Raw genomic sequence first — 115,343 nt, forward strand, 5'->3', positions numbered from 1 at the left:
TTGCTTCATGTGTTCCTTCTACACATCCAGGACTAGAGACAACTGGTGCTTTCATTGGACCCGAAGAAGTGGCAGAAGCATTAAGATGGGGTCCAGATATGATTGGATTAGGTGAAGTGATGAACTTCCCTGGTGTTGTATATGGGGATGACAGAATGATTCGTGAAATCCAAGAGACACTTCGAGCAGGAAAATATGCAGATGGTCACTTTACGTGGAACTCGGATGACTGGCGTTTGCCGGTATATGCAGCTAGTGGTATAAGTGGAGATCATGAGTGTGTAACGAAGGAGGATGTAATTGAACGCATTCGACTTGGAATGTACGCCAAAATGAGACAGGGATCCGCTTGGCATGATGTAGCTGAGACCATAAAAGCTCATACTGAAGATGGAATTGACACGAGACGTATGATGCTGGTAACAGATGATCGGAGTTCTGAATCATTACTAAGAGAAGGCCATATCAATTTTGTAGTACGACATGCGATTGCTCAAGGGGTGAAGCCAGTTACTGCCTTCCAAATGGCTACTATTAATACGGCTGAAAGATTTGGTGTATCAAGAGATATTGGATCAATAACTCCAGGTTCTTGTGCAGATATCATCTTGTTAGATGGAAATCTATCTGATGTAGATGTTGTGATGACCATTGCTGCGGGTCAAGTCGTAGCTAAGAATGGTCAAATGACTGCGACATGGACTGGATACCAAATTCCTGAGGAAGCGTTTAAGACTGTTCATATTGGACGTCAACTTGTTGAAGATGATTTCAAGATTGTGGCTCCAATAGCTGATGGAGTGATTGGTGCTAAAGCAATCGAAGTCGTAGAGAATCATGTGGATACCCGTGAACAAAATACAATAGTTAAGGTAGAAAATCATCATGTTAATCTGAATGATTCTGATAATCTTTGCAAAATGGCTGTTTTTGAACGTCATGGAATAAACGGTGGTCACGCACTAGGGATACTAATGGGTGTTGGGTTAAAAATTCCGGCAGCCATTGCTATGACAGTAGCACATGATAGTCATAATTTAACGGTGATAGGGAATAATGATGTACTTATGGCGAAGGCAGGGAACATGGCTGTGGACATGCAAGGTGGTGTAGTCATGGTGACTGAAGAAGAGACCACTGTATTTCCACTTCCAGTAGGTGGATTGATGTCCCCTGAGCCATTTGAGAAGGTTGCTCTTCAATCAGAAGCGATCAGTCAAGCATTGTTAAAGGCAGGTTGTACTCTCAATAATGTATTCATGACCTTGTCTCTTTTATGTTTAGTCGTTATCCCTGAAATTCGCTTATCGGATAAAGGACTGGTGCGTATATCAGCAGACGGGATTGAAATTATACCTTTATTTAATGAAGTAGTTGAAAATCAGTGAAGTCACAAAAAACGGATATCATTTATAAAAAGTGATATCCGTTTGAATATTAGATTTCTTGATTTCTCTGCCATAGCTTGTTACAATAGTTTATGTCATGCAAACAATAAAATAAAAATTACATACTATTACTATCGTAGTATAACATATCACAATATTATTGTCAAACAAAGTTAGGGGATGAAACATTCATGAGCGCGAGTGATCAGGAATGGCATAATGAGCAGCAACGTGTAACGGAAGTTACTACAAAAATTGCTAATCGAATTCAGAAACTTCAAAGAGAAGTGGGAACGGTACGCGGAGATGTAGTTGATTTGCGTAAGGATTTCTGGGATGAAGTAAGAGTGAATTTTAGTAGTTCTGATGACTTGGGTGAAACTTCTACCAGCCTTCGGCAACAATCTCAAGTATTATCTGAACGCGAACGAAGTCATCTTCAATCTTCAGAATCATTGAAAAAAATGAAATTATTAGTGAATTCTCCCTATTTCGGTCGGATCGACTTTGAAGAGACAGATTCGAATCAGAATGACAGAATATATCTAGGTATTGCCTCATTTCTCGATGACGATGATGAGACATTTCTTGTTTACGACTGGCGTGCGCCCGTATCAAGCTTATATTATGATGGTGCACCCGGACCTGCTAGTTATGATACTCCTATGGGAGAAATCCGTGGTGAAATGAAGTTGAAGCGGCAATTTGTAATTCGGAATGCGACGATAGATGTTTTATTCGATACAGGTGTTACCATTGGTGATGAGTTACTACAACAGGTATTAAGTCACAGTGCAGATAATCATATGAAGAGTATCGTTGCTACGATTCAGAGGGAGCAGAATGCTGTTATTCGTAACGATAAGAGCCGGATGTTAGTTGTTCAAGGTTCGGCGGGAAGTGGTAAAACATCCGCTGCTCTTCAGCGTGTAGCCTATCTATTATACAAATATCGCGAAACTTTGAAGGCTGACCAAGTCATTCTATTTTCACCTAATCCGTTGTTCAACAGTTACGTATCATCTGTTCTTCCTGAACTAGGTGAGGAGAATATGCAACAAACAACCTTTCAGGCGTATTTAGATTATCGTTTAGCAAAAGATTTCGAACTTGAAGATTTATTCACGCAAATGGAATCTTTATTGAAGACAGCTGAAGGTCACCCTCTTGATATAAAACGAGCAGCGATTAATTATAAATCTTCTCCTGCTTACTTAGAGGTTATGCTACGCTATAAGGAATACTTAGAGACACAAGGAATGATGTTCAGACCTATTCGCTTCCAAGGCAGATTGATATTATCTTCAGAACAGATGAGTGATAAGTTCTACAGCTTTGAACCTGGCGTTAGAATGGCCAATCGAATTGAGTTGATGCGTGAATGGATGCTGAAGGAACTTACATTATTCGCTCGGAAGGAACGAGAGGCGCCATGGGTAGACAATCAGATTGATCTATTAGGGCAGGACGAATATCAGAAGGCGTATACGCATGTTCGCCGTAAACAGCATGCGAAGAAGGATAGCTTTGATGATTATGAGAGTGAGCGCAATCTCTTAGCACGAATGATTGTTAATGAATGGTTGAAGCCGGTTCGCAAATGGATTAAACGTAAACGGTTCGTAGATGCTAAAGGGTTATATCGTCAATTATTTGGGAATAAAGAACTTCATAAATCCATCAGTGGAAATAACGAATTGCCCCATTACTGGGATGAAATTAGTGAGAGTACGTTAAACGACTTGAAGAATGGAAAGCTATCTTATGAAGATTCCACTCCGTATTTATACTTACAGGAGTTAGTTCAAGGATTCCAAAGTAATAATGTGATACGCCACGTATTCATTGACGAAGTGCAGGATTATTCCCCATTTCAGCTTGAATATATCAAACAGTTATTTCCGCGCGCTCGCATGACAGCATTAGGAGACTTAAATCAAGGGATTTATGCCCATGCATCTGTTCTGAGCAGTATGGAAGCACTTCAACAGTTATATGGGCCACAAGATACAGAAGTGATTCATTTAAATAGAAGTTATCGTTCAACATATGAAATTGTAGACTTTACGCGCAGTATGATGCCAGGTGGAGAGGATATCGTCCCTTTTAATCGCCAAGGCGAAAAACCGTTGATTATCGTTGACATCGATATCCAAGGGATCCATCAGAAGATCATTGAAGATATTAATCAATTAAATGCCGCAGGATATGAACATACAGCAATTATTTGTAAGACTCTGGAGGAGACTGAACAAGTATATGCTGATCTTAAGGATCATTTAACGCTGAAAAAGGTTACTAAGACTACACCATCTTTTGTAAAAGGGACTTTGGTTATTCCATCTTACTTAGCGAAAGGTGTTGAGTTCGATGCGGTTATTATTTATAACGGATCCAATGAAATATACGCTCGTGAAAGTGAACGAAAGTTGTTCTATACCGTCTGTACACGGGCGATGCATCTCCTCCATATATACAGTTTGGGAGAAGCGAGTCATTTCATTACAGATATAGATTCAGAGAAATACAGTTTGGTGTAATTATATTAGTAGTTACATCCGGTGGATTGTCAGAATGTCTGTTCCTTCTGCTTGAATATTTAAACCTTCATAGAATTGCTTCTTGTAAGCAGATGGAGTGCAATTTTTGTGATTCTTAAATACCGTGATGAAATAACTTAGATTATCAAAGCCAACATCCATGGCGATATCTACGATTTTCTTGTCACTGTTCTCAAGTAGTTTACAGGCTTTCTGTATACGGTAATTGTTCATATAATCAATCGGGGTTTTCTGTACCATTTGTTTAAAGAAACGACAGAAGTGACCTTCGCTCATATTAATTTCTGAAGCAAGGTCTTTTAGCTTAAGGGATTCAGGATAATGATCATGAATGTAGTTCAGTACGATCTTGATTCGTTCAACCTTCTCATGACTTCCAATCGGATTCGGGTTACTTCTCGTTGATTGTTGCATGTGATTGGCCATATTAGCCAATATTAAATAAAGATGCGCTTTGGTCGTAAGCTCACATGTTGGTGCTTTGTTTTCGTTCTCTGTAAGAATGATGTCGAGGTAATGTAGAATGTCAATTTCCCATGACTCTGTTCTTTTGATATGAGGAGGAGGAAGTAATTGCTTCTTAAGTAATGGATCGATGAATTTCTCCTGCACAATATCAAAGGCGTGGCTAAGGAGTAAGTCAGGGCTGAATACAACTGCTGAGAAAATACAGGGGACCCCGTGGTCCCTTTCTACATATCCTGCATGAAGTTCACCGCTGTTTACAAAAATGGCTTCACCTGCATTTACTTCGTAATAGGACATGTTTATTTGGAACGTTGCGCTACCTTGTCTTACAACAATGAACTCCATTTCATCATGCCAGTGGCAATCTAAGATACTTTGGCCATTTAATTGTTCCACATTAGGGTAGATGCTAACAGGGTACATAGGGTTACCATGCACCCGATTTTCTTTTAATAAGTCACGATTCATGATATTCGATTCCACCTTTAGGATATTTACTTGTAGATTTAGAGTGAGATATCAATATATTGATACATTTGGTCAAAATAACGTAAGAAATGATTGTTTTATATCAATATTATTATAGTATAAACCATAGGAGGTAAGATACATGAAATTTACAGATGGTTATTGGCAAATTCGCGAAGGATATGAAGTTCAGAATCCCGCAGATATTCGTGACATTACACTAAACGGTGATTCAATGACCGTATATGCAGCAACGAAAAAGATTGAAACAAAAGGTGACACACTGAATGGTACATTGTTGAAAGCTACTTATAGCTCTCCAATGCCAGATGTTATTCGTGTTCAACTTAATCATCATAAAGGTAAAGTAAAGAAAAACCCTGAGTTTGAATTGTATACTGAACAAACCGATGTTCAAATCGCGATTGACGAAGAAGTGGCCGAACTTACAAGCGGAAGTTTAAGCGTTAAAGTGAACAGAAAAGAAGGATGGAATATCGATTTCAACTTCGCAGGCAAACGTATGACAGGTAGTGGTTGGAGAGCACCAGCTTACATTAAAGATCCTAACAAGACAGCTTTTTACCGGGAACAACTTGATCTAGGTGTTGGTGAATATATTTACGGTCTTGGAGAACGCTTCACACCGTTTGTGAAGAATGGTCAAATCGTGGATATGTGGAATGAAGATGGGGGTACAAGCTCCGAACAATCCTACAAGAACATTCCTTTCTATCTTTCGAATAAAGGTTATGGAGTGTTCGTTAACCATCCTGAGAGAGTATCTTACGAGATCGCTTCTGAGAATGTATCACGCGTACAGTTCAGTGTTGAAGGTGAGTCACTTGAATACTTCATCATTGGTGGTGGTACTCCAAAAGAAGTATTAAATAATTATACAAAACTAACAGGTAAACCAGCACTTCCACCAGCATGGACATTTGGTCTATGGCTTACAACATCATTCACAACAGATTATGATGAAACTACGGTTAATCATTTCATCGATGGTATGGCAGAACGCGATATTCCGTTGTCTGTATTCCACTTTGACTGTTTCTGGATGAAAGAATACCAATGGTGTGATTTCGAGTGGGATAAAGATATGTTCCCTGATCCAGAAGGTATGCTAAGACGCTTGAAAGATAAAGGTCTTAAAATTTGTGCATGGATTAACCCTTATATTGCTGAGAAATCTCACTTGTTTGATGAAGGTATGGAACATGGATATTTGGTTAAGACAGCTGACGGTAGCGTATGGCAATGGGATAAATGGCAAGCAGGTATGGCGCTTGTTGATTTCACCAATCCAGCTGCAGTTAAGTGGTATAAAGACAAGTTGAAGACACTAGTTGGCCAAGGAGTAGATAGCTTTAAAACAGACTTTGGCGAAAGAATTCCAACAGATGTAGTCTACTATGATGGATCTGATCCAGTTAAAATGCACAACTACTATACGTTCCTATACAACAAAGCTGTATTTGAAGTGTTGGAAGAAACCGTTGGTAAAGGGGAAGCTGCACTGTTCGCACGTTCTGCAACAGTTGGTGGACAACAATTCCCAGTACACTGGGGAGGAGATTGTTCCGCAAGTTATGAATCCATGGCAGAAACCGTTCGTGGCGGATTATCACTAGGTCTATCTGGTTTCGGATTCTGGAGTCACGATATTAGTGGTTTCGAAATGACAGCTGCACCAGACGTATACAAACGTTGGGTACAATTCGGTCTATTGTCTTCCCACAGCCGTCTACACGGAAGTACTTCGTACCGGGTACCTTGGTTGTTCGGAGATGAAGCAGTTGATGTCGTTCGTGAATTCACGAAGTTGAAATGCAGATTGATGCCTTACCTATTTAATTCTGCAGTAGAGTCTACTGTGAAGGGCCTTCCGATGATGAGAGCGATGATGCTAGAATATCCAGAAGATCCAACATGTGCTCCATTAGATACACAATACATGTTCGGTGATTCTATCCTAGTTGCCCCAATCTTCAATAAAGAAGGCGATGTGAAGTATTACCTTCCTGAAGGTACTTGGACGAACTATCTTACAGGAACGGTTCTTGAAGGTAATCGTTGGTACAGTGAGAACCATGACTTCATGACATTACCAATGATGGTTAAATCCAATACGATCCTTGCCGTGGGTCAACAAGATAACAAAACAGATTATGATTTCGCTGATGGCGTTAGCTTGCATGTGTTCCAATTGGCTGATGGTGCAACTGCACATGCTGAAGTTGTTAACTTGCAAGCGGTGAAAGAACTTGATGTTACAGCTACACGTTCTGGTTCCGTTATTGAAGTATCAACAAGTGGCGTAGGTAAAGCTTGGTCCGTTGTACTTAGAGGAATTAACGAAGTGGCTTCTGTTGATGGCGGTAAGTCAGAAGCAGGTGTTGATGGTGTCGTAATTACACCAGCAGCAGGTGCAACTTCTGTGAAAATCACTTTAGCTTAAGTTCATGAATATAGGTGTTTGACAATTTATTAGAACCGAGTCGGCAAGACGTTTATAGGGTAGGATCTTAGATTAATCCTAAACCTATACGTCTGATGGACTCGGTTTTTTCTATTAAAAGTAGGAGGTGCTTATGTGGAAATGTATAAATTATTTAAGAGTGTAACTGATGATCAAATTCGTGCCGTCATGATGGATACCTATGGTCCTGAGACAGAAGTGAAGCAGATTTCTCACATGAAAGGTGGAGCATTTAATACAACATATTATGTGGAATGTACTTCACCAGTTCAGAAGCTTATTCTCCGTATAGCTCCAGGAAATAAGGAGCATCTGCTTTCTTTTGAAAAGAATATCATGGCTGTTGAGCCTTACACTTATGAGTTGATGGCTCAAGCTGGAATTCCTTGTACAGAGGTTGTGCGTTATGATGGTTCTGGGTCGATTATTGACCGCCCATATATGTTAATATCATTCATTGAAAGTATTCAATTGAACGATCCCTCTATTACGTCTGAAGAGTATAAGGAATTGCAGGTGGAACTCGGAAAATATTTACGTCAGATGCATGATATATCTGCGGATACTTTTGGATTTCCTCAAGCTGATGGCTCTGTGAAGGGGTCAACTTCATGGGGTAAAGTATTGATTGATTTCTCTAGAGAAATTGCAGCGCTCTGCCGTGAGTATAACTTACTAGAATTAACAGTAATTGATAGGTTTCAAGACTATTTCGTAACGCATTCTACGTTATTTGATGAAATAACTGTTCCATCGCTTGTCCACAATGATTTATGGGATCCGAATGTATTGGTACAAAGAGATCTTGCAGGTATTCCTTATATTGCAGCTATTATCGATGCAGATAAGGTGATGTTCGCTGACCGAGAGTTTGATGCCATCTTATTTAAGAATGACCCGCAGATCATGAAAGGTTACGGTAGCGAACTAGACAATAATTCGAAAGCGATTACACGAAGAGAAGCATATGAGATGTTATGGATGTTTGCTTTTCTATATATTCATGAGATCCAAGTTGAAATGCATGAAGATGCAGCTTATTTCAAAGAGAAGGCAATGGAGTCATTTCATTCGTTAATCTAATATGCTATGTAGGAGATGTTAATATGGAACAAACATTTAAAGAATTCGCATTCTGGAATCATAGTTTGCCTTTGGAAGAACGCATTCAGGATCTCATCTCACATCTTACGATAGAGGAGAAAATCAGCTTAATTCCGACGAGACAGGCAGCAGTTGATCGATTGGGTGTCCCTGCTTATTGTGTTGGTGGAGAGGCTGCTCACGGTGTAGCTTGGAAAGGGGAAGCAACCGTGTTCCCACAGCCTATAGGGCTAGCATGTACTTGGAATCCAGAATTGATGAAGCAGATCGGTTCTGCTGTTGGTGATGAAGCTAGAGTCTTCTATCAGAATGATCCTACGCATCATGGCTTAACCTTATGGGCTCCCACAGTAGATATGGAGAGAGATCCACGTTGGGGACGAACAGAAGAGGCATACGGAGAAGATCCGCATCTGACAGGTAAATTAACCTCATCATTAATCCAAGGTATGCAAGGAGATCATCCGTTCTATCTTAAAATGGTCGCGACCTTGAAGCATTTTTTTGCTAATAATAATGAGGTAGATCGTTTAACTTTCTCATCTAGCATTGATCCACGGAACATGCATGAATATTATTTGAAAGCATTTGAAATGCCTTTTGTTGAAGGTGGGGCTTATTCTATGATGACTGCCTACAATTCAATTAATGGAACGCCAGCTATTGAGAGCCCTTATGTTAACCAGTTCGTTAAGGGTGAATGGAAAATGCCAGGATTCATTGTATGTGATGGTGGGGATTTGTCTCAGACGGTCGAGTACCATAAGTATCATAAGACCCATGCAGAGTCCGTAGCAGGAGCCCTGAAAGCAGGAGTAGACTGTCTGACAGATGAACAGGACTTAGTCATAGATGCGACGAGAGAAGCTCTTGATCGTGGTTTAATTGATGAACAAGATTTAAATCATGCGATCCGTAATATTTTTCATGTGCGGTTTAAACTTGGACAATTTGATCCTTCAGAGAATAACCCATACGCAGCGATTCCAAGTTCAGCATTGATGTCACCAGAGCATAGTAAACTGTCGCACAAGGCCGCGCAGGAATCGATAGTTCTATTGAGGAATGAGGGAGGATTATTACCCTTATCTCTAAAAAATACGGAGAGTGTTGCAGTCATTGGTCCTCTTGGGGATATTGTATATACAGATTGGTATAGTGGGACACTTCCATACTCGGTTACACCATTTGCGGGGATTTCCAAGAAATTAGAGGGTTCTGGTCGACACGTTAGCTATCATAGTGGTGATGATGTGATCAAGCTCAAGACAGTAGGAAGCGGTTGGTATGTCGTTGCCGGTAAAGAAACTACAGCACCTCTAATGCCTCAACCAGATGGTGGGAATGACAAGCGTGCATTATTTAAGCATACCGACTGGGGGTATGGTAGTCACACCTTACAATCCATTGCTAACGGATTATATGTCACGGCTAATGATGAGTTGACCCTTCATGCTTCAGCTGAACGAGTATGGGGTTGGTTCGTGAAAGAAGTGATGGATATCTCTTCACAAGATGATGAGTATGTAAGTATGAAGACGTGGAATGGACATCCGATTAGACTTTCAACAGATGAATATGGAGCAACTGTACTACGTGGTAGTGAAGATAAGGAATCATTACATGATACAAACTTCACGAAGGAAGTGGTATCCGATGGTCTTGCAGAAGCCATTAAAGCGGCACGTGAGAATGAGGTAGCCGTAGTATTTGTTGGAAATAGCCCTTTTGTGAATGGAAAAGAGGAAGTGGATCGTCCTGGGATTGAGTTACCTCCAGCCCAAGTTGAGTTAATTAAAGAAGTCTGCAAAGTTAATCCTCGTACTGTAGTTGTTATTGTAGGAAGTTATCCTTATGCTCTAGGAGAGATAGCTGAGATAGCACCAGCGATTATATATTCATCTCATGGAGGACAAGAGCTAGGAAATGCTATTGCAGATGTTCTATTCGGTGATTATAGCCCTGCTGGACGCTTAAATATGACCTGGTACCAAAATGAAGCACAACTAACTGACTTCTTAGATTACGATATCATTAAAACAAATCGTACCTATATGTATTTCGATGGTAAACCGCTCTATCCATTTGGTTATGGGCTGACGTATAGCGAGTTCAACTATAATAATATGATAGTAGCCAAGTCCTCTTACCATGACTCTGAGACAATCCAACTCGAGATGGAAGTAACGAATACGGGAGACATGGTCAGTGATGAAGTAGTACAATTATATGTTAAGGCCCTTCAATCTCGAGTGAAGACCCCTATCAAGCAATTGAAAGCATTTAGACGAATTAATCTTGAACCAGGTCAAAAAAAGAAAGTAAGCTTCCAAATTCTAGTATCTGAACTAGCGATTTGGGATGTAACAAGGGACCGTTTCTGCGTGGAGTCGGGCGGATATCAATTGTTAGTAGGAAGTTCTTCGGAAGATATTCGTTTGGACACTACTGTTCAAGTTACTGGAGAGGCCATTCCACATCGTGATTTGACGGGGATGACTTATGCTGAGAACTATGATGATTATCAAGATGTTATCTTAGATGAATGTTTGGAAGGTCGCACGGGAGTAAGAGCAGTGAACGATCAAGGATGGGTTGTTTATCACGATGTTGAATTTAAGAAGACTGTAGATTCCCTTGAAATGCGTGTATCAGGAGGAATAGCAGGTGGGAAAGTGGAGTTACGATTGGGGAGCCCTGAGGGAACGCAAGTAGGTCATTGTACGATCTTACCTAGTCATCGTGGTGAATGGTCAACGGTTACCTGTGATGTGGAGGAGGGTTTAGAGGGGATTCACTCTATATATCTAGTCTTACAGGGAAGTGTGAGTATTAGTCATTTTACCTTATCATCGTAAGTAACCATATTACATGGAAGGGGCATTGGAATTGGGAGACAAGCATTTTAAAGAAACAGTTGAGCTAACTTTGAAAGTTATAGGGGGAAAGTGGAAGCCGGTTATACTTTGTCACTTGACAGAGGGGACGCATCGATTTGGTGAGTTGAAGCGGGAGATGCCTATTACGCAAAAAATGTTAACACAACAATTAAGGGAGCTAGAAGATGACGAGATCATCATTCGTAAAGCGTATTCACAAGTACCTCCAAAAGTAGAGTATTCTTTAACGGAGTATGGGCAAACGGTCAAGGAGTTGCTTAATACCCTATCGAGCTGGGGTGAGAAGCATCAGGAAAGGCTTGAACACTAACACTAAATTAGAATCAAATTGCTCTTCGTAGTACCCATTTGGTAACTACGTTACATAAAAGTGCGTACTTTTATTATTGATAAAGTGTGGCTAGAATAAGGATTGTTAAGTCTAGAACATTTTAGAGGAGCGAATGACATATGAAATTACAATTAGCGTTAGACCTTGTCGATATTCCAGGAGCTATTGAAGTTGTGAAACAAGTCGAGTCTTTTGTTGATATTGTTGAAATTGGTACACCGATCGTTATTAATGAAGGATTACACGCGGTAAAAGCTCTTAAAGAAGCCTTTCCTAATATGACAGTACTTGCAGACTTAAAAATTATGGATGCAGGTGGATATGAAGTTATGAAAGCAGTTGAGGCTGGTGCAGATATCGTCACAATTCTTGGAGTAGCAGAGGATGCTAGTATTAAGGGTGCAGTTGAGGAAGCCAAAAAACATGGTAAGCAAATATTGGTCGATATGATTGCCGTGAAGAATCTAGCTGTGCGTGCAGCAGAGGTTGATGCTTTAGGCGTCGATTACATTTGCGTTCATACGGGCTATGATCTTCAAGCAGAAGGACAAAATTCCTTTGAAGATCTCCGGACGATCAAAGCGGTTGTAAAAAATGCAAAAGTAGCTGTTGCGGGTGGTATTAAACTCAGCACTTTACCGGAAGTTATTGCAGTTAATCCAGATCTTGTTATTGTTGGCGGGGGTATTACAGGGGAAACCAATATGAGTTCAGCTGCTTCTGAGATGAAGCGACTAATTACCCAAGGTTAATAACGATAATGCAAACGAAACGATACGTTGTTACGGTATTGGACGAGTTGAATAACTCTGCTGATCAACTCGTAGATCAGCAGTTGGAGCTACTTGTTGAGCAAATAGGTGAAGCAAAGAGAATATTCGTAGCCGGGGTAGGACGCTCTGGACTTATGATGCGTGCCTTTGCGATGCGACTGATGCACCTTGGCAAAGATGTATACGTTGTCGGAGAGACTGTTACGAGGAGCCTTGCTAAGGGAGATCTTCTTATTATTGGATCAGGTTCAGGTGAGACGAAGTCACTTATTCCAATGGCAGAGAAGGCACAAAGCTTGGAGGCGTGTGTGGCCGTGATGACTTTATCTCCTGTATCTACGGTAAGCAAGCTTTCTAATATTATCGTTACAATGCCTGGTGCGTCTAAGGATCAGTTGCACCATGAGGCAGTCACGATTCAACCCATGGGATCACTTTTTGAGCAGATGCTATTACTCATATGCGATGCGGTTGTTTTACGCCTGATGGAGATACAGTCTTTGAATGGTCAGGCTATGTACGGAAATCACGCTAACTTAGAATAAAGATATGGTGGTCCCAAGGGATCACCTTTTTTGCATTTAAGTTACCAGTTCGAATCGGCAAACCCTATGCGGAGTTGAATGAGAATATCGGTTAAAGTGAGATATTGTTAATAGATTGGCTATTGAAATAGGAAGTATAATAGTATAGTTGTATGAAAGAGAGGTAAATAATCATGTCAGAAACATCGGCTGATCAGACGCGAACGAAGCCCCAAGGGAATAATGGTCCACGTATTCTTCGAGAGAAAGCTACTGTGGCTATTATGATTCAAATGTATTGTATGGGACAAGGGCATATTCGGAATGAGAGTGTTGAGATGGGACCAGGTGAATTGTGCGCTGATTGTAAAGATCTTTTTCAATACTCCCACTTGCGACTGGCCCTTTGTAAATTTGGTGAGGGTAAAACGACATGTGAGAAATGTCCAGTTCATTGTTATAAGCCAGACCGACGCCAACAAATTAAAGCCGTGATGAAATATGCTGGACCACGCATGTTATGGAGCCATCCACTAGTAGCACTACGGCATGCTTTAGATGGGTTTACTAAGTGATTGCACAGATTGTTCACTTGTGAATTGGTAGGGCAAGTATGTATAATGATAAAAATTAGCCGTTTCTGCTTGTGTGAATAGTTTCACTAGTTCGAGAGATAGCTGTGTTATCCTATATCCTGTATCTCTCCAAGGGTCAAAATCAGATGATTTGACTCTTTTTTGTTTTTATTATTTTTTAGGAGCACCTCTACTTATTCTAGTCATGGGAATAGGAATTTGGTTGACGATTCGTTTGGATTTACTTCAATTACTTCGACTACCTAACTGCCTTCTTGGGCAAGATCATTTATTAAGTTGGATGCCATTTGGTTAATTGCAGATATTGTTAATGCATTGATGGCATTCCCTAACTTGATTGCTTTATTAGGCCATTCTGGTGTTGTTGTTGCTGAGACTCGATTGTATATGGATGCTATAGGCAAGAATAAGCGAAAGAAACCATTTCGTGAAATTAATAGTAAAGTAAGCTGAATTTAAAAGCTATGGGGTACGAGGCTTTCCTATACCATGGTTTTTATATTCTTTGAAGGGATCAAGCTGACATTGTTGAATAATTTAAAGAGACTCTCAAATTTTAATAATATAATGTATAAGTTGAGTCGTACTAAATTACAAATTCACGATGCTTTTAAGGAGATATAATATCATGCATACACACACCAGTCTTTTAGAACAATTGCAACAAATGAGAATTAATCAACAAAGTGTCGTCTTAGTTCACTCTTCCATGAAAAGTCTGGGAGAGGTAGAAGGTGGGGCAAATACTGTCCTTGACGTGTTAGAAGAATATATGAAGGACGGACTTCTTGTACTTCCTACGCATACCTGGGCTAATATCAATGAGAACAATCCTAAATTTTATGTGGAGCAATCACCTTCGTGCATTGGGATATTACCTGAGTTATTCCGTAAACGACATGGAGTAATTCGCTCTTGGCATCCTACACATTCGGTAGCAGCGAAAGGGCAAGATGCAGACTGGTTCACAAAAGGTGATGAAGCCTTTGATACACCTTGTGCTAGAGGATCAGCTTGGGGTAAGTTGTTAGATCATCAAGCAACTATTCTGTTAATTGGCGTGGATTTACGAAGAAATACCTTTATGCATGGAGTAGAGGAATGGCTTGATATTCCAGGTCGCATGACTGAACACCATGAGAAGTTACAGACTATTCTAGGTGACGGAACGATTATTGAAGTACCGTCTCGCAGACATTGTGGACAAGCTTGGTCAGAGTATTTCTGGAAGGTCGAGGATGTAATGGTGAAACACGGTGCGTTGGTTTTTGGTGAATTAGGCGATGCGGTTGTACGAATATGTGACACGGTCAAGATGACTGACATTCTGACAGAAATGCTCCGCGAGGATCCTGATTTATTCTCAGATAATGAACCTTTAAGTCAACATATGAAACAGCTATTTGATAACTAACAAGGAAGAAGGATGAGGTAGATGAGTGATTTGAAGTGGTTAGAAGATTGGTACGAGAGTCATTGTGATGATGCATGGGAGCATATTCATGTAATAAAGATCGAATCGATCGATACCCCTGGGTGGAGAGTAACGGTACCAATACTTGAGACTGAATTAGCGGGGAAGGAATTAAATGAGATCATTATAGATCGGGATGATCATGATTGGGTAAGATGCTGGATCAAAGATGGACAGTTTGAAGGTGCGGGCGGATTAAGAAATTTAGAAGAAATGATCCACCTTTTTAAAGAATGGGCAGAAGGTTAACGCAAGGAAGTCAAAGGATCAGGAGATGATTTGCAATGGGTTTAACTGACTCTTTCCTGTCGATAGAATCCTTGATGTGGTTATTTCTAGCGGTATTTATGATCCATGATCTAGAAGAAATCATATTTGTTGAATCCTGGATGAAGAAGAACTTCCCTAGAATTAATAGGTTCATACCAATGATTGCGAGGAAATTAGTCAAGAACATGTCAGAAGTGAAATCATCTCAGTTTGCGGTTGCTGTCTTCGTGGAGTTCATCGTTTTTATACCCATAACTTATTGGGCAGTTGAGCAGAATCACTATGTTCTATTCGTTGGGTGTAATGCCCTGATGTTGGTCCATGTATTTACTCATGTAGCACAATCCTTGGTTGTGAAATCGTACACTCCGGGAGTAGTGACAGCGCTAATCATGATCTTACCTTATTCGGGATATTTGTTTTATAGAATGATCAACGAAGATCTAGTTACCCTACAAGAGGTGTTGCGATATGCACCGACAGGACTATTTGTACTTCCGCTAGTGCTACTAGGACATAAGGTAGGTAAGTTCGTGATCCGAGAATGATCTGCTACTGCAAACAGCAACGTCCTGTATATACAGTAAGTAATAAAGTTTTGTTAGATTGGGAATGTCATTGTTCCCATTTATGTGTTAATATGGATTCAATTGAATACGATTGATCACTAGGGGTGCTATTTAGCTGAGACGGATGTGTTTGATTCCAAACCCTTTGAACCTGATCTGGATTATACCAGCGTAGGGAAGTGAGCTTGAAAGATTTAGTTATGATAGCTTTGTGTACATTTATTTGTCTGCATTCTATGAACTATTGATATTAGGCCGCCTTCTATGCTGAAGGTGGCTTTTTGTTTTTTCTGATAATTCAGTAATGTGTCTGAAGAAAAAATGGAAGGGAGTGTAATGAGGGTGCGAGAATTGCATGTGATTTCGAATGGTCAGTCTGAGTTAGAACACTTTGCAAGGGTAGCGGCACTTATTCATCCCTATGTGACAGCCTTTCACTTGCGGGAGAAAACGAGTCAGGCACTGGAGTTATGGAAGGGAGTGATGGCTTTAAGAACGAGTGGAGTACCTCTTAGTAAAGTGATTATTAACGACCGAGTTGATGTAGCATGCGCGTCTGGCGTAGGGGGTGTTCAGTTAAACTACCAAAGCTTGGAGGTGTGGGCAGTCAGAAATGCTTTCGCCAATATGCGTATAGGACGTTCAGTTCATGATGTTCAAGAAGCAGAACAGATGAGTTATCAAGGGGCTGATTATCTAATATATGGACATATATTCCCAACAGATTCTAAGCCAGGACAGCTAGCCAGAGGAACGAAGGCATTAGAAGAAGTTGTAAAAAGAGTGCGTGTTCCAGTCATCGCGATTGGTGGGATTAAACCTGAAAATGTGCAGCAGATTATGGTAACTGGAGCAGCAGGGATTGCAGTCCTATCTGGAATTACAGCTGCAGACAACCCATTACAGTCAGCGAAGAATTACCGCGATGCTTTAGACATTTAATCAAATGCTTCCGATGCTAGTTTTTCGAGGTTACTCAAGATGTACATGCACAAAAACTTTTAGGAGGGTATTCGTCATGGTGAGAAAAGCGGATGTCATTATAGTGGGTGGGGGAGTGATAGGAAGTTCGATCGCTTATTATATGTCAGCAAGAGGGATGAAAGTTATTCTATTGGAACGAGATCGTCTAGGAAGCCAAGCATCGAATGCGGCAGCAGGAATGCTTGCAGTGCAAGCGGAAATTACTGAGGCTGGGCCTATGTATGATATGGCGCGTGCCAGCCGGGCATTATTTCCACAGCTCGCAATGGATCTGAAAGAATTAACCGGAATAGATATTGGCTTGAAGCGTAAAGGAATGTTACGTGTGGCAGCGACTGAGGCAGATGTAGGAGAAGTTCAACGTATCTTAGATTTTCAAAAGAAAGAGGGGGAACGAGCGGAATGGTTATCAGCAAAACAAGTAAGACAACAGGAGCCAGGTATATCCTCTGAAATACAGGGGGCTATGTTTGTAGAAGAAGATAGTCATGTGGATGCACCAGAATTATGTTATGCATATGCAAAAGCTGCGGCGGCGCTCGGAGCACAAATAAATGAGTTTACAGAGGTGAAATCGCTTCTTTATACTCAGGGACGAATTACTGGTGTCGTTACAGGTGAAGAAGAACTTTTTGCTGATCAAGTGGTTGTTGCTTCGGGAACATGGAGCGGTCCACTACTTGCACAGGCTGGACTAACATGTCCGATTTATCCGGTCAAAGGGGAGTGTTTCTCTGTACTGAGTCATTCACAGTTAATCCAATCGACCATATTTAGTGACGGTTGTTATCTCGTTCCGAAGAAGGGAGGACGGATCGTGGTTGGAGCGACTATGATTGAACATAGTTATGATCGTAGAGTTACAATAGGTGGGATTTCTAAGTTATTAGAAGCAGCGAAACGTATTCTTCCAGATATTGTCGATGCGGAATGGGAGCAGGCATGGTGCGGGTTACGTCCACAGACAATGGATGGGTTACCTTATTTAGGTGAACATCCAAAGTTGAAGGGGTTATATGTAGCAACAGGTCATTATCGCAAAGGAATTCTACTTAGTCCAATTACAGGTAAGCTTGTTGCAGATTGGGCAGAAGATAAGTCAGAACAGGTACTTTCACTTGCATCCTTTAGAGTGGATCGGCATCAGAATGACCCGTCTGAAGAGGAAGTGATGTCATTGTGAAGCTGTATTTGAATGGTGAACAGGTTGAAGTTAATGATAGCTGCATAACAATTAACGCATTATTGGAGGAATTCAAGTTAGCGGGCAAGATCGTTATTGTGGAATGGAACCAACGTATTCTGGAGAAATCAGATCATGAGACAACGGGTTTGTCAGATGGAGACCGGATTGAGATCGTACATTTTGTAGGGGGTGGCTAATTTGTTAAGGATAGGAACTCATGAATTTAGTTCAAGATTGCTATTAGGAACAGGGAAGTTTCCAAGCTTCGATATTCAAAAAGAAGCAGTAGCTGTGTCGGAAGCGCAGATCTTAACATTCGCGGTTAGACGGATGAATATATTTGAAGCGACGCAGCCCAATTTCCTAGAAATGCTTGATGTAAGTCGATTCACATTACTTCCGAATACAGCAGGTGCTAGGACGGCGGAGGAAGCTGTACGCATCGCTAAGTTAGCGAAAGCATCGGGTCTATGTGACATGATAAAGGTTGAAGTAATTGGTGATTTTAAGAATTTGTTGCCGGATCCACTAGAGACGTTAAAAGCTTCTGAGATGCTATTAGAAGAAGGTTTCATCGTACTTCCCTATACATCTGATGATGTGTTGTTAGCCAAGAGATTAGAGAAGTTGGGTGTTCATGCTATCATGCCGGGTGCTTCACCAATCGGATCAGGTCAGGGAATTATTAATCCATTAAATCTTAGTTTTATTATAGAGCAAGCCGCGATCCCTGTTATTGTTGATGCTGGGATAGGTAGTCCATCGGATGCGGCATTCGCCATGGAGCTTGGTGCTGATGCGGTATTACTAAATTCCGCTGTTTCAGGAGCACAGGATCCTATAAAGATGGCTTTGGCGATGAAACTTGCAATTGAAGCTGGTAGACTAGGATTCGAAGCTGGACGAATACCGAAGAAGCGTTATGCTTCTGCTAGTAGCCCGATGGAAGGATGGAGTAGTACTTGAACGAGCGATACTCACGACAAAAACTTTTTGCACCCATAGGAGAAGTAGGACAACATAAGCTAAATACGAAGCATGTCCTTATTATCGGTGCTGGGGCATTAGGAACAGGGAATGCCGAGGCACTCGTAAGAGCAGGTGTAGGTAAACTCACGATTGTGGATCGCGATTATGTTGAATGGAGTAATCTACAACGGCAGCAACTATATCGTGAATCTGATGCGGAGTTACGAATACCGAAAGCTATAGCAGCTCAGCGGAGGCTTGGGGAGATCAATTCAACGGTAGTAGTAAATGCTCATGTGATGGATCTAACTACATTTGAGGTAGAAGATATGACTCTGGGTGTTGATGTGATTGTTGATGCAACAGATAATTTTGATACCCGGTTACTTATTAACGATATCTCTCAAAAGACACGAATACCTTGGATTTATGGTGCATGCGTTGGGAGCTACGGCATCACGTATACTATAATTCCCGGGGAGACACCTTGTTTGAACTGCTTACTTGAAACAGTCCCATTAGCTGGAGCCACCTGCGACACTGTCGGAATTATTAGTCCAGCAGTACAAATGGTAGTAGCTTATCAGACGGCAGAAGCTTTAAAGTTATTGGTAGGTGATCGAGCATCTTTACGTAGTAGGCTTACTTCCTTTGATCTGTGGAATAATCAGCACTCTTCCATTAATGTACATAGCATGAAGAGGGAAGGCTGCCTTTCCTGTGGAGATAAGCCGACTTATCCTTACCTTTCAGAGTTGAAGCATACAAGAACGGTCGTATTATGTGGGAGAGATACAGTTCAAATTCGACCACCTGCACCCATAAAGCGAAATTTAGAAGAACTTACAGCTGTTTTCTCCCATCAAGGATACCGAGTGGAACACAACCCATACCTAGTATCGTTGTATACGGGGAATTATAGGTTAGCTATTTTTCAAGATGGTAGAGTATTGGTTCACGGGACGAATGATATTGTTATGGCAAAAAACTTGTATCATCAGTATTTAGGCTGATAAATTAAGATGGCAACAAAATAATAGAAGCCCATAGACCCGCTATGTGTACCCTTTGCCAAGGGGAATTCACACGTGGTCTGGGCTTCTTTCTGGTAAGTATACTATCAATGAAGTAAGTTGAATAAGATACTTTAAATTTAGAAGAAGAGGGGTGTACACATATTCGTGGACATGAGTTAGACTATTATTTAGATCGATTAAATGAAGTTCGCAAGCGAACCAATAATTTGTTATTAACGGTAGATGATGAGTGGCTTTATAAAGAAGAGGATTTCTGGTATAACAAGCAATCAAATTACTATTTAAGCTTGAAAGGAGATTCAGATGAAAGCATTAATACTCGCTGCCGGTTACGCAACAAGACTCTATCCAATCACGCGAGATAAACCTAAATCATTATTGCCTATTGGTAAACAGACCATTTTGGATTATATGATGGATCAATTAGACGAAATAGATGAGATAACCGAAATTTTTATCGTAAGTAATGATAAATTCTTTCAAGCTTTTGTAGATTGGTCTGGATCGAGAAAATGTCATTCTAGAATTCGTATTATTAATGATGGAACAACTTCTGTGGAGGATAAATTAGGCGCAATAGGCGATATCCATTTCGTCATTGAACAGGAACAGATCGAAGATGATCTGATCGTGTTAGCAGGAGATAATATCTTCACATTTGATCTTAAGGGATATATTCGGTTCTTCCAAGCGAAGTTGGCAGATACTATCTTAGTTCAGTCATTAGATAATCTAGAAGATCTGCAAAGAGTGGGCGTTGTGGAGCTGGATACCGAGCGGAGAGTTTTATCTTTTGAGGAGAAACCGATTGTGCCTAAGACGAATATTGGGGTGTTCGCTATCTATATCTATAGACAAGATACTCTGCCCTTGTTCGATCAATATTTACAAGAAGGTCATAATCCAGATGCACCTAGTTATTTTCCTGAATGGTTACATACTCGGAAAGAGATCAGGGCTTATTTCGCTGATGGCGATATTTATGATATAGGGACGCATGAAGCGTATCAGGAAGTTCAAGAACTTTATAAAGGGTAGTCATCGAAAGAGTCAGGAATCGGGGGATAACACGTGAAGAGTCCTATTTTCTATGGAGCTGTACATTTATTATTTTATCGTAATGAGAATGAGGTATTGCTTCTTAAACGGCAGAATACTGGATTTGAAGATGGAAAGTGGAGTGTTGTTGCAGGAAGGATCGATGGGAATGAAGAAGTCATCGAAGCTGCAATTCGAGAAGCTAAGGAGGAATCTGGTGTTGATATTGAGCCCTCTCAGCTGGAATTGGTAGGGGTTATGCATAGGAAAAATACAGATAGTGAATGGATAGATTTTTACTTGAAAGTTGAATCGTGGAGCGGGGAAATTAGCAATTGTGAACCTCATAAATGTGAGGAGCTTACATGGTTCAAAGTGAATGAGATGCCGGAAAATATGATTTCTTATATAAGAACAGCTATCAACAAAAACCATGATCAAATGTGGTTTGAAAGTTACGGATGGTAGGAAGAATAGTAGTGTTATTATTATAGCATTCGGGGGCGTTAAAAATGTGTGGACGTTATACGATAACGGTCTCTATGGAAGAGCTGTTAGTTAGATATCTCACGAAGGATTCAACCATGCCCCGCTACGCCCCGAGATATAATGTTGCTCCCATGCAATTTATTCCTGCTGTCATACATAATGGATCTGAGAATCGATTAGGCGAACTTCGTTGGGGGTTGGTCCCATCGTGGGCGAAAGATCAGAAGATAGGTAGTAAAATGATTAATGCCCGAGCGGAGACACTCTTAGAGAAAGCATCGTTTAAGCGCCTTGTTAGCCAACGTCGTTGTATCATCCCAGCAGATGGCTTCTATGAATGGAAGAAGACAGGTAGTAATAAACAACCTATGAGAATCGTTATGCGCGATGGTGATATCTTCTCTATGGCAGGTTTGTACGATATTTGGATGGATCCCGAAGGTAAGAAACTTAGTACCTGTTCCATTATCACTACATCTCCTAATAGCCTTATGGCAGATATACATGATCGCATGCCTGCTATTTTACATCGCGACCATGAGTCACAATGGCTGAGCAGAGACAACCATAATGAGATGGCACTAATAGAATTACTACGTCCATATGAGGCAAGTAAAATGTTCGCTTATCCTGTCTCCGCTGATGTTGGCAATGTGAAGAATGATTCGAAGGAGTTAATAGATGAGCTACACCAAAAATGATAAGGATGGTTGACATGAATCTGAAATGGCTTGAATGGGCTAAACAAATCCAGGCAATCAGTCAGAATGGACTAGCATATTCCAAGGATATCTATGATCTAGAACGTTTCGAACAATTAAGGGATCTTAGCATAACGATATTAAATGAATATACGGATGTCGAGGTCGAGAAGATCAGAACCATATTTGCAAGCGAGAAGGGTTATGCTACTCCTAAAGTGGATGTACGTGGAGTTGTGTTTCAGAATGATGAAATTCTACTTGTGAGGGAACGTCTTGATGGAGCATGGGCTTTACCGGGGGGATGGGCGGATATTGGGCTCTCACCACGCGAAGTTGTTATCAAGGAAATTAAAGAAGAATCAGGGTATGATGTTAGAACTATTCGGTTATTGGGAATATTGGATACGAAATTTCATGATCACCCACCATCTGCACTACATGTATATAAAGTATATATTCTGTGTGAAATCATCGGTGGTGATGCCTCAGGTGGCATGGAAACATCTGAAGTGAATTTCTTCAAGGAAGATCAATTACCAGAATTGTCGACTGAAAGAGTGACAGAGAAGCAAATCAAAGAATTGTTTAAATTTCTAAGAGAAGCTGATAAAGAGATTTTATTAGATTAGTTTTAATATCGAAAGTCAAAACAGCACTGTCAGACGAATAATCTGATAGTGCTGTTTTTTGAATAACATATGCTGTAGCAGAAACTTAGATAAATAAATTAATACCGGATTGATCAGCTTTTCCTAAGTAGTAGCCAACACCACCGATTTGAACGTTATCAATTAATTCTTCGCGTGTTATTCCCATAATGTCCATGGACATCTGGCAGGCAACAATCTCTACCCCTTGATCAAGGGCAGATTGGATTAGTTCTTCTAGTGATGAGACATTATTTTTTTTCATAACCCCTCGAATCATCTTCGAACCCATTCCCATCATATTCATTTTGGACATAGACAATTTACTGCTACCTCGAGGCATCATAATACCAAACATTCGTCCAATGAAGTTTTTATCGACTTGCACTTTATCAAGCTTACGAATGATGTTTAAGCCCCAGAAAGTGAAGAACATCGTTACTTTTTTACCACTTGCTGCTGCACCGTTAGCAATAATAAAGGAAGCTATCGCTTTATCAAGATCGCCACTAAATACGATCATCGAAGTACCATCAGATGTAGTCGGGGCAGCTTGTCCAGTTGTTGTCAACACTTTATCCTGTTTCTTTAAATAAGATTCAATCACCCCATTAGTAGTTCTGTTCACTTGAAGAACTTGATTTCCGGACATCTGTGCCCATGCTTTCACATCTTCAAAAAAGCCGGGATCAGAGGCAGTTACATGAAGAACTTCACCGTGATTGAGCTGGTCCATTTTTAATTTTAGCTGAATTAATGGTCCAGGGCAGGAAAGTCCACAAGCATCGAGATGATGATCAGCGTGAATTATTGTATCGTTAGTGGTAGCAATTTCCTCGAGTGCTTTTGTAAGGCTATGATCAGTCGATACATGTACTTTTGGTGTAGGTTTGTAGTTAGCCATTTGATATGTCTTGTAACCACCAGTGAGATTACGTACCTTGAATCCTTTTTGCGTCAAAATTCGTGAAGCCGTGTACCCTCTTAACCCTACCTGACAGTAAACCCATAATTCCTTATTAGGATCAAGTAGATGTAAAGAATTGCGTAGATCATCAACTGACATCAAATGTGAACCAGGGATATGTCCATTATTGTGTTCAATTTGGGAACGAACATCGATTAGAACGGTATTCTCTAGATCACGGGTCTCTAAATCTTGTGGTACAAAAACGGAAGTTCTATTCCGTAAAAGATTCTCTGCTGTGTAGCCTGCCATGTTGACAGGATCTTTAGCAGAGGAATAAGGTGGAGCATAAGCAAGTTCAAGCTCAGTTAGATCTGTAACTGTTCCATGGAAATGGATGACTGTGGCGATATCGTCAATTCTTTTATCTACCCCATCAAATCCAACAGCCTGTGCTCCTAATACGGTGCCTTTGTCGTTAAATAAGAGCTTCATCGAAATAGGAGTGGCTCCAGGGTAGTAAGAGGCATGTGAGCTTGGATGAACATATATGACATGATAAGGTATATTCAAACGCTGCAATGTTTTTTCGTTATTCCCAGTGGTAGCTCCGGTTAAGCCAAATACTTTAATGATAGAAGTCCCTTGTGTTCCTTTGTAGATGGAGTCTAATCCAGATACATTATCTGCGGCGATTCTTCCTTGTTTGTTGGCAGGACCGGCTAATGGAATAGCTGTCTTGGTGCCATTCACATAATCATGAACTTCAATAGCATCCCCAACGGCATAAATATTGTTAAGATTGGTTTCTAATCTATCATTGACAATAATATGGCCACGGGGTCCAAACTCTAACCCACTATTCTTTAAAAAGTTAGTATCAGGTGTTACGCCAATAGCTAATATCACCATATCACTGGATAGAATATGACCATTAGTTAAGTGTACCTCAATCTGATCTTCTGTTTCGGTGAATGATTGAACACTGTTGGAGAGCTCTAAATTTACTCCATGCTCTTCAAGTTCCTTCATTAACATGTTGGACATCTCAGCATCAAAAGGTGCAAGGATATGGGACCCAGCTTCTATTAAAGTGACATCAAGTCCAATTTCTTTTAAATTCTCGGCCATTTCTACACCGATAAATCCTCCGCCGATGACAATTGCCGAATTTGCTTTTTGCTCGGTAACCTTTTGTTTAACTCGATCAGTATCAGGAATATTGCGAACTTTATATATTTTTGAACTCTCAATGCCAGGTAAGTTGGGTTGTATCGGCTTAGCACCAGGTGACAGAATAAGTTGATCATAACTTTCTTCATAAATGCCACGTTCCTGGCTTCGTACGGTAACCTTATTCTCATCTGGATGAATGGAAATCACTTCACTATTTATGCGAATGTCAATATTGAAACGTTGATGCATTGCTTCAGGAGTTTGTACTAATAATTTCGAACGATCTTTGATTGAATCCCCGATATAGTATGGGAGTCCACAATTGGCGAAGGAAATGTAGGAATCTCTTTCAAACATAACGATATGTGCATCTTCATCTAAGCGACGTAATCTTGCAGCAGCAGAAGCACCACCGGCAACACCACCTATAATAAGAACTTTCTTACTCATGATTTAAATCTCCTCCAATAAAAGTGTCTATTATTATCTTAATTCTAGGATCAACTACGCTGTAATTCACTTCAAGTCCGTTACGATCAGTTTGCACGATGCCCACAGAACGTAACTTCTGTAAATGTTGAGATACTGTCGATTGAGGCAGATCAAGGCATTCTTGCATGTAAGTCACATTGCAGATTCCTTTCTCTAAAAGCCCCTTTACGATACAAAGTCGAACGGGATGTGCTAATGCTTTCAATATCTCTGCAGTTTCGTTATATGCTTTGAAATTGTTATCCAATGTGTTGTTCACCTCTTCATTAATTCGTTATAACGTAATATTACGATACATTGATTTATAATTCAAGTATGATTGATATTTAAATCAATTACAACTTGAAATATAGTCAGTTTTAGGTTATTATTAATTAATAATAATTATAAACAAGCGATTAATTAGCATTTTCATAAAAATTCAAGGAGGTGTCATTGATCTATGATTAAAGAACGGATTGATGAGATCAGAAAACAATTGACTGCCAAAGGATTTAAACTTACAGCACAACGGGAAGCCACTGTAAAAGTACTGTTAGAGAATGAAGATAATCATTTAACGACAGAAGAAATATATATGATAGTTAAGAAAGACATTCCTGAGATTGGTATTGCAACAGTGTATCGAACATTGGAGTTGTTGAAAGATCTTCATGTAGTTGAGAAGGTTAATTTCGGTGATGGTATCGCTCGCTTTGACTTACGCCGTCAGAATCAAGCACATTTCCACCATCATTTGATTTGTACGGAATGTGGAGCAGTTCAGGAAATATTGGAAGATTGGTTATTACCGTTAGAAGTTCGGGTTGAACGTGAATTTGGCTTTACCGTTTCTGACCATCGTCTTGATTTCCAAGGAGTATGTCATTCATGCAAAACCAATCAAGTCAATGCGACCTGTAAAGCTGTTTCCTAAAAAGGGGAATATTATCAAAGGAAATTACGAGCCCAGAGATGATTCTGTGGCTTTTTTGTTTATATACATACATCCTGAACATATGTATATTTTGCATGATCTACATTACTGAAATAGGTTATTATGTATTAAAGGGATTATTCATGAATGGACGATCTAAGATGGTGTAAGAAGTTTATTATAAAATGACATCTAGTTAAAGGAGCTTAATCTATCATGTGGTTGTTACTCGCTGCTCTTTCTGCCCTTTGTTTTGGGTTAAGGGGGATTTTTTATCATTGGTCATCACAGCAAGGAATGGATCGTAATTTAATGTTATTCGGTGTCTTTTTCACGGGGGCGGTTGCAAGTGTGTCAGCTAGCTTTATCTTTGGTCAAGAGTGGAATACGAGTGCACTAACAGGTCTACTAATGGGGACATTCTCATGTATTGCTAACGCATGTATGTTTCAAGGATTTACTGTAGGTAAGTCTTCCATTATTGCGATTCTAACAGGACTACCACCGGTCGTAGTTGTGGTTCTGGCATACATATTATGGGGAGAAACATTAACCTTAGGACAGCTATTGGCTTTTGCCCTCATCGTTGTTGGTATATTAACAGTACGTTATTCTAATGATCTGCGGATCGGAAATCTACAAGGTGCCCAATGGGGACTATTAGCTATGCTATTCTTCGGTATGAATGATATGGCTGGGAAATATTCTACCAAATTAGAAGCGGATCTATTCCCAACGCTTTCCTACATGTTTGTAATTGGTTCATTATTTTTTGCGGTATGGTGGTTTATTCAGAAGAATCAACGTAATCAGAAAGAACCGAGCACTGATGTCAAACTAGTTCAAAAAAGTCGTTGGACTGAGAAACGCACTTTCTTCTGGGGGATGTTGATCGGGCTGACGAATTTCTTCGGAATGATATTTATTATTAATGCATTTGATCATGGAGTAACTAGTCTAGTCTCAGCCGTAGTGGCGATTAATGTACTCCTCATCCTTTTATATACTCGGGTATTTGTGAAAGTAAAATTTAGTAGATTAGAAGTAACGGGTATGGCTGTGTCATTAATCGGTATATTAACACTTCGATTGTTATAATGAATAATAAATAGAGGAAATGGACAGAAATCTAACGAATAATAAAATGTAAAGCTATAGTAAAAGGATTGACTAAAAGGAGTGATTCCTGATAATGACTAGTAAGATTACATTGTTAGAACAATTCAGTGAGTGGTTAAATTATGTGAAGAAGCTTGAAACATATGATGAAAATGTATGGAAAAAAGAAATAGCAAAGGATAAATGGTCATTACGTGAATTGGTAAGTCATATAATGTTATGGGATAAGTACTTTTTCGAAGATGCGATTGAGAAAATTTATAAGAATGAGTTGTTAACACTTCAACATTTGGATTTCGACGAATTTAACGAGTCAGCGAAGGAATATGGTAAGCAAACAAGCATCCAGACAATCGTTGAACAAAGCATCCATTATAGGGAACAGATTATTAATCATATTGTCATGATACCCGAAGAAATGATTTCTGAATGTTATGTGGATGAGGATGGAAAAATATTTGATATTTTACAATATTTACGTGATTTCATAGATCATGATCAACATCATATGAGTCAAATGGATAACTTTATCAGTGATAACTTGGTTAATTAATAATATTCTGTAAAGGAGTAGAATTTGTGGATCAATGGGAATATAAAACGATAAAGTATAAAACCGTAGGATTTCTGGGTGGTAAAGTAGATGAGGAACAATTCGAAGAGGATTTGAATCAATACGGTTTTGATGGGTGGGAGCTAGTATCGTGTTTTGATACGAGCAATACTCAAGGACAATCAAATGATGTTATTATCGTATTTAAGAGAAAGGCACTATTGAGTTAAAGACTATAATCGGAGGCGAGAGTTGATGAGATTAATTCGAGAGATAGATGACACTCAAATAACGGGTGAAGAAATGAATCTGATGGATATTACTTTTAATGTAAGAAAATCATCAAGAGCAATTGTTTCTAATTCATCTGAGCAGGTAGCCATCATCTACGTATCAAAGGATAAATACCATAAACTCCCTGGGGGTGGAATTGAGGAAGGCGAAAATTATATGAGCGCCCTACATCGAGAATTAATGGAAGAAGCAGGTGTTGAAGTTAATGTACTTGGAGATATAGGGATGATCATGGAATATAGGAAAGATCATCGTCTTTTTCAAATATCGAATTGTTATAATACTGAAATGATCGGTGAATTAGTAGAACCTAGCTTAACAAAAGACGAGAGAAGTAAAGGTTTTGTGTTGAAATGGGTAAGTTTGGATGAGGCTATTGTTCTATTAGAGAATGATCATCCTAGAAATTATGCGGGTAAGTTTATTAAAGAAAGAGATCTTACATTTTTGAAAGAAGCAGTTAAAACCAATGTTTAGAAGCAATAGAATCATTACAGGCACCAAAAGGCCACTGCTCTGTCAAATTGACGTTGCAGTAGCCTTTTTTTAAATGTTGGAAGGCAATACGGATACCATTATCCGTATTAGATTAAACGGTAACCACTTGGTAATTGTCCTGTATTTCGTATGTTTCGAATCTGGGCTAAAGTTAATCTTTGATTCGTAGATATGAGTGATTCTACATCACGTCCCGCGAGATAGTCATCTAAATCTGCAATGTTTTGATTCCCACGCAGGATGCGGAAGTTACCGCGAAATCGCGTTCCAGTAAATAAAACTAAGGTTGCATTCGAACTAGTAGAGAAGAATCTGAGGCTTTCAATTCCATCTAGAATATTCTCGAGATTACGAATACCTAGATTCCCAGTGTAAATTCTCCTTGCGCCGCGATAATTCTCTTCAGAATACACTGTCAGACGTGGGTAAAGCTGAGATATACTTACTTGTTTGGTTTGATCCATCAAGTTCAACCCCCTTTCACAAATAATATATGTTGAAAGAAAGGTAATGATTGGATATTAGATGATAAATTAATAGTTTAAGTTAAAATTTAGAATATAATAGATGTTAATATGTGAAAGATAAAGTCTATATATAGATGAAAGGGTGTTAACCATGCAATTTCAAAATGTATTATTCGATTTAGATGGTACGCTTACGGATCCGAAGATGGGTATTACTCAAGGTGTTCAATATGCTTTGTCCAGATTTGATATTGTTGAGAATAATTTAGACACTCTTGAGCCTTTTATTGGTCCACCTTTATCATTTTCATTTGCTGAGTTTTACGGTTTCTCCGAATTAGATTGTATGAAGGCCATTGGGTATTACAGAGAATATTACGGTGATCAGGGTATGTTTGAGAATGTAGTCTATCCAGGAATACCGGAATTACTTCAGATGTTGGTTAATCAGCAACGAACATTATTTGTAGCAACATCGAAACCAACAGAATACGCGGAGAAGATCATACAACACTTCGGTTTGGACCGCTATTTTCAACAGGTCTATGGCAGTAATCTGGATGATACAGGGTCTGATAAGAGTGAAATTATTTCAAATGTCATTCATAAAAGTAGCTTGGAAAAGACGAATGTAATGATGATTGGTGACCGCAAATACGACATTATAGGTGCGAATAATAATGGTGTTGTTTCGATCGCTGTTGAATATGGGTATGGCAGTCGTGAGGAATTACTGGATTGTAAGCCAACCTATATAGTTGAAACCGTTGAGAAACTTAAGGGTCTTTTTAGCGAGGAAGGTAAGGGGAAATAGGTGGACATTATTGATCATGAATATCTACGCAAAACAGCGGAATCCATTGTTGATATACCTAACCATTATCAAATGATGGTAGAAGACAATACACCTAAAGGTATAGAAAAAGAACGATCATTCATTTGGGAAGATCCAGAAGATGACGATAATAGTATTGAGATTTCACTAGATTTGGAAACGGCCCAATTGATTCGTCTTAGAATTGAGAAATCAACAAAGTTAGATTCAGTTATGGAGAATGGTTATGCTTATACCTTGGAAGAAGCCAAGGAGAAAGCTGATGGTTTTCTGAACCAATATGCTCCAGATCATGCATCATATACATGGGTTCATTTCGGGAAAAGAGGAGATGATCGTGTTATCACCTATAGAGAGGAAGTCGGGCGATTACCGCTTCCTAATACGGGCGGAACCCTCTGGCTAGACTCTTATTGTAATGTGATTTACTATCGATTAGAGGAATCGAGTTGTAATATTGCGGAAAAGCCAGAATGGTCTTTGTCTATCGTCTCAGCTGAGTCCGTTAAGAAAAGGATATTAGACGACTTACATATGCAGCTGGTATTCGTTCTAATCTATCCATCTATATACGAAGTGGAATTTAGCGAACCAGAGTATAGGCTTGTGTATGAACCTATTCTTGGACATCGATTCATTGATGCAATTTCAGGTGAAGATCTTTATGGAGAAGAACATTATGTAATGCCTTCAAGTCATCCAATATTTCCAGCCACTCATGTGAATAATGACACTGTTGAAGGTGACATGTTGGACAACGTGGAGTTGGAGCGATTATTCGATATCGATACAATGGTATATACGCTTAAGATACAGAAGGATGACGGTGAGAGAATCAGATTCATGTATAAGTTAAATAGTGAAGATGATAAAGACCTTGAAAAGTTGGATCGTAATGACTTATCAATTGATTCATATATCCAGCACAAATGGGGAGACAAACATTGGATTTTTAGCAAATCCTTCTTGATCGATGTTGAAAAATCAACCAATCGTCTTTCTGGATACCATCGTACGGATAAGAACGAGCATAGTTATCCATTGTTAAGTCGGGCACAGTGTTGGGAGAGAGCAAAGAGGTTTCTCATGAAGTTCTTTCCAGATTACCATTCATATCTTCAACTTGAGGTGGATCAAATTGATCTGGAGGAAGAACCACGTCTTCGTGAGTTTTTCTATCTACCACTCTACATCAAGGGCATCGCTGTTCATCTTGAAAGAGTTACTATCTCGATTAGTACATATACAGGAGAAATTATGACCTACAAGGGAATCTCGTATGAAATGATCCAAGATCTAAGTCAGTTTAGTCTGCCAGGTAACATCATAACACCTGAAGAAGCATTTGAACGATACGCTGATCATGTGAGCGTTATTCTGGAATGGGCCGATGATTGTGAAAAGGATCCAGCGGGATATCGGCTGCTCTATAAGTCTAAATCGGCAAAAGCTGACGTCCCAGATCAAAGTATAGGATTACGTTACATTGATGCTGTAAATGGTCAACTTATTTGGGATAAAATAATAGGAAAATGATGAAAGATGAGGTGTGATATTTGGTTTTACATTATCAGGAGTATGGGGATAAGAATGCTTCATTAGTTGTATTTTTACACGGTGGTGGAGTGAGTAGTTGGATGTGGGACAAACAAATTCAATACTTTTCTCAATTTCATTGTGTTGCAATAGACTTGCCAGAACAAGGTGAAAGTAAACATTCCGAGAATTTTTCAATTAGCTTTAGTGCAGAAAAGATAATTGAGTTCATAGAAAAAATAGCAAATGGCAAAAAAACAAGCGTTATCGGATTTTCATTAGGAGCTCAAGTAACTGTTCAAATGTTAAGTATGAAACCAGATTTGATACATTATGCAATCATAAATAGTGCGTTAGTTAGACCAAATCCATTGGCTAAAAAATGGATTAGACCCGCTATCCAATTAGCATTTCCATTAATTAAGAATAGAACATTTTCTAAGCTTCAAGCAAAAATGCTATACGTAGATAAAGAAAATTTTGAAACTTATTATAAGGAAAGCTCTCTAATGAAAGCAGATACCCTCATTAGAATATTAGAAGAAAATATGTCATTTGAAATACCCAAAGATTTTAATAAAGCAAAGGGTAAGATATTAGTTACTGTTGGTGAAAGAGAAAAAGCAATAATGAAAAAATCAGCAAATGATATTGTTATTAATAATTCAAATTGTATTGGAATTATTATACCTAATGTTGGTCATGGGATATCTATGTCGAATCCTAACTTTTTTAATCAAATAGTAGAAACGTGGATACTGGATGCTGCTTTGCCACAGGGAGTGAAAACGATAAAATAAACAGGTTTTTAGTGCTAATGGTGCCACAGAAGACGTTCGGTATATATTCATACCGAACGTTTTTTATTGTGTAGAAAGAATATTGTCCTTATGAAATATAGTTCACCATATAAAAAATATTTTAATTATAAATCAATTAATCCTTGATAAACAAAGAATATATACATAATATAGCGAATTATTTCAAAGTGAAAATTACATTAATTCAAAAAAAATATTGACAAAATGACCATTTGGAATTATTTTTGTATATAACAATAATTTTTGCCTTAAGGAAACAATTATAGCTAAGGTGAAATTAAATCGGTATAAATTCATGATCTACTTAGATTTGGATAGGGGGAGGTTAACATGCAAAGAAAAATGAGGAAAATAAAATTAGGATTGATTATGGGGTTAGGATTATCAGTCCTATTAGCGGCATGTAGTACTGTAGGTGGGAACACCGTAGATGGAGATAAGATTAAAATCATAACCACCATAGGTCAGATTGCTGAACCTATATCGATCATAGGTGGAGATCGTGTGGATGTGGAGAGTTTGATGGGGGCTGGAGTGGACCCGCATCTATATAACGCCACCCAAGGAGATATTCAAAAGCTTGCGAGTGGTGATGTGATCTTCTACAGCGGACATCATCTCGAGGGGAAAATGGGTGAGATTTTTGAACAAATCAATAAAACTAAACCGGTTCTGGGCATCACGGAAGGTATACCAGAGGGGCAGCTACTTAAAGATGCAGCAGGGGCGATTGATCCCCATGTATGGTTCGATATTGATCTTTGGAAACAAGGGCTAGAAGCTGCAACAGAACAATTAAAGAAAGTATCTCCAGAAGATGCAACTTATTTTGAATACAATAAGACAGCATATTTTGAACAATTAGATGCACTAAAAGCGGAGACTCAAGATAAAATATCACAAATACCTATTGAACAACGGATGCTCGTCACTGCTCATGATGCGTTTGGATATTTTGGGCGGATGGTTGACATGAAGGTTATAGGTCTGCAGGGATTAAGTACGGAAGATGAAATAGGGATATCTGACATCCAATCGACGATTGACCTATTAGTGGAGAATGGAATTCCAGCTGTGTTCGTAGAAAGTAGTATTAATAAAAGTTCTATAAACGCTGTTATGGAGGGTGCTTCAAGTGCTGGGCATCGTGTCAAATTAGGAGGAGAGTTGTTCTCAGATGCTATGGGAGCGGAAGGTACAACAGAAGGAACTTATATTGGGATGTATAGACATAATGTCGAAGTTATCTATCATGCTTTAACAGGGAAAGGTGATTGACCATGGACGTATTACGTGTAAATGATCTAACGGCTTCATATCGGAAGAATAAAGTACTGAATGATGTATCCTTCAATGTAGAACCAGGCTCGTTAACGAGTATTGTTGGTCCTAATGGTGCAGGGAAATCTACGCTCTTGAAAGTGATGTTGGAATTGCATCCTAAGCTCTCTGGAGATGTGTCTTTCTTCGGTTCGACATTTAATAAGATGAAGACCAGAGTGGGGTATGTTCCACAGCGCGGCTCTGTCGATTGGGATTTTCCAACGGATGCATTGGATGTTGTGTTAATGGGACTGTATGGACGGGTCGGATGGCTGAAATGGCCGAAGCGAGAACATCGGGATAAAGCAATGGAGTCACTTGAGAAAATGGGCATGGCTGATTATGCTCATCGTCAAATTAGCCAATTGTCTGGTGGACAGCAACAACGTGTATTTTTGGCTCGTGCCTTAGTGCAAGATGCTGATCTATACTTCATGGATGAACCTTTAGCAGGAGTGGATGCAGCTACAGAACAGGCAATTATGACGATTCTTAATGAGCTGAAAATGATGGGGAAAACGGTCATGGTTGTTCATCACGACTTACAAACGGTAGAGGATTATTTCGATCATGTTCTGTTATTAAACCGTACTGTTGTTGCTTATGGTACAACAGGTGATGTATTTACAAAGGATAATGTCTATCAGACTTATGGAGGAACACTCCGTTGGATGATGGAGGCTGTCACATGAATATCATATTATCCCATAATGCAATATGGGTTATTGTCAGCACGTTAATACTAGGTATGGCTTCGGGTATGATAGGTTGTCTCGCCTATTGGAAACGTCAAAGTCTGATGAGTGATGCTTTATCTCATGCTGCTCTGCCTGGTGTTGTTATTGGGTTTGCCTTAATAGGTGTGAAGAGCTTACCAATGATGATGGCGGGTGCGGCGATCAGCGCAGTTATCGCAGCTTTCCTGATTCAGTGGATTACTTCTGCTACACGAATTAAAGAAGATACAGCGATGGGTATTATTCTTTCTGTATTTTTTGGACTAGGGATTATGCTCCTAACGATGGTGAATCGGATGCCAGGGGGGAATCAGAGTGGCTTAGATAGTTTTATATTCGGTCAGGCGGCCTCTATGGTTCGTAAAGATATGTTCACCATGTTATTCCTTGCAATACTTGTGATATTCGTCCTATTTATTGGATTTAAAGAGTGGAATTTATTCTTATTTGATCCAGACTTCGCGAGAGGGATAGGACTCTCAGGGCGGCTTATGAATGGCATTTATTTAACAGTTCTTGTACTCGTTATAATTACTGGAATACAGGTTGTGGGTGTGATTCTGATGTCTGCACTACTCATTATTCCAGCGGTTAGCGCTAGGTATTGGACACATTCTTTCAAATGGATGCTTATCTTGTCAGCCTTATTTGGAGGTGGAGCTGGAATGATTGGAACGATTATTAGTACGTTAGGAAAAGGTTGGCCTACAGGCCCATTTATTATCGTTACTTCTTCAGCTTTATTCATTATCTCTCTTGTGTTTGGGGCTCAGAAGGGGTTATTGATTCAAGCGTTACAACTTCGAGCACAGCGAAAAGCACATGTTTCTTCACAATCTAGTCTTGCGCAAGGAGGTGAGTGACATGGCCTATACAGCATGGATTATACTTACTGCTTCACTTGTTGGATTATCTTGTGGATTAATTGGTGTCTTTCTTATTCTTCGTAGAATGGCGATGATGGCTGATGCGATTAGTCACTCTGTCTTGATTGGAATCGTTAGTGCATATTTGATCACCCGTGAACTGAGTGGCTGGCATATGATGGTTGGAGGAATGGTTGCAGGTCTTCTAACTGCGGTGTTAGTTCAATGGTTTAATTCACGAGGAGTACAGCAGGAAGCCTCTATAGGTGTTGTATTTACTACGTTGTTTGCGATAGGTGTTATCATGATTGCTACCCAGGTGGGGAATGCTCATCTCGATGTGAAACATGCGTTAATGGGTGAGATAACATTCGTTCCATGGGATGTAGTTCAGTTGCCTTGGTTCGGATCCATTCCCGAGGCTACACTGATTCTGATCATTGTGTTGATCCTTGTTCTTGTTGCGATCTTTACCTTTTATAAGGAGTGGAAAATCACTTCCTTTGATCCTATGCTAGCAGCAAGTATCGGTATTCCTGTGGTATTGATGCATTATCTGTTTATGTCACTGGTATCCATAACTACTGTCGCAGCCTTTGATGCTGTGGGAGCTATTATGGTTGTAGCGATGCTTATAACTCCAGCAGCTGCAGCCTATCTATGGACAGATCGATTGTCATTGATGTTGGTACTAAGTGGGACATTCGGTGTTCTATCTGCTATTAGTGGATATTACATCGCGGTACTACTGGATACTTCCATCTCGGGTTCGATGGCCTTTGCAACAGGTATCGTGTTTATGATTAGTTTCTTGTGCTCCCCTAAACATGGCGTTCTTGCACAACATTATCGCACTACTTAAGACAACAAAAATAAAATATTGTTGTAACTATATTGCAACGTTTTTCCATTATAGAACGTCTATAGTAATACAAGAGCCATTAATTGATGTTATTGTGGTTGAGAATATTTGGAAAAGGGTAATAGTATAGCATAGAAGTGGTTTTGCATAATGATTATGTCAAAAAGGAGAGTATCCATGAGGAAAAAATCTGCTTTAATTATGATAATGATGATGCTAATTTGTTTACCTGTTATCACATCTGCAAGTGCGGTTGAGTATGTAGAAACACCAGTGAGTAAAGAGACAGTTACAGCTTATATCTCAAATCTTGAACAGCAAGCTGGGCATCTAGTTATTGATGCAGATGAAATTCAATGGTACGAAGGTGATGCTGCTAAGGTGGTTTTCCTTGAACGGGAACAAGATACCGGTGATTTAGAAGGCCCTCCTGACGGATATTATATTACAAATGATAGTGTAGAAGAAGTTGCATATGATGTGTCAGAACAAGTAGAGGTATTATTACAAATTTATGATCGTGATGGTACTTATGAAGGGATGGATATCGTCTGGAATGAGTCTGTCACGCTAGATGAATTTAAAACCATATTCGAGAATAGCGATCTTATCGATTTAAGTCAATTCCCGTATCATTTGTCGATACAAGACGGTGTTGTTGTTCAAATTATTCAACAATTTGTCCCTTGAAATTAATTATTCAATTCATATAAAAGGACTGATTCCGATGGAATTCATGGATTCAGTCCTTTTTTTGATGTTTTATGATAGCGCTTACATAAAAAGTTGTACTTTTTTCATTGTAAGTGAGGTACATATGTAGTGAATGCAGAGAATCGATAAAGGAGATGTAGTTGTATTTCTCACACAAGTGTTCATCCAAACGTATATATATAATATTGATTATGAGAAAGCGATAGCATCCGACAGATCAACCCCTCAGGAGGAATGCGAATATGTTTACTAACAAGGATTCGTTTAAGCAACTCTTTCAGGAGAATCTCATAAGTAAATTGGGTAAGCCAATGAAGGAAGCTCAGAACGAAGATATATATAAAATTCTTAGTAATATGATCCGTGAGTATGTCGGAAAAAATTGGGCACAGACGAATGAAAGATATAAAGAAAATCAAGAGAAACAAGTATACTACTTTTCGATGGAATTTCTTATTGGTCGACTTCTAGGGAATAATCTTCTCAATCTCGATGTGCTTGAACTTGTTCGTGAAGGGCTTCAAGAATTAGGTTGGGACCTTGAGGATATTGAGGAGGAAGAGGTCGATGCAGGTCTTGGAAATGGAGGCTTAGGCCGTCTTGCGGCATGTTTCTTAGATTCATTAGCTTCACTTCAATATCCGGGGCATGGTTGTGGAATACGTTATAAATATGGTTTGTTTGAACAGAAAATAATTGATGGCAATCAGGTGGAATTACCTGATTTCTGGCTTCAAAAAGGGAATGAGTGGGAAGTACGTCGTGATGATAAAAAGGTTGAGGTACGTTTTTGGGGGAACGTTGAAGTGATTAAGAAAGACGGAGAATTCATATTTGAGACCCGAAATTATGAATCGGTTACAGCAGTTCCGTATGATGTCCCAGTGATTGGCTACGGTGGAGAGCATATTAATACACTGAGGTTATGGAGTGCAGAATCAACCATGGATCTCACGAAACTATCTAGAACTCATAATTATTACAATTCACTTAATTACAAACGTTCAGTCGAATCGATATCCGAATTCCTCTATCCTGACGATACCCTATACGAAGGGAAATTACTTCGCCTTAAACAACAATATTTCTTATGCTCAGCAGGTCTACAAAGTATTCTGCGTACATTCGGGAAACTGGGTCTAACGATGGACCAACTTCCTACAAAAGTGGCCATTCATATTAATGATACTCATCCTACTCTGGTTATCCCGGAATTAATGAGAATACTCATTGATGAGAAAGAGATGACTTGGGAACAGGCTTGGGAGGTAACAACAAGAACGGTGTCCTATACGAATCACACGACTTTAAGTGAAGCACTTGAGAAGTGGTCTGTATCCATGGTGAGACAACTGTTACCACGCATTTACATGATTATTGAAGAGATCAACACAAGGTTCTGTGGCATACTGATGAGTGAGTATCCAGAACAACCAGAGATCATACCACAGATGTCGATTATTGATGGTCAACAATTGAAGATGGCGAACTTAGCTATTGTAGGAAGTTACAGTGTGAATGGCGTGGCTGCACTTCATACGGAGATCCTGATCAAGCGGGAAATGAAGTTATTCTATGACCTGTACCCCAACCGATTCAATAATAAAACGAATGGGATTACACATCGTCGGTGGTTATTACATGCTAATCCAGCGCTTGCTAAGCTTATTAGTGACGCTATTGGTACACGCTGGATCGATCATCCACAAGAGATGCTTGGAATAATGAAATACAGTGAAGATAGTGGGTTTCAAGATCGAACAAGAGCAATTAAACAACATAATAAAATGAAAATTGCGTCTTATGTACTTGAGAAACAAGGAATCATCATTGACCCATATTCTATCTTTGATGTTCATGTGAAAAGACTACATGGTTACAAACGGCAGTTGATGAACATTTTACACATTATGCATTTATATAACGAAATGAAAGCAAACCCATCGCTAGATAGGATTCCACGTACTTTTATATTCGGAGCCAAAGCAGCACCAAGCTATTCGTTAGCCAAACGAGTAATTAAACTTATTCATGTCGTAGCTGATCAAGTCAATCGAGACAAAGATGTAAACGAGAAGTTGAAAGTCGTTTTCTTAGAGAACTATTCCGTATCTCTAGCCGAGAAGATTATCCCCTCTGCGGATGTCAGCGAACAGATCTCTACTGCAAGTAAAGAAGCTTCAGGTACTGGGAATATGAAATTTATGATGAATGGTGCATTAACTTTAGGTACGTTGGACGGAGCAAATGTAGAAATGCATAACATGATAGGTGAAGATAACATGTTTCTCTTCGGCTTACAATCTGATGAAATACTACATTATTATCAGTATGGTGGATATGTGGCTGAGGATGTATATCGTAACGATCCCCGAGTTCGTGAAGTATTGGAACAGTTAGTGAAACCGAGTGACTTCTGTCATCATGGACATGTATTTGATGACCTATTTCATTCTATTATGAGCACTAATGATGAATATTTTGTGCTTAAGGATTTCGCTTCTTATGCTGATGCACATCTGCGGGTTGATCTATCTTATCGTAATACAAAGGAATGGCAGCAGAAATCAATCATGAATATTGCTCATTCTGGTAAATTCTCAAGTGATTGTACGATTACTAAATATGCAACTGAAATATGGCGGTTGCAAAGGAAACAAGCAGAATTACATGCGAAATAATACTGGAACGAATGACCACCACGCCAAGTGAGGGTCATTCGTTTTCTTGACAGAAATGTTTACAAAAATTAGAATTATTAAGATTATCACTTGACTATGTACATAAGGGGAATGAAGCGCGTGGAAACATCAAAAAGTAATATAAAGCTGGTTGTAGCGGGTTTGCTGTTAGCCATATTTATGTCAGCAATCGATAATACCATCGTTGCAACGGCTATGGGGACAATTGTATCTGATCTTGGTGGATTTGATAAATTCGTCTGGGTAACCTCTGCCTATATGATTACTACGATGGCGGGAATGCCTATCTTCGGTAAGTTATCGGATATGTATGGACGCAAGCGGTTCTTTATATTCGGACTAACGGTCTTTCTCTTAGGATCAATATTATGTGGGTTCTCCCAAAGTATTGAGCAATTAAGTGTTTTTCGTGCCATTCAAGGGATTGGTGGCGGGGCGCTAATGCCCATTGCTTTTACGATCATTTTTGACATCTTTCCTCCGGAGAATCGTGGGAAGATGACGGGACTTCTTGGCGCAGTATTTGGAGCAGCAAGTGTCGTTGGTCCTTTACTTGGTGCGTATATTACTGATTATGTAGGTTGGGAATGGATTTTCTACATTAACGTTCCGATCGGTATCGTGTCATTTCTACTGATTGTTCGGTCTTATCATGAATCGAAGCAGCTGGTTAAACAGAAAATTGACTGGTGGGGCGCATCGACATTAGTCATTGCAGTTATCAGTTTGATGTTTGCTCTAGAATTAGGAGGAAAAGAATACGCTTGGAATTCGTCACTCATCATTTTATTGTTTGCTGTATTTGCAGTTTGCTTTATCGCGTTCTTCTTCATTGAACTTAAAGCAAAAGAGCCCATTCTACCTTTCTGGCTATTTAAGCGAAGATTATTTGCTGCCTCTCAGATTCTAGCTTTTCTATATGGGGGAACATTTATAGTTCTAACCGTATATATCCCAATTTTTGTACAAGCTGTCTATGGGGGATCTGCTACGAATGCTGGATTAGTTCTTACACCTATGATGTTAGGATCCGTAGTAGGAAGTTCAATTGGTGGTATCTTCTCAACCAAAACGAGTTATCGAAATTTAATGATTATTTCAGTAATTTCGTATTTCGCGGGTATGTTTATGTTAAGCACACTTACACCAGATATCGCACGCGCATTTTTAACGATGTTCATGATCATAGTTGGGTTCGGTATGGGATTCTCATTCTCCTTACTGCCCATTTCAACAGTGCACAATCTTGAGCCTAGATTTAGGGGAACAGCTAACTCAACGAATCAATTTTTGCGCTCGCTTGGAATGACTCTGGGAATAACGATATTTGGTACGATTCAAGGTAATATTTTTACAAGTAAGCTTACTGACAATTTGAAAGGGTTGGAGGGGGTTACGGCCAATCTTGCGAACATTCCAGATCCTCAAGAGATCTTTAATGCTGATGTGCGTACAACAATTCCAGCTGAAGTGCTTGATGTAATCGTTAATGCAATGTCTACATCCATATCTCATATATTCCTCTTTGCATTGGTTCCAATCGGTATAGCAGCAATTGTCGTTATCTTCATGGGTAAAGCACGCATCACATTAAATAAATCTTCTACGGAAAATGAATAAGATGTTTATTCTCGCATTGGTCATTTTTGTCGGAACGGTAATTGGAGTTCAGCTTACTACGATCTATTTGAGTCTAGGAATGTTGATCATTCTAAGTGCAATTTATATGCTTAGACCTATACCCCGTGGAATTCGTGAAGTTGCCTTATGGAGTGCCCTGTATGTATTGGGGTATTGGTTATCTTTCAGTATGAATGATGTAATATTTAATATACTTAAACTCGCAGATTTACCTAGAGAATTGATTATTGCATGTTCTCGGTTGAGTTTGTTTGGATTTATCATCCCTTTTCTTCTATATGCGAAGTTGAACAAGACAACAACCAATTATATAGCAAAGGGAAGCTTTACAGAAAATATATATTTTCCTTTGATATGGGTTGGACTGAAAGATCCTATTTGGAGATTTATACTGATTGCATCATGTACAGTCATTCTTTCATTTAGTTTTGTCATTGATTTCAATCAACAAGACCTATATAGACTCTTATGGTTCGGAATATGGTTTGCATTGATTAACTCCGTGTTGGAAGAAATATTGTGGCGAGGACTTATACTTAATAGATTCGTCGATTTGTTAGGTGAGAAGTGTGGATTGGTTGCAGTTAGTATAGGTTTCGGGATGTATCATTATTCGATTGGATTTCCTTGGGTCGTATGTGCTTTGTTCTCCGTATTGGGGATGATGTTAGGTGGGATAGCAATCCGCTCCAAAGGACTACTCCCTGTAATTATTCTACATTTCATTATGAATATATTATTTGTATTAAGTGGATTAATTTTTTAATTATTTGCTAGATCATAACTCAAAAAAAAGATATTCCATATAATGGAATATCTTTTTTTTGTCTATTAAGAATTGAAATGAAGACAAGGTGCATATGATCATAAAGGAAGCGCAACTAATTTGATATAAGGGGGATGAATGAGCTCTATGAGAACACGTTATAAAAAAAGAATGATGCCGCTTGTCATATGTTTACTTTTGTTCGCGATGATGATCAGCGCATGCAGTGGAAATACGAATAATGCAGCTACAACACCTGCACAAGAACCTGCGAAGGTGGAAACGGAACCGGCAGTTGCGGAACCAACACCAGCTGAGCCAGTGACGAGTGAAGGGACTTTCCTTGAGCAGGCATTAGCAGGCGAATTCAAAGGTACTACAGTGTCGATGTTCGGCCCATTTGTTGACGAGGATGAGCAGAAGTTTACGGCAAGTATTAAAGATTTCGAAGATAAAACTGGGATTGATATTCAATATGAAGGATCTAAAGAATTTGAAGCTACGATCTCTATTCGTGTAGATGGAGGCAATGCACCAGATATAGCAGACTTTCCACAACCAGGACTATTAGCTAATTTTGCTAAGCAAGGGAAAGTAATTGATGTGTCATCATTTATTGATAAAGATTATTTAGCGAAAAATTATAATCAGAGCTGGCTTGATATGGCCAATATGGATGGGGCTAATGGTGAGATTATGGCGGGTATCTGGGCTCGATCTAGTGTAAAAAGCTTAGTGTGGTACCCCAAGAAACAGTTTGATGAGGCTGGATATACAGTACCACAGACATGGGATGAAATGTTGGCTTTGACGAAACAAATAGCAGAAGATGGAGATCCTGCATGGTCCATTGGTATCGGAAGTGGAGCAGCTACAGGGTGGCCTGCTACCGATTGGATCGAAGATATCATGCTTCGGACAACATCGCCTGAGAATTATGATAAATGGATAACAGGAGAACTTTCGTTTACTTCACCTGAAGTAAAAAATGCTTTTGAAGTAATGTCAGATATTTGGTTCAACGAAGATTATGTTCTAGGTGGAGTGAAGTCGATAGTGACTACAGCATCTAGTGATGCATTAGATCCACTAGCACAGAATCCTGCGCAAGCATGGCTGCATCGTCAAGCGAGTTTCATTACAAGTAATTTACCAAATACGATAACAATGGGTGAAGATATCGATTTCTTCTATCTTCCACCGATTGATGCTCAATACGGTAAGCCACTATTAGTTGCAGGGGATATCTACTCGATGTTTAATGATCGACCTGAGGTTCGTGCGGTGATGGAATTTTTTACGACAGGTGAATCAATCAAGACCTGGATTCAATCTGGTGGTGTAATTGCTCCAATGAATGATGCGGATCTTAGTTGGTATTCTAACGATGTAGATCGTCGTATGGCAGAACTGGTTCAGTCAGCTGACACACTACGTTTTGATGGTTCTGATCTTATGATTGGAGCCGTGGGTGCAGGTACATTCTGGAAGGGTGCAACGGATTATGTAAGCGGTACAGTAGATTTGGATGGGGCGCTGAAGGAAATACAAGAAGGGTTCCCTAAGTAAGATAGTAGTAAAAGGGTATAAGACGGGGGAGGAGGAGGAAACTCCTTACTCCTTCGTTTTGTCTATCATTTAATTCTCGAACAATAGAATAGGATGAACAGGAGGGACAAGATGGGAACGTTGAGATCACGCCACAAATGGTTATGGCTAACTTTTTTAACAATAGTTGTGCCTGTAATGAACTTACTTATTCATTGGCGTATTTTTACATTTCTACGTGACGGAAATCTAACTCCGGTGTTGTATGCGGTTCTAGCCGTTATCTGGGGAGTAGTAGGAGTATACACCATTTACTTATCTCTAAATTGGGTTATTGAGCAATACCCTGTGAAATGGAGGCAACGCATTCAGCCTTTGATTTTTATAGCACCTGCACTAATTCTGCTTGGATGGTTACTATTATATCCTACGGTTAGAACATTAATATTTAGTTTTATGGATGCTAATTCTGTTGATTTTGTGGGTCTGAGTAACTATGTAGCTATATTCACCAATCGCTTGTTATTAGCTGCTCTTCGTAACAATCTACTATGGGTCGTATTGGGAACTTTCTCATGTGTTTCTTTGGGATTGATCATCGCTGTTCTAGCGGATCGTAGTAGTTTTGAAAAATTGGCCAAGTCCATCATCTTCATGCCAATGGCGATATCTATGGTGGCATCTGGTGTGATCTGGAAGTTCGTGTATTACTATAAACCAGGTGATGAACAGATTGGTCTATTGAATGCCATTGTTGTGGCATTTGGTGGTGAAGCACAAGCTTGGGCATCATTCGCACAACCATGGAATAATCTATTCCTTATCGTTATTCTTATCTGGATGGAGACGGGGTTCGCTATGGTACTTCTATCTGCCGGGATCAAAGGTATACCAGAAGAATCACTTGAGGCTGCACGAATGGATGGAGCTAACGAGATTATGATATTTTTCAAAATTATGATTCCATACCTATCAACGACCATTCTATCCGTAACGACAACCATTATTGTGTTCACACTGAAAATATTCGATATCGTCATGGTGATGACAGGTGGCCAATATGATACGGATGTAGTAGCAACACAGTTCTATAGACAGTTCTTCATGTATCGTAACAACGGCTATGGCTCAACCCTCGCCATCGTCCTACTCATTGCGATTATTCCTGTTCTCATCTTTAATCTTCGTCAGATTCGCAAACAAGGAGGGGGATTCTCATGAGTCGGCGCCGTACGAAAAAAGGCTCTAAGTGGCTAGTGAATAGTATCCTTGGCTTTATTTGTTTGATCTGGATTATTCCAACTGCTGGATTATTCGTATCATCTTTCAGACCTGCAGCAGATATCCTGGATACAGGATGGTGGACCGTATTTCCACATAAGGGTTGGGAAACTGAGGAACTGATGTCACTTCCCGAGGATACGGATTTGAAGAAACCGATTGAAGTCATGGGTCAGAGTTATACAGATGAACAATTAAAGCAAGGTGTGGCGACAGCAGATGGTCAGAAGTTGGAATGGCAAAACCGGAGAGGCCGAATTGTAGATATTCAAGAGAAACAATGGAAGACTAATGCCATATTCACACTGGATAACTATAAGAATGTTCTCGGCGGTAAGAATTACGAGATTACGCAATCTGATGGAAGTGTAAAGATCGAGAAAGGTAGTAATCTTACTAGAGCTTTTGTGAACACGTTGACGGTTGCGATACCCTCTACGATCATCCCGATCTTAATTGCTGCTTTTGCGGCCTATGCTTTTGCATGGATGAAATTTCCAGGGCGGAAGACGATCTTTGTTATTGTTGTTGCGCTACTGGTAGTTCCATTACAGGTGGCTCTTATCCCGGTACTTCAGAATTTCACAGCGTTGGGTCTTAACGGGACCTATTTAGGAATTTGGATTGCTCATACGGCATTTGGATTACCGCTAAGTACGTATTTTTTGTACAGTTATATTAGTCAGCTACCAAGAGATCTATTCGAATCTGCCTTCATGGATGGTGCATCTAATTTCACCATATTCACGAAGTTAATCTTACCTTTATCTGTACCTTCAATTGCATCCATCGGAATCTTTCAGTTTCTTTGGGTATGGAATGACTATTTGGTATCGCTCGTATTTATTGGCAGCCAACCTAATGTACAAGTATTATCTATGCGTGTTGCTGAAATGGTCGGCTCTTACGGGAATGACTGGCATCTCCTTACAGCAGCCTCATTCATATCCATGATTATGCCTTTAATAGTATTCTTCGCACTTCAAAAGTATTTCGTACGTGGACTGATGGGTGGTTCTGTGAAGGGATAAAACAAAGAACCCCTCCAATTGCGTGGGGTTCTATTTGCGTTATATGTTAAAATGAGAGAATAAGAATGTTGATGGATTGAAATTGAATCAAATATAGGTAAAGAAAAAGGGGAAAATGTTGTGATATATGTTGCATTAATTGTCTGTATTATACTACTGGTCACAGCTGGAGTGATCGCATGGAAAAATTCACGGATTATCGCAGAGAAACATGAACATAATGGACCGAACCTATCTTCCATGCATTATACAGTTCATATAACAGATCATTGGGTGGAACAAGATTCATTAACACTTCAAGCGCTGTTTCATACTTCTTATATCGTTGGAGAAGATCAAATTCAAGCCTATCTCTGTAGAGTATTGGGCCATCTTGGTGAATTGAAGCTCTACGAAGCTGAGAATGTGATGCTTCATCATATTCAACATGCCAAGCTTAAAGGAAGTTTATTAGCGAGTGAAACGATGTGCGATTATGAATTAAGCGAGGATGAGAAGAAAACGCTAAGCCGCTTAGAAGAAATGGTGAAAAATCAACAAAATGAGTAATATTTTAAAACTTCCTTTTCTTTTCTCCTAATTGTGGTATGGTAGGGAAAATGGATTGATGAAGGGAGATTGAATCATGCATATTCAAAGTTATCATGAACCATCTGAGTTCTTAATGCGTGCAGAACCACTGTTGCAGCAGAATGAAGTGCTTAATAATCTTCCGCTTGGTATCGCTTACCGATTAGTCCAATCCATCAAGCATACCGTAAAGGATGCATACCATGAAGGTCCATTTCCATTTATGGCCATAGCTAGTGAGGGGGATGTGGATGTTCTTGTGCTACTGAAGACAAGTGCCCATCTTATTATCTATGTGAGTGACATGGTACAAGATCTTGAAGTTCGATCTAATGCTTTCACCGAGGCCATACGTCATATCCAGCAACAAGAAGAGATTCAAATACCCAGTATTATTGGATTACGAGAGACAACTCACCTTTTCGCTGAGAAGTGGAAGGAAATAACGGGAAAATCATATGAAATTCAGATGAATCAACGGATATATGCTTGTGAGAAAGTTGCGGAAGTGAAGCTGAGTTCTGGTATATTCAGAGCAGCTGAGCCAAGGGATATTCCTACACTTGGACAGTGGATTTATGATTTCTCCGCAGAAGCAATGGATGGAGTTTCTATGAAACAAGCGATTGACATGGCTAGATTCGGCACTGATCAATCAGCTATCTATATATGGGATGATGGTGAACCAGTCTCGATGGCCCAACAGACTAGACCTACACTCCATGGAGCTGTAGTTAATTTAGTATATACACCACCTCAACATCGTAGTAAAGGGTATGCTCAATCATGCGTCTCAACCCTGACACGTAATATGTTGCGTGGACCTTATGAGTTTGCAAGCCTGTACACGGATATGAGCAATCCGATTTCTAATCATATTTATGTAAAAGTTGGATATGAACCTAGAGCAGATTCTGTTGTGATTGCATTTAAATAATACCGATATAGGTGTTGATAGAACCATCTACTTATGGCTGAGCTTAACTGATCCATTCCACTAAGGAAGCGAATTGCCAACCTTAGATGTGGGTCTGATGGGCTCTATTTTTTATATTTCCGCAGATACGGATTTCCTAAAATGGTACGAAGTATCACTTACATCGGAAGGATAAACTTTTTGAAAAGGACTGTAAAGCCGTTTCTGCTTGATTAATAGGGGAGTGTGAATGTGATGAATATGAAAAAAATTGCAGCTGAACATGCTGTTCAATATATTGAAGATGGTATGAAAGTTGGATTAGGTACAGGTTCAACAGCCTATTGGGCCATTCAGAAGTTAGGACAAAGGGTACAGGAAGGGTTATCAATTCAGGCTGTTGCAACATCGATTGCATCAGAGAAATTAGCCTTAGAACTTGGCATTCCGATCATCCCCTTCGCAGAATTGAATGGCCTAAATGTAACCATTGATGGAGCAGATGAAGTAAATCCAGAATTACATTTGATCAAAGGTGGGGGTGGTGCACTTCTGCGAGAGAAAATCGTAGCCTACCATAGTGAAAAACTCATCATTATTGCAGATGAGAGTAAATGGGTGCCAACATTAGGACAATTTCCATTGCCAGTGGAGATCATTCCATTCGCTGTCGAGTGGACGGTACAATCCCTAGAACAACTTGGTTGTAAAGTTCAGCTTCGGACAGAGGGGGAACAAATATTCATTACAGATAACCAAAACTACATAGCAGATTGTAGTTTTGGTACAATCCCATCACCGCTCAAATTACACAATGATATACTCAGCATCCCCGGAATCGTGGATAATGGTTTGTTCATTGGATTAGCAGATCAGGTAATTATTGGGCACAAGGATGGTAGTGTAGAAATTATGGGACGTAAATGAGTAAATCTAAATTCATCATCTGGATACGTAATATTGTTCTAACGATTCTGATTGTCAGCTATAGTGCTTGTCTCTTGTATTGGATGTTTATTGGTTTTGGACGTGAAAGACATGCAGATGGTCCACTTAACTATAATTTGATTCCATTTGAGACCATAAAGCTATACATCCGTAATATGGGGCAGTTACCAAATTGGACTTGGATTATTAATTTATTTGGGAATGTTGCTGTTTTTATACCTTTTGGGCTTACGCTTCCAGTTCTTTTCCCTAAGTTGAGATCTTATTGGCGCTTGGGAAGTTATTTCGTAATGATTGTGCTATTCCTAGAGGTATCACAGATGTTATTACGTGTTGGAAGTTTTGATATTGATGATGTAATCTTAAATGTCTTAGGGGTATGGATTGGATATAGCATGATTCGTAGCTTACTTAGACGTTACATATCTTAGGTGGAAATGTGGAATATTACCTTTATCTTGGTTGAATAAGACCTTGAAATCTTGTATAGAGGTGAATAGTTTCAATGAAACGCCCAGTTCTATTGATGATTGCTTGTATGTTATTGGCTTTCGGAGTTACACAGATTAATGCAGAGTCGGCAAGAGATCAACATGTCTATCATTTTGGCTTCAAGAAAAGCAAAGATGGACAACTACCATCCATTAATGAAGAAGGATTTAAGCCTATATTAGAGAAGCATGGAGCTATTTTCCTGGGAGATACATCGCAAAAGGAGATTTACTTAACCTTTGATAATGGTTATGAGAATGGTTACACTGCTAAGATATTAGATACTCTGCGGGATAAGCAGGTACCTTCTATCTTTTTTGTGACAGGACACTATGTTAAAAGCCAACCTGAATTGGTCAAAAGGATGGTCTCTGAAGGTCACCTTATAGGAAACCATTCCTGGAGTCATCCAGATGTGACGCAAATTTCCAACACGCAATTAAAGGATGAGTTGCTTAAAGTGAAGAATGCAGTCGCAGAAATAACCAGCCAGAAAGAGATGGCTTTCTTGCGCGCTCCTCGGGGGATTTTTAATGAAGTCATGTTAGAATCAAGTCGAACAGAAGGTTATACGAATGTATTCTGGTCTGTTGCATATAAAGATTGGGATATAAATGTTCAAAAAGGTTCAGAGTATGCCTATACGCAAGTGATGAATCAACTTCATCCGGGTGCTGTTATACTACTCCATTCCGTATCTAAAGATAATGCCGAGGCCATGGGCCAGATTATTGATGGTGCAAGGAAACAGGGGTTTGTGTTCAAAAGCCTAACCGAGTTACAAAAAAAGGTTTATTAAGATTGACAATAGTTCTTCTTTGCATTACCTTTATATTAAGATAATGTTGTCGGAGGTAGAATTTGTGGTAGAGATTAATAAGACAAAAGATAACAATGATCTTTCATTAGATTTATTCATTGTATTGGTGCGAGCCTATAATTCCGTGGTAGCTCATTCCACTCGTAGCATCCAAAGTCATGGATTGAATTCAACAGAGTTTGGAGTACTGGACTTGTTGTTTCATAAGGGGCCACAACCGTTGCAGAAAATTGGTGAGAAAGTACTTATCTCAAGTGGGAATATTACTTACGTTGCTGATAAACTTCAAAGTAAGAACTTATTGGTTCGAATTGCTTCTCCTGATGATCGTCGTGTGATTTTTGCTGATCTAACGGAAGAAGGAAGAACCTTTATGGAAGAAGTATTTCCTCAACATGAGAACGTTATTGCTCATTCTGTAGAAGGTCTAAATGAAGATGAAAAGAAACTAGCTATCAGCTTACTAAAGAAGTTAGGACATTCAGCCGAGAGTGCAAGTAGACTTTAATCCCTGATCAAGATGAACCCATGATTTGCATAAACAAGGCTATTCCTGTATCGTTTCCAATGACGGAATGAATAAATGATATATGGGAAGTGAATAAGAATTGAATGGTCAACTTAGATCAACCATATCTGCAGGACTTGAAGTAGATATCGTACTGAAGCAAGATCAACCAACGGGTAAGTTAACGCGAGGTATCGTCAAGGATCTTCTCACAAATTCACCGAAGCATCCTCACGGGATTAAAGTGCGTTTAACTAGTGGACAGGTTGGACGTGTACAGCATATTATTCAGAAATAAAAGGGTTGCTCGTGAAGACACAAACAAAAGCAGCATCGGACTTTGCTTTCAAGTTCGATGCTGCTTTTGTTTTGTTATATACACTTGTAAAATATCCATTACATCATCCCGAAACGTTCCAATTGATGCCACAATTTCTCCTGTAGTAATATTTCCCTTTGCTTAGGTCCGAGAAGATCGAAATGAGGATAAGAATCACGATGATGAATATATTTTGACGGTAATTCGTGAGCAATACACCATTCAGATAAACGGTTCACATCCGCACAACCTACCTTGGTAACGGTATTGAACTTAGGAAATCGAGGATCGATCCAATAATGAGTGAGGTATGCAATTTCGCCTCTATTAACGGCTGCTTTCCATTGCGATAATTCTACTCTGTTAATTCCAAAAGCCATAATAAGTTTCATCCTTATCTGCGCGTAATTAATACTCATTATACATGAGTTGCAAATAGGACTCTAATATAGGATAAAATGAATTCGTTTTCACTTCGACAAATTAATTGAGTATTCGACAGAGGTCCTGTGTTATATTTACGGATACTTCTCATCACAATAATCTTGATTTTAGGGGGAACATCCATTGAGCATCATCGAAGTTAGGCAATTATCTAAGTCATTCCAGCAAGCCGTGAAAGAACCTGGGTTGAAAGGGGCAATGAAACATTTATTTGTACCGAAATACATAGATAAAATAGCAGTGAAACCGTTGGATTTAACTATAGAAGCTGGTGAATCCGTGGCTTATGTTGGACCAAATGGAGCGGGTAAATCAACCACTATTAAGATGCTAACAGGAATTCTTGTACCTTCCTCGGGTACGATCGCTGTTAATGGTATCAATCCACATAAGAAAAGGATGGAGAATGCGCAACAGATCGGGGCAGTATTCGGACAACGTACACAGTTATGGTGGGATATCCCGATTGTGGAATCTTTTTCGCTACTCAAAGATATTTATGAGATTCCGGATACAACATATAAAGCTAATCTCGATATGTTCGTTGAGATGTTAGGTATGAATGAGTTCATCCATTTATCTGCTAGAAAGCTATCATTGGGTCAACGTATGCGTGCGGATTTGGCCGCGTCCCTATTACATAATCCACCTATACTATATTTAGATGAACCTACGATAGGATTAGATGTATCCGTTAAACAGAAGATTCGTGAATTCATCAAAAAGATTAATCAAGAGCAGCGCACAACAGTTATGCTGACTACGCATGATCTAGGTGATATTGAAGATTTGTGCAAAAGATTGATTATCATCGACAAAGGATCGATTATTTATGATGGTACGCTGGAGCAAGTGAAGCGTCATTTTGCAAAAGAACGACGTATCTTTTTTCAAGTAACCTCCCCACCTCCATTGTTGTTTACAGAAATATCTGATGTAACTGGGTTGAAGCTTGATATTCTAAGTGAACTAGAATTCTCCATCTCATTTGATAGATATCAATTTACGGCGAGTGATGTCGTTAGTCGGGTAATGAAGTATGGGGAAATTCAGGATTTCCGAATGGAAGAGTCTGATATCGAACAAGTGATTAAAGCAGTCTATGACGGTAATTTGGACTTGAATCAGACGATACAAGTGTAAGGAGGACGGAGCATTTATGGTAAGGTTTAAAAAATATAAAAGCATCTCAAATCGTTCTCTACAAAATGTGTTAGCCTATCGGACTTCCTATATCATTACCTTTGCATCCAATTTTGTGAACTTATTGGCTATTTATTTTCTATGGCAGGGTATTTATGGGGGACGTATGGAGCTAGGTGGATATACATGGGATCAGATGAAGACGTATTTACTCGTAACATTTCTAGCGAATTCCATTCTTTCTTGGTATTCCGAGACGGCCATATCTGGAAAAATTCTGGATGGAAGTGTCGTTGCGGATTTATTGAAGCCGATTGATTTTCAAAGTGCAAGATTTGCCGAGACATTAGGATCAAGTCTACTTGAAGGTGGGATGGGGACGATTATTATCGGAACATTCATGCTCTTTACACCGGGTGTCAGTATCCCTGATTCTCCTTTGATCTGGGTATTTTTTATCGTAAGCATGTTTGCAGCAATGTTAGTGAAATTCGGCGTTGTTTACCTAGCAGCGTTACTATGTTTCTGGTCAACAGGTTCGATGGGTATCGTATGGGCTCGAATTGCGGTTACAAATCTACTGTCGGGTGCATTAGTTCCTTTAGCATTTTTTCCTAATTGGTTAGAGAATTTAGCGATGCTTCTTCCATTCCAGAGTATTATTCATACACCCACCGTGATTTTTCTGCAACAGGCAGATGTTCTTGAGATGTTGAAGCTGATTGGGGTGCAATGTTTCTGGGGATGTACTTTATGGATAGCCGGTAGATTCATGTGGAATTGGGCGGTTCGTCAAGTGACCATTCATGGAGGTTAAGCTTGTTATTATAACTATGTGATTACGAGTGAATACAGGTAAGATAGGAGTGAGTATAGATGCAGCTTTCACGAATTCTTTTTTTGTACAAAAGAATGTATATTCAGCAACTCAAGGCAATCATGGAGTATAATAAGGATTTCTACATATTAATGGGTTCAGCCGCATTAACTCAAGTGCTTGGTTTTATCTTCTTATGGGTTATTTACGATCGGATTCCAGATATCAATGGGTGGCAGTTCTGGGAAGTGGCCTTCATGTATGCGATGATTTTCCTCACAGAAGGGATCTGTTCTCTTTTCTTTGAAGGGACATGGCGAATGGGTGGTCTGGTGAATCGCGGAGAACTAGATCGGTATTTATTGCGTCCTGTTCCAGTGATATTGCAAATTTTCTGTACGGGAATAGGAATTAATGGCATGGGGAATTTACTTATCGGTAGTGTTATCGTATGGCAATCGTTAAGTCACGGTAATATAGATTGGTCATTAGCAAAAGTGGCTATCATCCTGCTGCTCATGATCACAGCGATTATCATCCGGGTATCTATCAATTTAGCAGGTAATTCGGCGGCATTCTGGATTCGTAATTCAGGGAATGCATTCCCATTAATGGTTCATAGTTTAGCCGATTTGGCGAAGTACCCAATAACGCTGTTTAATCAGGGAATACAAATTTTCATTTCGACTTTCATTCCGTATGCATTTATTAGTTTCTATCCTGCAACCTTTATTTTTAATAAAAGTGAGTGGCACGGGTGGTGGTTGTTAGCTCCTGTAGTAGCTGTAATAAGTGCATTAGCTGCATATGGCATATTCCGCGTGGGATTAAGAAGGTATGAAAGTACAGGGAATTAATTAGAACAACTAAAGATGTGTGATAGGAGTTAACTTGAAAGATCTTGAGGAAGGAGCCTTCTGCGTGAGTTATATTCAACAATTAATGAAGATCATGGATCGAGATGAGGTTCGTCAGGATCTTGAATTGGTTCGAACTTTGAATCTTCCAGAGAGTTGTATAGCAGCCGGATATGTGCGGAATCTTGTATGGGATGTGCTCCATGGGTATGATCAAGTGACACCGCTGAATGATATTGATGTGATTTACTATGATTCTGCAGATATTTCCGAAGAGCGGGATAAGCTACTTACTATAAGATTGAATACGATAGATAGGAAAAACTGTTGGTCCGTAAAAAATCAGGCTCGTATGCACCTACGTAATAAAGTAGAACCTTACGAGTCCACAAAGGATGCCATGAGTTGTTGGCCAGAGACAGCAACGGCTGTTGGACTGTATCTTGATGAGGAAGATCGTGTGCAATTCATTTCACCTTATGGATTAGATGATTTATTTCAACTGAAGATAAGGCAATCTCCTAGATATATGGATACAACCTATTTCATAAAAAGGGTGACTGAGAAACAATGGTTAGCACGTTGGCCGAAACTCACCCTGATTGAAGTTTGAGATAAATACAACAATGAAGGGGAAGATTCCGTGAATAGGAAAGTTGTGATTGGGATCGATGGTGGAGGAAGTCATACACGTATACTTGTCGTAGATGAGCATGGAGAGGCACTTGCCTATATCGAGACAGGAGGATCTAATCCCTATCATCATCCAGATGCAGGTCGTCATCTACAGGATGGAATTCATCAAGCCTTGAAGATTGCCCAGTGTACAGTTGAAGATGTCGTATCCCTAACAGCTGGTTTAGCAGGTCTTGATGAAGAGAAGAATTACATATGGGCAAATCAACAACTTGCTGCCACAGGTATAAAGGGAAGAATAAGTGCAGTGAATGATGCCTTTCCTGCACAAGTAGGAGCTTTTCTGGGTGAGCCTGGTATTGTCGCAATCGGTGGTACGGGATCTATCATTTATGGACGGAACGAATGTGGAGAAGAGCAACGCAACTATTCATTTGAACATTATGCACCTGCTGCTGCGAGATTTATTGGGTACGATACAGTTCACCGAATCATTGCAGGTAGATATGAGCAGGCTGATCAATCCTTCGTGGGTGAGGTGTTGAGTTTCTTTCAGTTAGAAGAAGTTAATCAACTAGCTCAGATAGGTACGAGAGGATTCTATGAGGAAGCTACAGTTAGAAATCGCTTCTTTGGACAGCTTGCACCGCTAGTCACTTTAGCTGCAGAACGTGGTGTTCCACTAGCCACTCAAGTATGCGATCATGCAGCTGATTCGGTAGCTATAGGTATATCTCTTGTAGGTTCTACATTCCGTTCAGCGGATATAAGAGTGTCATGTATAGGGAGCGTTCTGTTAAGCACCTATATGCGTAATGCCGTATTGCAACAGTTAAGTATTCCTAATGCTTCGGACAAAAAATATCAATATAGTGATACACAAGTTGCCCCCGTGGTAGGGGCAGTGATCGATGCTTTCAATGCAGTGGGAATGAATCCATCAACTGAGTATCCTCCTTCTCTTCAACGATTTGTTGAATCTAATCTGATCGTGCAGGGTTGAAATTCTCCTTCAAAACTATTAAAGTAACGTAAAGAGAATGTACTTAAAGAAATTGGCTGGAGGGTTACAACATGTTAGTTAACGTAAAATCATATATCAATAAGCCGGAAGTAGCTGAGCTACTATCATATGCTGTTTTTCCAGATGATAAGTCATTAAAGGCTGCTATTCAGTTGTATGAAGAAACTGAGTCTTTACAACTTTACAGTTACGAAGACGAGAAGTTATTGGTAGGATTAATTGGTTATGAGATCAATGAAGAGAGAGTCCTAACTGTTCATCATTTAGCTGTTATGCCCGAGAATCGACTGAAGGGTTATGGACGAGGAATATTTTTCGAATTAATTAATGTTCAAAAACCTTCTCAAATAATCGTTGAGACGGATGAAGAAGCGGTAGAATTTTATCGTAATATTGGATTTGTTGTATATAGTCTAGGTGAGGTGCATCCAGGAGTAGAACGCTTCCGTTGTATATATGAAGTTGAAGATGAGGAAGAATAACAAATTGTATTAGAAAATGGAACTGACAGTGAATGCTCTGTCAGTTTTTTTGTGAAATACGAGAATCTGCATTATTTTATATAAATACAAACTAAACAATGAATAAACACAATTTATCGCTAATCAATATCCATTTATATCCATATTGAATGAATATCATCAATTTCAATGAATTTCAAGGTATTTAGTTTATAAATTCATGAACATTAATTCAGAATATTTCAGAAAAAATAATATATACTCCTGAAATATTACCATTCTCCATTTTCAATTCATAAATACGTGAACAAATTAATATATATATGTTTACAAATAAGCAATTGGTATGTTATTTTATCATTGTAAGCGGATACATCAATATTTATATTAATTATTTTACAAATATCTAAAGGAAAGGATCGGTGATCAACGTTAACTACTCATATCATCATGAGGGCACTTCATAATACAATATTATAAATATTAGGAGGGTTATGCATGAAGAAGAAGTGGTTTATTGGGTTAATAGTTATTTCAATGGTCCTAGTACTAGCAGGTTGTGGAAATTCAGGGAATAATGCCAGCGGAGAAACATCGGTCCTTGAAGGTGGAGCGGGAGAAGATGCAACAGCATTATCTTATTGGACATTTGTTGAGTTACATGGACAGCATTTTGAGAAAATGCTTACTAAATGGAATGAGGCCAACCCGGATCGCCAAATTAAGTTGAATGTTTCAGTCATGCCTTACGATGATATGCATAATAAATTGTCAATTGCCGTTCAGACCGGTGTAGGCGCTCCTGATATTGCGGATATTGAACTTGGGAAATTTCCAGATTTCTTAAGTGGTACTCCACAATTGGAACCACTTAATGATGTGATAGATCCATATAGAGATACCGTTGTCCAATCAAGAATAGATCTATATAGCAAAGATGGTAACAATTACGGTATTCCAACCCATGTAGGTGCATCAGTAGCATTTTATAATACAGAAATTCTAGAAGCAGCTGGTGTTAATTATGAGGATATTGTAACTTGGGAAGATTTCAAAAAAGCAGGTATCCAAGTCTACGAAAAAACGGGTAAATATATGGGTACAGCGGATACGAGTGCAACTTGGCAGTCATCCATGATGTTAGCCCAACAAGGTGCTGATTTTACAGATGAAGCTGGAAATCCAATAATTAATTCACCGGAATTGATTAAGGGTCTAACGATTCTGAAAGATCTCCAAGATAACAATGTTATTTCTACGATTGCTGGAGGACAGCCGGATACAGAAGAAGCCTATGGTGAATTTAATGCAGGAAACTATGCAACCGCCTTCATGCCTTTATGGGAAATGTCGAGATACACAAATTATATGGCTGATTTATCAGGGAAGATTGCTATAGCGCCAATCCCTGTAATTGAGAAAGGTATGCCTAGTTCTGTTGGTGGTGGCGGTACAGGTACTGTTGTAACCAAAACTGCTAAGGATGTTCAATTGGCAAAAGACTACTTAGCATTTGCGAAGTTATCATTGGATGCCAATATTGAAATTTGGAATACGTTAGGATTTGACCCAGTTAATATGGATGTATGGAATATGAAGGATGTTACTCATAATCCAGAAAATCAATTTGTTAAATATTTTGTAAATAATCCATTTGACGTGTTGAATACCATTAAGGATCAAATTCAATTGGTTAAATCTACTTCTGCTTCACCAACAATAAATAATGTGCTCTGTACCATTACTTTAAATGAAATCTTTGAAGATGGGAAAGACATTACAGAAGCTTTAAATGATGCCCAAGCGCAGATTGAGCAAGAGTTGAAATAATAGGAAGTTCCCAAAAAATAGGAGCTACTCTTAATCAAAAGGAGTAGCTCTATATAAAGGAGTAGAGCGATGATAAAAAAATTCCTATACTCACAGAAGGTCGCTCCTTATGTCTTCGTATTGCCTTTCATCATTATATTTGTTGTTTTTTGGGTCTATCCTTTAGCTAATTCATTTGAAATGAGCTTCCAAAAAGTAACGCTTGGTCAAGAAGCCGATTGGGTAGGTGTAGATAACTACACCAAATTAATGGGTGACAGCATCTTTTTGAAATCTGTTTATAATAGTGCTATTTATATGATTCTAACGTTAATTGTGTTGATTCCCTTTCCAATGTTATTTGCAGTTTTGATTAATAATAAGTTTATGTGGGGTAGAGGATTCTTCAAATCTACTTTTTTCTTTCCTGCACTGACTTCAGTGGTTGTAGCAGGAACGATCTTCAGACTGATGTTTGGTGAAATGGAAGGTTCCATGATCAATAATATTTTAGGATTCTTCGGAGTCGAACCGATGAAATTCCTGAAGGGTCAGGTCACTGGATATATTGCTTTATTATCGTTGGCAACTTGGAGATGGACAGGTGTTAACATGCTTTATTTCCTATCTGGATTAAAGAACATTCCGGATGAATATTATGAAGCAGCCTCGATTGATGGAGCTTCAGCCTTTCAGAAGTTCACTAGAATCACCATGCCATTGTTGAAGCCTACCACTATATATGTATTAACGATCAGTATATACGCAGGTTTATCGATGTTTATCGAGAGTATGATGTTGTGGAATGGTAACAATTCGCCGAAAAATATTGGTCTTACCATCGTAGGTTATCTGTATCGTCAAGGGATCGAGAAAAATAACCTTGGGTATGCAGCAGCTGTTGGTATTGTGCTGCTGGTAATCACAATGGTTATTAACTTAACGCAACTGTCATTTAGTGGCATGTTTAAGAAGGAGGATTAATATGAAAAAGGAGAATGTAATTCGAACAATGCTCTTCATTTTCTTTATTATTCTAAGTTTTCTTATCCTGTTACCATTTTATGCTGTTGCGATAGCTGCATTTAAACCTGGTGAAGATTTGATTCGATACGGTCTAAACTTGAGATTTGATCTATCTGTTATGACTTTTGATAACTTTAACTACTTATTTACTGGTAGTCATGCTTATTTTTCATGGTTTTATAATTCCATAGTATTAACGGTTGTGCAGGTTGCATTGACGCTGATCGTTAGCGCTACGGTAGCTTATGGATTTGCAGCGTATGAATTTAGAGGGAAGAACCTATTGTTCATTTGTGTATTGTTGATTATGATGGTGCCTTTTGAAATATTATTACTACCTTTATATACATTGACCTTTAATCTAGGGTTAATGAATAGTTATTCTGCTATCATTTTACCGGGGATTGCGAATGCCGCTACGATCTTCTTTTTCAGACAGTATTTAAGAGGAGTCCCGAAGGAGATTATTTTAGCAGGTAGGGTAGATGGAGCAAGTGAATATGGAATTTATGCTCGTTTGATTTTACCAATTATGAAACCATCCTTTGCAGCGATGGCCATTCTAAATGGGATGAACAGTTGGAATAATTTCCTTTGGCCATTTATGGTGCTGAGTAGTGACAAGAAATATACACTTCCGATTGGGTTGAAGACATTACTTACACCATACGGAAATAATTATGATCTACTAATTGTCGGTTCGTTTTTTTCTATATTACCTATCTTTATTTTGTTCTTAGTTTTTCAGAAATACTTTATTGATGGTATGACAGCAGGAGCAGTCAAGGGCTAATAGAACATTGTTGTATACAAATCATGGTGAGTACTGTTAGAACAAAGGAGAAAGCATTTATGGATATCAATAGAGAGTATAATAACCCGCTGATTGAACAGCGTGCTGATCCATGGATATATAAACATAGCGATGGTTACTATTATTTCACAGCTTCCGTACCTGAATATGATCGGATTGAATCACGAAGAGCATCTACTCTTCAGGAGCTGTCCGTAACGAATTCTGTAGTGATCTGGTATAAACATGTGAGTGGTCCACTTAGTGTTAATATATGGGCCCCTGAAATTCACTTCATTGATAGTAAATGGTACATTTATTTCGCTGCTACTCATACATTGGAGCCGAAAGATGGACTATTCGACCATCGAATGTATGTATTGGAGAACGACTCTGCGAATCCATTGGAAGGGTTGTGGATAGAGAAGGGACAGGTGGAAACGGCTTGGGAATCGTTCGCTCTGGATGCGACATCCTTTGAGCATAAGGGAATACGTTATTATGTATGGGCACAAAAGGATTCTCGAATTCCGGGTAATTCTAATTTATATATTTCAGCGATGAGTAATCCTTGGACATTGACTGGACCGCAAACGATGATATCCACACCTGATTACTCGTGGGAAATTGTTGGCTTCAGCGTAAACGAAGGTGCAGCTGTATTGAAACGAAATGGTCGCATATTTATCAGTTTCTCATGTAGTGCTACGGATTTTAATTACTGCATGGGTTTATTGGTCGCAGATGAGAACAGTAATTTGTTGGATGCATCTTCATGGACTAAATTGTCTGAGCCAGTATTCCAGAGTTGTGAAGAGAACGGTCAATATGGACCTGGGCATAATAGCTTCACAGTGAATGAATTTGGAGAAGATGTAATCATCTATCACGCGCGTAATTATAAAGAAATTAATGGTGATCCTCTTTATGATCCAAATCGTCATACTCGTGCACAAGTATTTCAGTGGAACGAGGAGGGTATCCCGAATTTTGGAATTCCAGTAAAAGATCATAGAGGGTAATATTGCTCTCTGGGATGTCTAGAGTTAATGATTTACAAATATACGTTCTTTATGATAGTTTTAATCATGAGTTCTCATAGTATGAGACTGTTAAATCATAACTAAAGGGTGAATATGAATGTCTAATGCAACAGCGAATGTAAATAAGGTTATTTTATTTCAAGGTGATTCTATTACAGACGGTAATCGTGGACGTGATAATGACCCTAACCATATTCTTGGTCATAGCTATGCTTATATCATAGGTGGGAAACTCGGCAATGAGTTGGCTGATAAGCATCTTAAATTCTATAATCGAGGTGTGAGTGGTGATCGGATTTCCGATTTATATGCTCGTTGGAATGAAGATGCTATAAGTATTCAACCTAATATTATCAGTATTTTGATCGGTGTTAATGATATTTGGAGAACAATGAAAGGTGAACCAAGTGGAGTGACAGATCGCTTTGAACGGGCATATCGCCATGTGCTTGAAGAGACAATTGAAGTAATGCCACAGACTAAGTTGATATTAGTTGAGCCGTTTATACTCAGAACGGGTGCGCCTGCAGAACAATGGGAAGAGTGGGAGAAATGTATCACACATTATCAGAACATTGTCCGTGAACTTGCACAACAATTCCATGCAGTTCATGTTCCACTACAGAATGCCTTCAATGAAGCTACGCAAAGAGCTGATGCTGCTTATTGGTTATGGGATGGTGTGCATCCGACCGCCGCAGGACATGATCTGATCGCTAAGGAATGGTTGAAGATAGTGGGAGAAAGTGGCTTGCTAAACGACTAATATAGTCCACATTCATGCTTGGTAACGAGAGTGGAGAAAGTGGTCTATACTACATAACGCAGAAGAAGACTGTAAATGGTTAACACCTGTACAGTCTTCTTCTGCGTTTACGTCATTAATTATAATTAATAGGTCCTACGATACCGCTTGATCAAAAGGTATATTCCTTCCACTAATAAACCAAGAACAAATGCTCCAACCAAAAATACCGCAAGCGTTAGAAAACCAGCAAGGTCCTCCCAGCCTGACATATCTCTATAAGTGTATAGAAACATAAGCAACATACCAATAGTGATGCCAAGAGTAGTGATAAACCAGACAAGACGTGCGCCAAGCCAGCCGAATCCATGGAGTATTCCAGCAACGATGTAGGCAAATAGAGCAAGACGTAGGAGAATGATCATGTCTAAAGGCTGCCCCAAGTATATGAAACGATAGATTCCTAACAGAATCCATATGATTGTTCCGTAGATGGCCATCCATAGGAACCAACGTCTACTTTTGGCAGGTGGCAAAAAACTCATTTAACTCACCTCTCCTAATCATATTATGAATTATTAATGTACGTATGATAATAAGCCCTACGAAACTCAGTTGGGGTTATTCCCTCATATACTTTGAATAACTTCATGAAATATTTCTCATCGGAAATACCGACCTCTTGGGATATTTGGAGTACTGATAGGTTACTTCGAGAGAGCAGTTCCTTCGCCTTTAAAAGTTTTTGACGATGAATATATTGTTGTAGATTCATATTTGTATTTTGTTTGAAGAAACGTGAGAGATAATCTCGATTATAGTTGAAGTGTTCAGCGACATCTTGTGTACTTAGTTTATCAGTTGCATGGACACGTATCCACTCCATCATATCAGATATTTTATTGTCTGCGTTCCCACCGCGATGTAATTTCTTCAAATGATGTATGGCTTGTTGAGAAACTTCGATCAGTAAAGAGGTTAGCAAATAATGTGCAGCATAGGCATTATAGTCTGCTGAATTCGCTACGTGCATCATTTGCCGGAATTGAATATTTACACGATCAACGTTCGGTGGCGAGAAGAAGAGAGGAATATAAATAAATGTATTCTTAAGTAAGTGAATTGATTCTGATGTTGTGGTGATTGATGCTACTTCTCGGATTACGGTTTCTTCATCTATAAGTTCAGCCTCATGTTGACAATGGAAATGGAGCCAATCAAAGGCGATTCCTGAGTGGCATTCTTCATAACCTTCGTGGTGATGGAATGGTTGCAGTAGCATAATGTCTCCAGAATTCACTTCATGACGGTTATTTTCTTGTTGCATATAGAGTGTTTCTCGCCTTCCAATGATTAATTCATAGGTATCTATCATTCGTTCAGCATGCGTCCATGGGTAATCGGATTCGAATTGTCCGCCTATTGTAAATTGAAAAGGCGTAGAAATATTGAATTTTAAATACTCCACCTGTTACACCACCTTGCAATGAAATAAAAAGTCAGTTTTATCTACCTAAAGTATCGTTGAGTCTACCGACAATGTCAATGTTTCTATGGTAGTATCGATACATAATAGTCTTTGTTAGAAAGTAAGTTAACTACAATAATGAGCAGCTAAATGAAATGGAGTGTGAGGGATTGTGAAGTCGACTTATCAACAGATACCTTTAAAAAATGTAAGAATTGATGACCCTTTTTGGTCAAAATATGATCAGCTTATCCGCGACGTGGTCATTCCCTATCAATGGGATGCATTAAATGATCGAATTGAAGATGCAGAACCTAGCTATGCTATTCGTAATTTCCGGATTGCCGCAGGGAAAGAGGATGGAAAGTTTGGAGGGTTTGTATTTCAAGATAGTGACTTAGCGAAGTGGTTGGAAGCCGTAGGTTATTCACTTACGACACATCGAGATTCCTCGCTGGAGAAATTAGCAGATGAAGCTATTGATTTGATAGGCGAAGCGCAACAAGAAGATGGTTATATTAATACCTACTTTACGATTGAAGCTCCCGAACTACGCTGGACTAACTTAACAGAATGTCATGAGCTTTATGTGGCTGGACATATGATTGAAGCTGCCGTAGCCTATTTTGACGCAACAGGCAAGAGGAAATTTCTTGATATCGTGAGTCGGTTCGTAGATTATATTGAAAGCGTATTCGGATCAGAAGCAGGGAAGATACAAGGATATGATGGACATCAAGAAATTGAGCTTGCTTTGGTCAAATTGTATAAAGCAACTGGACAAGAGAAGTATTTACGCTTAAGTCAGTATTTTCTAAATCAACGTGGACAAGAACCAAGCTTTTTTGTTAAAGAATGGGAGGCGAGAGGGCAAAAGTCCTTCTGGGGAGGCGTGCTACCTGGACCCGCTTCACGACCTAACTTGAAATACCATCAGAGTCATGCTCCAGTTCGTGCACAGAAAGAGGCTCATGGACATGCCGTTCGTGCTGTTTACATGTACACCGCTATGGCTGATGTTGCAGATTTGACACGAGATGAAGGGTTACTTCAAGCTTGTCGTACATTATGGGATAATATTATACATAAACAAATGTACATTACAGGTGGCATTGGTTCAACGCATCATGGAGAAGCATTTACATTTGATTACGATCTTCCTAACGATACAATATATGCAGAAACATGCGCTTCTATTGGGTTGATCTTTTTTGCTCAAAGGATGCTTCAGATTGAACCGAATAGTCAATATGCTGATGTGATCGAGAGAGCATTATACAATAATGTTATTGGAAGTATGTCGCAAGATGGTAAGCATTATTTCTATGTCAATCCATTGGAGGTATGGCCGAAAGCATCTGAAGGTAATCCGGGCAAACATCATGTTAAATCAGTACGCCAGAAATGGTTCGGTTGTTCATGTTGTCCTCCGAATGTCGCTCGCCTTGTCGCGTCCCTAGGAGAGTATATTTATACTGTTAGTGAAACAGAATTATATGTTAATCAATACATCGGTGGAGTAGCAAAAGCAACAATTGGTGGACAGCATCTGGAGATAAGTCAAGAGACAAATTATCCTTGGGATGGAACCATTAAAATTCAGGTTACACCAGAGCATGAGCAACATTTTACGTTAGGTCTTCGTATTCCTGATTGGTGCCGGCACGCCACACTTCATATTAATGGTGAAGAAACCCCAATCTCTGGATTGATACTTAACGGGTATGCTCGCATTGAGAGAACTTGGCAGGCAGGTGATGTCATTCAGTTAGAACTCTCCATGGAAATACAATTGATTCAGTCACATCCACAGTTAAGAGTAAATGCAGGTAAAGTTGCTATTCAACGAGGTCCATTAGTTTATTGTATAGAGGAGTTCGATAATAATGCTCCGCTAACTTCGATTTCACTTTTGACAGATCGGCATCGGCCTTTATCTGCGAGGTTCGACCCTGATCTTCTTGGTGGAACAATGATTATTGAAGGTGATGCACAGATCGATCAACAAGAGGATTGGAAGCATGAGCTATATCGCCCATTGAAAGCAGTAACACAACCTGTAAAATTACGTGCAATACCTTACAACAGTTGGGGAAATCGTGAAGCGGGTGAAATGAGTGTATGGATACGGATGAAGCCATAACATTGTAAGAGAAACAACTCGCCATGTGAAAATAACAAGACCAGACATACAACACTCTATCGTTTTTAACGGTAGCAGATTGTATATCTGGTTTTTATTTTTAAGTATTTTTGTTATTGATATGTTCATATCCCAGTTGCATAAGAACGTTGAATTTCATAAACTATCATATCTAGAATATCGGATTCAATTCAAGGAGGTTGAATGATTGTGGTCATCCATTACACAGCGATTGGGGATTCATTAACAGTTGGATTTGGGGCTATGCCTGGCAATGGATTTGTTCCTGTATATAGAGGATTAGCAGAATATAAACTGCAGACATTTGTGGCCTCAGATAATCTAGGGATCAATGGTTTAACATCACTTGGATTATATGATTATGTAAGTAGAAACGCGACATATCAGCACTCACTAAGAGAGGCAGATCTGATTACGATCTCCATTGGTGGGAACGACATGATTCGAGCGGCGAGGTCGTCCAATGGATCAAATCTAGACTTTCACTTCAAGCAAGCCCTCGCCGATTGTAAAATAAATTTTTCACGAATCATTAAAACAATTTACGATCTAAAGAAAAATTCTAATGGAGTATATTTGATTCGGGTCGTTGGATTATACAATCCATTTCCGCAAATAGAAGAGGCATCAAAATATATACAACAATATAATCATTTCGTAGAAACGTATTCAAAGGAAACATTTGCTGTTGCTAATATTTATAATTTCTTCAGAGGTCGGGAGAAAGAACTACTTTTTATTGATCGGATTCATCCTAATGGTCGTGGATATCGTCTTATTGCTGAACAATTAGTTAGATTAGGGCTAAGACCCTTGATATAGTATATTCTCTATTATCTCTAACTCATCTTTCTTAACATACTTCGAACAGCCCATTTGCGTTCTTGTCGTTTCTTGTATTTAGGTAACGTACGATAGATATCAACGGATTCAGTGAAAGCTTTCTGTGCTTCTTGCTTGAGACCCATTTCCTTATACATTATCCCTAATAGATAACTAGCTTCACATGAAGAAGAATGGATTTCTTGAAACAATTGTATATATTTCTCAACCTTATGTGGATCAGAACGTTGATACAGGGATGCTAGTCTAAGATAAGGCTGGCCATATTTCACTCGAGGATTAATGGAGAGTGCTTTATGAATATTGTCTTCTCCTACTTGAGTGTGTCCTAGATATAAATTAGCGGTTCCTAAATCATCCCAATATTCTGCTGAATGTTCGAATTGTCTCTGGATAGAATTCAGGATTTCGAGGGCTTCTTGGTATTTCTTACGTTCAATTAGAAGACGAGCTAGTTCGTGTTTGGAAGAAACATCGTTAGGACTCATTAATATTTCTGAGCGTAGTTTAGAAATCCTCTTCATTCTTTTGAAGGGTTTCGTTAAACTGGGGAATACACCTACAAAGCGCCGATCTAGAATATAGACTACGGCTAGTATAACAAGAATAGCAATGAAAGGATTGCCAACTAGCCTCCATAGCAGCATAAAACCGATAAACTTACCCATAATTTCCCCCTAAAAGTTTTTGAGCGTTACTCCTTGTATAATACTTCGAGAAAACTCTCTTCGTAAGCATAATCCAAGTTTTTGAGCGTTACTTATTGTATAATACTTCGAGAAAACTCTCTTCGTAAGCATAATCCAAGTTTTTGAGCGTTACTCCTTGCATAATACTTCGAGAAAACTCTCTTCGTAAGCATAATCTATTATTTAATAATAAAGCGATTTTCATTATACCATAGCGATTAAAGTGTACGAACAGAATCGCGGATGATAATCTTTCCTTGGACCTGAATTCTGCCATTTTTGTGGTCAGGATTATCAATTTTGTCCATAATTGTTTTCAATGCCAGTTGGGCCATTTTCTCAATATCGACTGCTACGGTAGTGAGTTTCGGCGATGTCAGAGTGGCATAGATATCATTGTCAAATCCAACAACCGAACAGTCTTCAGGAATGCGATAACCTAATGTATTTAATCTATCATATAAATTGTAAGCGACTTGATCACAATTGCAGACAAAAGCAGTAGGTGTCTCCTTGGGCAGCACAATGTCGATATATGTTCCTCGTTTATCTCTATCGTTAAGTATAAATTGTGGATCTAATGTTAACCCATGTTCTAATAGGGATTTATAGTAACCTAGAAAACGGTCTTGGATGCTACTTGTTGAGTAAATATTACCTACAAAAGCGATTTTCTTATGGTTATTACGGATTAAGTAGTTGGTGATCTCATAAGCACCATAGAAATTATCACTGACGATCGAATCAATAGCAGAGTGCTCATCATAAAAATCTAGAAATAACTTAGGCAAATCCATGCTTTGGATAGTTTCAATATAGGGCTTGCTGACCTGACCCAGAATAATTATGCCATCTACCTTTTTCTCGTTATATAATCTGGGGAAACTTAGACTTTCTTCTTCTTCACTACTTAAAATATTTAGTATCCCAAAGTATCCATATTGCTCAAGATGCAAGGAAATATGCTGATATACTGTCATGTAGAAAGACTGATTGATACCCGTGAACCGTTCAGGGATTAGAACACCTATATTATAAGAAAGTCCATCTTTGATAGATTTGGCAGCGGTATTATAGCGATAACCCATATCTTCAGCTAATTTCTTGATTTTCGTTTTTAATTCGTCACTGACACCTTCTTTATTACTAAGTGCTTTAGACACCGTTACACTACTAACCCCTAATTTGTTAGCTATATCCTTCATCGTAATATTACTTTTCAAAAAATTCACCTTCCCAATTTAAGCAATCGATAACATTTAAGTACATTTTACTCATTTTGATGTGAAATTCATACTTAAAAAATAAATAACGTTATATTTATTACTTTATCGTTAACTTAATTATATAGATAGTTATTGTTATTTCAATGAAATAGCACAAATTTATTCTGTGTCATAAATATAATAGATAAAATAATATAAATGAGGACGTAAACCCTACATTCACTGATTAAATGTGTTATTTGTTATGTTATTTAAAATAATGATTGACGAGTAAGCGTATTCAATATAGTATAATAATCGTAGTTTATCGGTAACTTAATTTAATTAACGGGAGGGGTTAATGTATGAAAAGAAATAAGATGTTTACAGGGTTAATGGCATTAGTACTCGTATTTACAATGATAGTAGGTTGTTCCTCTAATACTAACAACACGGAACAGAATACAGCGAAGACTAATGAAAGCGGTTCTAACACTGCACCAACAGAAGGAACTGATAAGGCTGTTTCCGGGGAAATCACAGTTATTACGCAAAGAACGGATATTGTTGATACTGTTTTCAAAGATTATGCAATGGAATTTAACAAGAAATATCCAGATGTAAAGGTTAATTTTCAAGCATTGTCTGATTATGAAGGTCAAATTAAGATTCGTATGAATTCAGATGATTATGGTGATGTGTTATTGTTACCAACAAGTATTCCACTGGCAGATACACCTCAATTCTTCGAGCCACTTGGAGATTTGGATCAAATGAAGAGCCAATATATTGGTTTAGAAGAAAGAACAGTTGATGGTAAATCATATGGTCTCCCAATCACTGTGAATTTCTCAGGTATTCTTTATAACAAGAAAGTATTTGATGATGCAGGCGTGGCCACCACTCCAAGAACTCCAGACGAATTCCTAGCAGCACTGCAAAAAATTAAAGACAAAGGAGTTGCCACTCCTTTATACACGAACTATGCGGATAGTTGGCCTTTAACTCAATGGGAATCTGTACTAACGACTGTTGCAGGGAACGTTGATTATGTGAATGTAACTCAGCCAAATACGGATGATAACTTTGTTGCAGGACAACCACATTATGATCTTTATAAAGTGATGTATGATGCTGCACAAAAAGGTTTAATTGAGAAAGACCCAACTACGACGAACTGGGAAGCATCTAAAGCAGATCTTGCTAATGGCAAAATTGGAGCTATGGTACTTGGATCATGGGCGATTGGTCAAGTAAAAGCTTTAGCAGCAAACCCGGATGACATCGCTTTTATGCCTTATCCTACTAATGCCGAAGAAGTTATTATGCCACTAGCTGATGACTACTTACTTGGGATAAGTCTTCATAGTAAGAATAAAGAAGCAGCAAGAGCGTGGGTAGACTGGTTTATCAATGAATCGAGCTATCCAACCACAGAAGGTGGAGGTATGAGTCCTGTAGTTGGTGCTGAATTACCAGCAACATTGAAATTGTTTGAGGGTACAGAAGTGAAGTTTGAATTGCAAACTCCAGCTACAGCAGGTCAAGAAGGTTGGGTTGATAAGATCGACAAAGATGCAGAAATTGGACTTTGGCAACCAGATTTCAAGAAACGGATCATTGAAGCTGCTATTGGAAACAGAAGTGAGTCTTATGACGATATTATGAAAGATTTGAACGATGCTTGGGTGAAGTCTCGTGCAAAAGTAACACAATAGGAATCAATTTCATAATCGCCAATGCAACTTAAATATCGACTATATATAGTTACAGCAGAATGAGTTTGTGTAATTATGAAATTGATTCTAGTGTAGAAAATAATTAAGTTAAGGGAACGCACAATGCTGCGTTTCCTTAATTTCAAAAAAAGACAGAGGCAAGACCATGGAGGTGTGAGATGTTTAGAAACCTTAGTTATAAGTCACAACGAATCATTATTATTATTGCTTTCTCGCTAATTCCGGTTGCATTATTGTTCACATTAGCCTATCTACCGGTCTTTAATATGTTTAGATATAGTTTCACGGATTGGAATGGATACAGCAAACAGTTTGATTATGTAGGGTTTGAGAACTACAAAACGATATTTACCGATCCTAAATATTTTTCGGTTTTTAAAGTAAGCTTATATTATTTTGTCGGATCATTTTTACAAATGGGCCTAGCTTTATATTTCGCTACCATATTAAGTTTCAAAGTTCGTTTTAAGAACTTTTTTAAGGGAGTTTTGTTTTTCCCATACCTACTAAATGGAGTAGCTATTGGGTTTATCTTTCTGTTCTTCTTTAGACCAGATGGTACATTAGATACTTTACTTCAAGCGATTGGACTTGGACATTTATCGCAGGGATGGCTCCTTAATCCGAATATTATTAATGTGTCGTTAGCTGGCGCTTCATTATGGAGATATATGGGATTCAATCTTATTATTTTTCTAGGAGCGATATCCTCTATTGGTAAGGATGTCTACGAGGCTTCTGATATTGATGGTGCGAATCGTTGGCATCAATTTCGACATATTATTTTGCCAAGTATAAAAAATATTATTCAATTAAATATGATTCTTGCTATTAGTGGAGCTATAAGTGCATTTGATATTCCGTATATCATGACAGGCGGATCCAACGGTAGTAATACGTTCGTTATACAAACGGTAGATGTGGCGTTTAAGTACGGTAAGCTGGGTATGGCATCTGCAATGGCAGTTGTATTGCTTATTATTGTGATTATCGTGACATTACTTCAGAAAATCTTGATCAAGGGGGAGAAATAAATATGTATCAACTTAAATATAGAACTGCAAGCATATTTAAATACTTCACTTTAATCTTGGGAGCATTCATGGCGTTGGTACCGATTGTCGTTGTTCTATTCGCCTCTCTGAAGACTGGAACGGAATACAATTCAACCAGCCCATTATCACCACCTGCTGATTGGTTAAACTTTGCTAATTATACGAAGGCATTCGTAAATGGTAAGATGCTGCTTGGGTTTGCTAATACCATTTTTATCCTTATCATTTCAATCGTAGGAGCAACATTAACAGGTTCGATGATCGCTTATATTCTGAATAGATTTAAATTTCGCGGGAAAAAGTTAATTATGGGTGCTTTCTTATTAGCAACATTGATTCCTAGTGTTACTACTCAAGTATCAACATACCGGATTATTAACGCATTCGATTTAGTAAATACACACTTTGCGCCTATATTGTTATATTTGGGTACTGATATTATTGCTGTTTATATATTTCTTCAGTTTTTGGATTCAATCTCCGAATCATTGGATGAATCGGCTATGTTGGATGGAGCTTCTTACATAACGATTTATTTTAAAATCATATTACCATTACTTATCCCAGCCATCGTGACAGTCGTGATTATTAAGGGTGTTAGTATTTATAATGACTTTTATACACCTTTTCTGTATATGCCAAGTGATCATTTACAGGTCATATCTACTGCTCTATTTAAATTTAAAGGACCTTATGGTTCACAGTGGGAAGTCATATGTGCTGCGATTATGATCACGATTATACCTATTACACTTGTTTTCGTTAGTTTGCAAAAGTATATTTACAATGGTTTTGAAGGTTCGGTTAAGTGATTGATCACTATAATGTAGGAGGTTTTATTATATGAAGGAAGTTCGAATTATTGGGGAAAAATTGGCGAATATGCCGTGGGAAGATAAACCGGAGGGAGCTGTTGGCCCAGTATGGAGACATAGTGAGAATCCGATAGTAAAAAGAAATCCAACCAAAGGTATTGCTCGGATATTCAATAGTGCAGTGGCTGCTTATGGGGATCGATTTGTGGGTGTGTTTCGCGCTGAGACGATTAATGGACGCCCCCATCTTCATATGGGCTGGAGTGATGATGCCCTCAATTGGTCAATCGAAGAACAACGTATCGACTTTGTAGATGAAGATGGACAACCGTTCCAGCCGAATTACGCTTATGATCCGCGACTAGTTAAAGTTGAGAATACCTATTACATTATCTGGTGTACTGATTTCTATGGTGCAGCTATTGGAGTAGCAAAAACAGATGACTTCAAAACATTTATTCGTTTAGAGAATCCATTCTTACCTTTTAATCGGAACGGCGTTCTTTTTCCTCGAAAAATCAATAATAAATTCGTGATGCTTTCACGTCCAAGTGATAGTGGACATACACCGTTTGGTGATGTGTTCCTAAGTGAAAGCCCAGATTTCGTGTATTGGGGTAAACATCGTCATGTGATGAGCAAAGGTGGTCAAGGTTGGTGGCAATCCGTGAAAATTGGAGGAGGACCTGCTCCGATCGAAACAACGGAAGGCTGGCTAATGTTCTATCATGGCGTTACTGGAACATGTAATGGATTAGTGTACAGTATGGGCGCTGTTATATTGGATCTAGACGAACCATCTAAAGTGAAATATCGTTCTTCTAATTACGTACTGACACCAGAAGAATGGTATGAGGAACGTGGATTTGTTAATAATGTTATATTTCCTTGTGCTACATTACACGACGCAGAGACTGGAAAAATTGCGATATATTATGGTGCGGCAGATACTTACGTTGGCCTAGCATACACAACCGTGGATGAAATCGTTAAGTATGTAAAAGACACGAGCGAAGTCATAGGTGATGATGAGGAAATAGGTAAAATTTAATAGTTGCAAAATAAAATAGACAATTTGACCTAGCGGGTGATATCCTTATGATTAACCCGTTAGTTTTTTTATAAAAAGGGGAAAAATGGCGTCATAAATGAAGTACATAACTATTCTGATGAGAAAGTAGTGATTGAATTGGTAACGTTACCAACGAAGGCTAATATTAAATCTTGGCTCAAAAATATGCCAAGAAAACCAACGGAGTCTATAGGTGTTCGTCTATTTCTAATTTTTTTCATAGCTACAATGGCATTTGTTCTTTCCTTGGGAATCATATCCTATCAAATGTCCAAATCTACCATTCAGAATAATGCAAAAATATCTAATCAACAGATGATCATCCAAACAGCGGAGAGACTTAACCTAGTCATGGACAATTATGAAGAATCGGTTGAGAAGTCAATGTTCACTCCAGAGTTTAATGATTGGGTTAGACAAGCATCTATATCAAGTACTGAAGAGAGTGAACGTAGACTTTTTTTGAATAAATTATCTATTGCAATCGGTGACTGGATATTCGAAAATGATGGCGTAGTAGGGGTATATTTAATACCTGCTTCAGATGAAGTGGCGAACATTGCAACGGGTACAACATCTGATCTTTTTTTAGAAAATGTGAAAGAAAAAGACTGGTATAAAAATCTTCAGGAAGCGGGTAGTGCAACATGGATGAACGATGAACTTCATGTGGAAGGTGAAGAGAATTCTTCTGTATTCCGGTTTGCTCGAGCGCTGTATGGTAAATCAGGATACATGATTGTAGTGGATATCAAAACAACGATTATTACAGATGAACTAGATAAAATTGATTTAGGTGAAGACTCGGCTATACAACTTGTCTCAACTTTTAACCAATTAGTAGCTTTTTCAGGAGCTAACAAGTCGATTTCAATCGACTTTGAGGGTGGGGAGGGGCAGGAAACTGACGGGAGTATGCAGGCTGAGGATGAAGATGGAAAGTCTACCTTGACTGTGTATAGTACACTAGATAGTTCGAATTGGAAGCTTCTGAGTATTGTTCCTATTGCCAATTTGGTGAAGGATGCTAAAAAAATACTACTGACTACATATATATCGGCAGCGATTGTTGCGCTTATTGCGATATTAATCGGGATTTGGATGGCGAGAACGGTATCGCGTCCATTAGGTGTAATGGGAGGCTTAATGAATGAAGCGGCTATAGGTAACCTCCAAGTTAGAATGAAAGGGCAGAGTCGAGACGAAATTGGAAGATTATCAGGTTCTTTCAACAGTATGATGGAACAAATAACAGCTTTGGTTGGGCAAACCAGTCAAACGGCGAAGGAAGTATTGGATACAGCAGGAGAACTTGGTGATGCATCGAGAAAGACAGCTATTTCAGCGAAGGAGATTGCAACAGCTACAGAAGAAATTGCAGCTGGAGCTACCAAACTTGCAGAAGAAGCCGAGGATGGTGCTGGACTCACTGAGAAGATTTCAAGTCAAATGAGAATTGTGATGGGGACCAATCGTGAGATGGGCGATACAGCGAGAAATGTAAGTAAATCTAGTGAACGTGGAATGTTGCAACTTGAAGAACTTCTGACAAGTACTAATCTGACAGAAGAGAAGACCGGGAAGTTAGTGAATAAAATCAATGGCCTCAAAGAAACGACTTCCTCGGTCTTAAAGGTATTAGATGTTATGCATAATATAACTAAACAAACGAATATTTTATCTCTAAACGCTACAATAGAAGCGGCACGTGCAGGGGTGGCAGGAAAAGGATTCATGGTGGTTGCTGATGAAATACGGCAACTTGCTGAGCAGTCGAGACAATCGATCGAAATCGTGGGTCAGATCACTGACCAAATCATGCAAGAGATGAATGAGACTGTTCATGTTCTTTCTGAAGTTACACCGTTATTTGGTCAGCAAGTGATTGCCGTGAAAGATACGAATCATATTTTTGCATCTGTGCAAGCAGAAATGGGTAACTTGATCAATCAACTAGGTGCTGTAACGGAATCTATTGTGGGCTTGAATCAATCGCAAGTGGTATTGTCGGAAGCTATGGGCAATGTTAGTGCGGTAGCTGAAGAATCATCAGCAACATCTGAGGAAGTAGCTTCACTTAGCAATGAACAACAAATCATCAGTGGCATACTCGTCACATTATCTAACAATTTGGAGAAGTCATCCAATCAGCTGAAAGAAAAAATGGAACAGTTCAAAATTTGATTACAGAGTATTAAAAATCCAGAGTTCAGCTTCGCGTTGAAGTTGACTCTGGATTTTTGTCATGTCTTTATTACTTTAATTCTAGAATCTGCACACCTCGACCAGCGATTTGTACGGAACCATTTAGATCAGTTTCTGTTAGTAGATCACATGCTTGAAGCTGACCAAGATCAAATACTTCTTCATTTGCATTATGGTTCATGACAAATAGATAGTCTTGACCATTCTTAGAGCGACGGCTAACTTCAACGCCAGCAGGTGTTTCAAGCAATGGTAGTATACCTTTAGAATCACAGATGGATTTCAATAGGTCATCGACAAAGGCATCATCAGGATCAGATGCTAGATACCAAGCTTCACCTTTACCGAACTTATTACGTGTCAATACAGGCATTCCTTGATAGAAGTCTTGCGCGTATTCAGCTAATACTTCTGCACCTTCACTATGCAATAGGTCGCATAGCAAGCCACAGTTATACTCACCTTGGAGGTCACCAAGTTTATTCTTCAATACAATTTTATTGTGTTTATCCGGGAAGAGCGCATCAATCTCTTCTACCCAAATGCCAAGCATTTTGCGAAGTTCGCCTGGGTATCCACCTAATGTAACTAAATCATTCTCGTTAACAATACCACTGAAGAATGTCGTTAAGAATGTTCCACCAGCTTGAACGAAATCTTCTAATTTCTTAGCAACACCCGGTTTAACCATATAAAGGACGGGAGCAATCACGACATCATATTTACTGAAATCACTATCTACACTGATGATATCAGTAGAGATATTACGACGGAATAGAGCAGCATAATATTTGTGTACTTGATCTACATAATTGAGTGCTATGGTTGGCCCGCTTGACTTCTCAACAGCCCACCAATTCTCCCAATCAAATAAAATACCAACCCTAGATTCTGTTACGCTATCCAATGTCTTGTCACCCAATAGTTGGAGTTCTCTACCAACTTCGGCAACTTCACGGAATACACGAGTATTCTCGTGGCCCACATGTTCGATAACAGCACCATGGTACTTCTCACAAGCACCTGCTGATCGGCGCATTTGAAAGAACATGATCGTATCTGCCCCATGGGCTACAGCTTGGTAACTCCACAGACGCATCACACCAGGACGTTTCAAGGAATTGTAAGCTTGCCAATTCTGTTGACTTGGTGTCTGCTCCATCAACATGAATGGCTGTCCGTCTTTAAGTCCACGCATAAGGTCATGAGCCATGGCTGTAAAGCTAACAGGCGTATCAAGACCTGGATAGCTATCCCATGAGATGATGTCCATATATTTGGCCCATTTGAAGTAATCAAGAGGTTTGAAGAATCCCATGAGATTTGTTGTGATTACGGAATCTGGAATAACCGATTTAATTGCGTCGTATTCTAAGCGGTAACAATCCAGAATTCCATCTGAATTAAATCTAGAATAGTCTAGTGAAATCCCTTGGAATGTTGAGTTGTTATTGCCCCAATGCTCACTAAGATTCGTAGGTGGAACAATTTCTTCCCAATCATAGAAAGTATGACCCCAGAAATTTGCGTTCCAAGCACGATTTAGGTTGTCCAATGTACCATATTTCTCTTTTAACCATACGCGGAATCCAGCTGCACAGTTATCACAATAACATTCTCCACCGTACTCATTGGACACATGCCATACGAGAATTGCTGGATGGTCTTTATATCGTTCCGCTAATTTGAGTGCGATACGTTCAGAGTATTTGCGGTAAGTTGGGCTATTAGGACAAGAATTGTGTCGGCCACCAAATTTTCTCTTATGCCCATCTGTATCTACACGAAGAACATCCGGATATTTGGTTGCCATCCAAGCGGGGTGAGCCGCAGTGCTTGTAGCCAAACATACATGTACACCGTTGTTGTATAAGCTATCGATTAATTGGTCAAGCCATTCGAAGTTATAAGTATCTTCATCAGGTTGATTAAGTGCCCATGAGAACACATTGATTGTAGCGATGTCGATACCAGCTAATTTGAACATGCGTAAATCTTCAATATGTGTTGCTTGATCATATTGTTCAGGATTATAATCGCCACCATAGAACATTTTAGGTAATTTATTACTGATCAAGTCCTTCACCTCTTCATATAAGAATAATACTATGATATATCATTTCTATTTCCTTTAAAATATAATAATAATTAATGTAGATATAATAATTCGGAACTGCATATGTGTTAATTGAATGGATAAAAGGGGACTAATGTATGCATGCTCAACATCGCAGGTTTTTTACCAATATGAAGGAACAGCAACTTCCTCTGTATATGGAGAGTATTGGTTTTAATCAAGCGCAGGAAAACTTCAATAGACCTAGTGGATATCCTTGCTACCACTGGTTGCAAACGATACGTGGGGAAGGGGAATTCATATTTGGGGGTAGCACAATTCATATAAAAGAAAATTCAGGTGTATTATTGCTACCCAATGAACCACATGCATACAAACCTTCATCGTCTATATGGGAGACGATGTATATTACATTCATGGGCTCTCAGGCCAACGTCATTCTTTCATCCCTTGTGTTAAATCATTCTTCATTCTATCAATGGGATCCCGAGAGCGAGTTGCAAAGCTATGCAGCGGCGGTATTAGACTCTATTAGTAGTGATCGAGATGTATCGGAACTGGATGTGTCGGGGGATATTTATCGCTTCCTTATATTATTAAAGAAACACGGTCGAGTTAACAATCTACCCTCTATCTCACATGCCATAGAGAGACTAACACCGGTTCTTCATTTAATGGAAGAATGTCATAGCGATCCGAATTTAGGGTTAGAGCGAATGGGATTGGAGATTGGGATTAGCTCACGTCACTTGAATACGATGTTTAAGCAAACTTTTGGGATGACGGCATATGCCTATCTAATCATGTTTCGCATTCGTAAAGCGAAGGAAAGAATGACAGGAGATTCTAGTATAACAGTCAAAGATACTGCACATGACGTAGGATTTCGTGATGTGAGCCATTTCGTAGCTACCTTTCGTCGTATTGAAGGGGTGACCCCTGAGCAATATCGTATATTATATTAACTTTTTTTAGCCGTTTTGGGTATAGACTGCAAAAGGTTCTTATGAGTAAAATGGTAATGATTTCTTAGTTCTATTTTTGAAAAGATAGAGAGGTAGTGAAATATGAAAATTTCGTTATGGGAGGATCATGCTCCTTATGCAGTGCAAGGTCGTGAACAAGATATGCCATATCTTGTTCCTTATATAGTTGAAGGTAGTTCAAGTGCAATCATTATTTGTCCTGGGGGAGGATATCATCATCTGGCTGATCATGAAGGTGAGCCTGTGGCTTCTTGGCTTAATCATCATGGGATTTCCGCCTTTGTTCTTCATTACCGAATTGCACCTCATCATGAACCTGCACCGCAAATGGATAGCCGTCAGGCTATTCGTTATGTTAGAGCTAATGCAGAAAAGTTTGGTGTCGATCCTTCCAGAATTGGTATTCTTGGATTCTCAGCGGGTGGACATGTTGCAGCAATGGCAGGAACTGCATTTGACTCTGGGAATCCAGAGAGTGATCATCTCGTAGAACGAACTAGTTCAAGACCTGATTTAATGGTTCTATGTTATCCTGTAATCACTATGAAGTCTTTCGGACATTCAGGATCGCGGGAGAACTTAATAGGTCCTTCTCCCAGTGAATTGTTGGTGAGCCAATACAGTGCAGAAACGCATGTCTCGTCAGAAACGCCACCTGCATTTATATGGCATACTGCGAATGACTCAGCGGTATCTGTTGAGAATAGCCTCCAATTTGCATTATCACTAAGTAGTCATAGTATCTCTTACGAACTTCATATCTTCCCAGAAGGTAGGCATGGATTAGGACTAGCAAAAGATTTTCCAGCTGTGGCACAATGGTCAGATTTATGTATGGTATGGCTGAAGCAACAAGGATGGTAAATAATTTATTGTGAATATGGGGGAGTCTTTATGGAAGCTTTAGAGATCGTAGTTCAAACCAATTCATTACTAGGGGAAGGCCCAAGTTGGGATGCGGATCACCATAGATTGTTATGGGTTGATATTGAAGGACATTTGTTACATATTTACTATCCCAAAATTGGAGAAAATGAAACTTATAATATAGGCCAACCAATAGGTGCCGTTGTTCCTTATTGCGAGGATGAAGTTGTTGTAGCTTTATATGATGGAATTCATAAATATCGTTTATCTACGGGAGAACTCACCTTAATTGCCAATCCTGAACAGCACCTCTCTAATAACCGATTTAATGATGGTAAATGTGACCCTAAAGGAAGACTTTGGGTTGGAACAATGAGTATGAATGGTCAAGCAGAGCAAGGGTCACTTTACTGTCTTGATCTTGATTTATCTATTCGTAAAGTGCTGGAGAATGTGTCAATATCAAATGGTTTAGGATGGAGTCCTGATTATTCAACCATGTATTATATTGATACACCAACTCGTCAAGTTGATGCATTTGATTATGATTTAGAGACGGGGATGATAAGTAATCGTCGATTAGTCATTACCATGCCAGATGATGCGGGTGATCCAGATGGAATGACTGTTGATGCAGAAGGTATGCTTTGGATTGCCGAGTGGAATGGAGAGAGAGTCGCACAGTGGAACCCCAATACCGGAGAGAAGTTGAGCGAGATTGTGATACCTTCGGGACATGTGACTTCATGTGTTTTTGCTGGAGATGATTTGCAAGATCTATATATCTCAACAGCACGCATTGGGATGGATGATGAACAAATGAAGGAGCAACCGTTATCAGGGAATCTATTCCGTATTAGAACAGAGATGAAGGGACAACCTACGTTTTCTTTCAAGAAATTAATTATATAAATCCCTCTTACGTCCGATAATTAACTTGAGGTGATCATATTGGCCAAAAAAGGGCAGATCTTTTGTTCCTACAGTTTGGAGACGAAGAAAAAAGCGATAGATATGCGTCTTCAAGGTATGACCAAAAAAGAAGTGGCAGCTGCACTCGGAATCGCTGATATCGGACGACTTAAAGTTTGGATGAGGAAATACCGGGAATATGGAGACTTAGGTCTTATGGATCAACGGAAACGAGTTCAAGGTACAGAGGGTATATGAGATAGAGATGGCTAATCATGAATATTTATTTAGGAGCTCTGAATAGGGCTCCTTTTTGTATAAATTGGGCATGAACCATGAAGTAATTGGGGAGATGTCTAGACCATTGGAGGCCATCGTATCATATCCTACAATATGTTAAAAGGAAGGGAGGAATTGGAATGAGCGAAGTTGGTTATGGTGTTGGCCCGAGTCCTTTTACATCAACAGGTGCGATTCTTGTACTTTTTATCTTGTTAGTTATCATTACTAAAGCGTTTATTCTATAAGTTGACAAATCATCAGTACACTTTCTTTGAGAGGGGGAAATTACATGAGCGGATGTGTTGGAGGAGTTGGTGCTGGACCATCGCCTTATAGTTCAACAGGTGCAATTCTAGTACTTTATATTTTATTAGTTATCATTACGCTGGGTCTAGGATATTGATGAGTTTGTTAATTTAGTTCTTCCTGATGGTTCATAAATCTTTTTTGAATCAAAAAAAATTGGACGCCCCTTACAGGGCGTCCTCATGGGAGAGGAGAAACCGGACGAAGAGCTTATGGGGAAACGTAAGTTATCTCCGCGGTTGTCTACGACATTCTTTATGATGTCGATAAACTAAGCATTCCCTGAGGGTCCTTTTTTATACATATGGTACGAACCAATTTCATAATCGTCTATGCAGCTTAAATGAGGGATATATATTGATCGGAACGATTCACTCCGTCTATATATAGTTACATCTAAATTTGTTTGCGTAATTATGAAATTGATTCGTACGAAAAGAAATCAGCAATTTATGAGCACTTCGTTTTTCAAAATGGTTCATAGTGTGGTACGATATCGTCATAAAAATGCGATTTGTAGCATTGATCCTTAGATATAGAATGGGTGAATAGAGTCAGTGAGAGTTGTTTCGGGAAGTGCGAAGGGTAGACCATTGAAAAGTGTTCCTGGAATAGGGACAAGACCAACTACAGATAAAGTTAAGGAAGCAATATTTAGCATGATTGGTCCATATTTCGAAGGCGGGACTGTATTAGACCTGTTTGCAGGGACTGGCGGATTAGGTATTGAGGCATTAAGTCGCGGTATGGAGAATGCCATATTTATTGATATGGATCCTAAGAGTGTTGAGACTATTCGAGCTAACTTAAAGGCGACTCGACTGGAGAGTCAAGCGGAAGTATTTCGAAATGATGCAGAAAGGGCCATTAAAGTTCTAGCTAAACGAGAGTTACTTATAGATACTGTATTTCTAGATCCCCCTTATCGGTTGAAGAACGCAGATGAACTACTTCAACAGATGCATGAAAGATCGCTACTTCAACATCATGCAACAATCGTAATCGAGCATGATTCTAAATTTGAATATCCGGATAAATTTAGCCAATTCAATTGTGTTCGTAAAGCCTTATATGGTGAATCAGCCGTGACAATTTATGAATATCATGCTGATGATTTAGAAACAGAGATTCAGACAATAGAGGAGGATCAACATGGAACAGCAGATTAAGGGACCACGTATAGGGGTATATCCAGGTAGTTTTGATCCATGTACCTTAGGGCATATGGATATTATTTTACGAGCTTCTAAGCAGTTTGATCACCTTATTGTGGCTGTGCTAAACAATTTAAGTAAGAAAGCTTTATTTACTGTTGAAGAACGTAAAGATCTATTAAAACAAGTGACAGCGGACATTCCTAATGTAGAAGTGGATAGTTTTCGTGACCTCCTTGCTAACTATATGAGAGACAAGAATGCCCATGTTATTGTTCGAGGAATTCGGACGGTCACGGATTTTGAATATGAACTACAGATGGCTTCTACAAATCATAAGTTGAATCCCGATGTGGAGACCGTTTTTATGATGACCAATCCTAAATATTCATATTTAAGTTCGAGCTTAGTGAAAGAAGTTGCTCATTTCAATGGTGATTTGACAGAATGGGTATCTTCTGAAGTAGGACAAGCCTTACATCAGAAGATTAAGGAGATCGACGGGTAGTTGTTACTAGGACGATCAACCAAGAGATCAGTAGTAAGCTTATCAATATAAAACCTTGCCATCCTAGCATAAGTGGGATGTGAGACCACATTCCGGAAATTTGTGACAAATCAGATGCGTAATTGGGCCAATAAAAGAATGCGGGTTGTATATTGTGGACAAAGTGTTTCAATGGATTCCAAAGGATAAAGGTAATCGTGAAAGCGTAAGTGCCGTGTAACAATCGAACGATGATAAAAGGAAACCATCGCACCCCTTTGTTCATGAGTGGTGTAATGGATTGGAGTATCGCAGTTAGTCCGCTCCAACCAAGTATGAATGATAGCAAGGACCATTGTACAATAGGTGTCAGGGTAGTAATTGTAGTGAGAGCCTTCGCTCCTAAGTGAAGTTCAACAAGGCCAGCTATGTACGAGGAAGATACACCAGGGATAATATAGGAACTAATTAGGTGGATCATGACAGCCATGATAATGATGTATCCTCCTACGACCATCAGTGTTTGAACCGCATTACTTACGGATTCACCAAGTAGTTTACCAAAGCTTCGTCCATCACGAATATGTGCCTGGTGAATCGCGCTTCTAACTCTTCGGAGTAAAGAGCTATTGGGAGTTGTGATTATCCTAGCAGTTATTGATGGTTCATTTCTCTTATGTTTAACCAGGTTACCGAGTGATGTGATGGTGAGAAAAGCAAGAATGCCTGAAATCCAATGGATACTAAGCAACCAATAGCCAGCAGAAGGCTGTTGTAAGAGGCCTATTCCGATGACAAGGATGATTGTCATTGGATTGCAGAAGTGAGATAACCATGTCAATCGTTCGGCTTCACGTGGTGTTAGATCACCTTGCTGAACTAATTGTAGTGTGGACTGAGCTCCACCTGGAAAGCCTGCTGTCATCCCCATCGTAAGTGCCCATCCACCGATTCCAGGTAATGCGAATACTCTTCTCATCAGAGGTTCTAACAGAACCCCAATTCCGTGAACCAAGCCATAGGCAATAAGCATTTCAGATAGTACGAGAAATGGAAGTAATGAAGGAAATACGATATGCCACCACAAGGTCAAGCCTTGCAATGAAGCTTGAAAAGTTTGTTCGGGAGAGCTAACGATACCGATAACAAGTAGGAAAGAAAGTAAGCCTAGCATCAAAGAAGCTGCTGGTGCACTAAATAGATATTTAATGTGTTTGAACATCCAATCACCCCATTAAGTAAACACAGCTAGAATTAGATTATACAAGCTATGTAATACTCAATTTATGCGAAGCGAATACACATCATACCAGCTTATCTATATAGAAGATTCAAAGGGAGAGTGAAAGCATGAATTTGTCCAATAAATCTCGTGGAGTAAGGTTGATCAAGTACCTCTTAATGGTCTGCTTACTTTGCTACGTTGTCGTATACATGCCAACACCATATATCATCTATCAGCCAGGAAGTGCAGAAGAAGTGAAACCTATGATAACGGTGAAGAATGGTGATGAATCGGAAGCGGGTACATTTATGATGACCACCGTGTCTGCCAGCTATGCCAATATTGCATTGCTGGCTATTTCATCTTTCAATCCGAATGCTGAGGTGGATAAGAAACAATCGAGGCTAGGTAATAAGAGTAAAGAAGAATATGCAGCAGAGCAATTGTATTATATGAGTGACTCACAATCATCTGCGGTTGAAGCAGCATATCGTGAAGCTGGTGTCGCTTACCAGATCATACCGCAGTATCTTTTTGTATTCTCTATTCCTGAGGATTCAAGAAATAGTGATTATTTTCAACCCGGGGATAAAATATTAGAAGTAGATAAAGAGCCAATCTCGGATAATTTAGATCTAACAACAAAATTGAAGAATAGAAAAATAGGTGAAATAGTAACTCTGAAGTTAGAAAGATCCGGTCAAGTTCTTGAGGAAAATGTACCATTGGTATCGATCCGTGATAATGAGACGAACAGTACACGAGCAGGATTTGGTATCATGATCGGAACCATGCAGAAGGTGACTGCGAATGATCAGAGTAAACAGGTTGAGTTTAAGAATACGAATGTGGGAGGACCTTCCGCAGGCTTAATATTTACTATGGAAATCTTTAATCAGTTGACTCCAGGAGATTTAACCAAAGGTTACCGGGTAGCTGGAACAGGAACCATTACAGTTGAGGGAAAAGTGGGACCTATAGGAGGAGTGAAGCATAAAATTGTTGCTGCTGATCGTGAGCAGGCACAATTGTTCTTTGTTCCTAAGGATAATTATGAAGAAGCTAAAACCAAAGCGGAAGAAATCGGTACGAGTATGAAACTTATTCCAGTATCAACCTTAGAGGAAGCCTTGAAGTATATGGAACAAGTTCATACTACCACCTGATAGGTGATTCATAATAATCTCGATACATGTCACGCATATCTGATTGATCATAGCCATTAGCGTATGCAGCAGCGGCTTGAAGATCACGTTCTAGATGATGATGTGTAAATACAGATGGTTTCATTATTGTAGGTAAAGTGGCTGTTTTTTTCATTCGTTTTAAAAGTTGACGTCCCTGTTTACTAAAACCAAGGATTCGTAAGTATCCAGGTCCCTTTGCTAATTCTTTGGGAGACATCTCTTCTTTGCTATGGTTGAGTAGAATATGGGTTAGCATACGTTGTAATTTAGTATGAGTGTAGCGTTTTGTTTTTAAGCTATGAAGTAACTCCTCTACAGTTGCTTGAGAAAGAATAGGTAGAGTCTTTTTTACGCGATATTCTAATCCCTCAGTGACTTCATGTATGAGAGATAGTTGCTCTGGTGTGTGCGTCATTAAATGATGTATTAAAGGCTGTCTAAATGTTTCCCAATGAACAGGACCTCTACCGGCCGAGAATTCTCGTCGCATGATCTCAAGGGTATAGGAGGGGATATATGGAGTGATTGCTTCGACCCCATCTGTAGAGACCATTTTTCTAACTGAGGTAGCGCTCGCAATATTCGAATGTGAAGGAGTAGTATCATGGTAAGCGGCACTCTCCCTAGCAATGGTAAGCGGGATAATGGGGCTTCCTAATCGTTCTAAAGCTATTAGATAGTGAAGTGCAAGAGAGTGGTTCGGCTGATGCAATAGTTGTCTTATTTCTTCTTGCTGATCCAGATTATGTGCTAATTTACTTGCTGCAGCACTATATGCTGTGGGATAATTCATACCTGTGGATAAAAGATGTGTTAGCTCTTGCTGCATAATAGGGTCTTCTTGCGTAAGTTGTTTGGCAAGGGGCAGTAGTTCATGAAGTGATCCACTTTCTGTGCCGAAGCAAAGATAATCGACTATGCCAGTTGCTTCAAGCAAGGAAACAGCACCGAATGCGAACCATTCAGCAGGTTGTACTGCATAATGAATAGGTAACTCGATCACAAGGTCTACACCCATATGTAGGGCCATCTCTGCTCGTGCTTGTTTACTTAGTATCGCAGGCTCTCCTCGTTGCAAGAATGGGCCACTAAGAATGGCTACACAATATTCTGCACCTGTAAGTTCCTTTGCTCTGCTATAATGTAGGACATGGCCGTTATGTAATGGATTGTATTCCACAATGATTCCTACAACTGTGCTCATTAGAGTTCAACTCCTTGGAATGCTGTTTTGATTTTATATGGTGAAAATATGATATATTCTTATATTAAGAATATATCATATACAATATAAGAATCAATTTCATAATCGCCTATGCAGGTTTGCGTAATTATGAAATTGACTCAAGAATAAAAAATTGATCAAAACTTATAATTTCTTATATTTTAAGAAAGAATAATGGGATGTCATGTGATTCATGTTGACAAACCTATGCAAATCTCGGTATAATAATTTTTGTTTGTTTGGAGTGATTAATGTGCATTTTGAATTTCGCAAAATTGTTAAGTTTGATGGTTCAATGGAGTTTCATGAACAAGTGAATGTAGATCGTGTCATCAAGGATCGTAAAGATATTATTACTGCTGAATCTGTTTCTGTAGATTTACAGGCATCATATGTTGGCGATGACACAGTAGAAGTTCAAGGTATGCTTAAAGGACAAGTTGAAATGGCGTGTTCACGCTGTTTGACAGAAGTTCCTGAGCACTTGGATATTCCGTTTCACGAATTCTTCAAGTTGGTGAAGCAGTCTGAAAAGAATCAGGACGAAGATAGCGATATCATTTACGTGGAAGATGATATGGTAGATCTAATCCCGTTTGTGGAAGAAGCTTTTCTATTGTATTTACCCCAGATTCCATTATGTAAGGCGACCTGTAAAGGACTCTGCCAAAGATGTGGAAATGACTTGAACGAAAGCACCTGTAATTGCGATACGAGAGTAGTCGATCCACGGCTTGCTGTGCTGAAAGATTTATTGAAATAATGATGTAACATTCAATTCGTTAATGACGAGTTGATTGAAATAAGGAGGTGGGAACATGGCAGTACCTCAAAGAAGAACGTCCAAGACACGTCGTGACAAACGTCGTACTCACTTTAAACTGACAGTGCCGGGTATGGTGAAATGTGAACAATGCGGAGAATTGAAGCTTGCTCATCACGTATGTAAAGTGTGCGGAACGTATAAATCAAGAGAAATTATTTCGCAATAATTTACAAATAAGTAGTACTTCATCTTAGGTGAGGTGCTATTTTTTTTTACTTACATCCGATTGTAATAACATCTTTAATAAAGAAAGGCAAAGTCATTTCTACATAGTAAGGTTTGTTTTAGATGAGGACTTTCTTTTTGCGACAGCTTGATTTATACTACATATTAGTACCTGGTTCTAAAAAGTATTTTACCATGATAAATTAAATGAATTACTATTAGAATCAATTTCATAATCGCCGATGCTGTATAAATAAGGACTATAGTTACATCTAAATCGGTTTTCGTAAATATGAAATTGATTCTAAATAAATGCATTATGACTTGTTGATGTGAGGAGGTGACTATCATCGAACGTTTACCTAAGAAGATGCGCCATCAGCATTTGCTGGAGTTGATCGAGGAGAACCCGTTCGTAACGGACAGGGAACTAACTAGACAATTAAAGGTTAGCATTCAGACAATTCGATTAGACCGAATGGAACTAGGGATTCCTGAATTGCGTGAGCGGATGAAACAGATGGCTGAGCATTCGTATGATCAAGTTCGCTCCTTACCATTGGATGAAGTTGTAGGTGAGATCGTCGATTTACAGTTGGACAAAAGCGGTATTTCCATATTCGAAATTCGAGAGGAACATGTATTCTCAAGGACACATATTGCTCGTGGGCATTATGTGTTCGGACAGGCAAATTCCCTAGCGGTTGCTGTCATTAATGATGAGATTGCATTGACAGCTTCTTCAGATATTCGATTCTTACGTTCAGTTCAACTAGGAGAGAAATGTATAGCTAAAGCATACGTTAGATCTACGCCTAGTCAGAAAGGTAAAGCCAAAGTTGAAGTGTTTACCTATGTAGGTGAAGAAATGGTATTCCAAGGCAATTTCCTCATTTACAGATCAACAGGGAATGAGAACAACGAGGGAGGAATGTAGCATGAGGATTGCTATTGATGCAATGGGAGGAGATAATGCTCCGCACTCCAATGTAGATGGGGCATTAGCAGCTGCGATTGAATGGCAGGATGTAGATATTATTTTAGTAGGCGATCAAGCTCAGATCGAGCCGTTACTTCATGGTAAAGAGATTCCTGCTAACCTTACTATTCAACATGCTAGTGAAATAATTTCCTCTGATGATGAACCTGTAAAAGCTGTACGCCATAAAAAAGATGCTTCAATGGTGGTAGCAGGACGCATGTTAAAAGAAGGTCATGCGGATGCGATGATTTCTGCAGGTAATACAGGCGCACTGATGACAACAGGATTATTGGTTGTTGGTCGCATGGCAGGGATTGAAAGACCTGCACTTGCACCGATGATTCCAACATTAGATGATGTTGGAGTACTTGCACTTGATCTTGGTGCTAATATGGATTCTAAATCACAGCATTTAGCCCAATATGGACTGATGGGTAGTATATATCGACAGAAGGTTCAAGGAATAGCTAAGCCACGAGTAGGCCTTTTAAATGTTGGGGTTGAGCCTGGTAAAGGTAATGAATTAACTAAAGAAGCTTTCCCATTATTACAGGAGATGCCGATTCATTTCATTGGAAATGTTGAAGCACGAGATGTCATGACAGGCAACTGTGATGTACTAGTATGTGATGGATTCGCCGGAAATATTTTACTTAAAACATTAGAAGGTACAGCAGGAGCAATGTTCAGCTTGCTGAAGGAGCAGTTTAATCAATCACTGAAAAGTAAGATTGGTGCAGCGATCCTGATGCCTCAATTAAAAGCGTTAAAAAAGAAATTAGATTATTCCGAGACTGGTGGAGCACCACTGCTTGGATTAAGTAGTCTAGTAATGAAGAGTCACGGTTCTTCTAATGGAACTGCCATCAAAAATGCGGTTAGACAAACCAGAATTGCAATTGTAAATGAGCTTGTGCCAAGTATATCTAAGGAAATTAGCGGGAAGTGAGTGAGGGAATGAATAATTTACGACCAGTAGGCATTTTAGGTACAGGTAAGTATGTTCCTGAGAAGATTCTAACAAATAGTGATTTAGAGAAAATGGTAGATACCAATGACGAGTGGATTGTAAGTCGGACAGGGATTAAAGAACGTCATATTGCTGCACCTGATCAAGCTACGTCTGATCTTGCCTATGAAGCAGCAATTAAAGCTTTAGAATCAGCAGGTATGACAGCGGATCAACTTGATTTGATTATTATAGCAACGGTTACACCAGACATGATGTTCCCTTCTACTGCTTGTATTCTGCAAGAGAAATTAGGTGCTTTGCAAGCGGCTGCCTTTGATTTGTCGGCGGCTTGCTCAGGATTTGTATATGGTTTAGCTACTGCTACAAATTTTATTAAGACGGGTATGTATAATAACGCTCTTGTTATTGGTGCTGATTGCTTATCTAGAATTACGGACTATACGGATCGTAACACCTGCGTGCTGTTCGGAGATGGAGCTGGTGCGGTTGTAATTGGTGAAGTTCCAGAAGGTCGTGGCTTCTTATCCTTTGATTTGGGCGCAGAAGGTTCAGGGGGGCACTTGCTGAAGTTAGAAGCTGGAGGTTCACGTAACCCTGCTTCAGCTGATACCGTTGCAGATAAGAAACATTTCATTTATATGAGTGGTCGTGAAGTATTTAAATTCGCTGTACGTGTTATGGGATCAGCTACCGAAGCAGTACTTACCAAGGCGGGTAAGACGAAGGAAGATGTTGACCTCTTCGTACCACATCAAGCGAATATTCGGATTATTCAATCAGCTATGAATCGATTAGAATTACCACCAGAAAAATGCATGATAAATGTAGATAAATATGCGAATACATCAGCAGCATCAATTCCGTTAGCTCTTGTGGAGGCAGCTGAGCAAGGTCGAATGAAAGAAGGCGACACCATCTTGATGGTTGGTTTCGGTGGTGGCTTAACATGGGGAGCATCGGTGCTTGTTTGGTAGGATAATGCCACGATATTATTGATATAAATAAGTATGTGTTAAGTTGGAGTTGGATATTGAACATCAAGCTAACAATGTTAGGAGTTATGATATGGGGAAAGTTGCATTTGTATTTCCGGGACAAGGAGCACAGTCTGTTGGTATGGGGCAAGATATTTATGATCATATGCCTGAAATTCGTGATGTTTTCGAAGCGGCTAATGATGCATTAGATTTTGATCTATTATCAATGATATTTAAAGGTCCAGATTCAGAGTTGAAGAAGACGTATAATACTCAACCGGCATTATTGACTACTAGTGTTGCATACTTAAAGGCTTTACAGAGTAAAGGAATCCAAGCAGACTATGTTGCAGGGCATAGCTTGGGTGAATATAGTGCACTTGTTGCTGCTGGCGTTCTATCTTTGAAAGATGCCGTAGCGATTGTGAGAGCACGTGGTCAATTTATGGAACAGGCTGTTCCTGATGGTCATGGTGCTATGGCAGCAGTGTTAGGCGCGAGTCGTGAGGCGTTGACTCAGTTATGCCTTAGTGTTACTGAGAGTGGTCAAATAGTAGAGTTAGCAAATATGAATTGTCCAGGCCAAATAGTTATCTCAGGTTCAACTGCGGGGGTTGCTGAAGTTAGTGAGCGGGTGAAGGAAGCTGGGGGCAAACGTGCTATCGCTCTCGAAGTAAGCGGACCATTTCACTCTTCAATGATGAAGGCAGCTGCCAATCAACTTGAAATCAAGCTGGACACGATTACTTTTTATGAGCCGATCGTTCCAATAGTCGCTAATGTGACTGCACAAACGGTTAAGGATAGTAGTGCCATTCGCCAATTACTAGTTGAACAAGTATATTCACCTGTACTTTGGGAAGATAGTGTTCAATTTCTGATCTCGCAAGGGGTTGATACTTTTATTGAGATTGGACCTGGTAACGTATTAACTGGCCTAATTAAGAAGATTGATAAGACTGTGAAAGTGATCAATATTAATCGTCTAGCTAGTCTTGAGTTTGCATTATAGAAGCTTAAAAGAACTACAAAGGTATACTTGGGAAAGGAGGAACTTGTAATGTCCAAACCTTTAACTGGGCAAGTTGCACTTGTAACTGGCGCTTCACGGGGTATAGGGCGTAGTATAGCTCTAACATTAGCTGATTTAGGTGCGAATATTGTGGTTAACTATTCAGGTAGTGAGGCTGCGGCACAGGAAGTTGTTACCGAAATTCAAGCCCTTGGAGTAGAAGCTCTGGCGCTCAAAGCAAATGTAGGAGTTGGCGAGCAAGCGGAGAATTTAGTTAAAGAAACGATTAACACTTGGGGACGTATTGATATTCTGGTGAATAACGCTGGGATAACTAGAGATAATCTCATTATGAGAATGAAAGAGGAAGAGTTTGATCAAGTCATTGAAACGAACCTCAAGGGTGTATTTAACTGTCTAAAAGCAGTAACTCGTCCCATGATGAAACAACGTTATGGGCGAATAATTAATATTTCATCAGTTGTTGGAGTACTTGGAAATGCTGGGCAAGCTAATTATGTTGCTGCAAAAGCTGGAGTAATTGGCCTTACTAAATCAGCTGCTCGTGAGCTTGCTTCGCGAGGGATAACCGTTAACTGTGTAGCTCCTGGTTTTATTGATACAGATATGACCAAAGAGTTACCAGAAGACTTGCGGAGCAAGCTTATTGCTGATATCCCACTGGCACGTCTTGGACAACCAGAAGAAATCGCTAATGTTGTGGCTTTCCTGGCTTCAGATAGTGCGTCGTATATGACAGGCCAGACACTCCATGTGGATGGCGGAATGGTGATGTAGCATTTTGAAAAAAATTCTCGTATAATACCAAAGAGGAGGAGGTGAACCGGATGTCCGATGTATTGGAGCGTGTAAAACGCATCGTCGTCGATCGCTTAGGTGCTGACGAAGCCGAGGTTACGCTAGAATCATCTTTCAAAGATGATCTTGGTGCTGATTCTCTTGACGTTGTTGAATTGGTAATGGAATTGGAAGATGAGTTTGATATTGAAATCTCTGATGAAGATGCAGAGAAAATTACAAGCGTGGGAGAAGTTGTGAATTACATACAATCTCACACCTAAATTACAAATTGGTAAGTCCCGATCCTTTTAAAGGCGGGACTTCTCCATATCTTGTGGTCAATAATTACTAGATGATCTACAAAGCTTATAATAACGAAAATTATGGCATATGCAGTCTATATAGAGGTGAATGTGATTGAGTCAAAGAGTAGTGATAACGGGTATGGGCGTTGTAACTTCCCTAGGCAATGATCTAGATAGTCTATGGAATAATCTGATTTCTGGTAAGTCTGGCGTCTCGCAGATAGAATCCTTTGACGTTAGTGAATATACGACAAGGATTGCTGCTTCAGTGAAGGATTTTGATCCCGAGGATTATATTGAACGCAAAGAAGTTCGTAAAATGGATCGCTTTGTTCAGTTTGCCGCAGCAGCTGGAAAGATGGCATTAAAGAATAGTGGTCTAGATATTGCAAATGATTCAGACGCAGAGCGTGTGGGTGTGATCATCGGTTCAGGAATTGGTGGATTAGGAACATGGGAAGACCAACATAACATTTTATTGGAGAAGGGTCCCAAAAGAGTAAGTCCATTCTTCATTCCGATGATGATTGCGAACATGGCCTCTGGTCATCTATCCATTCTTTTAGGTGCAAAAGGCCCCAATTCTGCTTCCGTTTCTGCATGTGCATCAGGGTCTCACGCAATAGGTGACTCATTTAGATGGATTCAAAGTGGAGAAGCTGATGTGATGATCTGTGGTGGTGCGGAAGCAACCATTCGTCCAACAGGCGTAGCGGGATTCTGTGCGATGCGTGCTATGTCTACACGTAATGATGATCCTAGTAAGGCGAGTCGACCATTCGACATTGAACGTGATGGATTCGTTATGGGAGAAGGTGCGGGTGTTCTAGTCTTAGAATCGTTAGAACATGCACAGAAGCGTGGTGCAAATATCATAGCTGAAGTTATCGGTTATGGTCTGAGTGCAGATGCTCATCATATGACTGATCCAGATCCAGATGGACCTGCTCGTTGTATGAGAATGGCGATTAGAACAGCAGGAATCAAGCCAGAAGATGTTGATTATATCAATGCTCATGGAACTTCAACGGGTGTCGGTGATAAATCAGAAACAAAAGCGATCAAAATGGCATTGGGAGACCATGCCTATAAGGTAGCTGTGAGTTCAACTAAATCCATGACAGGTCATTTACTAGGGGCTGCGGGTGGTGTTGAAGCGGTGATATGTGCACTTTCATTGCAGAATCAGACACTGGCACCTACGATTAATCTAGATCAACCTGATCCAGAATGTGACTTGGACTATGTACCGAATGTGGCTAGACAAGCTGATCTAAACATCGTAATGTCTAATTCATTTGGCTTTGGTGGACACAATGCTTCCCTTATCTTGAAAAAATTTGATAATTAAGGAGACGTAATCGTGAGTGAAGATTTGAGACAGTTGCAGCAGCAACTTCATATCCAATTTCACAATAAGCTTCTCTTGAAGCAGGCTTTTACACACGCTTCTTATGTCAATGAACACCGTTTCAGCCAGCATCATGATAATGAACGCCTTGAATTCTTAGGTGATGCTGTGCTAGAACTAACGGTATCAGAATATTTGTACAATCTTTTTCCAACACGTCCTGAAGGTGAACTCACTAAGCTTCGTGCAGCAATTGTGTGTGAGCCTTCGCTTGTTAAATTCGCAGTAGCTTTAAATTTTGGACAGTATGTATTGCTGGGCAAAGGCGAGGAATTAACAGGCGGTCGTAGTCGTCCTGCCTTACTCGCTGACGTATTTGAAGCGTTTATTGGGGCGTTATATTTGGATCAAGGACTTGAAGCAGCGCGCTCATTCTTGGACCGATTTGTATTTCCTAAGGTAGCGGAGAATAGTAAGCTCCATATGAGCGATTACAAAACCGAACTTCAGGAGCTAACACAACATCATAATATGGAAATGTTAGAATATCGGATCGTAGAGGAACGCGGGCCTGCACATGAACGTGAATTTGTTTCTGAAGTTTTTATGGGTAATGAATGTATTGGTAGAGGTAGTGGTCGTTCTAAGAAGGAAGCTGAGCAACAGGCAGCCTCTGTTGCACTCAACCAGTTGAAACAATATAAATTATAGGGTTTTGTAAATGGAAACAATTCATAATTTAAGAGCAAAGAGCAGTCGCGATTGGACTTATGTATGAGTCATGCACTGCTCTTTGCTCTTTATTTAATGAAGGGTATATTGTGATTAATTAGTATTTTCACTATAAGAAGTTGTGGTATTATAGGGTTTAGAGGTGATTGGGAAGCTATGTTTTTGAAGCGAATTGAATTATCAGGTTTCAAATCTTTTGCCGATAAAACGGAAATGGAATTCGTTAGAGGCATAACAGCTGTTGTAGGTCCTAACGGTAGCGGTAAAAGTAATATTTCTGACGGTATACGATGGGTATTAGGTGAACAAAGCGCCAAATCATTACGCGGAGGCAAAATGGAAGATATCATATTTGCCGGTAGTGATGCTCGTAAAGCCGTGAACTTTGGTGAGGTCTCTCTTACTTTAGATAATGAAGATCACGTGCTACCACTTGATTTCAACGAAGTCACAGTAACCCGTCGAGTACATCGTAGTGGAGATAGTGAGTATTTGATAAATAAGCAATCCTGTCGTCTCAAAGATATAACGGAGTTATTTATGGACACGGGAATCGGTAAAGAAGCCTACTCGATCATTGGACAGGGACGTATTGAGGAAATACTTAGTACTCGTTCAGAGGATCGTCGTGGCATATTTGAAGAGGCTTCAGGGATTGTTAAATATAAATCTCGAAAAAAAGATGCTATGCGTAAATTGGATGAAACGGAGCAAAATTTGTTGCGTATTCATGATTTGGTCAGTGAGTTGGAAGTACAAATCACTCCACTGAAGGAGCAGTCTGAGAAAGCTGTCTATTATAAGCAACTTCGTGAGCAGTTGAAGAGTAAAGAAATCTCCATGTATGTTCATCAAATCGAACAAATTCATACGAACTGGAGCGAAGCAACAGCTAAGCTTGCAGTTCTCCAGGAACAACAACTTCAATTATCAACGGTTGTATCCGCTCATGATGCTAGACTTGAAAGTGATCGTTCAAATCTGCGAAAGCTTGAGCAAGAGGTAGAGTCATTACAGGATGCATTATTACAATATAGTGAAGCTTATGAGAAGAGTGAAGGTTACGGCGAGGTACTTAGAGAGCGCAAGAGAAACCTAGAAGGTCATCGTGAGCAATTGGCGGAGACATTAACTACAGGGGATGAGCGCGTTGAGGACAGAAAAGCGGAACTGACTCTTACGAAGAGTAAACTTGAGGCCTTACAAGAGGAACTCAAAGAACTACGCCATCACCTGTCAGGAGAAGAGGCGAAACTTGCTTCTGTTAGTGGTGGTATCAGCCAACAACAAGAAGAAACACTGAAAAGTTCTTTGCTTGAATTAATGAATGAAATGGCACAGGCTCGTAATGAAATTCGTTATGCTGATCAACAGAAAGAGACTTTGTCTCGGCGGATGAATCGAGCTGAAGAAGAGACAGGTAAATGGGAGAGTCAGAAAGAAGAACTGCTAAAGCAGAAGGCAGATCTAGATAAATCATTAGAGAAATACGCGAATGAAATCAGAGAATTACGCGGTGGATACATTACTGAGAGTGAACGTTATCAATCCGTGCAGAAGTTATTGGAAGAAAGCCAAGTCACATTACGTAAATGGGAACAGAAGCGTGAAGCCCTAACATCTCGTCGAGATACGATGAAGGAAATGCAGGATGATTTCGATGGATTTATGTTGGGTGTCAAGGAAGTGCTTAAAGCTTCTCGTAAATCTGTACTGCACGGTGTGCACGGTGCTGTAGCAGAGCTTATTTCTGTACCAGAGAAGTTAGAACTTGCTATGGAAACGGCTATGGGCGCATCACTACAACATATCGTCATGGAGAACGAATCGGTATCTCGTCAAGCCATTGCATTTCTTAAACAACGTCAATTAGGACGAGCTACTTTCTTACCTTTGGATGTTATGCGGGCAAGAAATATTTCGGCAAGTGATCGTTCTGTCATTGAGGGTGCTGGAGGTTTTGTAGGGATAGGAGCGGAATTAGTTCAATATGATGCTAAGTATGCTCCAGTCATTGGTAGTCTTTTAGGAAATGTTATCATAGCAGAAACTCTTGAAGATGCTAATAAAATTGCTTCTAGATGTCAATACAGATATCGTGTAGTGACGCTAGATGGTGATATTGTCAATGCTGGGGGATCCATGACTGGGGGAAGTCAGCATAAGAAGAATAACAACTTGCTGAGTCGCAAACGTCAATTGGATTCCTTAGATCAAGAAATTACGGATACTGAGAAGCAACTGATAAAGCTTCAAGAGAGTATTCAACAATTAAAAGTTCAATTGAATCAAACGCAAACCAAGCTTGATGAACTTCGGCAAGCAGGGGATGATAAGCGGATTGAGGAGCAACAAGCAGCAGGTGATTTGAAACAACTTCAGCATGAACTCCGCCATGTCTCAGAACAGGTTGAAGTGACTGGACAGGAGAAAAGTGGATTTACCGAAGAGAATAAGGGGATTGAATTAAGTCGTGAAGAGGCTGTTAAGAAATTAGCTGCGTTAGAAGAACAAGAACAGTCCGTACATCAAGCGTTACAAGCGGCGGAATTTGCTCGTAAAGCGAGTGAATCTGCGAAGGATGAACTTCAAAGCGAGTTAACTCAACTTAAAGTAAAAGAAGGAAAGCTAGATCAAGAAAGTTTCTCGCTTGAAGAGCAACTACGTCGATTGCAATCGGATTTTAATTCACAAGATCGAGATTTGAATCAAACGAAAAAATTATTGTCTTCAATTGAAGCAGATTTACTTACGAATGAGAAAGAATCCGTTCAACAGATCGAGAATTTGAATCAGTATAAGCTGAAGAAAGATGAATCCTCACAGCAACTTGATTTCAAAAGAGCTTCTCGTATGCAACTATCTAAAAAGTTGGAGTTGCAAGAAAATGAGACAAAAGAGCAACGGACAGAGCTTCGAAATGTTGATGAACAGCTTCGTCAGACCGAGATTGGTGTAAACCGTTTGGATGTTGAATTAGATAACATTCTTAAAAAGTTGAGTGAGGATTATGAACTCAGTTACGAATTAGCTAAGCAACGCTATCCAATACCAGATGATGTACCTGCTGTTCAGGATGAGGTCAAAGAACTGAAACGTAATATATCATCGCTTGGAGAAGTTAACTTAGGCGCGATCGAAGAATACCAGCGTGTCAACGAACGTTATCAATTCCTGAGCGAACAGAAGGAAGATTTAATTGGAGCCAAGACCACTTTATATGAAGTGATACGTGAAATGGATGATGAAATGTCCAAACGTTTCAAAACTACCTTCGATGCGATTCGCCGCGAATTTGGTACTGTATTTATGAAATTGTTCGGAGGTGGTAGAGCAGATCTGGTTCTGCTTGATCCTGAGCATATGTTGGATACAGGAATTGATATCGTTGCTCAGCCACCAGGTAAGAAGCTTCAGAACCTCCAGTTATTATCAGGAGGAGAACGCGCTCTGACTGCCATGGCACTTTTATTTGCTATACTTCAAGTGAAACCAGTTCCCTTCTGTGTGTTGGATGAAGTGGAAGCGGCATTAGATGAAGCCAATGTCGTGCGATTCGCCCAATATTTGCGGGAATTCTCTGAGCAAACACAGTTTATCGTCGTTACTCATCGTAAAGGGACGATGGAGGAAGCGGATGTGTTATACGGTGTGACGATGGAAGAGGGCGGCGTATCGAAGCTTGTTTCTGTTAAATTAGAGAATGAAGAAGCAGAAATTGCCTAACAAAGGTTGAATAGGAGATGGAGGAAGCATATGAGTTTTTTTAAAAAACTAAAAGAAAATATTTCGAATAAAACAGAAGCTGTAACTAAACAGTTTCGTGATGGATTGGAGAAAACGAGAAAGGGTCTAGTGGAGAAAGTATCCGATCTCATGGTCCGTCGTAAAAAGATTGATGAAGAATTCTATGAAGAACTCGAAGAAATTCTGATTGGAGCAGATGTAGGAGTTAATACGGTGATGACTCTTATCGATGAATTGCGAGTTGAAGTGAAGAAACAAAAAATCGAGAATGCCTTAGAGCTACAACCGATTCTGTCGCAAAAACTGATGGATCTACTTCGTGGAGAAGATGATATATCACTTAATATGAATGAGAACGGTATTACAGTCATATTGTTCGTAGGTGTAAATGGTGTTGGTAAAACAACAACGATTGGTAAAATGGCACATCGCTTCAAACAACAGGGTAAAAAGGTATTGTTAGCAGCGGGAGATACATTTCGTGCTGGAGCGATTGAACAACTGGAAGTGTGGGGACAACGCGCAGGCGTTGATGTGATCAAACAACAATCAGGTTCAGATCCTGCTGCCGTGATGTATGATGCCGTTCAGGCTGCTAAACAACGTCAAGTAGATATACTAATCTGTGATACGGCTGGTCGGTTACAGAGCAAGTCTAACTTGATGGAAGAATTGAATAAAATATATCGTGTCATTCAACGTGAAGTTCCCGGTGCTCCCCATGAAGTTTTGATGGTATTAGATGCAACTACCGGACAAAATGCATTAAGTCAAGCTAAGCTCTTTGGAGAGAAAAGTGGAGTGACAGGTCTTGTACTTACCAAGCTAGATGGAACAGCCAAAGGTGGAATCGTAGTAGCTATACGTCAAGAATTGAATATTCCTGTGAAATTTGTAGGTCTTGGAGAAAAAATGGAAGATTTACAACCATTTGATTCACAACAGTTTGTACACGCACTATTCGCAGGGTTAATTCAAGATGAAGAAGATGAGAACGAGAACGAGGAATCCACTCTGGAGGCCTAATGTAATCGTTGATAGCGAGGCATCTAAAGAATTAATTTCTTTCGATGCCTTATTATAATAGGAGATTTTATAAAATGAGAATTTGAAGGGGCTACTACTTATGGCGAATACGCACACTTATACACGTCGTGAAGAAGTGGCGAATGCTGTTACACATGGGATTGGAACAGTTCTTAGTGTATTAGCACTTGTATTACTTATTGTGTACTCTAGCTTGCGAGGCACTCCGTGGCATGTTGTTAGTTTTACAATTTATGGTGTTACCATGCTTATTTTGTATATAAATTCAACCCTGGTACATAGCTTTAAAGAAGGAAAAGTGAAAGACTTATTTGAATTTTTTGACCATTCTTCGATTTATCTGTACATTGCAGGTTCATATACCCCCTTTATGTTGGTTGCTATTCGTGGATCATTAGGTTGGACATTATTCGCTATCGTGTGGGGATTCGCTATTCTAGGATGTTTGTTTAAAGCGTTTTTTGTGAAAAAATTTCTGTTTATGTCTACGATCTTCTATATTATTATGGGCTGGATGATTGTGATCGCTTGGAATCCATTATCAGCAGCAGTGCCAGCTGAAGGTATGACTCTTCTTGCATTAGGAGGAATTCTATACACGCTTGGAACGGTATTTTATGTGTGGCGAGGGTTTCCGTACCATCACGCGATTTGGCATTTATTCGTACTAGCGGGTAGTGTGTTTCATTTCCTTTCTATATTTCTGTATCTTCTTCCGTGGAAGTAAGATGACAAGGATATATGCTTGACATCTTACTTTGTTTTATGTATTATTAGATTCGTTGAGTGTAAAGTGTTTGTCCTTGACGAAGGGGGTGCCCTCAATGAGTCAGGAAGATAGACTCGAGAAGACAAATAGAATTAATCTATTGTTTGATTTCTATGAACATTTATTAACTGAGAAACAACAGACATTTCTTAAATATTATTTCCATGACGATTTTTCCCTTGGGGAAATTGCGGCAGAGTTTAAGATTAGCCGACAAGCGGTCTATGAACATATTAAGCGAGCTGAACAGGTTCTTGATATGTATGAAGAGAAACTCAATCTCCTGCAAAAGTATGATCGGCGCATGGAAGAATTAGAACAATTACGACAGTTAGTTCTTACGGCTGTTGTACTAGCAGAAGATAAACAAAATATGATCACTATTCTGGATCGTTTGCAAGTATATGAATAAAGGCAGGGAGGTGGCGGCGAATGGCATTTGAAGGATTAACAGGCAGGCTGCAGAACGTATTCAGTAAGCTCCGTGGAAAAGGTAAAGTGTCCGAAGAGGATGTCAACGAAGCGATGCGGGAAGTGCGTCTTGCTCTATTGGAAGCGGACGTTAATTTCAAAGTAGTCAAGGAATTCGTTGCCAAAGTGAAAGAGAAGTCCATCGGACATGAAGTGATGGACAGCTTTACTCCAGGCATGGTAATTATCGATATTGTGAATAAGGAACTAACCGATCTGATGGGTGGAAGTCAAGCTAAGCTTGAAAAGTCTAATAAGCCACCTACCGTAATCATGATGGTTGGTCTGCAAGGTGCTGGTAAGACAACAACTTCGGGTAAGCTTGCTAAGTTACTTCAGAAACAGAACAGCCGACCTCTACTCGTTGCAGGTGATATATATCGACCTGCTGCCATCAAGCAATTGGAAGTATTGGGTGAACAGATTAAAGCCCCAGTATTTTCACTTGGTGACAAGATTAGTCCTGTTGAAATTGCTAAACAAGCATTACAACATGCTAAGGATAATGGGAATGATTATCTAATTGTCGATACTGCAGGTCGTCTTCATATTGATGAATTACTGATGGAAGAATTAAGTCAGATTCATGCTGAGATCAAACCTGATGAAGTGTTACTAGTTGTGGATGCAATGACGGGTCAAGATGCAGTGAATGTTGCTAACAACTTTAATGAACAATTGGGATTGACTGGTGTAGTGCTAACCAAGTTAGATGGAGACACGCGTGGTGGAGCTGCACTTTCTGTTAAAGCTGTAACAGGTTGTCCGATTAAATTCGTATCCTTAGGCGAAAAGATCGATGCATTAGAACCATTCCATCCGGAGCGTATGGCTTCGCGAATTCTTGGGATGGGCGATATGCTCTCTCTTATTGAGAAAGCTCAATTAAATATCGATACTGATAAGGCTAAAGAAATGGAACGGAAGATGCGCAATGCGGAATTTACGTTCGATGATTTCTTGGAGCAGATGGATCAGGTCAAGAAGCTAGGACCACTTGATCAGATTATGGATATGATTCCTGGTATGGGTAAGATGAAGCAATCGAAGGATCTTAAAGTAGATGATAAACAAATGGGCCGCATTGAAGCCATTGTGTTCTCAATGACGAAGGATGAGAAGCAACGCCCTGAGATTATGGATCATAAACGTCGTAAGCGAATTGCTGCGGGTAGTGGTACGAATATTGCCGAAGTCAATCGTCTGATCAAGCAGTTCGATGAAATGCGGAAGATGATGAAGCAGTTCTCTGATATGATGGGGCCGAAGGGTCCTAAGGGAAAAGCGATGAAGCAATTAAAAGGATTAGCAGGAAAAGGCGGCATGAAGTTTCCTTTTCGTTGACAATATGAAGTGTATTTATTGAAGGAGGTGAATTTTGTGGCAGTACGTATTCGTCTTAAACGCATTGGTGCCCATAAAGCGCCATTCTACCGTATCGTGGTTTCGGATTCCCGTTCCCCGCGTGATGGTCGTTTTATCGAAGAAATCGGTTACTACAATCCAGTTGAACAACCGGCAGTAGTTAAGATTGATGAAGATAAAGCTTTGGCATGGCTTCAAAACGGTGCACAAGCATCAGATACAGTTCGTAACTTGCTTAGTAAAGCAGGCGTTATGAAAAAATTCCATGAATCTAAGTTACAGAAATAATGACTGATTGTGAGGGGTATCTATGGAAGAATTAGTTAGTGTTATTGCTAAGGCTTTGGTGGATCATCCTGAAGATGTGACCGTGAGAGCGGTAGAGAAGGATCATCTTGTTGTCTATGAATTGTCTGTTCATCCAGAAGATGTGGGCAAGGTTATTGGAAAACAGGGTAGGATAGCTAAAGCGTTGCGCACAGTTGTCACATCTGCAGCAGTCAAAATGGACAAACGCGTAACCGTAGATATCATATCTTAAAAATTTACGAAAGTGGGTTAGGATGCATGTCCTAGCCCTTTTTCGTACATGCTGAAGACATTAGGTGATAGAGGATCGTCGTATTTCTGCGCTAATTGTGCATTGTTTGTAGGAGGAGAATATGGCAGAACAATTATTAACAGTAGGTAAATTGGTGAATACGCATGGTATTAAGGGTGAAATCAAAGTATTACCGATTACAGATTTTCCGGAAGAGCGTTTCGCAAAGGGGAAACGTTTATTGTTGATTCCTGAAGGTGGTAAACCATCGTTCTGGATTACAATAGACTCTGCACGATACCACAAGAACATGTACATTTTAAAACTAGAAGGCTATTCCAATATTAATGAGGTAGAGAAATACAAAGGAAGTATGCTCAAAGTATCAAAGGATGATCTTATTGAACTTCCAGAGAATGAGTACTACTATCATGACATTATTGGATGTAGCGTAATTACCGATGAAAATGAAGATAAGCCACTAGGCGTGATTACTGAAATTATTTCACCGGGTGCAAACGATGTGTGGGTGGTTAAACCAACCTCAGGTGCGGATATTCTAATACCAGTGATTGATGATGTTGTGCTAGACGTGGATGTGAATAATAAGAAGGTTAAGATTCATCTGATGGAAGGATTGTTATAAATATGAAGGTAGATGTTCTGACCCTATTCCCTGAGATGTTCACAGGTGTGTTTGAGAGCAGTATTTTGGGTAAGGCGAATGAGAAAGGGATTGTCTCTTTAAACGCAATTAACTTTAGAGACTTTTCCTTGAATAAACATCATACTGTTGATGATACGCCATATGGTGGTGGCGGGGGAATGGTGTTGAAGCCCGAACCTATATTTGCTGCGGTCGAGCATGTTGTGACTTCAAGTCCTAAACCACCACGTGTTATTCTGATGTGTCCACAAGGAGAAACCTTTACACAAAAGAAGGCGGAAGAATTAGCACAAGAGGAACATCTTATCTTTATATGTGGACATTATGAAGGGTATGATGAACGAATTCGTGAGTATTTAGTAACAGATGAACTTTCTGTAGGAGATTATGTTCTCACGGGTGGTGAGATACCTGCGATGACCGTAATTGATGCTGTTGTAAGGTTATTACCCGGTGTATTGGGAAATGAGATGTCAGCTGTGACAGATTCGTTCAGTACAGGATTGCTTGAATATCCGCATTATACACGACCTGCTGAATTCCGTGGTTGGAAGGTACCAGATATGCTATTAAGTGGTCATCATGCGAATATTGAAGTGTGGCGTAGGCAGCAAGCTCTAAAGCGTACGTTTACACGTCGTCCTGACCTTTTAGATAAACTTGAACTTTCAGATCAGGATAAGAAATATCTGCAGGAACTTCAGAACAATCATAAGAGTGAAAGGGAGGAACAAGATGGATTATCAAGTCTATTTTGAAAATCAAAGAGAACAACATTTAAACGAATTGAAAGAATGGTTATCTATACCGAGTATTTCTGCTCTGTCTGAACATAAATCTGATGTATTACGAGCAGCGGATTGGTTAGCCGATTCTTTAGCAAAAGCTGGTCTTGAGAATATAACGATTCATCCAACTGAAGGTCATCCTATAGTAACAGCAGATCATTTACATGCTCCAGGTAAGCCTACTGTACTTGTGTATGGACATTATGATGTACAACCGGTTGACCCTCTTCATTTGTGGGAGACGCCTCCATTTGAACCAACGATTCGTGGAGATAAAATTTATGCACGTGGCGCTACGGATGATAAAGGCCAAGTCTTTTTACATATTAAGGCCGTTGAAGCGATACTCAAACAAGAAAAAGAGCTTCCTGTTAATATTAAATTCTGTATCGAAGGTGAGGAGGAAGTAACAAGTCCGAACCTACCTTCTTTCTTGGAACAACGTCGTGAGGAATTAGCTGCTGATGTGGTAATCATTTCAGATACATCACTTCTTGAAAAAGGCAAGCCAGCGATTTGTGTCGGACTACGTGGATTATGCTCATTAGATGTTGAAGTTACAACGGCGAATACTGATCTACATTCGGGTACTTTTGGTGGGGGTGTTCCTAACGCACTCCATGCAATTGTAACTCTACTGTCTACGCTTCATGATGATCAAGGTCGTGTGAATGTAGAAGGGTTCTATGAGGATGTACCTGAGCTTTCACCTGAGATGCGAGCTGAATTTGTGAAACAATCGCTTGATGAGAATAAATTGCAACAATCGTTAGGTCTGGATGCTCTTTATGGAGAAGAAGGATACACATTTGTTGAAAGAACTGGAGCTCGTCCTACACTAGAGTTAAATGGAGTATATGGTGGTTTTCAAGGTGAAGGGTCGAAGACCGTTATTCCGAAAGAAGCTCATGCAAAGATTACTTGTCGTCTTGTAGGTTATCAGAAGCCACAAGATATTCTTGATAAAATTGAGCGGCATATTCATGCGAATGTACCTGTTGGTGCTAAGGTGTCAGTTATTCAACGAGAAAAGGGAAATCCATTTACAATGGATACTACAACACCAATGTTACAGAAAGCGTCAGATGCATTTAATCATGTATATGGAGTTCGACCTGTGTTGACGAAAGATGGTGGATCTATTCCCATCGTTGAAACATTTGGACGGGTATTAAATGTTCCTGTTGTCTTGATGGGCTTTGGTTTGCCAGATGAGAATCTACATGCACCCAATGAACATTTCAACTTGGATAACTTTGATAAAGGACTTCTCACGATTGTAGAGTTTTTGAAACAGGTATAAATACGAAACTTCTTGCAAGTAGATTAAAAGATATGATATAATAAATGCTGTTGTGTATGACTACGGTGGTCCTCTGTCAATAATGAGGGAGAATATAGATTTCTCCGGAAGAAGCAAGAACACCTGTATGGAAGGAGGGAATTCTAATATGAATATCCTACAAGCGATTACTCAAGAACAACTTCGCACAGATTTGCCAAACTTTCGCCCTGGAGATACTTTGAAAGTACATGTAAAAGTTATCGAGGGATCACGTGAGCGTATCCAATTGTTCGAAGGTGTTGTTATTCAACGTCGTGGTGGCGGAATCGGAGAAACTTTTACAGTACGTAAAATTTCTTACGGTGTTGGTGTGGAAAGAACATTCCCACTTAACTCGCCTAAGCTCGAGAAAATTGAAGTGGCTCGTCGTGGTAAAGTTCGTCGTGCTAAACTCTTTTATCTTCGTGAACTACGCGGTAAAGCTGCAAGAATTAAAGAAATGCGCCGTTAATAAACGGACAACGTTAAGGGGCTTGATTTCAAGTCCCTTTCGTTTTAGTATAAATAGGGCATACGGATGAACTATGCCTACATTCATTAGGCGACGAAGCTCCGTTAAGGAGCTTTTCTTTTCAAAAAAATAGCGAAAATGCCATCCCCTACGCATTTTATTAAATTTGGTATAAGAGAGGGCGATGAATGATGCAGCAGGACTTGGATATTCAGCAGGACACAGCTGAGATTAAAGATCGTGATGATAAATCATCGAAACAAGGAAATAATGAAGTAGTCGAATGGATAAAGGCGATCGTAATCGCTATTATTCTAGTGGTTCTCATTCGTTGGTTACTTTTTAAACCATTTATTGTAGATGGACCTTCGATGCAACCTAATTTTCATACGGGAGAACGTTTGATTGTAAATGAAATCCTTTTTGATATTCGTGAGCCTGAGAGGGGCGAAGTGGTAGTCTTTCATGTCCCTTCGGAAGGTAGAGACTTTATTAAACGAGTAATAGGTGTTGCTGGTGATACAGTGAAGGTTGAAGGGGATACAGTTTACATTAATGGAGAAGCTATTGATGAACCCTACATACAAGCTGAAATCGATAGCAGACATGAACAAAACCTGACATATAATAATAAAAATTTTCCTAATGAGAGCTTCCCAGATGGTACTGTCCCTGAAGGTCATATATTTGCTATGGGAGACAACCGTTCAGACAGTACGGATAGCCGGATGATTGGCTATGTGCCGCTAGGTGATATTGTAGGCAGAGCAGATGTGATTTTTTGGCCAGTGAAAGATATTGAATGGATCAACCATTAAACCCATGAAGTTGATGGAGTAGTTGTGGTAAAAAAGATGAGGTGATGACGGTGTCGATTCAGTGGTTCCCAGGTCATATGACCAGAGCACGCCGCCAAATTCAAGAGCAATTAAAATTAATTGATGCTGTTATTGAGTTGGTTGATGCACGTCTTCCGCTTTCTAGTCGTAATCCAATGATTGACGAGATTCTGCAGGGAAAACCTCGACTCATTGTTTTGAATAAAGCGGATTTAGCAGATGGAGAAGTGACAAAAGAGTGGTTAGACTACTTTAAAAAGCAAGGACAAGTGGCATTTCCTGTTGATGCATCAACGGGTACAGGGATAAAAGAAATTCCTACACAATTAAAATTATTGTTAAAAGCAAAAATCGATAAGCAGATTTCAAAAGGGATAAATCCAAGAGCAATTCGAGCTTTGATCGTGGGTATTCCGAACGTAGGTAAGTCAACATTGATAAACCGCCTCGCTGGACGTAGTGTTGCACTAACAGGTGATCGTCCAGGGGTTACAAAAGGTCAACAGTGGATAAAAGTTGGCAAAGAGATGGAATTGCTGGATACTCCAGGGATTCTGTGGCCTAAGTTTGAAGATATGAATGTAGGATATCGTCTTGCCGTAACTGGAGCAATTAAAGCTGAAATTCTCAATGTTGAGGATGTCGCATTTTTCGGGTTGAAATACATCACGAAATATTATTGGGGTCCTTTTAAAGAGCGCTTTGATCTGCAAAGTGAACAGCCAACGGGATCGAATGAACCAGATGAAATTGTAGAGATCATGGAAGAAATTGGCCGAAAACGTGGTTGTATTGTTAGTGGTGGTAGAGTCGATTTGGAGAAAGCCTGTGGACTTATTCTGCGAGAACTTCGTGCGGGTAAATTAGGACGGTTCTCGATGGAAGCCCCCTATTAATATAATGTCATTAACATGAGATTGAAATTTATAAGATGGCTATAGATAATGAGAAGGCGTTTATTTGCTACTTTTGTAGTAGATCAATGCCTTTTTACGTTGTTGATATGGTAAGCTAAGTATTATTTCATATTATGAATTCTATAGATCAGAATGATGAGTGAAAGGATTATGGTGATTGGAATGGTTGGGGAAAAGAGCATAATCGTTGTTGATATGCTTCAATATGAGAATCTTTACTGGGAACAATCCTATCAACATATAGCAGGGGTTGATGAAGTAGGACGAGGATGTCTATTTGGTGATGTTGTCGCAGCAGCGGTAATTCTACCCCAAGGGCTTCAAATAGAGGGAGTAAATGATTCTAAGAAATTAAGTGCGAAAAAACGAGATGCTCTCTATGTTGTTATTATGGAGAAGGCTCTGGCTGTAGGTGTGGGACATGTGGATGCCCAAACCATAGATAACATTAATATAAAGCAAGCATCAAGATTAGCGATGAAAAGGGCAATAGAGTCTTTATCTATTAATCCTGATTTCTTACTGGTAGATGCAGAGAAAATCCAAGTTGAAATACCTCAACTTGCTATTGTAAAAGGAGATGCAAATAGCCAGTCTATTGCCGCGGCGTCGATTATAGCTAAAGTAACACGTGATCGGCTTTGTGAAGGAGCTTGGGAATCGATGTATCCCGACTATGGAATTGCTGTTCATAAAGGATATGCGACGAAGGTGCATAGAGAACAAATTACGAATCTAGGAATTACGCCGATGCATCGGCGTAGTTTTTTGAACAATCTTCTAGCTGAACAGCCGACTTTATTTTAATATTTATTTGAAGTGGGTCTAACACCGATAAAGATAGAAAGAGCGATTTGAAAACGGAGGAACTATTGTGAATATTGGATCATTAATCCGCGGATTGCTAGGTGACACGAAAGTAGGGGATTCCAAACAGTTAGATGTCAAGACTGGGCAGGTGGTACGTGGGGTTGTTCTAAGTGTCTCTGAGGATGGGAAAGAAGCTGAAATTCAAATTCAGGGGGTGAAGGTGCATGCAAAAGTTGAAACTCCTCTACAACAAGGTCAAGCAACTTTATTGCAAGTACAGCCTCCAGGAGAAGAAGGAATGTTGGTCCTTAAACCACTAACGGAATCACCACATAAATCGATCCCTGCAAATACGTTGGGAGATGTTTTGAAAGCAGTTGGTTTAACAGATACTAAAGCTAATCGTCAGATGCTTCAAACGTTACAGTCTAGTGGTGTACCACTTACAAAAGAAAATGTTGCACTGTTTAGTGCTGTTCTACGAGAGAAACCAGTAGGAGTCCCCGCGGAACAGTGGCTACAATCGGCTGCGATTGCCTTTCAACGTGGATTACCTATGACTGGTGAAAGTGTAAGAGGATTACAGCAGGCTGTATTTGGACCTCCTCTACACCAGTTATTGGCTGGTCTCAGTGAGCAACTTACCTTGCTATCTGCAAATGGTGAAGCTTCAGTGCCGAAAGGGACTCAAGTTGCGAATGGTTCAGCTGTAACGCAAGGAGCGGGAGCAGTGATAGCTCAGAGTGGACAAAGCACCGCGGGGAAATCAGAATCAGTTGTTGCTTCATCAGTAGTTCAGCCTAATCAGGTGGCATCTGGTAGTGCTACTGGCCAGGGAGCGACACTAGCTAGCGGGGTTGCGGCATCTAATAGTACCGCAACGAATGTTCCTCTGCAGCCGCTATTAGCGAAGCTGCAGGATTTGCTGCTGCAGGTGCGTGGCACGCAGCAATCTACTCTGCCGTCGCAGAGCGTGACGGCACAAGAGCAACCCGCCACGGCTTCGCCAAGTGGCGGGAGCACCACCGGCGCGGCATCGCCGCCGGCATCGTTGGCTGCTGCACCCGGAGGGGTAGCAGCTCCAGTGCCGCCAGCTGCGCAAGCGGCGGCAACCATGGGCGAAGCTCCCGCAGGGGCTTCGCTGCGATCTGCCCCGACCCACGGCGAAGTACCGTGGGTGGGGCAGATGTTGAAGTTGCTCGGTGCGGAGCACGAGCAACTTGCCTTGCGCAGTGGCGCGACGCCGCAAGCGCAGCAGGGGCAAGCTGCGCCAGGGAACGCGCAGCAAGGAAATACCGCTGTGGTTACCCCGGTGCCACAGCAACCCCAAGCAGCAGCGAATCCTGCTGCAACTACAGTAGCTAATACAAATGTAGCCAATCAGACTCAGATGCAGACTACTATCCCATTAACGACAGCGCAGCCTCAAGTTCCAGTGACTCCTAGCAATAGTTTACCGACTGCAGCACAAGCTTATATTCCTGTACCGACTTATGTACAGGATACTGCGGCAGTACCCTTAGTGAAGGATTTACCAGCCGAATTACTCCGTTCAACGACGTCTTTGCCTACTGGGGCTGGAGTGATTGCGAACGCAGAAGTAACGGCTATGAATCAGGAGTCTTTAAAAGGCGTGCTCCTACAAATGTTAGATCGAAATGATCTACCTCCTGCTTTGAAAGAAGCTGCTCAACAGCTAGTTCAACATATGACTGGACAACAATTATTATTGAATACAGATCGAACGGCTCCTTTTGCTCAAGTAACGATGTTTATTCCTTTAAATGGTCAGGATGGCGAGGAGACAGCATCGGTACATATTCAGTCTCGGCGGGGTAAGAAGGGCGAACTAGACGCTTCGAATTGCCGTCTGTGGTTTGACCTAGAGATGAAGCATCTTGGCACGACACTTGTAGATGTTCAGGTTGTCGATAAAATTGTCAGCTTGAAAATCCATAATGATAATGAATGGATGACATCATTAATTGATGATCGTCGTGATGAAATATCTCAATCGATCCAATCCATTGGTTATCAACTTTTAAGTCTGAAAACGGAGCCGTTACCTCTTCCTACTGTCGCAGAAGTCGATCGTAAACAAGGTAGTGTAACATCGGAATATACACCTCCAACATATAAAGGGGTGGACATGCGTATATGAATAAAATGTCTGATGAGGAACTAGCTCTCTCGAAGAAGAGAGCTGTTGCACTAAAATATACACCAGGTGAGAGTGATGCCCCTGTCGTTGTTGCTAAAGGACGAGGTCGATTAGCAGAGACTATTCTAGAGAGAGCAAAAGAACATGGTGTTCCTGTTCAGGAGGATGCAGCTTTAGTTGAAGTCTTGTCTCAATTAGATCTGGATCAACAAATCCCAGCTGAGTTATATCAACTTGTAGCAGAGGTGCTCTCTTATATTTATCGTACAGATAGCTTAGCTAAGGAAGGAAGACATCCTAATGGATGATGCTGGACAAAAAAAGGACACCCGTAAGCGAAAAGGAGCAGCTGCAGAAGAGCATGCAGCTACTTTCTTATCTCAACTTGGATATGATATCGTGGATCGTAATTGGCGTTGTCGTAGTGGTGAAATAGACATTGTGGCTCGATATCAAGAATCACTTATTTTTGTTGAAGTGCGTAGTAGAAGTGTTAATTCTAGATTTGGGACACCTGCCGAGTCAGTAAATATGCACAAGATGAATCAAGTACGGAAAACAGCTGAAGTCTATTTATTATATAAGCAGGTAGATTTTTCATCTATCAACATACGCTTTGATGTGATTGCTGTCCATCTGAATCCGGATATGTCGGTATCTAGTTTGGAGCATATTACAGAAGCATTTTAGTATAGGCAAAAAAGTTCAAGATCATAAGATCTTGCGCTAAAAAGGACGGTGTAGCCGTTTCTACTTGTTTGCATTTTTTTTGAATCCTTAAATGAATTGAACATGGTATTGTCATGAATTTAAAAGTGGTTCTATAGTGTATGATGTTCGAGGCCGACTGGCCTTATACCATTGGTAACACAAAATGAAAATGATAACCATTTCGATGGCATCACCACCATAGTACATAAGGATTCCAGCTGTTTCAGCATGTGCTACAGGAACGTTTCCCGGCGGGTGTGCAAAGATATATTTTGACAATATTCCGTGCCCTGCAATAGAAATGATCAACCATACGGCACGATAAACAAAGCTAGTTCGATGTGGTGTTGGATCAACATATATTATGGACAAAGTATAGAGATAGCCTGCTAAAAACACATGTATATGCACGATCAAGTGTACAATAATATTATGTTGCATCACTACGTATAGGTTAGTTGTATATAATAAGCATATTCCTCCAACATTTAGGAATGATGAACTAAGAGGATTGATAAGTATTCGCATGGATGAGCTTTTTAGAAGACTAGAAATACGTCGAGCTAATTGCACATGGAGTGTTCGAAGGGCAAGAGTCATTGGTGCGGACAATACGAGAAGTAGTGGAGCAAGCATTCCAAGTAGTAAATGACCAAGCATATGAACTCTAAAATCATCGTGAGCCTGATGTGCTAAGGGACCCACAACCATTGATGTTAAACAGAGAATTCCCATTAACCAGAAGATCGTACGGTATAACGGCCACGGCTTATTATGACGAACGATATGTGCGGCATAGATATAATAAATGGATGCCAGAATCATTGTTGATACCAACAATACATCAAATGAATTGACAACACTATGATGGATGTAAGTATGACTCATTTGATGATTTGACTCTTGGTATTTCGTCTTGTTCGAAGCACAAGAATGAAGCCTATGACGATCATGATACTAGCAGTGATATTCCATATCCAATCATATCCCCTAATATCTACATTGTACCGAATTTGATGTATTCTCATGAGCTTATGTTGGATTATACCATCGTATAATTGAAAAAAACCGCCTCCAAGTAATAGCCCTCCCAACCACCTGCTGAGAGATAATGCATTTCGGCGACGAAGGTCTGCAAACATAAACGATGAACTTATGGTTGCAAACCAACTGAAAGCATGGAATAGACCATCTGAGACTAACCCAATGTCTGTCGTGGACTTGTCGTAGAAATGATGCCAATGCAGGAGTTGATGAAAAACAACTTCATCTATAAAGGAAACAAGGCCGAGGCCAAAGAGTAACCCACACCATAAGTTGCGGGCCAAGTAAGTAGAGTGGGTCCAATCTTTTGAATTGTGGTTTAGAGTATCCATTAGCTAACCTCCATGAACTCATTGTGTAAAAGTATTGAATTGCATATTATCAAGCGTATCCAATCCCAGTTTACCCCATATTCATGAGTTACAAACAGATGATAATACAATAATAATAGAGTTATTTGGCTATATCTCTACCTCATTTTGCACACGATCTAAATTACGATATTGTATGGCTTCTGCAACATGTGAGGTTTTAATGTTGTCTTTCCCATCCAAATCAGCTATGGTCCTAGCTAGTTTTAGAATTCTGTCATAGGCCCGCATACTGAGTCCAAGTGCCTCGATAGTTTGTTGGAGCATGGTGGATGTATCGGATGATAGTGAGGTGTGGGTACGCAGATGTCTCCCAGACAATTCGCTATTCCATGAGAATGGTAGATTTCGATATCGATGAACCTGAATTTGATGTGCTTGAATCACTTGTTCCTTCATTTCTTGTGAAGATAAACTAAATGTTTCTTTAGTCCATTCTTTAGGTCTAGGAACATCCACTTGAAGGTCAATGCGATCCAGTAAAGGACCAGATATTTTAGCTCGGTATTGAGCAATACGAGCACTACTACATGTACAACGTTGTTCAGGATGATCGCTCCCAAGAAATCCACAAGGACAGGGATTCATGGAAGCTGCGAGCATAAAATGTGCCGGGAAAGTATGCACGGCTCGAGCGCGACTGATCGTAACAGCGCGATCCTCGAGAGGTTGCCGTAATACTTCCAGTACGTTGCGGGAGAATTCTGGCAATTCATCTAGGAAGAGTATTCCGCGGTGAGCGAGACTGACCTCTCCGGGTTTGGGAATAGTTCCACCACCGACGAGACCACCAGCTGAAATCGTATGATGAGGTGAGCGGAATGGACGCTGTTTCAGTAATCCTGATGAAGGCTCCTTAAGTTTACCAGCAGCACTAAAAATTTTGGTTGTCTCTAAAGACTCTTGTTCTGTTAGGGAAGGGAGAATGGTTGGAATGCGCTTAATTAGCATGGTTTTTCCTGTTCCAGGAGGACCAATCAACAAGATATTATGCATCCCAGCTGCTGCAATGGTGATAGCTCGTTTTACATGCTGTTGCCCCAAAACATCGCTATAATCTTCATAACTGTTAGTTTCATTTATAGAATTTGGCGAAACAAGACTAGAAGAATTAGGTTTGAAGAGGAAATTCAAAGAATCAAGAACGACAGGAGGATCAGTTTCCTTTCTGCCGGTCTTAGGTTGCACAGCATTTGGAAATAGTAATTCTCTTAAATGTCCTAGACTAAAGATATGAATATCTTTGATCAAAGCCGCTTCGGCGCGATTCTCTTCAGGTAATAGCACCGCATTGAACCCTTCCTCTTTCGCTCGATCGACCATCGAAAGAACTCCAGATACGGGTCTTAATGTTCCATCTAATGCCAGCTCACCGATCATTAATAATCGGAGATCGGATGGGAGAATAAGTTGTTCACTAGTTACTAGAATACCGAGTGCTATAGCTAAATCAAATGCTGACCCTTCCTTGCGTAGGTCTGCAGGGGCTAGATTAATCGTTACTCTTTGCATAGGAAAACGAAATCCGCAGTTCTTGATTGCTGCCCGGACGCGCTCAACTGCTTCACGAATAGCTGAATCAGGAAGGCCAATAATAGAAGTTTGAGGTAGTCCATTAGAGATATCTACCTCAACTTGAATGATCACGCCATCGATTCCATATAAACATGCACTATGCATTTTACCGTACATAAGTAAAGACACCTCTTTTCTATAAATGGATACGGGTGGACCGTATACTTAATTAGAAAAAAGGTGCTTCCTTTTTTAGAAAATCTTTTTTTCATTTCACTAACGTAAAGCTTAGAAGGAATAGAGGGTTTTGTCAATCGAGTTTTCCAAGATTTTATTAATCATTCGCAAATTGGAATGAAACCGATATCAAAAGAGTGTCTATTAATGATGATTATAATAAGGAAAGCGTTTTAAAAACATGGTACAATGTAATTGATTTATGTTATTTCCAATAAGAATATAAGAAGGTTACATTTAACAGTGTACTTATCTTAAGTTTCTCGCATCGTCTGTTTAAGACGATGGTATTGCCAGTTCTACTCGGGAGAGTCGACTTGTTGTAGTCATGTTGATAGGAGGATTTGTTAATGAATATCCATGAATATCAAGGAAAGCAAGTATTGAAACAGTATGGCGTTTCCGTTCCTAATGGAAAAGTAGCTTACACAGTAGAAGAAGCGGTAGAAGCCGCGATATCACTGGGTAGCCCGGTTGTGGTTGTAAAAGCGCAAATTCATGCTGGAGGTCGGGGAAAAGCTGGCGGTGTTAAAGTAGCCAAAAACCTGGACGAGGTTCGTACGTATGCGCAGGATATTCTCGGGAAAGTCTTAGTAACTCATCAAACAGGACCAGCAGGTAAAGAGGTGAAGCGACTCTTAATTGAAGAAGGCTGTGATATTCGTAAAGAATATTATGTAGGTGTCGTAGTAGATCGTGTTACTGGTAGAGTAGTCATGATGGCATCCGAAGAGGGCGGAACTGAGATAGAAGAAGTAGCTGAAAACTCGCCTGAGAAAATTTTTAAAGAAGTGATTGACCCTGCTATTGGTTTACAAATGTTCCAAGCTCGCAAATTAGCTTATGCCATTAACATTCCGAACGAACTCGTGAATAAGACTGCCAAATTTATGACAGCTTTATATCATGCTTTCGTAGATAAGGACTGTTCAATCGCTGAGATCAATCCACTTGTCATTACAGGTGATGGTGATGTTATGGCGTTAGATGCTAAGTTGAATTTCGATTCCAATGCACTATATCGGCATAAAGATATTCAGGAACTTCGTGATTTAGATGAGGAAGATATCAAAGAAATCGAAGCTTCTAAATATGATTTAAGTTATATTTCTCTTGACGGTAATATTGGTTGCATGGTAAATGGTGCTGGTCTTGCCATGGCTACCATGGACATTATTAAATATTATGGTGGAGAACCGGCGAACTTCCTCGATGTTGGGGGCGGTGCAACGACGGAGAAGGTTACAGAAGCATTCAAAATAATTCTATCTGATGAACAGGTAAAGGGAATATTCATTAATATATTTGGTGGTATTATGCGTTGTGATGTTATCGCTAACGGTGTAGTTGAAGCAGCCAAACAAATCGGATTAACACGTCCTCTCGTAGTGCGTTTAGAAGGAACCAATGTTGATCTTGGTAAGAAAATTTTAGCGGAGTCGGGACTTAATATTGTAGCAGCGGATTCGATGGCGGATGGCGCTCAGAAGATTATCTCGCTCGTACAATAACTTTTAATCGATAGGGGATGTGAAGTAATCGTGAGCATTTTAGTCGATAAACATACCAAAGTTATTACTCAAGGTATTACGGGTTCTACAGGTCTATTTCATACCAAAGGTGCTTTGGATTATGGTACCCAAATGGTAGGTGGTGTAACTCCGGGTAAGGGGGGGACTAATGTAGATATTACATTGGAGAACGGACAAACAGTAAGCTTACCGGTATTCAATACTGTGATTGAAGCGAAACAAGCGACAGGGGCAACTGCCAGTGTAATCTATGTTCCACCTGCTTTTGCGGCGGACTCGATCCTTGAAGCTATTGATGCAGAACTGGATCTTGTGATTTGTATTACAGAAGGGATTCCAGTGCTGGATATGATTAAGGTTTCTCGATATCTTGAAGGTAAGCCAACCGTATTAATCGGTCCGAACTGCCCAGGCGTCATTACTCCAGGTGAATGTAAGATTGGAATTATGCCAGGTTATATTCATCGTGCCGGACATGTAGGTGTTGTGTCTAGAAGTGGTACCTTG

118 protein-coding genes, 1 pseudogene and 1 riboswitch (2 of these 120 only partly in view) are annotated in these 115,343 nt (G+C 39.7%); of the genes and pseudogenes, 104 read left to right on the forward strand and 15 right to left on the reverse strand.

Annotated features, from left to right (window positions below; all coding sequences use genetic code 11):
- Both LPB68_RS19200 and helD read left to right on the forward strand, forming a co-directional pair.
- Window positions 1–1,388, forward strand: the 3' portion of a protein-coding gene (locus LPB68_RS19200) for an adenine deaminase (RefSeq protein ID WP_068655988.1). The gene continues 451 nt to the left of window position 1, outside the view; the window shows 1,388 of its 1,839 coding nt (coding positions 452–1,839); its start codon lies beyond the left edge, outside the window; the stop codon is at window positions 1,386–1,388.
- 191 nt (window positions 1,389–1,579) lie between these two features.
- Window positions 1,580–3,928, forward strand: coding sequence for an RNA polymerase recycling motor HelD (gene helD / locus LPB68_RS19205; protein ID WP_068655986.1), 2,349 nt, complete (start codon window positions 1,580–1,582; stop codon window positions 3,926–3,928).
- Between the two features lie 12 nt (window positions 3,929–3,940).
- Here the strand turns inward: helD and LPB68_RS19210 are convergent, their stop codons facing one another.
- A complete protein-coding gene (locus LPB68_RS19210) occupies window positions 3,941–4,885 on the reverse strand; it encodes an AraC family transcriptional regulator (RefSeq protein ID WP_068655984.1) in 945 nt (314 codons plus the stop codon).
- A 142-nt stretch (window positions 4,886–5,027) separates the two neighbouring features.
- Here LPB68_RS19210 and yicI point away from each other — a divergent pair, with 142 nt between their 5' ends.
- The 20 genes and pseudogenes from yicI to LPB68_RS19305 all read left to right on the forward strand — a co-directional run bounded on the left by yicI (window position 5,028) and on the right by LPB68_RS19305 (window position 22,947).
- Window positions 5,028–7,349, forward strand: a complete 2,322-nt coding sequence (gene yicI, locus LPB68_RS19215) for an alpha-xylosidase (protein ID WP_068655982.1) — start codon at window positions 5,028–5,030, stop codon at window positions 7,347–7,349.
- Between the two features lie 141 nt (window positions 7,350–7,490).
- Entirely contained in the window at window positions 7,491–8,453 is a 963-nt protein-coding gene (locus LPB68_RS19220; RefSeq protein WP_232510186.1) for a phosphotransferase family protein, read from the forward strand.
- A 23-nt stretch (window positions 8,454–8,476) separates the two neighbouring features.
- A complete protein-coding gene (locus tag LPB68_RS19225; RefSeq protein WP_068655978.1) occupies window positions 8,477–11,332 on the forward strand; it encodes a glycoside hydrolase family 3 C-terminal domain-containing protein in 2,856 nt (951 codons plus the stop codon).
- A gap of 13 nt (window positions 11,333–11,345) precedes the next feature.
- Window positions 11,346–11,684, forward strand: a complete 339-nt coding sequence (locus tag LPB68_RS19230) for a winged helix-turn-helix transcriptional regulator (protein WP_082865605.1) — start codon at window positions 11,346–11,348, stop codon at window positions 11,682–11,684.
- 140 nt (window positions 11,685–11,824) lie between these two features.
- On the forward strand, window positions 11,825–12,457 hold the full coding sequence (hxlA, locus tag LPB68_RS19235; protein ID WP_068655974.1) for a 3-hexulose-6-phosphate synthase: 633 nt from the start codon (window positions 11,825–11,827) through the stop codon (window positions 12,455–12,457).
- Between the two features lie 8 nt (window positions 12,458–12,465).
- Window positions 12,466–13,023, forward strand: a complete 558-nt coding sequence (gene hxlB / locus LPB68_RS19240; RefSeq protein WP_068655972.1) for a 6-phospho-3-hexuloisomerase — start codon at window positions 12,466–12,468, stop codon at window positions 13,021–13,023.
- A 173-nt stretch (window positions 13,024–13,196) separates the two neighbouring features.
- On the forward strand, window positions 13,197–13,577 hold the full coding sequence (locus tag LPB68_RS19245; protein ID WP_068655970.1) for a nitrous oxide-stimulated promoter family protein: 381 nt from the start codon (window positions 13,197–13,199) through the stop codon (window positions 13,575–13,577).
- Window positions 13,578–13,862: 285 nt separating this feature from the next.
- Window positions 13,863–14,051: pseudogene (locus LPB68_RS22440) on the forward strand (alanine:cation symporter family protein); the annotation flags it as partial.
- A 175-nt stretch (window positions 14,052–14,226) separates the two neighbouring features.
- The gene (locus tag LPB68_RS19250) at window positions 14,227–15,012 is read left to right on the forward strand and encodes an AAC(3) family N-acetyltransferase (protein WP_068655968.1); all 786 of its coding nucleotides are present in this window, start codon (window positions 14,227–14,229) and stop codon (window positions 15,010–15,012) included.
- Between the two features lie 21 nt (window positions 15,013–15,033).
- Window positions 15,034–15,321: an immunity 53 family protein gene (locus LPB68_RS19255; protein ID WP_068655966.1), complete on the forward strand. Its 288-nt coding sequence runs from the start codon at window positions 15,034–15,036 to the stop codon at window positions 15,319–15,321.
- A 35-nt stretch (window positions 15,322–15,356) separates the two neighbouring features.
- The gene (locus LPB68_RS19260) at window positions 15,357–15,890 is read left to right on the forward strand and encodes an HXXEE domain-containing protein (protein ID WP_068655964.1); all 534 of its coding nucleotides are present in this window, start codon (window positions 15,357–15,359) and stop codon (window positions 15,888–15,890) included.
- Window positions 15,891–16,001: 111 nt separating this feature from the next.
- Window positions 16,002–16,106, forward strand: a riboswitch (TPP riboswitch).
- A 141-nt stretch (window positions 16,107–16,247) separates the two neighbouring features.
- Window positions 16,248–16,853, forward strand: a complete 606-nt coding sequence (locus tag LPB68_RS19265) for a thiamine phosphate synthase (RefSeq protein WP_068656671.1) — start codon at window positions 16,248–16,250, stop codon at window positions 16,851–16,853.
- 76 nt (window positions 16,854–16,929) lie between these two features.
- Window positions 16,930–18,078: a glycine oxidase ThiO gene (gene thiO / locus LPB68_RS19270; protein ID WP_068655962.1), complete on the forward strand. Its 1,149-nt coding sequence runs from the start codon at window positions 16,930–16,932 to the stop codon at window positions 18,076–18,078.
- Window positions 18,075–18,278, forward strand: coding sequence for a sulfur carrier protein ThiS (thiS, locus tag LPB68_RS19275; protein ID WP_068655961.1), 204 nt, complete (start codon window positions 18,075–18,077; stop codon window positions 18,276–18,278). Before thiO ends, thiS begins: the two co-directional genes overlap by 4 nt.
- Before the next feature lies 1 nt (window position 18,279).
- On the forward strand, window positions 18,280–19,047 hold the full coding sequence (locus LPB68_RS19280; RefSeq protein ID WP_068655958.1) for a thiazole synthase: 768 nt from the start codon (window positions 18,280–18,282) through the stop codon (window positions 19,045–19,047).
- The gene (locus tag LPB68_RS19285) at window positions 19,044–20,063 is read left to right on the forward strand and encodes a thiazole biosynthesis adenylyltransferase ThiF (RefSeq protein WP_068655956.1); all 1,020 of its coding nucleotides are present in this window, start codon (window positions 19,044–19,046) and stop codon (window positions 20,061–20,063) included. The genes LPB68_RS19280 and LPB68_RS19285 overlap by 4 nt, the downstream gene beginning before the upstream one ends.
- Before the next feature lie 327 nt (window positions 20,064–20,390).
- Window positions 20,391–21,125 (forward strand): nucleotidyltransferase family protein, encoded by a 735-nt coding sequence (locus LPB68_RS19290; protein ID WP_068655954.1) that lies wholly within the window; start codon window positions 20,391–20,393, stop codon window positions 21,123–21,125.
- A gap of 33 nt (window positions 21,126–21,158) precedes the next feature.
- On the forward strand, window positions 21,159–21,593 hold the full coding sequence (locus LPB68_RS19295; RefSeq protein WP_068655952.1) for an NUDIX hydrolase: 435 nt from the start codon (window positions 21,159–21,161) through the stop codon (window positions 21,591–21,593).
- Between the two features lie 44 nt (window positions 21,594–21,637).
- Window positions 21,638–22,315, forward strand: a complete 678-nt coding sequence (locus LPB68_RS19300; protein WP_068655950.1) for an SOS response-associated peptidase — start codon at window positions 21,638–21,640, stop codon at window positions 22,313–22,315.
- A 14-nt stretch (window positions 22,316–22,329) separates the two neighbouring features.
- On the forward strand, window positions 22,330–22,947 hold the full coding sequence (locus tag LPB68_RS19305) for an NUDIX hydrolase (protein WP_068655948.1): 618 nt from the start codon (window positions 22,330–22,332) through the stop codon (window positions 22,945–22,947).
- 85 nt (window positions 22,948–23,032) lie between these two features.
- On the opposite strand, the gene LPB68_RS19310 is transcribed toward LPB68_RS19305, so the two are convergent.
- Window positions 23,033–25,498: a CoA-disulfide reductase gene (locus LPB68_RS19310; protein WP_068655946.1), complete on the reverse strand. Its 2,466-nt coding sequence runs from the start codon at window positions 25,496–25,498 to the stop codon at window positions 23,033–23,035.
- Window positions 25,491–25,787, reverse strand: a complete 297-nt coding sequence (locus LPB68_RS19315; RefSeq protein WP_068655944.1) for an ArsR/SmtB family transcription factor — start codon at window positions 25,785–25,787, stop codon at window positions 25,491–25,493. Before LPB68_RS19315 ends, LPB68_RS19310 begins: the two co-directional genes overlap by 8 nt.
- A gap of 195 nt (window positions 25,788–25,982) precedes the next feature.
- Between LPB68_RS19315 and fur the strand changes: the two genes are divergently transcribed.
- From fur to LPB68_RS19340, 5 genes are all read left to right on the forward strand, one after another.
- Window positions 25,983–26,456, forward strand: coding sequence for a ferric iron uptake transcriptional regulator (fur, locus tag LPB68_RS19320; RefSeq protein ID WP_418303809.1), 474 nt, complete (start codon window positions 25,983–25,985; stop codon window positions 26,454–26,456).
- A gap of 216 nt (window positions 26,457–26,672) precedes the next feature.
- The gene (locus LPB68_RS19325; RefSeq protein ID WP_068655942.1) at window positions 26,673–27,554 is read left to right on the forward strand and encodes an EamA family transporter; all 882 of its coding nucleotides are present in this window, start codon (window positions 26,673–26,675) and stop codon (window positions 27,552–27,554) included.
- Between the two features lie 94 nt (window positions 27,555–27,648).
- The gene (locus tag LPB68_RS19330) at window positions 27,649–28,128 is read left to right on the forward strand and encodes a DinB family protein (protein WP_068655940.1); all 480 of its coding nucleotides are present in this window, start codon (window positions 27,649–27,651) and stop codon (window positions 28,126–28,128) included.
- A 26-nt stretch (window positions 28,129–28,154) separates the two neighbouring features.
- Window positions 28,155–28,358 (forward strand): DUF4177 domain-containing protein, encoded by a 204-nt coding sequence (locus tag LPB68_RS19335; protein ID WP_068655938.1) that lies wholly within the window; start codon window positions 28,155–28,157, stop codon window positions 28,356–28,358.
- Window positions 28,359–28,383: 25 nt separating this feature from the next.
- Entirely contained in the window at window positions 28,384–28,899 is a 516-nt protein-coding gene (locus LPB68_RS19340) for an NUDIX domain-containing protein (protein ID WP_068655936.1), read from the forward strand.
- A 107-nt stretch (window positions 28,900–29,006) separates the two neighbouring features.
- Here LPB68_RS19340 and LPB68_RS19345 read toward each other — a convergent pair whose 3' ends face one another.
- Window positions 29,007–29,384, reverse strand: a complete 378-nt coding sequence (locus LPB68_RS19345) for a hypothetical protein (protein ID WP_068655934.1) — start codon at window positions 29,382–29,384, stop codon at window positions 29,007–29,009.
- A 154-nt stretch (window positions 29,385–29,538) separates the two neighbouring features.
- On the opposite strand from LPB68_RS19345, the gene LPB68_RS19350 reads away from it, so the two are divergent.
- The 21 genes from LPB68_RS19350 (at window position 29,539) to LPB68_RS19450 (ending at window position 50,602) form a co-directional block, all read left to right on the forward strand.
- Window positions 29,539–30,201, forward strand: a complete 663-nt coding sequence (locus LPB68_RS19350) for an HAD hydrolase-like protein (protein WP_068655931.1) — start codon at window positions 29,539–29,541, stop codon at window positions 30,199–30,201.
- Window positions 30,202–31,758: a YcdB/YcdC domain-containing protein gene (locus LPB68_RS19355; RefSeq protein ID WP_068655929.1), complete on the forward strand. Its 1,557-nt coding sequence runs from the start codon at window positions 30,202–30,204 to the stop codon at window positions 31,756–31,758.
- Window positions 31,759–31,778: 20 nt separating this feature from the next.
- The gene (locus LPB68_RS19360) at window positions 31,779–32,558 is read left to right on the forward strand and encodes an alpha/beta fold hydrolase (protein WP_068655927.1); all 780 of its coding nucleotides are present in this window, start codon (window positions 31,779–31,781) and stop codon (window positions 32,556–32,558) included.
- A gap of 351 nt (window positions 32,559–32,909) precedes the next feature.
- A complete protein-coding gene (locus LPB68_RS19365; protein ID WP_068655925.1) occupies window positions 32,910–33,857 on the forward strand; it encodes a metal ABC transporter solute-binding protein, Zn/Mn family in 948 nt (315 codons plus the stop codon).
- Between the two features lie 2 nt (window positions 33,858–33,859).
- The gene (locus tag LPB68_RS19370; RefSeq protein ID WP_068655923.1) at window positions 33,860–34,594 is read left to right on the forward strand and encodes a metal ABC transporter ATP-binding protein; all 735 of its coding nucleotides are present in this window, start codon (window positions 33,860–33,862) and stop codon (window positions 34,592–34,594) included.
- Window positions 34,591–35,502: a metal ABC transporter permease gene (locus LPB68_RS19375; protein WP_068655921.1), complete on the forward strand. Its 912-nt coding sequence runs from the start codon at window positions 34,591–34,593 to the stop codon at window positions 35,500–35,502. The genes LPB68_RS19370 and LPB68_RS19375 overlap by 4 nt, the downstream gene beginning before the upstream one ends.
- Before the next feature lies 1 nt (window position 35,503).
- Entirely contained in the window at window positions 35,504–36,367 is an 864-nt protein-coding gene (locus tag LPB68_RS19380) for a metal ABC transporter permease (RefSeq protein WP_068655919.1), read from the forward strand.
- Between the two features lie 177 nt (window positions 36,368–36,544).
- Complete coding sequence (locus LPB68_RS19385; protein ID WP_068655917.1) at window positions 36,545–37,057, forward strand: hypothetical protein; 513 nt, start codon at window positions 36,545–36,547, stop codon at window positions 37,055–37,057.
- 266 nt (window positions 37,058–37,323) lie between these two features.
- Window positions 37,324–39,762, forward strand: a complete 2,439-nt coding sequence (locus LPB68_RS19390) for a glycogen/starch/alpha-glucan phosphorylase (RefSeq protein ID WP_068655915.1) — start codon at window positions 37,324–37,326, stop codon at window positions 39,760–39,762.
- A 111-nt stretch (window positions 39,763–39,873) separates the two neighbouring features.
- Window positions 39,874–41,403 (forward strand): MDR family MFS transporter, encoded by a 1,530-nt coding sequence (locus LPB68_RS19395; protein ID WP_068655913.1) that lies wholly within the window; start codon window positions 39,874–39,876, stop codon window positions 41,401–41,403.
- Window position 41,404: 1 nt separating this feature from the next.
- A complete protein-coding gene (locus LPB68_RS19400; protein WP_237087899.1) occupies window positions 41,405–42,190 on the forward strand; it encodes a CPBP family intramembrane glutamic endopeptidase in 786 nt (261 codons plus the stop codon).
- 147 nt (window positions 42,191–42,337) lie between these two features.
- The gene (locus tag LPB68_RS19405) at window positions 42,338–43,759 is read left to right on the forward strand and encodes an ABC transporter substrate-binding protein (protein WP_068655910.1); all 1,422 of its coding nucleotides are present in this window, start codon (window positions 42,338–42,340) and stop codon (window positions 43,757–43,759) included.
- A gap of 111 nt (window positions 43,760–43,870) precedes the next feature.
- Window positions 43,871–44,959, forward strand: coding sequence for a carbohydrate ABC transporter permease (locus LPB68_RS19410; protein WP_068655908.1), 1,089 nt, complete (start codon window positions 43,871–43,873; stop codon window positions 44,957–44,959).
- Window positions 44,956–46,050, forward strand: coding sequence for a carbohydrate ABC transporter permease (locus tag LPB68_RS19415; protein ID WP_068655906.1), 1,095 nt, complete (start codon window positions 44,956–44,958; stop codon window positions 46,048–46,050). The genes LPB68_RS19410 and LPB68_RS19415 overlap by 4 nt, the downstream gene beginning before the upstream one ends.
- 120 nt (window positions 46,051–46,170) lie before the next feature.
- Window positions 46,171–46,599 carry a hypothetical protein gene (locus tag LPB68_RS19420; protein ID WP_068655904.1) on the forward strand — a complete coding sequence of 143 codons (429 nt, stop codon included), beginning with the start codon at window positions 46,171–46,173 and terminating at the stop codon, window positions 46,597–46,599.
- A 76-nt stretch (window positions 46,600–46,675) separates the two neighbouring features.
- Window positions 46,676–47,557 (forward strand): GNAT family N-acetyltransferase, encoded by an 882-nt coding sequence (locus LPB68_RS19425; protein WP_068655902.1) that lies wholly within the window; start codon window positions 46,676–46,678, stop codon window positions 47,555–47,557.
- Window positions 47,558–47,791: 234 nt separating this feature from the next.
- The gene (gene rpiA / locus LPB68_RS19430; protein WP_068655900.1) at window positions 47,792–48,463 is read left to right on the forward strand and encodes a ribose-5-phosphate isomerase RpiA; all 672 of its coding nucleotides are present in this window, start codon (window positions 47,792–47,794) and stop codon (window positions 48,461–48,463) included.
- On the forward strand, window positions 48,460–48,915 hold the full coding sequence (locus LPB68_RS19435; RefSeq protein ID WP_068655898.1) for a VanZ family protein: 456 nt from the start codon (window positions 48,460–48,462) through the stop codon (window positions 48,913–48,915). The genes rpiA and LPB68_RS19435 overlap by 4 nt, the downstream gene beginning before the upstream one ends.
- 74 nt (window positions 48,916–48,989) lie before the next feature.
- Complete coding sequence (pdaA, locus tag LPB68_RS19440; protein WP_068655896.1) at window positions 48,990–49,775, forward strand: delta-lactam-biosynthetic de-N-acetylase; 786 nt, start codon at window positions 48,990–48,992, stop codon at window positions 49,773–49,775.
- A gap of 73 nt (window positions 49,776–49,848) precedes the next feature.
- Window positions 49,849–50,304, forward strand: coding sequence for a MarR family winged helix-turn-helix transcriptional regulator (locus LPB68_RS19445; RefSeq protein ID WP_068656667.1), 456 nt, complete (start codon window positions 49,849–49,851; stop codon window positions 50,302–50,304).
- 100 nt (window positions 50,305–50,404) lie between these two features.
- Window positions 50,405–50,602, forward strand: coding sequence for a YwbE family protein (locus LPB68_RS19450; RefSeq protein WP_068655892.1), 198 nt, complete (start codon window positions 50,405–50,407; stop codon window positions 50,600–50,602).
- A 98-nt stretch (window positions 50,603–50,700) separates the two neighbouring features.
- Here LPB68_RS19450 and LPB68_RS19455 read toward each other — a convergent pair whose 3' ends face one another.
- Window positions 50,701–51,003: a hypothetical protein gene (locus LPB68_RS19455; RefSeq protein ID WP_068655890.1), complete on the reverse strand. Its 303-nt coding sequence runs from the start codon at window positions 51,001–51,003 to the stop codon at window positions 50,701–50,703.
- Between the two features lie 187 nt (window positions 51,004–51,190).
- Between LPB68_RS19455 and LPB68_RS19460 the strand changes: the two genes are divergently transcribed.
- The 11 genes from LPB68_RS19460 (at window position 51,191) to LPB68_RS19510 (ending at window position 61,442) form a co-directional block, all read left to right on the forward strand.
- Complete coding sequence (locus LPB68_RS19460) at window positions 51,191–52,210, forward strand: ABC transporter ATP-binding protein (protein WP_068655888.1); 1,020 nt, start codon at window positions 51,191–51,193, stop codon at window positions 52,208–52,210.
- Between the two features lie 16 nt (window positions 52,211–52,226).
- Entirely contained in the window at window positions 52,227–53,027 is an 801-nt protein-coding gene (locus tag LPB68_RS19465) for an ABC transporter permease (RefSeq protein ID WP_068655886.1), read from the forward strand.
- 59 nt (window positions 53,028–53,086) lie between these two features.
- Window positions 53,087–53,884, forward strand: a complete 798-nt coding sequence (locus LPB68_RS19470) for an ABC transporter permease (protein WP_068655884.1) — start codon at window positions 53,087–53,089, stop codon at window positions 53,882–53,884.
- An 85-nt stretch (window positions 53,885–53,969) separates the two neighbouring features.
- A complete protein-coding gene (locus LPB68_RS19475) occupies window positions 53,970–54,497 on the forward strand; it encodes a nucleotidyltransferase family protein (protein WP_068656665.1) in 528 nt (175 codons plus the stop codon).
- Window positions 54,498–54,527: 30 nt separating this feature from the next.
- The gene (locus LPB68_RS19480) at window positions 54,528–55,523 is read left to right on the forward strand and encodes an N-acetylglucosamine kinase (RefSeq protein ID WP_068655882.1); all 996 of its coding nucleotides are present in this window, start codon (window positions 54,528–54,530) and stop codon (window positions 55,521–55,523) included.
- A 71-nt stretch (window positions 55,524–55,594) separates the two neighbouring features.
- On the forward strand, window positions 55,595–56,026 hold the full coding sequence (locus LPB68_RS19485; RefSeq protein ID WP_068655880.1) for a GNAT family N-acetyltransferase: 432 nt from the start codon (window positions 55,595–55,597) through the stop codon (window positions 56,024–56,026).
- A gap of 477 nt (window positions 56,027–56,503) precedes the next feature.
- The gene (locus tag LPB68_RS19490; RefSeq protein ID WP_068655878.1) at window positions 56,504–57,835 is read left to right on the forward strand and encodes an ABC transporter substrate-binding protein; all 1,332 of its coding nucleotides are present in this window, start codon (window positions 56,504–56,506) and stop codon (window positions 57,833–57,835) included.
- A 69-nt stretch (window positions 57,836–57,904) separates the two neighbouring features.
- Entirely contained in the window at window positions 57,905–58,798 is an 894-nt protein-coding gene (locus LPB68_RS19495; RefSeq protein WP_068655877.1) for a carbohydrate ABC transporter permease, read from the forward strand.
- Window position 58,799: 1 nt separating this feature from the next.
- Window positions 58,800–59,633, forward strand: coding sequence for a carbohydrate ABC transporter permease (locus LPB68_RS19500; protein ID WP_068655875.1), 834 nt, complete (start codon window positions 58,800–58,802; stop codon window positions 59,631–59,633).
- 59 nt (window positions 59,634–59,692) lie between these two features.
- A complete protein-coding gene (locus LPB68_RS19505) occupies window positions 59,693–60,655 on the forward strand; it encodes a glycoside hydrolase family 43 protein (RefSeq protein ID WP_071193214.1) in 963 nt (320 codons plus the stop codon).
- A gap of 118 nt (window positions 60,656–60,773) precedes the next feature.
- Window positions 60,774–61,442: an SGNH/GDSL hydrolase family protein gene (locus tag LPB68_RS19510; protein ID WP_068655871.1), complete on the forward strand. Its 669-nt coding sequence runs from the start codon at window positions 60,774–60,776 to the stop codon at window positions 61,440–61,442.
- Between the two features lie 125 nt (window positions 61,443–61,567).
- Here LPB68_RS19510 and LPB68_RS19515 read toward each other — a convergent pair whose 3' ends face one another.
- On the reverse strand, window positions 61,568–61,966 hold the full coding sequence (locus tag LPB68_RS19515; protein ID WP_068655865.1) for a hypothetical protein: 399 nt from the start codon (window positions 61,964–61,966) through the stop codon (window positions 61,568–61,570).
- 23 nt (window positions 61,967–61,989) lie between these two features.
- Window positions 61,990–62,889, reverse strand: a complete 900-nt coding sequence (locus LPB68_RS19520) for a helix-turn-helix transcriptional regulator (RefSeq protein ID WP_068655864.1) — start codon at window positions 62,887–62,889, stop codon at window positions 61,990–61,992.
- A gap of 169 nt (window positions 62,890–63,058) precedes the next feature.
- On the opposite strand from LPB68_RS19520, the gene LPB68_RS19525 reads away from it, so the two are divergent.
- Together LPB68_RS19525 and LPB68_RS19530 are read left to right on the forward strand one after the other, a co-directional pair.
- Complete coding sequence (locus LPB68_RS19525) at window positions 63,059–65,032, forward strand: glycoside hydrolase family 127 protein (protein WP_068655862.1); 1,974 nt, start codon at window positions 63,059–63,061, stop codon at window positions 65,030–65,032.
- Window positions 65,033–65,236: 204 nt separating this feature from the next.
- Complete coding sequence (locus LPB68_RS19530) at window positions 65,237–65,875, forward strand: GDSL-type esterase/lipase family protein (protein ID WP_068655860.1); 639 nt, start codon at window positions 65,237–65,239, stop codon at window positions 65,873–65,875.
- A gap of 17 nt (window positions 65,876–65,892) precedes the next feature.
- Here LPB68_RS19530 and LPB68_RS19535 read toward each other — a convergent pair whose 3' ends face one another.
- Both LPB68_RS19535 and LPB68_RS19540 read right to left on the reverse strand, forming a co-directional pair.
- Window positions 65,893–66,564, reverse strand: coding sequence for a tetratricopeptide repeat protein (locus LPB68_RS19535; RefSeq protein WP_068655858.1), 672 nt, complete (start codon window positions 66,562–66,564; stop codon window positions 65,893–65,895).
- A gap of 239 nt (window positions 66,565–66,803) precedes the next feature.
- Window positions 66,804–67,808: a substrate-binding domain-containing protein gene (locus LPB68_RS19540; protein ID WP_068655848.1), complete on the reverse strand. Its 1,005-nt coding sequence runs from the start codon at window positions 67,806–67,808 to the stop codon at window positions 66,804–66,806.
- A gap of 347 nt (window positions 67,809–68,155) precedes the next feature.
- Between LPB68_RS19540 and LPB68_RS19545 the strand changes: the two genes are divergently transcribed.
- From LPB68_RS19545 to LPB68_RS19565, 5 genes are all read left to right on the forward strand, one after another.
- Window positions 68,156–69,508: an ABC transporter substrate-binding protein gene (locus tag LPB68_RS19545; RefSeq protein WP_068655846.1), complete on the forward strand. Its 1,353-nt coding sequence runs from the start codon at window positions 68,156–68,158 to the stop codon at window positions 69,506–69,508.
- Between the two features lie 179 nt (window positions 69,509–69,687).
- The gene (locus LPB68_RS19550; RefSeq protein WP_068655844.1) at window positions 69,688–70,563 is read left to right on the forward strand and encodes a carbohydrate ABC transporter permease; all 876 of its coding nucleotides are present in this window, start codon (window positions 69,688–69,690) and stop codon (window positions 70,561–70,563) included.
- Window positions 70,564–70,565: 2 nt separating this feature from the next.
- The gene (locus tag LPB68_RS19555; protein WP_068655842.1) at window positions 70,566–71,396 is read left to right on the forward strand and encodes a carbohydrate ABC transporter permease; all 831 of its coding nucleotides are present in this window, start codon (window positions 70,566–70,568) and stop codon (window positions 71,394–71,396) included.
- A 31-nt stretch (window positions 71,397–71,427) separates the two neighbouring features.
- Window positions 71,428–72,450: a glycoside hydrolase family 130 protein gene (locus tag LPB68_RS19560; RefSeq protein WP_068655840.1), complete on the forward strand. Its 1,023-nt coding sequence runs from the start codon at window positions 71,428–71,430 to the stop codon at window positions 72,448–72,450.
- A gap of 129 nt (window positions 72,451–72,579) precedes the next feature.
- Window positions 72,580–74,655: a methyl-accepting chemotaxis protein gene (locus LPB68_RS19565; protein ID WP_068655838.1), complete on the forward strand. Its 2,076-nt coding sequence runs from the start codon at window positions 72,580–72,582 to the stop codon at window positions 74,653–74,655.
- A 70-nt stretch (window positions 74,656–74,725) separates the two neighbouring features.
- On the opposite strand, the gene LPB68_RS19570 is transcribed toward LPB68_RS19565, so the two are convergent.
- The gene (locus tag LPB68_RS19570) at window positions 74,726–76,753 is read right to left on the reverse strand and encodes a beta-galactosidase (protein WP_068655836.1); all 2,028 of its coding nucleotides are present in this window, start codon (window positions 76,751–76,753) and stop codon (window positions 74,726–74,728) included.
- Between the two features lie 137 nt (window positions 76,754–76,890).
- On the opposite strand from LPB68_RS19570, the gene LPB68_RS19575 reads away from it, so the two are divergent.
- The 8 genes from LPB68_RS19575 (at window position 76,891) to coaD (ending at window position 81,768) form a co-directional block, all read left to right on the forward strand.
- Window positions 76,891–77,718 (forward strand): AraC family transcriptional regulator, encoded by an 828-nt coding sequence (locus LPB68_RS19575; RefSeq protein ID WP_068655835.1) that lies wholly within the window; start codon window positions 76,891–76,893, stop codon window positions 77,716–77,718.
- 102 nt (window positions 77,719–77,820) lie between these two features.
- Window positions 77,821–78,603, forward strand: coding sequence for an alpha/beta hydrolase (locus LPB68_RS19580; RefSeq protein ID WP_068655833.1), 783 nt, complete (start codon window positions 77,821–77,823; stop codon window positions 78,601–78,603).
- A gap of 30 nt (window positions 78,604–78,633) precedes the next feature.
- Window positions 78,634–79,518 carry an SMP-30/gluconolactonase/LRE family protein gene (locus LPB68_RS19585; RefSeq protein ID WP_068655831.1) on the forward strand — a complete coding sequence of 295 codons (885 nt, stop codon included), beginning with the start codon at window positions 78,634–78,636 and terminating at the stop codon, window positions 79,516–79,518.
- A gap of 39 nt (window positions 79,519–79,557) precedes the next feature.
- Window positions 79,558–79,776 carry a helix-turn-helix domain-containing protein gene (locus tag LPB68_RS19590; protein ID WP_068655829.1) on the forward strand — a complete coding sequence of 73 codons (219 nt, stop codon included), beginning with the start codon at window positions 79,558–79,560 and terminating at the stop codon, window positions 79,774–79,776.
- Between the two features lie 161 nt (window positions 79,777–79,937).
- The gene (locus tag LPB68_RS23485) at window positions 79,938–80,045 is read left to right on the forward strand and encodes a YjcZ family sporulation protein (RefSeq protein WP_232510163.1); all 108 of its coding nucleotides are present in this window, start codon (window positions 79,938–79,940) and stop codon (window positions 80,043–80,045) included.
- Window positions 80,046–80,089: 44 nt separating this feature from the next.
- Window positions 80,090–80,203, forward strand: a complete 114-nt coding sequence (locus tag LPB68_RS23490; RefSeq protein WP_232510162.1) for a YjcZ family sporulation protein — start codon at window positions 80,090–80,092, stop codon at window positions 80,201–80,203.
- 460 nt (window positions 80,204–80,663) lie between these two features.
- A complete protein-coding gene (gene rsmD, locus LPB68_RS19595; RefSeq protein ID WP_068655827.1) occupies window positions 80,664–81,275 on the forward strand; it encodes a 16S rRNA (guanine(966)-N(2))-methyltransferase RsmD in 612 nt (203 codons plus the stop codon).
- Window positions 81,259–81,768 carry a pantetheine-phosphate adenylyltransferase gene (coaD, locus tag LPB68_RS19600; protein WP_068655825.1) on the forward strand — a complete coding sequence of 170 codons (510 nt, stop codon included), beginning with the start codon at window positions 81,259–81,261 and terminating at the stop codon, window positions 81,766–81,768. Before rsmD ends, coaD begins: the two co-directional genes overlap by 17 nt.
- Here coaD and LPB68_RS19605 read toward each other — a convergent pair.
- Window positions 81,749–82,969: a nucleoside recognition domain-containing protein gene (locus tag LPB68_RS19605; RefSeq protein WP_068655823.1), complete on the reverse strand. Its 1,221-nt coding sequence runs from the start codon at window positions 82,967–82,969 to the stop codon at window positions 81,749–81,751. The two genes, coaD and LPB68_RS19605, sit on opposite strands and share 20 nt — an antisense overlap.
- Window positions 82,970–83,097: 128 nt before the next feature.
- Between LPB68_RS19605 and LPB68_RS19610 the strand changes: the two genes are divergently transcribed.
- A complete protein-coding gene (locus LPB68_RS19610; RefSeq protein WP_068655821.1) occupies window positions 83,098–84,138 on the forward strand; it encodes a SepM family pheromone-processing serine protease in 1,041 nt (346 codons plus the stop codon).
- On the opposite strand, the gene LPB68_RS19615 is transcribed toward LPB68_RS19610, so the two are convergent.
- Window positions 84,128–85,363: a nucleotidyltransferase gene (locus tag LPB68_RS19615; RefSeq protein ID WP_068655819.1), complete on the reverse strand. Its 1,236-nt coding sequence runs from the start codon at window positions 85,361–85,363 to the stop codon at window positions 84,128–84,130. The genes LPB68_RS19610 and LPB68_RS19615 overlap by 11 nt on opposite strands.
- A 274-nt stretch (window positions 85,364–85,637) precedes the next feature.
- Between LPB68_RS19615 and LPB68_RS19620 the strand changes: the two genes are divergently transcribed.
- The 27 genes from LPB68_RS19620 (at window position 85,638) to LPB68_RS19750 (ending at window position 110,116) form a co-directional block, all read left to right on the forward strand.
- On the forward strand, window positions 85,638–86,147 hold the full coding sequence (locus LPB68_RS19620) for a YceD family protein (RefSeq protein ID WP_099458650.1): 510 nt from the start codon (window positions 85,638–85,640) through the stop codon (window positions 86,145–86,147).
- Window positions 86,148–86,202: 55 nt separating this feature from the next.
- Window positions 86,203–86,376: a 50S ribosomal protein L32 gene (gene rpmF / locus LPB68_RS19625; protein ID WP_068531780.1), complete on the forward strand. Its 174-nt coding sequence runs from the start codon at window positions 86,203–86,205 to the stop codon at window positions 86,374–86,376.
- Window positions 86,377–86,724: 348 nt separating this feature from the next.
- Entirely contained in the window at window positions 86,725–87,312 is a 588-nt protein-coding gene (fapR, locus tag LPB68_RS19630) for a transcription factor FapR (protein WP_082865637.1), read from the forward strand.
- Window position 87,313: 1 nt separating this feature from the next.
- On the forward strand, window positions 87,314–88,306 hold the full coding sequence (gene plsX / locus LPB68_RS19635; RefSeq protein WP_068655815.1) for a phosphate acyltransferase PlsX: 993 nt from the start codon (window positions 87,314–87,316) through the stop codon (window positions 88,304–88,306).
- An 8-nt stretch (window positions 88,307–88,314) separates the two neighbouring features.
- Complete coding sequence (locus LPB68_RS19640) at window positions 88,315–89,304, forward strand: beta-ketoacyl-ACP synthase III (protein WP_068656661.1); 990 nt, start codon at window positions 88,315–88,317, stop codon at window positions 89,302–89,304.
- Between the two features lie 91 nt (window positions 89,305–89,395).
- Complete coding sequence (gene fabD, locus LPB68_RS19645) at window positions 89,396–90,319, forward strand: ACP S-malonyltransferase (RefSeq protein WP_068655812.1); 924 nt, start codon at window positions 89,396–89,398, stop codon at window positions 90,317–90,319.
- Between the two features lie 48 nt (window positions 90,320–90,367).
- Window positions 90,368–91,117 (forward strand): 3-oxoacyl-[acyl-carrier-protein] reductase, encoded by a 750-nt coding sequence (gene fabG, locus LPB68_RS19650; protein ID WP_068655810.1) that lies wholly within the window; start codon window positions 90,368–90,370, stop codon window positions 91,115–91,117.
- 50 nt (window positions 91,118–91,167) lie between these two features.
- Window positions 91,168–91,401: an acyl carrier protein gene (acpP, locus tag LPB68_RS19655; RefSeq protein ID WP_044877691.1), complete on the forward strand. Its 234-nt coding sequence runs from the start codon at window positions 91,168–91,170 to the stop codon at window positions 91,399–91,401.
- Between the two features lie 136 nt (window positions 91,402–91,537).
- Window positions 91,538–92,776, forward strand: a complete 1,239-nt coding sequence (gene fabF / locus LPB68_RS19660; protein WP_068655806.1) for a beta-ketoacyl-ACP synthase II — start codon at window positions 91,538–91,540, stop codon at window positions 92,774–92,776.
- 12 nt (window positions 92,777–92,788) lie between these two features.
- Window positions 92,789–93,487 (forward strand): ribonuclease III, encoded by a 699-nt coding sequence (gene rnc / locus LPB68_RS19665; protein ID WP_068655804.1) that lies wholly within the window; start codon window positions 92,789–92,791, stop codon window positions 93,485–93,487.
- Between the two features lie 177 nt (window positions 93,488–93,664).
- Complete coding sequence (gene smc, locus LPB68_RS19670) at window positions 93,665–97,234, forward strand: chromosome segregation protein SMC (protein WP_068655802.1); 3,570 nt, start codon at window positions 93,665–93,667, stop codon at window positions 97,232–97,234.
- 30 nt (window positions 97,235–97,264) lie between these two features.
- On the forward strand, window positions 97,265–98,281 hold the full coding sequence (ftsY, locus tag LPB68_RS19675) for a signal recognition particle-docking protein FtsY (RefSeq protein ID WP_068655800.1): 1,017 nt from the start codon (window positions 97,265–97,267) through the stop codon (window positions 98,279–98,281).
- A gap of 100 nt (window positions 98,282–98,381) precedes the next feature.
- On the forward strand, window positions 98,382–99,029 hold the full coding sequence (gene trhA, locus LPB68_RS19680) for a PAQR family membrane homeostasis protein TrhA (protein ID WP_068655798.1): 648 nt from the start codon (window positions 98,382–98,384) through the stop codon (window positions 99,027–99,029).
- Between the two features lie 97 nt (window positions 99,030–99,126).
- A complete protein-coding gene (locus LPB68_RS19685; RefSeq protein ID WP_068655796.1) occupies window positions 99,127–99,483 on the forward strand; it encodes a putative DNA-binding protein in 357 nt (118 codons plus the stop codon).
- 20 nt (window positions 99,484–99,503) lie between these two features.
- Window positions 99,504–100,886 carry a signal recognition particle protein gene (gene ffh / locus LPB68_RS19690; protein ID WP_068655794.1) on the forward strand — a complete coding sequence of 461 codons (1,383 nt, stop codon included), beginning with the start codon at window positions 99,504–99,506 and terminating at the stop codon, window positions 100,884–100,886.
- 36 nt (window positions 100,887–100,922) lie between these two features.
- Window positions 100,923–101,195: a 30S ribosomal protein S16 gene (rpsP, locus tag LPB68_RS19695; protein ID WP_068655792.1), complete on the forward strand. Its 273-nt coding sequence runs from the start codon at window positions 100,923–100,925 to the stop codon at window positions 101,193–101,195.
- 22 nt (window positions 101,196–101,217) lie between these two features.
- Window positions 101,218–101,448 carry a KH domain-containing protein gene (locus tag LPB68_RS19700; protein ID WP_068655789.1) on the forward strand — a complete coding sequence of 77 codons (231 nt, stop codon included), beginning with the start codon at window positions 101,218–101,220 and terminating at the stop codon, window positions 101,446–101,448.
- 121 nt (window positions 101,449–101,569) lie between these two features.
- A complete protein-coding gene (rimM, locus tag LPB68_RS19705; protein ID WP_068655787.1) occupies window positions 101,570–102,094 on the forward strand; it encodes a ribosome maturation factor RimM in 525 nt (174 codons plus the stop codon).
- A gap of 2 nt (window positions 102,095–102,096) precedes the next feature.
- Complete coding sequence (trmD, locus tag LPB68_RS19710) at window positions 102,097–102,873, forward strand: tRNA (guanosine(37)-N1)-methyltransferase TrmD (protein WP_068655785.1); 777 nt, start codon at window positions 102,097–102,099, stop codon at window positions 102,871–102,873.
- Complete coding sequence (locus LPB68_RS19715) at window positions 102,851–104,206, forward strand: dipeptidase (protein ID WP_068655783.1); 1,356 nt, start codon at window positions 102,851–102,853, stop codon at window positions 104,204–104,206. The genes trmD and LPB68_RS19715 overlap by 23 nt, the downstream gene beginning before the upstream one ends.
- A gap of 148 nt (window positions 104,207–104,354) precedes the next feature.
- Window positions 104,355–104,699, forward strand: coding sequence for a 50S ribosomal protein L19 (gene rplS / locus LPB68_RS19720; protein WP_068655781.1), 345 nt, complete (start codon window positions 104,355–104,357; stop codon window positions 104,697–104,699).
- Window positions 104,700–104,890: 191 nt separating this feature from the next.
- Entirely contained in the window at window positions 104,891–105,517 is a 627-nt protein-coding gene (lepB, locus tag LPB68_RS19725; RefSeq protein WP_068656659.1) for a signal peptidase I, read from the forward strand.
- Window positions 105,518–105,567: 50 nt separating this feature from the next.
- Window positions 105,568–106,434: a ribosome biogenesis GTPase YlqF gene (gene ylqF / locus LPB68_RS19730; protein WP_068655779.1), complete on the forward strand. Its 867-nt coding sequence runs from the start codon at window positions 105,568–105,570 to the stop codon at window positions 106,432–106,434.
- Between the two features lie 171 nt (window positions 106,435–106,605).
- Window positions 106,606–107,262, forward strand: a complete 657-nt coding sequence (locus LPB68_RS19735; protein ID WP_237087900.1) for a ribonuclease HII — start codon at window positions 106,606–106,608, stop codon at window positions 107,260–107,262.
- A gap of 67 nt (window positions 107,263–107,329) precedes the next feature.
- Window positions 107,330–109,426, forward strand: a complete 2,097-nt coding sequence (locus tag LPB68_RS19740; protein WP_068655777.1) for a mediator complex subunit 15 domain-containing protein — start codon at window positions 107,330–107,332, stop codon at window positions 109,424–109,426.
- 5 nt (window positions 109,427–109,431) lie between these two features.
- Complete coding sequence (locus tag LPB68_RS19745; protein ID WP_418303844.1) at window positions 109,432–109,734, forward strand: EscU/YscU/HrcU family type III secretion system export apparatus switch protein; 303 nt, start codon at window positions 109,432–109,434, stop codon at window positions 109,732–109,734.
- Window positions 109,727–110,116 (forward strand): YraN family protein, encoded by a 390-nt coding sequence (locus LPB68_RS19750; protein ID WP_068655773.1) that lies wholly within the window; start codon window positions 109,727–109,729, stop codon window positions 110,114–110,116. The genes LPB68_RS19745 and LPB68_RS19750 overlap by 8 nt, the downstream gene beginning before the upstream one ends.
- A 111-nt stretch (window positions 110,117–110,227) precedes the next feature.
- Here LPB68_RS19750 and LPB68_RS19755 read toward each other — a convergent pair whose 3' ends face one another.
- The 3 genes from LPB68_RS19755 to LPB68_RS19765 form a co-directional block, all read right to left on the reverse strand.
- Complete coding sequence (locus LPB68_RS19755; RefSeq protein WP_068655771.1) at window positions 110,228–111,025, reverse strand: cytochrome c oxidase assembly protein; 798 nt, start codon at window positions 111,023–111,025, stop codon at window positions 110,228–110,230.
- Complete coding sequence (locus LPB68_RS19760) at window positions 111,022–111,513, reverse strand: DUF2243 domain-containing protein (protein WP_068655769.1); 492 nt, start codon at window positions 111,511–111,513, stop codon at window positions 111,022–111,024. Before LPB68_RS19760 ends, LPB68_RS19755 begins: the two co-directional genes overlap by 4 nt.
- Before the next feature lie 129 nt (window positions 111,514–111,642).
- Window positions 111,643–113,244 carry a YifB family Mg chelatase-like AAA ATPase gene (locus tag LPB68_RS19765; RefSeq protein WP_068655767.1) on the reverse strand — a complete coding sequence of 534 codons (1,602 nt, stop codon included), beginning with the start codon at window positions 113,242–113,244 and terminating at the stop codon, window positions 111,643–111,645.
- Window positions 113,245–113,654: 410 nt separating this feature from the next.
- On the opposite strand from LPB68_RS19765, the gene sucC reads away from it, so the two are divergent.
- The gene (sucC, locus tag LPB68_RS19770) at window positions 113,655–114,815 is read left to right on the forward strand and encodes an ADP-forming succinate--CoA ligase subunit beta (RefSeq protein WP_068655765.1); all 1,161 of its coding nucleotides are present in this window, start codon (window positions 113,655–113,657) and stop codon (window positions 114,813–114,815) included.
- A gap of 30 nt (window positions 114,816–114,845) precedes the next feature.
- Window positions 114,846–115,343 carry the 5' portion of a succinate--CoA ligase subunit alpha gene (gene sucD / locus LPB68_RS19775; protein ID WP_068655764.1) on the forward strand. 432 nt of this gene lie beyond the right edge of the window, so the window shows 498 of its 930 coding nt (coding positions 1–498); it begins with the start codon at window positions 114,846–114,848; the stop codon falls past the right edge of the window.

Origin of the sequence: Paenibacillus crassostreae (genome assembly GCF_001857945.1) — a bacterium.
GTDB classification, from domain to species: Bacteria; Bacillota; Bacilli; order Paenibacillales; family Paenibacillaceae; genus Paenibacillus_AQ; species Paenibacillus_AQ crassostreae.

Coding starts and splice junctions, on each gene's coding strand:
- helD (WP_068655986.1), top strand. CDS start 1,580: ATGAGCGCGAGTGATCAGGAATGGCATAATGAGCAGCAACGTGTAACG.
- LPB68_RS19210 (WP_068655984.1), bottom strand. CDS start 4,885: ATGAATCGTGACTTATTAAAAGAAAATCGGGTGCATGGTAACCCTATG.
- yicI (WP_068655982.1), top strand. CDS start 5,028: ATGAAATTTACAGATGGTTATTGGCAAATTCGCGAAGGATATGAAGTT.
- LPB68_RS19220 (WP_232510186.1), top strand. CDS start 7,491: ATGTATAAATTATTTAAGAGTGTAACTGATGATCAAATTCGTGCCGTC.
- LPB68_RS19225 (WP_068655978.1), top strand. CDS start 8,477: ATGGAACAAACATTTAAAGAATTCGCATTCTGGAATCATAGTTTGCCT.
- LPB68_RS19230 (WP_082865605.1), top strand. CDS start 11,346: ATGGAAGGGGCATTGGAATTGGGAGACAAGCATTTTAAAGAAACAGTT.
- hxlA (WP_068655974.1), top strand. CDS start 11,825: ATGAAATTACAATTAGCGTTAGACCTTGTCGATATTCCAGGAGCTATT.
- hxlB (WP_068655972.1), top strand. CDS start 12,466: ATGCAAACGAAACGATACGTTGTTACGGTATTGGACGAGTTGAATAAC.
- LPB68_RS19245 (WP_068655970.1), top strand. CDS start 13,197: ATGTCAGAAACATCGGCTGATCAGACGCGAACGAAGCCCCAAGGGAAT.
- LPB68_RS19250 (WP_068655968.1), top strand. CDS start 14,227: ATGCATACACACACCAGTCTTTTAGAACAATTGCAACAAATGAGAATT.
- LPB68_RS19255 (WP_068655966.1), top strand. CDS start 15,034: ATGAGTGATTTGAAGTGGTTAGAAGATTGGTACGAGAGTCATTGTGAT.
- LPB68_RS19260 (WP_068655964.1), top strand. CDS start 15,357: ATGGGTTTAACTGACTCTTTCCTGTCGATAGAATCCTTGATGTGGTTA.
- LPB68_RS19265 (WP_068656671.1), top strand. CDS start 16,248: ATGAGGGTGCGAGAATTGCATGTGATTTCGAATGGTCAGTCTGAGTTA.
- thiO (WP_068655962.1), top strand. CDS start 16,930: ATGGTGAGAAAAGCGGATGTCATTATAGTGGGTGGGGGAGTGATAGGA.
- LPB68_RS19290 (WP_068655954.1), top strand. CDS start 20,391: ATGAAAGCATTAATACTCGCTGCCGGTTACGCAACAAGACTCTATCCA.
- LPB68_RS19300 (WP_068655950.1), top strand. CDS start 21,638: ATGTGTGGACGTTATACGATAACGGTCTCTATGGAAGAGCTGTTAGTT.
- LPB68_RS19305 (WP_068655948.1), top strand. CDS start 22,330: ATGAATCTGAAATGGCTTGAATGGGCTAAACAAATCCAGGCAATCAGT.
- LPB68_RS19310 (WP_068655946.1), bottom strand. CDS start 25,498: ATGAGTAAGAAAGTTCTTATTATAGGTGGTGTTGCCGGTGGTGCTTCT.
- fur (WP_418303809.1), top strand. CDS start 25,983: ATGATTAAAGAACGGATTGATGAGATCAGAAAACAATTGACTGCCAAA.
- LPB68_RS19325 (WP_068655942.1), top strand. CDS start 26,673: ATGTGGTTGTTACTCGCTGCTCTTTCTGCCCTTTGTTTTGGGTTAAGG.
- LPB68_RS19330 (WP_068655940.1), top strand. CDS start 27,649: ATGACTAGTAAGATTACATTGTTAGAACAATTCAGTGAGTGGTTAAAT.
- LPB68_RS19340 (WP_068655936.1), top strand. CDS start 28,384: ATGAGATTAATTCGAGAGATAGATGACACTCAAATAACGGGTGAAGAA.
- LPB68_RS19345 (WP_068655934.1), bottom strand. CDS start 29,384: ATGGATCAAACCAAACAAGTAAGTATATCTCAGCTTTACCCACGTCTG.
- LPB68_RS19350 (WP_068655931.1), top strand. CDS start 29,539: ATGCAATTTCAAAATGTATTATTCGATTTAGATGGTACGCTTACGGAT.
- LPB68_RS19365 (WP_068655925.1), top strand. CDS start 32,910: ATGCAAAGAAAAATGAGGAAAATAAAATTAGGATTGATTATGGGGTTA.
- LPB68_RS19370 (WP_068655923.1), top strand. CDS start 33,860: ATGGACGTATTACGTGTAAATGATCTAACGGCTTCATATCGGAAGAAT.
- LPB68_RS19375 (WP_068655921.1), top strand. CDS start 34,591: ATGAATATCATATTATCCCATAATGCAATATGGGTTATTGTCAGCACG.
- LPB68_RS19380 (WP_068655919.1), top strand. CDS start 35,504: ATGGCCTATACAGCATGGATTATACTTACTGCTTCACTTGTTGGATTA.
- LPB68_RS19385 (WP_068655917.1), top strand. CDS start 36,545: ATGAGGAAAAAATCTGCTTTAATTATGATAATGATGATGCTAATTTGT.
- LPB68_RS19390 (WP_068655915.1), top strand. CDS start 37,324: ATGTTTACTAACAAGGATTCGTTTAAGCAACTCTTTCAGGAGAATCTC.
- LPB68_RS19395 (WP_068655913.1), top strand. CDS start 39,874: ATGAAGCGCGTGGAAACATCAAAAAGTAATATAAAGCTGGTTGTAGCG.
- LPB68_RS19400 (WP_237087899.1), top strand. CDS start 41,405: ATGTTTATTCTCGCATTGGTCATTTTTGTCGGAACGGTAATTGGAGTT.
- LPB68_RS19405 (WP_068655910.1), top strand. CDS start 42,338: ATGAGAACACGTTATAAAAAAAGAATGATGCCGCTTGTCATATGTTTA.
- LPB68_RS19410 (WP_068655908.1), top strand. CDS start 43,871: ATGGGAACGTTGAGATCACGCCACAAATGGTTATGGCTAACTTTTTTA.
- LPB68_RS19415 (WP_068655906.1), top strand. CDS start 44,956: ATGAGTCGGCGCCGTACGAAAAAAGGCTCTAAGTGGCTAGTGAATAGT.
- LPB68_RS19425 (WP_068655902.1), top strand. CDS start 46,676: ATGCATATTCAAAGTTATCATGAACCATCTGAGTTCTTAATGCGTGCA.
- rpiA (WP_068655900.1), top strand. CDS start 47,792: ATGAATATGAAAAAAATTGCAGCTGAACATGCTGTTCAATATATTGAA.
- LPB68_RS19435 (WP_068655898.1), top strand. CDS start 48,460: ATGAGTAAATCTAAATTCATCATCTGGATACGTAATATTGTTCTAACG.
- pdaA (WP_068655896.1), top strand. CDS start 48,990: ATGAAACGCCCAGTTCTATTGATGATTGCTTGTATGTTATTGGCTTTC.
- LPB68_RS19455 (WP_068655890.1), bottom strand. CDS start 51,003: ATGGCTTTTGGAATTAACAGAGTAGAATTATCGCAATGGAAAGCAGCC.
- LPB68_RS19465 (WP_068655886.1), top strand. CDS start 52,227: ATGGTAAGGTTTAAAAAATATAAAAGCATCTCAAATCGTTCTCTACAA.
- LPB68_RS19470 (WP_068655884.1), top strand. CDS start 53,087: ATGCAGCTTTCACGAATTCTTTTTTTGTACAAAAGAATGTATATTCAG.
- LPB68_RS19475 (WP_068656665.1), top strand. CDS start 53,970: ATGAAGATCATGGATCGAGATGAGGTTCGTCAGGATCTTGAATTGGTT.
- LPB68_RS19485 (WP_068655880.1), top strand. CDS start 55,595: ATGTTAGTTAACGTAAAATCATATATCAATAAGCCGGAAGTAGCTGAG.
- LPB68_RS19490 (WP_068655878.1), top strand. CDS start 56,504: ATGAAGAAGAAGTGGTTTATTGGGTTAATAGTTATTTCAATGGTCCTA.
- LPB68_RS19495 (WP_068655877.1), top strand. CDS start 57,905: ATGATAAAAAAATTCCTATACTCACAGAAGGTCGCTCCTTATGTCTTC.
- LPB68_RS19500 (WP_068655875.1), top strand. CDS start 58,800: ATGAAAAAGGAGAATGTAATTCGAACAATGCTCTTCATTTTCTTTATT.
- LPB68_RS19505 (WP_071193214.1), top strand. CDS start 59,693: ATGGATATCAATAGAGAGTATAATAACCCGCTGATTGAACAGCGTGCT.
- LPB68_RS19510 (WP_068655871.1), top strand. CDS start 60,774: ATGTCTAATGCAACAGCGAATGTAAATAAGGTTATTTTATTTCAAGGT.
- LPB68_RS19515 (WP_068655865.1), bottom strand. CDS start 61,966: ATGAGTTTTTTGCCACCTGCCAAAAGTAGACGTTGGTTCCTATGGATG.
- LPB68_RS19530 (WP_068655860.1), top strand. CDS start 65,237: ATGATTGTGGTCATCCATTACACAGCGATTGGGGATTCATTAACAGTT.
- LPB68_RS19535 (WP_068655858.1), bottom strand. CDS start 66,564: ATGGGTAAGTTTATCGGTTTTATGCTGCTATGGAGGCTAGTTGGCAAT.
- LPB68_RS19545 (WP_068655846.1), top strand. CDS start 68,156: ATGAAAAGAAATAAGATGTTTACAGGGTTAATGGCATTAGTACTCGTA.
- LPB68_RS19550 (WP_068655844.1), top strand. CDS start 69,688: ATGTTTAGAAACCTTAGTTATAAGTCACAACGAATCATTATTATTATT.
- LPB68_RS19555 (WP_068655842.1), top strand. CDS start 70,566: ATGTATCAACTTAAATATAGAACTGCAAGCATATTTAAATACTTCACT.
- LPB68_RS19560 (WP_068655840.1), top strand. CDS start 71,428: ATGAAGGAAGTTCGAATTATTGGGGAAAAATTGGCGAATATGCCGTGG.
- LPB68_RS19575 (WP_068655835.1), top strand. CDS start 76,891: ATGCATGCTCAACATCGCAGGTTTTTTACCAATATGAAGGAACAGCAA.
- LPB68_RS19580 (WP_068655833.1), top strand. CDS start 77,821: ATGAAAATTTCGTTATGGGAGGATCATGCTCCTTATGCAGTGCAAGGT.
- LPB68_RS19585 (WP_068655831.1), top strand. CDS start 78,634: ATGGAAGCTTTAGAGATCGTAGTTCAAACCAATTCATTACTAGGGGAA.
- LPB68_RS23485 (WP_232510163.1), top strand. CDS start 79,938: ATGAGCGAAGTTGGTTATGGTGTTGGCCCGAGTCCTTTTACATCAACA.
- LPB68_RS23490 (WP_232510162.1), top strand. CDS start 80,090: ATGAGCGGATGTGTTGGAGGAGTTGGTGCTGGACCATCGCCTTATAGT.
- coaD (WP_068655825.1), top strand. CDS start 81,259: ATGGAACAGCAGATTAAGGGACCACGTATAGGGGTATATCCAGGTAGT.
- LPB68_RS19605 (WP_068655823.1), bottom strand. CDS start 82,969: ATGTTCAAACACATTAAATATCTATTTAGTGCACCAGCAGCTTCTTTG.
- LPB68_RS19610 (WP_068655821.1), top strand. CDS start 83,098: ATGAATTTGTCCAATAAATCTCGTGGAGTAAGGTTGATCAAGTACCTC.
- LPB68_RS19615 (WP_068655819.1), bottom strand. CDS start 85,363: ATGAGCACAGTTGTAGGAATCATTGTGGAATACAATCCATTACATAAC.
- rpmF (WP_068531780.1), top strand. CDS start 86,203: ATGGCAGTACCTCAAAGAAGAACGTCCAAGACACGTCGTGACAAACGT.
- plsX (WP_068655815.1), top strand. CDS start 87,314: ATGAGGATTGCTATTGATGCAATGGGAGGAGATAATGCTCCGCACTCC.
- LPB68_RS19640 (WP_068656661.1), top strand. CDS start 88,315: ATGAATAATTTACGACCAGTAGGCATTTTAGGTACAGGTAAGTATGTT.
- fabD (WP_068655812.1), top strand. CDS start 89,396: ATGGGGAAAGTTGCATTTGTATTTCCGGGACAAGGAGCACAGTCTGTT.
- fabG (WP_068655810.1), top strand. CDS start 90,368: ATGTCCAAACCTTTAACTGGGCAAGTTGCACTTGTAACTGGCGCTTCA.
- acpP (WP_044877691.1), top strand. CDS start 91,168: ATGTCCGATGTATTGGAGCGTGTAAAACGCATCGTCGTCGATCGCTTA.
- smc (WP_068655802.1), top strand. CDS start 93,665: ATGTTTTTGAAGCGAATTGAATTATCAGGTTTCAAATCTTTTGCCGAT.
- ftsY (WP_068655800.1), top strand. CDS start 97,265: ATGAGTTTTTTTAAAAAACTAAAAGAAAATATTTCGAATAAAACAGAA.
- trhA (WP_068655798.1), top strand. CDS start 98,382: ATGGCGAATACGCACACTTATACACGTCGTGAAGAAGTGGCGAATGCT.
- LPB68_RS19685 (WP_068655796.1), top strand. CDS start 99,127: ATGAGTCAGGAAGATAGACTCGAGAAGACAAATAGAATTAATCTATTG.
- ffh (WP_068655794.1), top strand. CDS start 99,504: ATGGCATTTGAAGGATTAACAGGCAGGCTGCAGAACGTATTCAGTAAG.
- LPB68_RS19700 (WP_068655789.1), top strand. CDS start 101,218: ATGGAAGAATTAGTTAGTGTTATTGCTAAGGCTTTGGTGGATCATCCT.
- rimM (WP_068655787.1), top strand. CDS start 101,570: ATGGCAGAACAATTATTAACAGTAGGTAAATTGGTGAATACGCATGGT.
- trmD (WP_068655785.1), top strand. CDS start 102,097: ATGAAGGTAGATGTTCTGACCCTATTCCCTGAGATGTTCACAGGTGTG.
- LPB68_RS19715 (WP_068655783.1), top strand. CDS start 102,851: ATGGATTATCAAGTCTATTTTGAAAATCAAAGAGAACAACATTTAAAC.
- rplS (WP_068655781.1), top strand. CDS start 104,355: ATGAATATCCTACAAGCGATTACTCAAGAACAACTTCGCACAGATTTG.
- lepB (WP_068656659.1), top strand. CDS start 104,891: ATGCAGCAGGACTTGGATATTCAGCAGGACACAGCTGAGATTAAAGAT.
- LPB68_RS19735 (WP_237087900.1), top strand. CDS start 106,606: ATGGTGATTGGAATGGTTGGGGAAAAGAGCATAATCGTTGTTGATATG.
- LPB68_RS19745 (WP_418303844.1), top strand. CDS start 109,432: ATGTCTGATGAGGAACTAGCTCTCTCGAAGAAGAGAGCTGTTGCACTA.
- LPB68_RS19750 (WP_068655773.1), top strand. CDS start 109,727: ATGGATGATGCTGGACAAAAAAAGGACACCCGTAAGCGAAAAGGAGCA.
- LPB68_RS19755 (WP_068655771.1), bottom strand. CDS start 111,025: ATGAGTCATACTTACATCCATCATAGTGTTGTCAATTCATTTGATGTA.
- LPB68_RS19760 (WP_068655769.1), bottom strand. CDS start 111,513: ATGGATACTCTAAACCACAATTCAAAAGATTGGACCCACTCTACTTAC.
- LPB68_RS19765 (WP_068655767.1), bottom strand. CDS start 113,244: ATGTACGGTAAAATGCATAGTGCATGTTTATATGGAATCGATGGCGTG.
- sucC (WP_068655765.1), top strand. CDS start 113,655: ATGAATATCCATGAATATCAAGGAAAGCAAGTATTGAAACAGTATGGC.